This is a genomic window from Gilvimarinus chinensis DSM 19667, assembly GCF_000377745.1.
Classification (GTDB): Bacteria; Pseudomonadota; Gammaproteobacteria; order Pseudomonadales; family Cellvibrionaceae; genus Gilvimarinus; species Gilvimarinus chinensis.
Map to the genome: position 1 here is coordinate 1 of NZ_KB898713.1, position 115,343 is coordinate 115,343.

The 115,343-nt window shown below is 52.3% G+C and carries 93 protein-coding genes and 1 tRNA gene (1 of these 94 running past the window's edge); 52 read left to right on the forward strand and 42 right to left on the reverse strand.

The window, feature by feature from the left end:
- The 4 genes from D568_RS20535 to D568_RS0116590 form a co-directional block, all read left to right on the forward strand.
- Positions 1 to 2,749, forward strand: a 2,749-nt coding sequence (locus D568_RS20535) for a response regulator (RefSeq protein ID WP_020210729.1), incomplete at its 5' end; no start/stop codon positions are given.
- A gap of 1 nt (position 2,750) precedes the next feature.
- Positions 2,751 to 3,743 carry a chemotaxis protein CheB gene (locus tag D568_RS0116580; RefSeq protein ID WP_020210730.1) on the forward strand — a complete coding sequence of 331 codons (993 nt, stop codon included), beginning with the start codon at positions 2,751 to 2,753 and terminating at the stop codon, positions 3,741 to 3,743.
- The gene (locus D568_RS0116585; protein WP_020210731.1) at positions 3,721 to 4,209 is read left to right on the forward strand and encodes a chemotaxis protein CheW; all 489 of its coding nucleotides are present in this window, start codon (positions 3,721 to 3,723) and stop codon (positions 4,207 to 4,209) included. The genes D568_RS0116580 and D568_RS0116585 overlap by 23 nt, the downstream gene beginning before the upstream one ends.
- Positions 4,206 to 4,733 (forward strand): hypothetical protein, encoded by a 528-nt coding sequence (locus tag D568_RS0116590; protein WP_020210732.1) that lies wholly within the window; start codon positions 4,206 to 4,208, stop codon positions 4,731 to 4,733. Before D568_RS0116585 ends, D568_RS0116590 begins: the two co-directional genes overlap by 4 nt.
- 8 nt (positions 4,734 to 4,741) lie before the next feature.
- Here the strand turns inward: D568_RS0116590 and D568_RS0116595 are convergent, their stop codons facing one another.
- Complete coding sequence (locus D568_RS0116595) at positions 4,742 to 5,467, reverse strand: 16S rRNA (uracil(1498)-N(3))-methyltransferase (RefSeq protein WP_020210733.1); 726 nt, start codon at positions 5,465 to 5,467, stop codon at positions 4,742 to 4,744.
- A 93-nt stretch (positions 5,468 to 5,560) separates the two neighbouring features.
- Here D568_RS0116595 and D568_RS0116600 point away from each other — a divergent pair, with 93 nt between their 5' ends.
- Positions 5,561 to 6,094: a glutathione peroxidase gene (locus tag D568_RS0116600; protein ID WP_020210734.1), complete on the forward strand. Its 534-nt coding sequence runs from the start codon at positions 5,561 to 5,563 to the stop codon at positions 6,092 to 6,094.
- 13 nt (positions 6,095 to 6,107) lie between these two features.
- Here D568_RS0116600 and D568_RS21555 read toward each other — a convergent pair whose 3' ends face one another.
- The 5 genes from D568_RS21555 to D568_RS0116620 are packed head-to-tail and all read right to left on the reverse strand — an operon-like array spanning position 6,108 to position 7,917.
- Positions 6,108 to 6,293, reverse strand: a complete 186-nt coding sequence (locus tag D568_RS21555) for a zinc ribbon domain-containing protein (RefSeq protein ID WP_083915392.1) — start codon at positions 6,291 to 6,293, stop codon at positions 6,108 to 6,110.
- Positions 6,293 to 6,865 carry a porin family protein gene (locus tag D568_RS0116605; protein ID WP_020210735.1) on the reverse strand — a complete coding sequence of 191 codons (573 nt, stop codon included), beginning with the start codon at positions 6,863 to 6,865 and terminating at the stop codon, positions 6,293 to 6,295. Before D568_RS0116605 ends, D568_RS21555 begins: the two co-directional genes overlap by 1 nt.
- A gap of 37 nt (positions 6,866 to 6,902) precedes the next feature.
- The gene (locus D568_RS0116610) at positions 6,903 to 7,211 is read right to left on the reverse strand and encodes a hypothetical protein (protein WP_020210736.1); all 309 of its coding nucleotides are present in this window, start codon (positions 7,209 to 7,211) and stop codon (positions 6,903 to 6,905) included.
- A 14-nt stretch (positions 7,212 to 7,225) separates the two neighbouring features.
- Entirely contained in the window at positions 7,226 to 7,594 is a 369-nt protein-coding gene (locus D568_RS0116615; protein ID WP_020210737.1) for a PH domain-containing protein, read from the reverse strand.
- An 8-nt stretch (positions 7,595 to 7,602) separates the two neighbouring features.
- Complete coding sequence (locus tag D568_RS0116620; protein ID WP_020210738.1) at positions 7,603 to 7,917, reverse strand: DMT family transporter; 315 nt, start codon at positions 7,915 to 7,917, stop codon at positions 7,603 to 7,605.
- Between the two features lie 164 nt (positions 7,918 to 8,081).
- Between D568_RS0116620 and D568_RS0116625 the strand changes: the two genes are divergently transcribed.
- Positions 8,082 to 9,635 (forward strand): cation:proton antiporter family protein, encoded by a 1,554-nt coding sequence (locus D568_RS0116625; RefSeq protein WP_020210739.1) that lies wholly within the window; start codon positions 8,082 to 8,084, stop codon positions 9,633 to 9,635.
- Between the two features lie 8 nt (positions 9,636 to 9,643).
- Here the strand turns inward: D568_RS0116625 and D568_RS0116630 are convergent, their stop codons facing one another.
- The 3 genes from D568_RS0116630 to D568_RS0116640 form a co-directional block, all read right to left on the reverse strand.
- A complete protein-coding gene (locus D568_RS0116630) occupies positions 9,644 to 11,248 on the reverse strand; it encodes a hypothetical protein (protein ID WP_157497961.1) in 1,605 nt (534 codons plus the stop codon).
- A 236-nt stretch (positions 11,249 to 11,484) separates the two neighbouring features.
- Positions 11,485 to 13,017 carry an MFS transporter gene (locus D568_RS20540; protein ID WP_051084091.1) on the reverse strand — a complete coding sequence of 511 codons (1,533 nt, stop codon included), beginning with the start codon at positions 13,015 to 13,017 and terminating at the stop codon, positions 11,485 to 11,487.
- A 26-nt stretch (positions 13,018 to 13,043) separates the two neighbouring features.
- Positions 13,044 to 15,425 (reverse strand): glycoside hydrolase family 15 protein, encoded by a 2,382-nt coding sequence (locus D568_RS0116640; RefSeq protein WP_020210742.1) that lies wholly within the window; start codon positions 15,423 to 15,425, stop codon positions 13,044 to 13,046.
- 248 nt (positions 15,426 to 15,673) lie between these two features.
- Between D568_RS0116640 and D568_RS0116645 the strand changes: the two genes are divergently transcribed.
- The 5 genes from D568_RS0116645 to D568_RS0116665 all read left to right on the forward strand — a co-directional run bounded on the left by D568_RS0116645 (position 15,674) and on the right by D568_RS0116665 (position 30,461).
- On the forward strand, positions 15,674 to 17,299 hold the full coding sequence (locus tag D568_RS0116645) for an alpha-glucosidase family protein (protein ID WP_020210743.1): 1,626 nt from the start codon (positions 15,674 to 15,676) through the stop codon (positions 17,297 to 17,299).
- A 194-nt stretch (positions 17,300 to 17,493) separates the two neighbouring features.
- Positions 17,494 to 20,322, forward strand: a complete 2,829-nt coding sequence (locus D568_RS0116650; RefSeq protein WP_020210744.1) for a TonB-dependent receptor — start codon at positions 17,494 to 17,496, stop codon at positions 20,320 to 20,322.
- Positions 20,323 to 20,398: 76 nt separating this feature from the next.
- Complete coding sequence (locus D568_RS0116655) at positions 20,399 to 21,889, forward strand: tryptophan halogenase family protein (RefSeq protein ID WP_020210745.1); 1,491 nt, start codon at positions 20,399 to 20,401, stop codon at positions 21,887 to 21,889.
- 701 nt (positions 21,890 to 22,590) lie between these two features.
- A complete protein-coding gene (locus D568_RS0116660) occupies positions 22,591 to 29,052 on the forward strand; it encodes a starch-binding protein (RefSeq protein WP_020210746.1) in 6,462 nt (2,153 codons plus the stop codon).
- Positions 29,053 to 29,069: 17 nt separating this feature from the next.
- On the forward strand, positions 29,070 to 30,461 hold the full coding sequence (locus tag D568_RS0116665; RefSeq protein ID WP_020210747.1) for a DUF1552 domain-containing protein: 1,392 nt from the start codon (positions 29,070 to 29,072) through the stop codon (positions 30,459 to 30,461).
- Between the two features lie 122 nt (positions 30,462 to 30,583).
- Here D568_RS0116665 and xerC read toward each other — a convergent pair whose 3' ends face one another.
- The 5 genes from xerC to lptM are packed head-to-tail and all read right to left on the reverse strand — an operon-like array spanning position 30,584 to position 34,478.
- Positions 30,584 to 31,513, reverse strand: a complete 930-nt coding sequence (gene xerC / locus D568_RS0116670; protein ID WP_020210748.1) for a tyrosine recombinase XerC — start codon at positions 31,511 to 31,513, stop codon at positions 30,584 to 30,586.
- Between the two features lie 4 nt (positions 31,514 to 31,517).
- Positions 31,518 to 32,207 carry a DUF484 family protein gene (locus D568_RS0116675; RefSeq protein ID WP_020210749.1) on the reverse strand — a complete coding sequence of 230 codons (690 nt, stop codon included), beginning with the start codon at positions 32,205 to 32,207 and terminating at the stop codon, positions 31,518 to 31,520.
- Position 32,208: 1 nt separating this feature from the next.
- Positions 32,209 to 33,039, reverse strand: a complete 831-nt coding sequence (gene dapF, locus D568_RS0116680) for a diaminopimelate epimerase (protein ID WP_020210750.1) — start codon at positions 33,037 to 33,039, stop codon at positions 32,209 to 32,211.
- A gap of 58 nt (positions 33,040 to 33,097) precedes the next feature.
- Positions 33,098 to 34,345 (reverse strand): diaminopimelate decarboxylase, encoded by a 1,248-nt coding sequence (gene lysA / locus D568_RS0116685; protein WP_020210751.1) that lies wholly within the window; start codon positions 34,343 to 34,345, stop codon positions 33,098 to 33,100.
- A 7-nt stretch (positions 34,346 to 34,352) separates the two neighbouring features.
- A complete protein-coding gene (gene lptM, locus D568_RS22180) occupies positions 34,353 to 34,478 on the reverse strand; it encodes an LPS translocon maturation chaperone LptM (RefSeq protein ID WP_169334810.1) in 126 nt (41 codons plus the stop codon).
- A 402-nt stretch (positions 34,479 to 34,880) separates the two neighbouring features.
- Between lptM and D568_RS0116690 the strand changes: the two genes are divergently transcribed.
- The 5 genes from D568_RS0116690 to D568_RS0116710 are packed head-to-tail and all read left to right on the forward strand — an operon-like array spanning position 34,881 to position 40,125.
- Positions 34,881 to 35,585: an ABC transporter ATP-binding protein gene (locus tag D568_RS0116690; RefSeq protein ID WP_020210752.1), complete on the forward strand. Its 705-nt coding sequence runs from the start codon at positions 34,881 to 34,883 to the stop codon at positions 35,583 to 35,585.
- Positions 35,566 to 36,522 (forward strand): HlyD family secretion protein, encoded by a 957-nt coding sequence (locus D568_RS0116695; RefSeq protein WP_020210753.1) that lies wholly within the window; start codon positions 35,566 to 35,568, stop codon positions 36,520 to 36,522. Before D568_RS0116690 ends, D568_RS0116695 begins: the two co-directional genes overlap by 20 nt.
- Positions 36,519 to 37,685 carry an efflux RND transporter periplasmic adaptor subunit gene (locus D568_RS0116700; protein WP_020210754.1) on the forward strand — a complete coding sequence of 389 codons (1,167 nt, stop codon included), beginning with the start codon at positions 36,519 to 36,521 and terminating at the stop codon, positions 37,683 to 37,685. Before D568_RS0116695 ends, D568_RS0116700 begins: the two co-directional genes overlap by 4 nt.
- Positions 37,682 to 38,890, forward strand: a complete 1,209-nt coding sequence (locus D568_RS0116705; protein ID WP_020210755.1) for an efflux RND transporter periplasmic adaptor subunit — start codon at positions 37,682 to 37,684, stop codon at positions 38,888 to 38,890. The genes D568_RS0116700 and D568_RS0116705 overlap by 4 nt, the downstream gene beginning before the upstream one ends.
- Entirely contained in the window at positions 38,887 to 40,125 is a 1,239-nt protein-coding gene (locus tag D568_RS0116710) for an ABC transporter permease (protein ID WP_020210756.1), read from the forward strand. The genes D568_RS0116705 and D568_RS0116710 overlap by 4 nt, the downstream gene beginning before the upstream one ends.
- Positions 40,126 to 40,194: 69 nt before the next feature.
- Here the strand turns inward: D568_RS0116710 and glnG are convergent, their stop codons facing one another.
- The 4 genes from glnG to glnA all read right to left on the reverse strand — a co-directional run bounded on the left by glnG (position 40,195) and on the right by glnA (position 44,984).
- A complete protein-coding gene (glnG, locus tag D568_RS0116715) occupies positions 40,195 to 41,613 on the reverse strand; it encodes a nitrogen regulation protein NR(I) (protein ID WP_020210757.1) in 1,419 nt (472 codons plus the stop codon).
- A 16-nt stretch (positions 41,614 to 41,629) separates the two neighbouring features.
- Positions 41,630 to 42,703: a nitrogen regulation protein NR(II) gene (glnL, locus tag D568_RS0116720; RefSeq protein ID WP_020210758.1), complete on the reverse strand. Its 1,074-nt coding sequence runs from the start codon at positions 42,701 to 42,703 to the stop codon at positions 41,630 to 41,632.
- Between the two features lie 211 nt (positions 42,704 to 42,914).
- On the reverse strand, positions 42,915 to 43,460 hold the full coding sequence (locus D568_RS0116725; protein WP_020210759.1) for a DUF4124 domain-containing protein: 546 nt from the start codon (positions 43,458 to 43,460) through the stop codon (positions 42,915 to 42,917).
- Positions 43,461 to 43,577: 117 nt separating this feature from the next.
- Positions 43,578 to 44,984 (reverse strand): glutamate--ammonia ligase, encoded by a 1,407-nt coding sequence (gene glnA / locus D568_RS0116730; protein WP_020210760.1) that lies wholly within the window; start codon positions 44,982 to 44,984, stop codon positions 43,578 to 43,580.
- 352 nt (positions 44,985 to 45,336) lie between these two features.
- Between glnA and thiI the strand changes: the two genes are divergently transcribed.
- From thiI to D568_RS0116765, 7 genes are all read left to right on the forward strand, one after another.
- Positions 45,337 to 46,806 carry a tRNA uracil 4-sulfurtransferase ThiI gene (thiI, locus tag D568_RS0116735; protein ID WP_026287110.1) on the forward strand — a complete coding sequence of 490 codons (1,470 nt, stop codon included), beginning with the start codon at positions 45,337 to 45,339 and terminating at the stop codon, positions 46,804 to 46,806.
- Positions 46,807 to 46,867: 61 nt separating this feature from the next.
- Positions 46,868 to 47,335: a hypothetical protein gene (locus D568_RS0116740; RefSeq protein ID WP_040517071.1), complete on the forward strand. Its 468-nt coding sequence runs from the start codon at positions 46,868 to 46,870 to the stop codon at positions 47,333 to 47,335.
- A gap of 139 nt (positions 47,336 to 47,474) precedes the next feature.
- Positions 47,475 to 49,298, forward strand: a complete 1,824-nt coding sequence (gene typA, locus D568_RS0116750; RefSeq protein ID WP_020210765.1) for a translational GTPase TypA — start codon at positions 47,475 to 47,477, stop codon at positions 49,296 to 49,298.
- 204 nt (positions 49,299 to 49,502) lie between these two features.
- Positions 49,503 to 50,840, forward strand: coding sequence for a glycoside hydrolase family 2 TIM barrel-domain containing protein (locus tag D568_RS0116755; protein WP_020210766.1), 1,338 nt, complete (start codon positions 49,503 to 49,505; stop codon positions 50,838 to 50,840).
- A 113-nt stretch (positions 50,841 to 50,953) separates the two neighbouring features.
- Positions 50,954 to 51,079 carry a hypothetical protein gene (locus D568_RS22185; RefSeq protein ID WP_281168649.1) on the forward strand — a complete coding sequence of 42 codons (126 nt, stop codon included), beginning with the start codon at positions 50,954 to 50,956 and terminating at the stop codon, positions 51,077 to 51,079.
- Positions 51,080 to 51,660: 581 nt separating this feature from the next.
- Positions 51,661 to 53,544 (forward strand): cellulase family glycosylhydrolase, encoded by a 1,884-nt coding sequence (locus D568_RS0116760; RefSeq protein WP_020210767.1) that lies wholly within the window; start codon positions 51,661 to 51,663, stop codon positions 53,542 to 53,544.
- 147 nt (positions 53,545 to 53,691) lie between these two features.
- Positions 53,692 to 54,156, forward strand: a complete 465-nt coding sequence (locus tag D568_RS0116765) for a VapA/VapB family virulence-associated protein (RefSeq protein ID WP_020210768.1) — start codon at positions 53,692 to 53,694, stop codon at positions 54,154 to 54,156.
- 61 nt (positions 54,157 to 54,217) lie between these two features.
- Here D568_RS0116765 and D568_RS0116770 read toward each other — a convergent pair whose 3' ends face one another.
- Positions 54,218 to 55,207, reverse strand: coding sequence for a response regulator (locus tag D568_RS0116770; RefSeq protein ID WP_020210769.1), 990 nt, complete (start codon positions 55,205 to 55,207; stop codon positions 54,218 to 54,220).
- Between the two features lie 19 nt (positions 55,208 to 55,226).
- Positions 55,227 to 58,328: an MHYT domain-containing protein gene (locus tag D568_RS0116775; RefSeq protein ID WP_211211717.1), complete on the reverse strand. Its 3,102-nt coding sequence runs from the start codon at positions 58,326 to 58,328 to the stop codon at positions 55,227 to 55,229.
- A 549-nt stretch (positions 58,329 to 58,877) separates the two neighbouring features.
- Between D568_RS0116775 and D568_RS0116780 the strand changes: the two genes are divergently transcribed.
- Positions 58,878 to 59,240, forward strand: a complete 363-nt coding sequence (locus tag D568_RS0116780) for a cytochrome b562 (protein ID WP_020210771.1) — start codon at positions 58,878 to 58,880, stop codon at positions 59,238 to 59,240.
- Positions 59,241 to 59,267: 27 nt separating this feature from the next.
- On the opposite strand, the gene D568_RS0116785 is transcribed toward D568_RS0116780, so the two are convergent.
- The 6 genes from D568_RS0116785 to D568_RS0116810 all read right to left on the reverse strand — a co-directional run bounded on the left by D568_RS0116785 (position 59,268) and on the right by D568_RS0116810 (position 65,039).
- Complete coding sequence (locus D568_RS0116785) at positions 59,268 to 60,236, reverse strand: ATP-binding cassette domain-containing protein (protein WP_020210772.1); 969 nt, start codon at positions 60,234 to 60,236, stop codon at positions 59,268 to 59,270.
- The gene (gene modB / locus D568_RS0116790) at positions 60,223 to 60,885 is read right to left on the reverse strand and encodes a molybdate ABC transporter permease subunit (RefSeq protein ID WP_020210773.1); all 663 of its coding nucleotides are present in this window, start codon (positions 60,883 to 60,885) and stop codon (positions 60,223 to 60,225) included. Before modB ends, D568_RS0116785 begins: the two co-directional genes overlap by 14 nt.
- A gap of 4 nt (positions 60,886 to 60,889) precedes the next feature.
- Positions 60,890 to 61,675 carry a molybdate ABC transporter substrate-binding protein gene (gene modA / locus D568_RS20555; protein WP_020210774.1) on the reverse strand — a complete coding sequence of 262 codons (786 nt, stop codon included), beginning with the start codon at positions 61,673 to 61,675 and terminating at the stop codon, positions 60,890 to 60,892.
- A 47-nt stretch (positions 61,676 to 61,722) separates the two neighbouring features.
- On the reverse strand, positions 61,723 to 62,574 hold the full coding sequence (locus D568_RS0116800) for an ABC transporter ATP-binding protein (protein ID WP_020210775.1): 852 nt from the start codon (positions 62,572 to 62,574) through the stop codon (positions 61,723 to 61,725).
- Positions 62,575 to 62,593: 19 nt separating this feature from the next.
- Complete coding sequence (locus D568_RS0116805; RefSeq protein ID WP_020210776.1) at positions 62,594 to 63,580, reverse strand: ABC transporter permease; 987 nt, start codon at positions 63,578 to 63,580, stop codon at positions 62,594 to 62,596.
- A 67-nt stretch (positions 63,581 to 63,647) separates the two neighbouring features.
- The gene (locus D568_RS0116810) at positions 63,648 to 65,039 is read right to left on the reverse strand and encodes a CmpA/NrtA family ABC transporter substrate-binding protein (RefSeq protein ID WP_020210777.1); all 1,392 of its coding nucleotides are present in this window, start codon (positions 65,037 to 65,039) and stop codon (positions 63,648 to 63,650) included.
- A gap of 348 nt (positions 65,040 to 65,387) precedes the next feature.
- On the opposite strand from D568_RS0116810, the gene D568_RS0116815 reads away from it, so the two are divergent.
- The 4 genes from D568_RS0116815 (at position 65,388) to D568_RS0116830 (ending at position 68,867) form a co-directional block, all read left to right on the forward strand.
- On the forward strand, positions 65,388 to 66,488 hold the full coding sequence (locus D568_RS0116815; RefSeq protein WP_157497965.1) for a transglutaminase domain-containing protein: 1,101 nt from the start codon (positions 65,388 to 65,390) through the stop codon (positions 66,486 to 66,488).
- Between the two features lie 167 nt (positions 66,489 to 66,655).
- Positions 66,656 to 67,540, forward strand: coding sequence for an endonuclease/exonuclease/phosphatase family protein (locus D568_RS0116820; protein ID WP_020210779.1), 885 nt, complete (start codon positions 66,656 to 66,658; stop codon positions 67,538 to 67,540).
- Positions 67,524 to 67,910: a DUF5329 family protein gene (locus D568_RS20560; RefSeq protein WP_020210780.1), complete on the forward strand. Its 387-nt coding sequence runs from the start codon at positions 67,524 to 67,526 to the stop codon at positions 67,908 to 67,910. Before D568_RS0116820 ends, D568_RS20560 begins: the two co-directional genes overlap by 17 nt.
- Positions 67,911 to 67,937: 27 nt before the next feature.
- Positions 67,938 to 68,867 (forward strand): DUF6635 family protein, encoded by a 930-nt coding sequence (locus tag D568_RS0116830; RefSeq protein ID WP_020210781.1) that lies wholly within the window; start codon positions 67,938 to 67,940, stop codon positions 68,865 to 68,867.
- 16 nt (positions 68,868 to 68,883) lie between these two features.
- On the opposite strand, the gene D568_RS0116835 is transcribed toward D568_RS0116830, so the two are convergent.
- The 3 genes from D568_RS0116835 to D568_RS20565 form a co-directional block, all read right to left on the reverse strand.
- Positions 68,884 to 70,005, reverse strand: coding sequence for an AI-2E family transporter (locus D568_RS0116835; protein ID WP_020210782.1), 1,122 nt, complete (start codon positions 70,003 to 70,005; stop codon positions 68,884 to 68,886).
- A 74-nt stretch (positions 70,006 to 70,079) separates the two neighbouring features.
- The gene (locus D568_RS0116840) at positions 70,080 to 70,391 is read right to left on the reverse strand and encodes a DUF805 domain-containing protein (RefSeq protein WP_020210783.1); all 312 of its coding nucleotides are present in this window, start codon (positions 70,389 to 70,391) and stop codon (positions 70,080 to 70,082) included.
- A gap of 201 nt (positions 70,392 to 70,592) precedes the next feature.
- Positions 70,593 to 72,098 (reverse strand): beta-N-acetylhexosaminidase, encoded by a 1,506-nt coding sequence (locus tag D568_RS20565; protein ID WP_020210784.1) that lies wholly within the window; start codon positions 72,096 to 72,098, stop codon positions 70,593 to 70,595.
- A gap of 233 nt (positions 72,099 to 72,331) precedes the next feature.
- Here D568_RS20565 and D568_RS0116850 point away from each other — a divergent pair, with 233 nt between their 5' ends.
- The gene (locus tag D568_RS0116850; RefSeq protein WP_026287112.1) at positions 72,332 to 73,846 is read left to right on the forward strand and encodes a tryptophan halogenase family protein; all 1,515 of its coding nucleotides are present in this window, start codon (positions 72,332 to 72,334) and stop codon (positions 73,844 to 73,846) included.
- Between the two features lie 19 nt (positions 73,847 to 73,865).
- Here the strand turns inward: D568_RS0116850 and dxs are convergent, their stop codons facing one another.
- From dxs to D568_RS0116865, 3 genes are read right to left on the reverse strand one after another with little or no spacing between them, the layout of a single operon-like run.
- The gene (gene dxs / locus D568_RS0116855; protein WP_020210786.1) at positions 73,866 to 75,755 is read right to left on the reverse strand and encodes a 1-deoxy-D-xylulose-5-phosphate synthase; all 1,890 of its coding nucleotides are present in this window, start codon (positions 75,753 to 75,755) and stop codon (positions 73,866 to 73,868) included.
- A gap of 41 nt (positions 75,756 to 75,796) precedes the next feature.
- Complete coding sequence (locus D568_RS0116860; protein ID WP_020210787.1) at positions 75,797 to 76,681, reverse strand: polyprenyl synthetase family protein; 885 nt, start codon at positions 76,679 to 76,681, stop codon at positions 75,797 to 75,799.
- Complete coding sequence (locus tag D568_RS0116865; protein ID WP_020210788.1) at positions 76,678 to 76,923, reverse strand: exodeoxyribonuclease VII small subunit; 246 nt, start codon at positions 76,921 to 76,923, stop codon at positions 76,678 to 76,680. The genes D568_RS0116860 and D568_RS0116865 overlap by 4 nt, the downstream gene beginning before the upstream one ends.
- A 181-nt stretch (positions 76,924 to 77,104) precedes the next feature.
- Between D568_RS0116865 and pomA the strand changes: the two genes are divergently transcribed.
- The 3 genes from pomA (at position 77,105) to D568_RS0116885 (ending at position 80,631) form a co-directional block, all read left to right on the forward strand.
- Entirely contained in the window at positions 77,105 to 77,869 is a 765-nt protein-coding gene (gene pomA / locus D568_RS0116870) for a flagellar motor protein PomA (protein WP_020210789.1), read from the forward strand.
- A 15-nt stretch (positions 77,870 to 77,884) separates the two neighbouring features.
- On the forward strand, positions 77,885 to 78,871 hold the full coding sequence (locus tag D568_RS0116875) for a flagellar motor protein MotB (RefSeq protein WP_020210790.1): 987 nt from the start codon (positions 77,885 to 77,887) through the stop codon (positions 78,869 to 78,871).
- A gap of 326 nt (positions 78,872 to 79,197) precedes the next feature.
- Complete coding sequence (locus tag D568_RS0116885; protein ID WP_211211719.1) at positions 79,198 to 80,631, forward strand: MFS transporter; 1,434 nt, start codon at positions 79,198 to 79,200, stop codon at positions 80,629 to 80,631.
- Here the strand turns inward: D568_RS0116885 and D568_RS0116890 are convergent.
- Positions 80,616 to 81,986 (reverse strand): aspartate kinase, encoded by a 1,371-nt coding sequence (locus tag D568_RS0116890; RefSeq protein ID WP_020210793.1) that lies wholly within the window; start codon positions 81,984 to 81,986, stop codon positions 80,616 to 80,618. The two genes, D568_RS0116885 and D568_RS0116890, sit on opposite strands and share 16 nt — an antisense overlap.
- Before the next feature lie 78 nt (positions 81,987 to 82,064).
- On the reverse strand, positions 82,065 to 83,333 hold the full coding sequence (ectB, locus tag D568_RS0116895; RefSeq protein WP_020210794.1) for a diaminobutyrate--2-oxoglutarate transaminase: 1,269 nt from the start codon (positions 83,331 to 83,333) through the stop codon (positions 82,065 to 82,067).
- Between the two features lie 278 nt (positions 83,334 to 83,611).
- On the opposite strand from ectB, the gene D568_RS0116900 reads away from it, so the two are divergent.
- From D568_RS0116900 to D568_RS0116910, 3 genes are all read left to right on the forward strand, one after another.
- Positions 83,612 to 84,232: an IMPACT family protein gene (locus D568_RS0116900; RefSeq protein ID WP_020210795.1), complete on the forward strand. Its 621-nt coding sequence runs from the start codon at positions 83,612 to 83,614 to the stop codon at positions 84,230 to 84,232.
- A gap of 167 nt (positions 84,233 to 84,399) precedes the next feature.
- Positions 84,400 to 84,960, forward strand: a complete 561-nt coding sequence (locus tag D568_RS0116905; RefSeq protein ID WP_020210796.1) for an HNH endonuclease — start codon at positions 84,400 to 84,402, stop codon at positions 84,958 to 84,960.
- Between the two features lie 72 nt (positions 84,961 to 85,032).
- The gene (locus tag D568_RS0116910; RefSeq protein ID WP_020210797.1) at positions 85,033 to 85,986 is read left to right on the forward strand and encodes a sugar phosphate isomerase/epimerase family protein; all 954 of its coding nucleotides are present in this window, start codon (positions 85,033 to 85,035) and stop codon (positions 85,984 to 85,986) included.
- Positions 85,987 to 85,992: 6 nt separating this feature from the next.
- Here the strand turns inward: D568_RS0116910 and D568_RS0116915 are convergent, their stop codons facing one another.
- Complete coding sequence (locus D568_RS0116915; RefSeq protein ID WP_020210798.1) at positions 85,993 to 86,352, reverse strand: hypothetical protein; 360 nt, start codon at positions 86,350 to 86,352, stop codon at positions 85,993 to 85,995.
- A gap of 419 nt (positions 86,353 to 86,771) precedes the next feature.
- Here D568_RS0116915 and D568_RS0116920 point away from each other — a divergent pair, with 419 nt between their 5' ends.
- On the forward strand, positions 86,772 to 90,287 hold the full coding sequence (locus D568_RS0116920; RefSeq protein ID WP_169334811.1) for a HEAT repeat domain-containing protein: 3,516 nt from the start codon (positions 86,772 to 86,774) through the stop codon (positions 90,285 to 90,287).
- Between the two features lie 97 nt (positions 90,288 to 90,384).
- On the opposite strand, the gene D568_RS0116925 is transcribed toward D568_RS0116920, so the two are convergent.
- The 4 genes from D568_RS0116925 to D568_RS0116940 all read right to left on the reverse strand — a co-directional run bounded on the left by D568_RS0116925 (position 90,385) and on the right by D568_RS0116940 (position 93,823).
- Positions 90,385 to 91,248: a 3-keto-disaccharide hydrolase gene (locus tag D568_RS0116925; protein WP_020210800.1), complete on the reverse strand. Its 864-nt coding sequence runs from the start codon at positions 91,246 to 91,248 to the stop codon at positions 90,385 to 90,387.
- A 75-nt stretch (positions 91,249 to 91,323) separates the two neighbouring features.
- A complete protein-coding gene (gene cysE / locus D568_RS0116930; RefSeq protein ID WP_020210801.1) occupies positions 91,324 to 92,124 on the reverse strand; it encodes a serine O-acetyltransferase in 801 nt (266 codons plus the stop codon).
- A 57-nt stretch (positions 92,125 to 92,181) separates the two neighbouring features.
- The gene (locus D568_RS0116935; RefSeq protein WP_020210802.1) at positions 92,182 to 93,180 is read right to left on the reverse strand and encodes a serine/threonine protein kinase; all 999 of its coding nucleotides are present in this window, start codon (positions 93,178 to 93,180) and stop codon (positions 92,182 to 92,184) included.
- Positions 93,181 to 93,223: 43 nt separating this feature from the next.
- On the reverse strand, positions 93,224 to 93,823 hold the full coding sequence (locus D568_RS0116940) for a ComF family protein (protein WP_020210803.1): 600 nt from the start codon (positions 93,821 to 93,823) through the stop codon (positions 93,224 to 93,226).
- 213 nt (positions 93,824 to 94,036) lie between these two features.
- Between D568_RS0116940 and bioB the strand changes: the two genes are divergently transcribed.
- The 15 genes from bioB to pnp all read left to right on the forward strand — a co-directional run bounded on the left by bioB (position 94,037) and on the right by pnp (position 109,486).
- Positions 94,037 to 95,098: a biotin synthase BioB gene (bioB, locus tag D568_RS0116945; RefSeq protein ID WP_020210804.1), complete on the forward strand. Its 1,062-nt coding sequence runs from the start codon at positions 94,037 to 94,039 to the stop codon at positions 95,096 to 95,098.
- 8 nt (positions 95,099 to 95,106) lie between these two features.
- Positions 95,107 to 96,297, forward strand: a complete 1,191-nt coding sequence (gene bioF / locus D568_RS0116950; RefSeq protein WP_020210805.1) for an 8-amino-7-oxononanoate synthase — start codon at positions 95,107 to 95,109, stop codon at positions 96,295 to 96,297.
- The gene (gene bioC, locus D568_RS21560; protein ID WP_020210806.1) at positions 96,297 to 97,850 is read left to right on the forward strand and encodes a malonyl-ACP O-methyltransferase BioC; all 1,554 of its coding nucleotides are present in this window, start codon (positions 96,297 to 96,299) and stop codon (positions 97,848 to 97,850) included. The genes bioF and bioC overlap by 1 nt, the downstream gene beginning before the upstream one ends.
- Positions 97,851 to 98,537, forward strand: a complete 687-nt coding sequence (gene bioD / locus D568_RS0116965) for a dethiobiotin synthase (protein ID WP_020210807.1) — start codon at positions 97,851 to 97,853, stop codon at positions 98,535 to 98,537. It abuts the gene before it with no gap.
- Between the two features lie 129 nt (positions 98,538 to 98,666).
- Positions 98,667 to 98,897, forward strand: coding sequence for a flagellar basal body rod C-terminal domain-containing protein (locus D568_RS0116970; protein WP_020210808.1), 231 nt, complete (start codon positions 98,667 to 98,669; stop codon positions 98,895 to 98,897).
- A 3-nt stretch (positions 98,898 to 98,900) separates the two neighbouring features.
- Positions 98,901 to 99,806, forward strand: coding sequence for a putative metalloprotease CJM1_0395 family protein (locus tag D568_RS0116975; protein ID WP_020210809.1), 906 nt, complete (start codon positions 98,901 to 98,903; stop codon positions 99,804 to 99,806).
- Positions 99,807 to 99,934: 128 nt separating this feature from the next.
- Positions 99,935 to 100,114 carry a DUF3094 family protein gene (locus D568_RS0116980; protein ID WP_020210810.1) on the forward strand — a complete coding sequence of 60 codons (180 nt, stop codon included), beginning with the start codon at positions 99,935 to 99,937 and terminating at the stop codon, positions 100,112 to 100,114.
- 190 nt (positions 100,115 to 100,304) lie between these two features.
- Positions 100,305 to 100,381: transfer RNA gene (locus tag D568_RS0116985), tRNA-Met, on the forward strand.
- Positions 100,382 to 100,663: 282 nt separating this feature from the next.
- The gene (gene rimP / locus D568_RS0116990; RefSeq protein ID WP_026287115.1) at positions 100,664 to 101,119 is read left to right on the forward strand and encodes a ribosome maturation factor RimP; all 456 of its coding nucleotides are present in this window, start codon (positions 100,664 to 100,666) and stop codon (positions 101,117 to 101,119) included.
- 41 nt (positions 101,120 to 101,160) lie between these two features.
- A complete protein-coding gene (gene nusA / locus D568_RS0116995) occupies positions 101,161 to 102,642 on the forward strand; it encodes a transcription termination factor NusA (protein WP_020210812.1) in 1,482 nt (493 codons plus the stop codon).
- A gap of 55 nt (positions 102,643 to 102,697) precedes the next feature.
- A complete protein-coding gene (infB, locus tag D568_RS0117000) occupies positions 102,698 to 105,418 on the forward strand; it encodes a translation initiation factor IF-2 (RefSeq protein WP_020210813.1) in 2,721 nt (906 codons plus the stop codon).
- A 91-nt stretch (positions 105,419 to 105,509) separates the two neighbouring features.
- Complete coding sequence (gene rbfA, locus D568_RS0117005; RefSeq protein WP_020210814.1) at positions 105,510 to 105,893, forward strand: 30S ribosome-binding factor RbfA; 384 nt, start codon at positions 105,510 to 105,512, stop codon at positions 105,891 to 105,893.
- Complete coding sequence (gene truB, locus D568_RS0117010; RefSeq protein WP_020210815.1) at positions 105,893 to 106,843, forward strand: tRNA pseudouridine(55) synthase TruB; 951 nt, start codon at positions 105,893 to 105,895, stop codon at positions 106,841 to 106,843. The genes rbfA and truB overlap by 1 nt, the downstream gene beginning before the upstream one ends.
- 113 nt (positions 106,844 to 106,956) lie before the next feature.
- On the forward strand, positions 106,957 to 107,226 hold the full coding sequence (rpsO, locus tag D568_RS0117015; RefSeq protein WP_020210816.1) for a 30S ribosomal protein S15: 270 nt from the start codon (positions 106,957 to 106,959) through the stop codon (positions 107,224 to 107,226).
- A 106-nt stretch (positions 107,227 to 107,332) separates the two neighbouring features.
- Positions 107,333 to 109,486: a polyribonucleotide nucleotidyltransferase gene (gene pnp / locus D568_RS20570; RefSeq protein ID WP_020210817.1), complete on the forward strand. Its 2,154-nt coding sequence runs from the start codon at positions 107,333 to 107,335 to the stop codon at positions 109,484 to 109,486.
- A gap of 83 nt (positions 109,487 to 109,569) precedes the next feature.
- On the opposite strand, the gene D568_RS0117025 is transcribed toward pnp, so the two are convergent.
- Entirely contained in the window at positions 109,570 to 110,211 is a 642-nt protein-coding gene (locus D568_RS0117025; RefSeq protein WP_020210818.1) for a ChrR family anti-sigma-E factor, read from the reverse strand.
- Positions 110,208 to 110,792, reverse strand: coding sequence for a sigma-70 family RNA polymerase sigma factor (locus D568_RS0117030; RefSeq protein ID WP_020210819.1), 585 nt, complete (start codon positions 110,790 to 110,792; stop codon positions 110,208 to 110,210). Before D568_RS0117030 ends, D568_RS0117025 begins: the two co-directional genes overlap by 4 nt.
- 334 nt (positions 110,793 to 111,126) lie before the next feature.
- On the opposite strand from D568_RS0117030, the gene D568_RS0117035 reads away from it, so the two are divergent.
- Positions 111,127 to 112,962, forward strand: coding sequence for a fasciclin domain-containing protein (locus D568_RS0117035; RefSeq protein WP_020210820.1), 1,836 nt, complete (start codon positions 111,127 to 111,129; stop codon positions 112,960 to 112,962).
- Positions 112,963 to 113,068: 106 nt separating this feature from the next.
- Here the strand turns inward: D568_RS0117035 and uca are convergent, their stop codons facing one another.
- Positions 113,069 to 115,343 carry the 3' portion of an urea carboxylase gene (uca, locus tag D568_RS0117040; protein WP_020210821.1) on the reverse strand. It continues 1,340 nt past the right edge of the window, so 2,275 of the gene's 3,615 nt are visible here — the last part of the coding sequence; its start codon lies beyond the right edge, outside the window — the gene reads right to left on this strand; it ends in the stop codon at positions 113,069 to 113,071.

Consider the following 115,343-nt stretch of genomic DNA (forward strand, 5'->3'; position numbering starts at 1 on the left):
AGCCGAAGCCGAAGCCGAAGCCGAAGCCGAAGCCGAAGCCGAAGCCGAAGCCGAAGCCGAAGCCGAAGCCGAAGCCGAAGCCGAAGCCGAAGCCGAAGCTCTGAAAGAGGAAAATCCTTCAGAGCTTGAGGAAAGTGAAAGCACTTTAGCGTCTGTAGAGGTAACGGCGAACTCTGAGGTGCCAGATTCAGGCCTCGAAGACGAGCCTGCGGCCAGCGATGAACTGCAGAACCCCATTACCCCTGAAACGACCGATAACGCTCTAGAACAGCCTACCCAGGTTGGGGATTTTGCCGCTGATATTGAAGTTGAAGATGAACTCGACGAAGAAATTCTCGAAATCTTTCTGGAGGAAGCTGAGGAGCTTTGTGAAGAAATTGAGCGTGCGCTGCACGACTGGGAAGAAGATTGGTCCAACCGAGAGTGTGCCGAAGAGCTCAAGCGTTGTTTACATACCCTAAAAGGTGGCGCGCGACTGGCAGGTTTAACGGAACTTGGTGACTTAACCCACGAGTTTGAAACCCGGCTGATCGAAATGAATATTGACGATATGGATCAGCCAACTTTTGCCACACTGGTTCGATATCAGGATCAAATTCACCATGGGGTCACAGTGGTACGTGCCAAATTAAGCGGCGAAGCATTACCCCCACCCCCTGAAACGCCTCGCGAAGTGATAGAGCCCGTCACGTCTATGGATGCTGAACAAGAGCCAGCATCGGACGCGCCCGCTCCACAAACAAAAGAACCCGTTGCTGGGGATGCCGGTAAAGTCTTGCCCTTTGCCCCCAAAGTTAAACCGCAACCTGCTTTTGGTGGCGGGCAGCCTTCATCGACCGGTGGTGGTGCCCAGGTGGCCACTACCGCTGCGCAGGCTCAGCACTTGGCCGCAAAACGCAGTGGCCCTCAGGAAGTGGTTAAAGTCTCCGCTGAATTGCTGGAAGAGCTGGTAAACCTTGCGGGTGAAACCTCTATTGCTCGGGCTCGTATCGAGGAGCAGGTAGGCGATGTGGGTATTGCTCTGGAAGAAATGGATGCAACGATTGAACGTTTGCAAGAACAGCTTCGCCGGTTGGATATTGAAACGGAAGCGCAGATTTTATTCCGTCAGGAGCAAATGGCGCAGCATGAAGATTTCGATCCGCTGGAAATGGACCGATACTCCGCGCTGCAGCAATTGTCCCGCTCGCTGGTAGAGTCTGCATCTGACTTGCTTGACCTGCGGATGACCTTGGTTGATAAAACCCGTGACACTGAAACCTTATTGTTACAGCAATCGCGCATTAACACCGATTTGCAAGAAGGCTTAATGCGCTCACGAATGGTGCCATTTACAAGGCTGGTACCTCGGTTGCGCAGAATCGTACGTCAGGCGGCATCTGAGCTGAATAAAGATGTGAGTTTTGAGCTGGACAATGTTGAAGGTGAGCTGGATCGCTCTGTGCTCGAACGGATGATTGCTCCCTTAGAGCACATGCTTCGTAATGCGGTTGATCACGGCATCGAACCTGCCAAAGTTCGCCAGGCAAACGGCAAGAGTGAAGCGGGTACTATCTCGCTCAGCTTGTCCCGTGAAGGCGGTGACGTTGTTTTGCGTCTTCGGGATGATGGGCGGGGCATTAACCTTGAGCGGGTGCGTGAGAAAGCAATTGAGCGGGGCTTGATGGCCAGCGATGCTCATTTGTCTGATCAGGACATTATGCAGTTTATTTTGCATGCGGGGTTTAGTACGGCAGATAAAGTGACGCAAATCTCAGGCCGTGGTGTCGGCATGGATGTGGTTCACTCAGAAATAAAACAATTAGGGGGCGCTATGTTTATCGCCTCTGAGCTGGGTAAAGGGACTGAGTTTACCGTTCGCTTGCCTTTCACCGTGTCGGTGAACCGTGCATTGATGGTAGAGATTGGCGATGATCATTACGCGATCCCACTGAATACAATCGAAGGGATTGTTCGTGTAAGTCCGTTTGAATTGGAACATTATTACCAGGATGAAAGCGCTCGCTTTGAATACGCCGGTGAAAATTATCTGGTGCGATATTTGGGCTCGCTACTCGATAGCGATGCTATCCCCAAGTTGGATGGCCAGGCCCTACCCTTGCCCGTAGTGCTAGTGCGCAGTGCTGAGAATACTGTTGCATTGCAAGTGGACAAGCTGATGGGTAGCCGCGAAATTGTGGTAAAAACCCTCGGCGCTCAGTTTAGTTCTGTTCGTGGAGTCTCGGGTGCAACTGTGATGGGTGACGGCTCCGTGGTTGTTATTCTAGACCTGCATGCCTTGATTCGTGAGCAGCTGGCGCTGGGACTTGCTGAAACCACCTTGCTTGAGCCCTTCAAGCAAGGGGCGCAGAACGAAATCGACGAAGATGATGAAAAAACCGTTATGGTTGTCGATGACTCGGTAACCGTACGTAAAGTGACGGGTCGTTTTCTAGAGCGCGAAGGCTACAATGTGATTACCGCAAAAGACGGTGCGGAAGCTATTTTGCTGCTACAAGACCATATCCCGGACGTGATGTTGCTGGATATTGAAATGCCGCGAATGGACGGCTTTGAAGTAGCGAAAAATATTCGTACCAGCTCTCGTCTAAAGCATTTGCCAATTATCATGATCACTTCACGTACCGGTGAGAAGCATCGAGAGCGAGCCTTAGGGCTTGGCGTTAATCGATATATGGGTAAGCCCTATCAGGAAGATGCTTTGCTGCAGAATATTGAGCAGCTGATCACAGAGGCTGGGGAGAAATGAGATGCCACGGTCGCTGCGACTGGGCGTAATAGTTGACAGTGAAGCAAAGTTAGCACTCATTAAAACCGTAGCCGTTCAGGTGGGACAAAAAATAGAGTGCAGCGTTTTAGTCAGCGCAAACAGCGGCGGGGTGAGCCCTTCTGAATTAGCGCAACTCGAGACGATCCAAGAGCTAGACGCTTGGTTGGTGGCCTTAAATTATGCGGATGCACAGGCGGCTAAAACCGAGCAGGTTTTGCTAAGTCCCTCTTTAGCGTCTGATATTCCCGTTATCGTGTGTGACAGCAGCGAGCTCAGCTATGGGCCAGTGCAGCAATGCCAATGGCTAAAAAGGCTTAAGTTACGCCTACAGCGAGTTCAGGGAGACGTCAATCTGCTTAGCCGCAGAGCAGCTTCAAGCGTATGGTTATTGGCCGCGTCTACCGGGGGGCCCAGTGCTGTTTGCGAGTTTCTGCAGGCACTTCCCAGTGAACTGGATGTGGCTTTTGTTTATTTGCAGCATATTAACCAAGGCTATTCTTCGGCGCTAATAAGTATGTTGTCGAAAGCTGGCCATTACCGCCCCAGGTTAGCTCATCAGGGAGGTGTGTTAGAAGCCGGAACTGTGACTCTGGTGGATCCAGCGTATCGAATAGAAGTGCAAAATAATGGGACTTTGGTTTGCTTTGACGATCCCTGGAAGGGGCCTTATCAACCGTCAATTGATCAGCTGGCGGCGAATGTCGCTCGAACTCACTCATTTCGTGGCGGTATGATCGTTTTTACGGGAATGGGGGAAGATGGTGTGGCTAGTAGTAGACTGGTTGCACAACAAAAGGGCTTGGTTTGGGTACAAAAGCCCGAGACCTGCGTCGTTGATTCCATGCCCCAGGCGGTTTTGCAGACCGGGTGTGCGCAGTTTTCTGGTTCGCCGATCGAGTTGGCGCAGGCATTGAGTAAGCATTTACATCATTTACAGGAGCAGCAGCTTAATGAAAGCTCAGCAACATATTGAAACTGATCAGGTTCAGGAAGTCGCAAGTTTACTGGTACCTTTGAGCGATAAACTCCTGTTGATGCCCAATGTGACTGTCGCTGAAATTGTTCCTTTGGGCGAGTTGGAGCAAGATGATGCCGCCCCTGACTGGCTTTTAGGACGGATGACTTGGCGTGAACTCTCTGTGCCGTTGATGTCGCTGGAGGTTTTAAACGGTCATGAGGCACCTGAGGTGAGTCGAAGTGCACGGGTGGCGGTGTTAAATACCACCGGACTGAGCGATGAATTAGGGTTTATCGCTATTCTGACTCAAGGATTGCCGCGCCTGGCTCGCGTTATTCCCAGTGAAATCTCCGAGCGCGAAGATCTCACCCCTGACACTTACGATGAAATGGTGGTGAGCTGGTCGGGAGAAACTGCGGTAATCCCTGCTGTGGCTCAACTGGAGCAAACCTACCTTAACTATTTACTTGGGGATGTATGAAAGCGACAGCGTGGTACCTAACGGGGCTACTGATTGCTCTGGTAGGCTGTGGAGCAGAAAGAGATGAGCCTTTTGATCCGGACCTTCCAGTTGATGACGAGGGTGATTCGACTGCAGTGCGTATCGATGCCACTAAGGTGATCGATGGTCAACAAACGTTATTTGACATCGAAGGTGAAAAGCAGACACATGTCTTTCGTGATCAAGAGGCCTACTGGCTATTTCTGGATCGCTATACTGATCTTCTACCCGTAAATGAGCCGGACTTTGATGAGGGTCAAGTGGTGCTGGTTGATTTGGGGGAGCAAGAGGATTCGCAGTGCCAGGATTATCTGAGCCTGGAGTCCGTGGCCGCCTATGAGTCTGGTGATAGTGGTGCTCGCCTGAGTCTTACATACAACCTGAACGAGGCTGTGGAAAGTAATGGCTGCCCCGATGAGGAAGCCGAGCTGATACGTCCGTATTATTTTTATTATATTGCTACCCGTCGCCCGATGGTCGTGTCTGAATCCATTAATGAATAAGACCGACTTTATAAGTCTCCCCACAGGTATTGCAAAAGGCTAATCGCAACTATGGGTGCGGTTTCAGTACGCAACACACGGGGGCCCAAAGTGAGAGGTTGAAAGCCCATTGCTTGTGCGGCCTCTATTTCTCTTTCGCTTAAACCTCCTTCGGGACCGATCAGTAAAGAGACATTTTCTGGTGAGGGTTGCGCGGATAACCCCTGCTTACCACGATGGTGCAGAACGAATTTAACGGCGCCTGCTGCTTTATCAAGATGGCTTTCCAGGCTGGTAAGCGAGGCAAGTTCGGGCAGCCGGTTTCGTTGGCTCTGTTCACAGGCACTGATTCCTATTTGCTGCCAATGCTGCTGTTTTTTTTCTAAACGATCACCTTTTAATTTTACTTCCGTGCGTTCTGTCATCAGAGGGATAATACGGTTTACGCCAAGCTCGGTGGCTTTTTGCAACACAAAGTCCCAGCGCTCACCGCGAGACAAGCCGATGGCCAGCTCAATGTTTAAGGGTGACTCTCGATCTTCGTCGACAAAGGCCTCCAGTTGCACGCGTACGGTCTTTTTATCGGTATCGACAATGCAGCCATGATGCTCGCCGCCCTGACCATTAAACAGCGTCAATGGGCGACCTTCACCCATGCGCAATACGCGAGTAATGTAATGTGCAGCATTGTCCGTTAGCGTGGTGATTTGACCGTGATTGAGAGGCTGGTCGACATAGACTCGTGGAATTCGCATAACGCCTGTTTTTAACTGTGGTTTGAGCGTAAGATCATATCAAATACTCGGTTGCCTAGGTGGCTCGAGCTAACAATACGTCAGGAGGTGGGTATGAAAACTTGGGGTTTACTATTGGCGATGGTGTTAATGCCGCTTAGCGGCATCGCACAAACCTGTCCTCCACAGTTTCAGGGGGAGTATCGGAAACTGCATTCATCCGATTCGGTCAGTCTTTGCGATCTTCTACAGGGGGCGCCTGCGCTAGTCGTCAATACAGCCAGTCACTGCGGTTTTACGCCACAATTCAAAGCATTGGAAGCCGTGCATCAACAGTATAAAGATGAGGGGCTGGTGGTTGTGGGTTTTGCCAGTGACGACTTTAAGCAGGCGGCCAAGTCAGAAGAAGAAGCGGCAACCATTTGTTACACCAATTACGGGGTGAGCTTCACGATGCTTGCCCCAACTGAAGTAACTGGTGAGCAGGCAAGTGCCTTATTTAAATGGTTGGGGGGGCAGAGCGAAGAGCCGAGCTGGAACTTCAATAAATATGTCATCAACCCAAAGGATGGGTCAGTAACCCACTTTTCCAGTAAAGCAAAGCCCGATAGCTCCGCGCTGAGAAGTGCTATTGAGGCGGCATTATGATACTCATGGGAGGCTACTCTTGCCGGAGATCCACGTGCAAATAGCCTTCTGCCTCCTGGGTTATTTGAACCTCCATAGGCTGGCAACACACGTGGCAGTCTTCAGTATAAGTCTGTGAGCCCGCTGACTCATCGATAAGCAATGTCAGCCGGGCATCACAAAATGGGCAGTTAACATTCTTTTCTGTCAGAAAATCCATTAAAAGCGATAATCGAGCGATGCAGTGATTGTGGTAAATCGGTACTCGTTAGCATCCAGCAGGTTGCGGTATTCAAAGTTCACATTTAAATGCGGGTCGAGAATAAAGCCTACCCCCAGCCCCCAGGAAAAGTCATCTTCTGACAAAGTTATTTCATGATTATCGCTTTTCATTGTGAACTCGATGTCGGCATAACCTAACAGAGCATAAAATCGACCGGTTTGGTTAACCGCTTCAGCACGGTAATAAACGGCACTATAGTGATCCATCTCCATTGTTAAAGAGTCGCCGGTTACCACATTTAATTCCGGTAGAGGTTGCGCTACTTCAGTGCTCTCTTCACCTAAACCCAAGCCATACCTAACCTCTGCACCCAGCCAAGGGTTAAGTTTGTAGCCGCCAAACACCTCGCCCCCCCACATGTTTGCTTTAGCAAAAGAAGGACTGTCGTCGACGTTAATGGCTGATACCCCGGCCCCGGCAAAAAAGCCGCGGTTATTATCGGCGTAACTAAGAGGTGCCAATAGGGTCAATGGAATTGCCAAGGCTGCGATGGAGTTACGGTAGTTCATAAAAATAACCAGTGTATGTTGGGTATATGACGAGGGTCTAAAAAATCCAGGCAATCATCAGCCATAGAATTAAAAAAAAGCTGAAGAAGCCACCGAGTACGAATTGAAGCTCACCAATAAGGCCGTCACCAGAGCTAATTGCAAACACCACCAGAAGTGTAACGGTAACAAAGAAGGCTATTATGGCGGCATTTTTTAGGCCTAATCCATCATCGAATAAACCGCTGGTGCTTTCGGCGATCAGTGGCACCATAAAGAAGCTGGCTAATACCACCAATGCAAGAATAACGATCAGTGCGATAAGCGTACTTCTGGCTTGACGTTTGTCTTTATCGTCGCTGCTCATGGGGTTGGTTTAACTCAGTCGTTTGCTTTAATAATGTCGCGCACGGTATTGGGATCAGGAAGGCCTTTGGCCACGATTTCTGGGTTATCGCCAGCGGTGTAGAGTTCGACAGTGCCGGTGCCAAAAATACGGTTCAGAAAAGACTGTTTTACTCTGACTGTACGAATGCTTTTGATGCTGAGCTCTGAGCGCTCTTTGCTCAGTAGCCCTTGCTCGTACAGGACATCTGCCTCAGTGATGACTAATTTAGTAGATTTATTATTGATATGCCAAATCAGCAGAATGATTAACCCGAGGCCGAAAGCGGCGATTAAGATAACCGCTAATAAAAACCCAAAAGGGTGATCCTTCATAACCGGATGGGCGGAGTAAAGCTCTTTCATAGGGCTGCCTAATTGGTTAATTTTAATCCGACAATGCCGACGAGTATAAGGGCAATACAGCCAAGGCGCAAAGCGCTCAAATGCTCACCAAAAATCCAGGCGCCGACCATTACAGTGCCTATGGCACCGATACCCGACCAGATGGCGTAAGCGGTGCTTAACGGGAGTTGGCGCAGAGACAGCCCCAGCATAGCAAGGCTTACGATTATAGCAATAACGGTGATTAGGGAAGGGCCAAAACGAGTGAACCCGTCGGTATATTTGAGGCCAGTAGCCCAGATAATTTCAAACAAGCCCGCGAGAATCAGAAACAGCCATGACATGGTTATCTTCCTAGAGGCCGTCCTCTAAGTCGTCGGCTTTCGCCGTATACCGGCGGGTCGTCCCGGCGGATGCCATTGGTAAATACACTCAAAAATGTCGTCATGAGTGATAGTTGAGTTGGTATAGTACTAAAACTAGTCGCATTAAGGAACAAAGTACTTTTATGTTGGAAGCTATCTGGATTGCCTGCGCATTTGCATTAGGCTTAGCTGTGCGTGCCATCGGCCTGCCACCATTGGTTGGGTATCTGGCTGCGGGGTTTGCGGTTACGGGTTTGGGGCAGTGGATACAATTTCCCGCCTATGACGGCAAGGTGATTAATCACCTTGCGCATCTCGGAGTGCTGCTGCTGCTTTTTACGGTGGGGCTTAAGCTTCGGGTGAGAAATCTAGTACAGCCCGAGGTTATTGGTGGCGGATTGCTGCATTTTTTAATCGCTGTAATCTTGTTTAGTCCGGCAATGTACGTACTGCTGGAGGTTAGTTACTACGAGGCGCTTTTATTAGGTGTGGCTTTGTCGTTTTCCAGTACGGTTTTGGCGGCAAAGGTGCTTGACTCTAAACGCGAACTGCGGGCGTTTCATGGGCGAGTTGCCATTGGTATATTGGTTGTTCAGGACTTGTTGGCGTTACTGGTGATCAGCTTGGCCGGTGATACCAGCCCCTCCCCCTGGGCGCTACTGGTACTTGGGTTACCTTTGTTGCGACCGCTCTTATTTAAACTCCTGGATGTTTGCGGTCACGATGAGCTTATGGTGTTGTTCGGTCTGCTGCTGGCCTTGGTCATTGGTGGGCTAGGGTTTGAGCATCTGGGGCTTAGCTCTGAATTGGGAGCTTTGGCTTTTGGAGTGCTGTTGGCAAAACATAAGCGAGCGACTGAATTGTCTAACTCACTTTGGAGTATTAAAGAAATTTTTTTGGTGGGGTTCTTCCTGCAAATCGGCATGAGCGGTTTGCCAGGTATGGACGCACTCATTTTAGCTCTGCTGGCAACCGTACTGCTGCCTCTCAAGGGAGCTGTGTTTTTTCTACTGCTGGTACTCTTTAAACTGCGTGCGCGCAGTGCCTTTTTGTCTTCGCTGGCGCTAACAAACTACAGCGAATTTGGTTTGATTGTCGCGGCTATTGTCTTACCGGAGTGGTTGGTGCCACTTGCTCTTACGGTTGCTGTTTCTTTTGTGATTTCGGCACCGCTGAATCGTATCGCACATCCGTTTTACGAGCGTTTATCGAAAAAGCTATTGCGGTTTGAACGTGATATTCACCACCCGGACCAACAGCCTCTGTCGTTAGGCGATGCTGAAGTACTGATATTTGGGATGGGAAGAACGGGAACCGCGGCATACGATCAGTTAAAAGAGCGAACCCCCCGTCTAATTGCGCTGGACTCCGACCCCGGCAAAGTTGATCGGCATCGTAAAGAGGGGCGTAATGTGCTGTTCGCGGATGCGGAGGATCAGGTATTCTGGCAGGGCCTTGAGATGAATCGAGTGCGAGCGGTGATTCTCAGTATGAGCGATATAGAAGCCAAAATTATTTCGGTGCGCCAGCTGCGTCAACGTGGCTATCAAGGTTTTATTGCCTCACATACGCTCTACCCCGATGAAGCGGATAAAATTAACACCGCGGGCGCGGATGAGACCTACCTGACAATGTCAGAAGCGGGAGTCGGTTTGGCCGAACATGTTCAGGAGCAATTACAAGAGCGCAGCGCCTGATCTTGGTGTCAGGCCTGCGGCAGGTTGTCTAACCGCTTGAGAATGTGAGGGAGCTGCTCCAGCGCATCCAGATAGCGTTGCTGGCCCACGTTCTGCAGCAGGCAGGCAACGTAACTGGCAAGTTCCGCTGAAGTTTGCTCACTTTCCAGGCTGATGTCTTTTAGCGCATCTTTAAGGCCATTTTGTCCGTAGGGTGTTGTAGGGTATTGGCTGCCGAGAATGTCCATACCCCATTGTCCCCATTGGTAGGCTAAGCCGTCCGAGTCACTTATCAACACAGTGTAAGGTGTTATCTGTGGGTTGTATAAACAAACAGGCAGTGTGGCTAAAGCGCTTTTCAACATAGGCAGCGCTTGCTGTATTTTCTGTATTTGCTGTTGCTCTTCGGCATCGGCCGCTATGAGCAGCTGCTCGAATGTTGCCGCATCCAGTTGTTGCCATAAAAGTGGGTGCGCCTTTTGGTAGGCGCTGCGAAGTTCTTCGGGGATGGGCCAGCTGGCAAGGGCTTGTTTTATTTTCGGTGCTAGGTGTGCAAACTGTTCCGTTTGCACCGGTGGGGAGAAGCCATCGGTGGATAAAAGGTGGACGGCGAACCCGTTCAGCGAACCGGCGTAAATAAGATCTGGTGCAGGCAGCGCATCGGCGCCTGGGCTGGTTAACAAGCTAGCCTCATGTTGAGCCAGCGTTTTCTTGTTTTTATCAAACAGTTTCACAACGCAGCTTTCTCGGGTAGCTTTGTTTTCTACCCAGAGAGCAAATACGTTAGCCACATTGGTTTGCAGCCACCGGCTGTTAATCTCTTTTGAATTGTTAATTTCCCACTGCGCTTTACTTAATAATTCCGGTAACCAATGGTTGCGCGCGTCGGCGGCTAGCATACCGGTAAGGTCACTGTGGTCTGGAATGTTTTTGCTTAATAGAAGGTGCTCTTCAAAAAATATGGCCGATACCTTTTCGCGCTTGTTGGCTATGTCTGCAAGGTCAATAGCCGCTGCGCAAAATTTGCTGGAACCCTGGCGAGACAAAATAAGCGCAATAATAGTGAGCAAAATGGATGGCGCTGCAAAATAAAGATGATCAATAACGATAAAGCCAAAACTGATTAAAAAGCTGGTGTTTCCCAAGTTCTGTATGGCGCGATTGTAAACGACAGGCTTTTTCTGCTGGCGACTTTTCGCCAAAAACCAGTTTGCGATAGGTGCGCTGACAATAATAAAAGTAATAAGTGTGAGGCAGAGCCCAGGGTAAATAACACCAACCACCACAAATACCAAACTGTTAAACAGTATCGCTGCGATAGAGGTGACTATTTTCTGGTAGGCGTTTTTTGCCAGCTCCTCTTGGTTTTCAAACAGAACCACTTTTCCGGTTTGAGCGACGATTTTGTCACAGGATGCATGGATGAGACGAGCGCAAAATTTATCGGTGGCTAAGTACACGATAAACATAAGAACCGCTACAAGAGACAGCAGAAGAATAAGAGAGTTTATGGATAACTGATCAAATGGCGAGGGTATGTAAGAAGGTATTTCAGGCATACCCAGCAGCATAACGACCTTAATGGGCAATAAGGTGCCAATCATCAGAGCGGCTTGGCTTACCAGAGACAGCATAATCGCTGAGTAAGAGTGCGCGGGGGTGGATTTTAGCAATCTGGTCGATAGCTTACACATCCAATGGAAAAAAGAAGATTGATCTTGCAAGGCCGGCTCGCGTTGTTGATTAGACTGGGGAGTTCTGCGCTTTGCTGCGCCCGGCCAACCAGCAAATAATTGCATGGTTGGCGAAGGCCTAATCTTAACGGATTGTCTGATTGAAAAGAAGCCGCTGCCTTATGGCGCAACGGGTGTCAGGTAGGCGATGTACGCAACGGTGCTTCAGTAGCGGGCAGAGTGACCCTTAAAGTTGCCAGGGCCGCGATAGTGAAGCAGGCTCCACCCAAGAGCAAGGCGTAGATGCTGTTGCCTTTGAAAATTGTGCTTACCATCAACCCTAAAACGCTGGCTGCCAATATCTGCGGAATAACAATAAAAAAGTTAAATATCCCCATGTATACGCCCATTTTATGGCCGGGCAAAGCGCAGGAAAGCATGGCGTAGGGCAGCGAGATGATCGACGCCCAGGCAAAACCAACGCCCACCATCGAGGCCAAGAGCCAGGCTGGGTCTTTGACCCACAGAAATGACACAAACCCTAAAGCGCCCAACAGCAGGTTGATGCAGTGTGTGAGTTTCTGGCCCAGCTTACGCGCCATAACGGGGATGATAAATGCGGCCAGCATCGCGTAGCCGTTGTATGAGCCCAGCAAGACACCGGTCCAGTCAGCCCCCTGATTGTAGAGCTCGCCGTTTGTATCCAGCGCTCCGTAGTGGTGGCTGGTGACAGCGGGGGTGATATAAATCCACATCGAGAACAGCGCAAACCAGCTGAAAAACTGTACCAGCGCCAGTTGAATCATGGTGCGCGGCATGTGGAAAAAATCGTGGGTAATTTGGTACAGGCCATGGCCCGTGGCGCCACGATGTTGCAGGCTGGCGGCAATGAGCTGTAAAACGCCAAAGCCGGTACTGCAGGCGGCGAGTATGTAGAGCTCTGCGTGCAGTGAAAAAACAGCGACTACTGCTGCGCCCAAAGCCCCGATAGCAAACCACGCCAGGCCGCTTTTTTTGTAGTAGCTGGCGGGCTTAATGGCTGCCGAGTGCTCCGGGCTCAGCTGGCCTTCGGCCTCGTTGTATTCTGCCAGTTGCTCGGGTGAGTATTCACGCGTGCGGATAATCGTCCAGCCCACCGCCAGCAATACGGCCAAACCGCCCAGCGTAAACGACCAGATCACCGAATCGGGTACAACGCCGGGGGCTGCGGTATTGCTAATGCCGATAACATTGGCCATCAGCCATGGCAGGCACGAGGCGACCACAGAGCCTACGCCGATAAAAAACGCCTGCATCACAAAGCCGAGGGTGCGCTGCTTTTGTGGCAGCATGTCGCCGACAAACGCGCGGAAGGGCTCCATGGAAATATTAATTGAGGCATCCATAATCCACAGCATTCCGGCGGCGATCCACAGTGTGGGCGAGTGCGGCATAAAAAATAACGATGCACTGGTCGCTATGGCGCCCACCAGAAAGTAGGGGCGGCGGCGGCCGAGCCGGTTCCAGGTTTTATCGCTGAAATAGCCGACAATAGGCTGCACCAGCAGTCCCGTCAGCGGTGCGGCGACCCAGAGTATAGGTAAGTCGTCTATTTGGGCCCCAAGGGTTTGGAAAATACGGCTGACATTGGCGTTTTGCAGGGCAAAGCCAAATTGTATGCCGATAAAACCAAAGCACATATTCCAGATTTGCCAGAAGCTAAGCTCAGGCCGTTGCGATGGTGTGCTCATAACTCAGTCTCGTTTGTTGTTATTTTTTAATCGGCTTGCTGGTAGCGCTCGCCTACCGGAGGGTAATAATCCCACACGGCGCCATCGGCAAGCGAGCGCAACAGTTTAATGTATTCGGCGTGGGTCCAGGCCAGCGGTGTTGCCGAATTTGTGCCTTCGCCCAGCTCGTAGCCGTACGCCTCGTTGCTGCCGACACCGTCCCAGACTTGCTCGGGCAGCATCAGCCCTTCGTTGGCAAAGTACTCCATACTGGCCACATAGCGACTTTTTAGCTGATCGACATCTAATTCACCGCGCACCTTTTGTCGAGCCAGCTCATAGTGAGCGCGCTCTCCGGTCAGGAAGGGCCAGACACGGCCGCGCTGCGCGGGATGGTTTTCGCCCTCGGCCTGGTACCCTCGGCCATCCGTCACGCGCTCACCGTATCCGTCTCCGCCGTAGCGGCGCCAGCCGACATAGATATTGGACTTTTCTGGAAACTCGTAGCGCACGCGCAGGTAATCCGGGAGGGCATGGCTGTCCACTTCCTCCAGCGAAGCGACCACCTCAGGATGGTTGGCTGTGTGAACGCCGTAGCGCACCAGCTCCAAAAAGCCCGGGTCCACAATTTCGATCTCGTTCAGCGCGCCCTGACCATTGCGAGGAACAAGGCTACCCTGATCATTGGGGTCCTCATTTTGAGTAATACGCAAATAGTAGCGGCCGTCTCCGACCAAGGTTCCTTTATTGGTGACGGTGTGCTGATCCAGCTGCTGACGATACTGATCTGCGCGGGCCAGGTAATGCGCAGCGCGCTCACTATCGCCTACCTGGGTAGCAAATTCCGCCGCGGTGACCAGCCCTGCAATAATCGCTGCGGTAGTGGAAGGCGAGTAACCCTCTTGTTCTTCCCAGCGCTCCTGCTGGGTATAGGGGGGCGTGATGTGGGTGTCGTTCCAGCCCAGGTTTACCTGGCCTCCGTCGGCTAAAAAGTCGGCCGCCGGGCGCAGCATTTTGTGGTACCAGGTCTGCGCGTCGGCATCGCTGAGAATGCCTTTCTGCCAAAGCTGCCAGCCCAGCATAATCGGCATGGCCGTTTGGTCCAGTTGCACGGCGTACCACTCCAGTGTGCCGTCTACATGGGTTTTTTGCAGAAACCAGCCGGGCGCGCCTTTATAGCCGGGCGTGCTCGAAGATGCCTGTACCTTTTCCAGATAACGGAACGCCACCAGTGGTGTTTCGGTATCGCCCATCGCCAGGAAAGCCATTGCGACCTGATAAAAATCACGTGGCCACACGGCTTTATAACCGGTTGAGGACTCTGTTGCCGGGACAACGTCGCCCCAGGGGTTAGACAAGGACGCAATAAGAGCACCGGCGTGGGTTTTGTCTTCCTGCGCTTTGAGCACCATGGCGCTGGCGTAGGCGAGCTTTCCGCCATCGGTGGCGGTGGCAGAAAGCTCTGGCAAGGGGGCAAGGCCCGCCAGGTAATCTTCCCAGCCGATGGCATCGCCAGTGCCGTTGTAATGGGCCAAGGTGTCGTTGTAGCCCTGCGTTAAGCTATCGTTGGCAACGGCTTGCGCTTGCTCAGCGGTCTTGCCGTAGGCGAGGACAAAATCCCAGGTTTGTGGGCTTTTGCTGTCTACCGCTAACGCATGGCTAATACTTACATTGCCCAAGGCATCCCCAGTGGATTTGTATTGCCAATCTTGGCTGCCATCGGCGAGGTCTGTGGCTAGGTCAGAGGTGCCGACAAAGCCAACGCTTGGTTTGCTGCCTTCTGGTCCGACAATGGCGATGACATTGTCGCCGTCGCGCGCGAACGCTGTGTCACCTTGGGTCCAGGCGGAATCATTGGTGCCAGTATTGGCGACGTGCGGGTTGGTCACCATATAGGCACTCAGGCCATCTTCAAAGGCGGTAAAAATAACCCGCTGCCACACGCTATTGCGGTTAGGGTCCGTGAATACGTGCTTTTCGATGCGGTATCGCCCTTGTGGGTCCGTATTGATGATTTTATAGGCCAAGGATAAAGGCCGACCGGCGGCGTCTTTGTGCAGATAATCAATATCCGTGATGGTGTCCTGGCTCTCGTAGTGGACGAAGTCTGCGCCCTGAATCACCAGCTCCATGTCTTTGATCTGCGCCTCATGTATCAGGCCAAACATGGTTTCCGTGACAATGCCTTGGGCAATAGAAAACCACGCCTTGCTGACATCACCGGTAGCGGCGGCATTGCTGTACTGCCCATTGAGGTATTGTTCATAGCTGGTGCCAATACCGGTTTTACCGGAATAAGCCCATGTGGGGGTGACCCCTGGTGCGCCGGGCGCGACAGCGCCTTGGGGTTTGCTGGCTAAGTCGTTACAGCCGGTGGTGGTTAGGGCGCAGATACTGAGGGCACTAAAAGCCAAGTAATTTCGCAACATGATTATTTTTCTCTTTAGGAGCAAATTCAACTGACACAATAATAGCCTGACTAGGCGGCCTCAATGGATTACATACGTATTCAATCGCTGCATTAAATGCATACGTATGCAGTCTATTGCGCACTATTTCCCTGCTGCACTAACCTTTCACGCATGAATGAGCGGTGGCGTTTCTGGTCTCTGCCGCTGCAGGCCGGGCCTGCAAAACAATAACAATGCCGGGCGAGAATTCGGCGAGGATGTATGTCATGCAGCAACAACCTTGGTGGCGTGGAGCCATTATCTATCAAGTTTATCCCCGCTCTTTGATGGACAGCAACGGCGATGGCGTCGGCGATATTCCGGGCATTATCAGTAAGCTTGATTACATTAAATCACTGGGCGTAGACGCTATCTGGGTTTCGCCGTTTTTCAAATCGCCGATGAAGGATTTTGGTTACGATATCAGCGATTACCGTGATGTGGATCCGCTGTTTGGAAACCTTGATGACATTGATCGTTTAATTTCTGAGGCTCATAACCGCGATATCAAAATTATTATCGATCAGGTGCTCAGCCATACCTCGGATCAGCATCAGTGGTTTGCCGAAAGTCGTGTGGACAAAACCAACGCTAAGGCCGATTGGTATGTCTGGGCAGATCCGAGCGAAGACGGCACGCCCCCGAACAACTGGCTGTCGATTTTCGGTGGCTGCGCCTGGGAGTGGGAGCCGCGTCGCGGCCAGTATTACCTGCATAACTTTCTCAAAAGTCAGCCGGATTTAAATTTTCACAATCCGCAGGTGCAGGCACAGATATTAGAAGAAGTGGAGTTTTGGTTACAGCGAGGCGTAGACGGCTTGCGCTTGGATGCCATTAACTTTTGCTTTCACGATAAACAGCTGCGAGACAACCCGCCAAAACCACCGGCCGAACGACAGGGTCGAGGCTTCAGTGAAGACAATCCCTACGCCTTTCAGCGGCATTGGTACAACAATACCCAGCCGGAAAATTTAGCCTTTCTGCAGCGTTTGCGAGCTTTACTGGATAACTATCCGGGCACAGTTAGTTTGGGTGAAATCTCGTCGGAAGATTCATTGGCCACCATGGCCGAGTACACCCGCGGCGGCGACAAGCTGCATATGACGTATAGCTTTGAATTGTTAACAGATGACTTCTCTCCAGAGTATATACGCTCCACGGTGGAATCTTTGGAGGAAGGCATAGGCGAGGGCTGGCCATGCTGGGCGATCGGTAATCACGACGTGGCGCGGGTGCTAAGCCGCTGGGGCGGAGAACACCCCAGTCCGGAAATGGCGAAAATGTTAAATGCTATGGTGTGCTCGTTGCGCGGTAGTGTCTGTTCATACCAGGGCGAAGAGTTAGGTTTGACTGAGGTCGATCTACCCTTGGAAAAACTGCAGGACCCTTACGGAATTACTTTCTGGCCTATGTTTAAAGGCCGTGATGGTTGTCGAACGCCCATGCCGTGGACGGAGGCTGCAGGTGGCGGTTTTTCTACAGCGCGTTCGCAGTGGTTACCGGTAGCGGATGAGCATCGACAAATCAGTGTTGCCAGTCAAGAAAAGAATGCGAACTCAGTATTGAATGCCTATCGGACCTTCACCGCCTGGCGTAAAGGGCTCTCTGCCCTGAAACACGGAGATATAAAGTTTCTATCTTGTGCAGACAATGTCCTTTCTTTTGTTCGCCGGGATGAAAACGACAGCATTCTCTGTTGTTTTAATTTCTCTTCCAAAGATACCTTGCTTGAAATTCCCCAGGATTTTGACACCCCGTTGACTGGCCACGGCTTTTCATTTGAGGTGAAAGAAAGAAAGGTATCTTTGCCACCTTATGGGGTTTGCTTTGTCGCTCGAGGAAAGGGCGATTAAATCAGGCTCTGTGTTATGAATACGTATGTAAAGACACACTGCATAAAGACTGAATACGTATGCATTATGTTGTTTGGCGAAAAGGTGCGGCCTAGTATTAACCAAAGATAATGTTGGCCTCATTCAATAATAACCGGCATAAATCTTAGACGATCAAAAACAATAATTTAATATCCTGGCGAGAGGATCTAATCATGATAAAACGTAAGTTCAATCCCGCTTTTGCACTGGTATCCACGGTGGCTATGGCCGCAGGTTCTATTAATGTGTACGCCCAAGAAGAGTCTACGCTCGAAGAAGTGGTGGTAACCGGATTTCGTTCGGTTATTGAACGCTCTCAAGAGATAAAACGTGAAAGCACATCTGTAACTGAAGCTTTGACGGCAGAAGACATTGGTAAATTGCCTGACACCAGTATTGCCGAATCTCTGGCGCGCTTACCGGGTTTGGCCGGTGAGCGTCGTGATGGTCGCACCAGCGGTTTGTCCGTGCGCGGCTTTAATGAAAACTATGTGGGCACTACTCTGAATGGTCGTGAACTTCTCGGCATGGGTGATAACCGCGGCGTGGAATACGACCTCTACCCTGCCGAAATTATCAATCAAGTTGTGGTGTATAAAACACCCGATGCCAGCCTGATGACACAGGGCGTGGGCGGTACAGTAGACATGCGCACTATTCGCCCGCTAGACAACGATCGCATTCTGGCCTTTAACGCAACTTATGAGCAAAACGGTATGGAATCCGCCAACCCGGATTTCGACGATAACGGTCACCGTTTAGCGTTTACCTATTCCGATACTTTCGCCGATGACACCTTAGGCGTATCGGTGTCTTTGGCCTCAATGGAGTCACCTAGCCAAGAGCAGTATTTTCGCAGCTGGGGTTTTGCCAATGTAACCGGAAATGCCACCGTTGCAGATGGCGTAAGCCTGGCCGGTGATGAGGTGATTATCGGTGGGCACGACTCATTTGTTCGTTCCGGATTGATGGAGCGCGACTCGGTAGCCGGGGTACTACAATACGAACCAACGGAGCGTTTGAGCATTACCGTTGATGCACTCTATATTGATTTTCGTGAGGACAAAGTTTTTCGTGGCCTAGAAGAGGGCGGTGCGGAATGGGGCACTCCTAACTACACCGTTACCGGGGTTGAAGACGGCCTGGTAACCAGCGGTTACTTTGAAGGTTTCCATTCAGTGATACGCAACGATGCCGAGCGTAAAGACGCAGAGCTGACCACTTTTGGCGTCAATGTAGAGTACAACATTAGCGATGATTGGTCGCTGGCTTTTGATGCCTCTACCGGCGATGTGGAAAAAACCATTACCAACATTGAAAGTTATTCGGGTGTGGGCCGCGCTCAGTCGTCCACGCAGGGCGCGGCGACCGCGCGCGCCTGGACCATGACGGATACGGGTGTAATGTACAGCGCGCATCCGAGCATTTCAGCACCAGATTTATCAAACACCGACTTAGTTCGTCTGGCCGGACCTCAAGCTTGGGGTGGTTCTCTGGCACCGGTAGAGCAGTTTCAGGCCAGCGAAGGCCAGCCTATGGGCTACGCTACGGCGCAAGATGGTTTTGTTAACTCGCCCGACTTCGATGAGACACTCGACAGCTTCCGTTTGACCGTCAACGGTGAGGTTGATTGGGGGTTAATCAGCGGGCTGGAAATGGGTCTGAATTACTCCGATCGCTCTAAGACTAAAATCAATACCGGGGCGTTCTTAACGGCACCGACTTGGCCCAGCGATGGACCTATCCCAGAAGAGTATTACGAAGGTAGCGCGAACCTGGATTTCATTGGGCTTGGCAACATTGTGGCTTATGATTCTATCGCTCTTTACGAAAGCGGTTTCTACACCGCCACCGCCGCCGAAGATTTAGAAACCGGCCGTAAAGGCGACACTTACACCGTTAACGAAGAGATCACCACCGTTTATGCCATGGCTGATCTGGCTGCCGATTTCGGCGGCGTAGAAATGACCGGTAATATAGGTGTGCAGTATGTGGATACCGACCAGCAGTCTACAGGCTTTGGCTCGTACACCGGCCCCGACTTATATGTGCTGGCGACTCCTGTCAGTGGCGGTGCCAGCTTTGATAAATGGCTGCCCAGCATGAACCTGAACTTTATGCTGGCTGAAGATCACACTGTGCGTTTTGCCGCGTCTAAAACCATTAGCCGCCCTCGTATGGATGATATGCGTCCCAACACTACCGTGTCTTTCTCGTTCAACGATGCGCAAATTCTCGAGCCATCGGACGTAAATAACAGCCCCTGGAGCGGTAGCTCGGGCAACCCCGAACTGCGCCCGCTGGAAGCAAACCAGTATGACCTGTCTTACGAGTGGTACTTTGCCGCCGACGGTATGCTGGGCGCTGCCGTGTTCTACAAAGATTTGGTGAACTGGCATCGTGAAGGGGAAACGGTAGAAGATTTTACCCCTTACTACATCCCCGGTTACCACCAAAGCGCCAATACTGGACAGGGCCCAGTGCTGTTTGATGGCCTGGTGACTAATCGTGAGGACGGCTTAACCGGTGAAGTTAACGGGATTGAGTTGCAGGCCAGCCTGCCTTTCCATCTCTTTAGCGATGCTTTGGATGGCTTTGGTTTATTGGCCAGCGCCACCTTTAACGATGGTGAGTTGGATGATGATTCAGAAGTGCCGGGTCTGTCGGACGAAATTTATCAGCTGACCGCATACTACGAGCGCGGTGGTTTTGAATTCCGTATCAGCGGCCGCAAGCGCTCTGAGTACCTGACCGAAACCCGTGGTACCAGTTTGTCGCTGGTGGATACTACCAGTCAGGGTTCAGAGCTGTGGGATGCGCAAATCGGTTACGATTTCAGTGAATCGGGTATCGAGTCCTTGCACGGTCTGAGTGTCACTTTGCAGGCACAAAACCTGACCGACGAAGACACGGTACAGTTTAACGAAGGCGACCCGCGCCAGATTACTCAGTACCAGAGCTTCGGCGCCAACTACTTGTTAGGTGTTAACTACAAGTTTTGATAGAGTTTAGCTAGCCTCAATAAAGCCCTGCTACACTCTACGTGCAGCAGGGCTTTTTATTTTGTGGAGAATCTAGGTGCAAACAACAATAAAAAAAGTGGTGGTTCTAGGCGGTGGTACCGCCGGTTGGATGAGCGCCGCGTTATTAAAGAAAGTGCTGGCCGATAGGGTAGAAATCACCTTAATTGAATCAGACGATATTGCCACAATCGGTGTGGGCGAGGCGACCATACCGCCTATTCAGCATGTCAATCGAGTACTGGGAATTGATGAGGCAGAGTTTCTGCGGGAAACCTGTGCAACCATAAAACTGGCCATTGAGTTTAAAGACTGGTTGCAAGAAGGTCAGAGTTATTTCCACACATTTTCAGCTGCCGGACAAAGCTCGGCTTTTTGCCAGTTTCATCATTATTGGTTGCGTGCCAAGCGTGCGGGCTTCGCAAAAACTCTGTGGGATTATGATCTGAACTACCTGGCTTTAAAGGCGGGTAAATTTGCCAAGCTGGAAATTAGAGATACACGCCTGGAGATGCCATACGCTTATCATTTTGATGCGGGGTTGTACGGCGCCTACTTGCGGAAAATCAGCCAGGCGCTGGGAGTCTCGCGGGTGGAGGGTCGTGTAGAAGATGTGGCAATGAATCAACAGACTGGGGCGGTGGAAAAATTGATGTTGGCCAGTGGCGAATCCATCGCTGGGGATTTATTCATCGATTGCTCTGGTATGCGAGGGTTACTGCTGCAACAAAAGCTTGGCGTGGGCTTTGAGGACTGGAGCCATTGGCTACCCTGCGACAGAGCCCTGGCTATGCCCACAGAGCGATTGGCACAGACCCCGCCTTATACTCGTGCTATTGCTCATGCGGCAGGCTGGCAATGGCAAATTCCGCTACAGCACCGCCACGGCAACGGGTTGGTCTACAGCAGTCGTTTTATGACGGATGAACAGGCTGAAAAAAAGCTGCGCGATAACCTTTGCTCACAACCTTTGGGTGACCCCAGAGTGATTCGTTTTCGCACCGGCCGGGCGCGCCAACAGTGGCATAAAAATGTAATTGGTGTGGGATTGGCAAGCGGTTTTTTAGAGCCTCTTGAGTCCACCAGTATTTATTTAGTGCAATCGGCGATCGTGCGACTGCTTAAATACTTTCCTCATCAAGGTGTGCAACCGGCGGTAGTAGCGCAATATAATCGCGAGTCATGCATTGAATATGAACAGGTGCGAGATTTTTTGATTTTGCACTACAAACTTAATCGCCGCGAGAACAGTGATTTTTGGCGGCAGATGGCAGACATGGCAATTCCCGACAGCTTGCGACATAAAATCGATGTATTTGCACAGCAGGGGCTACTCCTGCGAGAGCGAAATGACTTGTTTACGGAGTCTTCGTGGTTGCAAGTTATGCTCGGGCAGGGTGTCGAACCGTGCGACTATCATCCTTTAGCACAAGCTATGGATAAGTCTCAGTTGCAAGGGTTTATGCAGCAAACAGAGCTGCTAAAGCAACAGCCTGTTGCGGCCATGTCTACACACGATGATTTTTTACGAAACTATTGCAAGGCTTGATTCCTGCTGAATACGTATACAGTCCGAGTTTCGTTATGAATACGTATGTAGTCACTTGAGAGATGCGCATCCTGAGTTTACTCTGACATTGTGAGCTGCGGAGTTATGTGTTTGGGCACACTATAGGAATTGTGAATTCTGAGCTCCGCTCATGCGAGTTAGGCATGACCTCCTTGTTCTTAATTTTTTACGCGGCTTGTGCCGCGTTTTTTTATTCCTCGATCTGCCAGTTCTTGGTTGTTTAATTGCGTCTGCCTCGCGCCGCTGGTTAATGGATTGTCTGTCAGGGGCAAAGCAACCCCGCCGCACTAACCAGCTGAAATGTTAGTCTGGATCACAAAGTGTTACCAATAGGTTTCACTGCATACGTATTCATGTTGAACAATATCTGTCCTGTTACTAATGTTGAATCAACCTGATGATTAGATCTAAATCGTAGCCACTAATAATAACGAGGGCTCACATGAATTGTTTCCTGACAATATTGATGTTGTTCTATTTTCGGCTTCATTCAAGCTGACTATTTCTCCAAAAATCCAGCTGTTATCGGTTATCTCCGTTAATCGATATTTCTGTCGATACGAGTTTTCGCTCTTAATATAACTGCTGGGTTTATCCAAGTACCTCTGCTCTGCTGATATTGAGCGTATTCTTAAAAAGTAACGTGAGATCACGTTGATAATAATGGCTGGATGAGCGCTATGATTAATAACAAATATGTCGTTGGTGAGCCTGTTAAAACAGCATTGTTTTGTTTTTTGTGTGCCTGTCTTTTAGGTGTGCCAGAAAGCTCATTTTCACAGCAGTGGGATAATGCGTACTTTCGTGGTACGCCCAATAACTGGGGTGTTGACGAGCTTACTTTTAATGGCGATACCCAGCTGTGGGAAACTGTTCAGGATTTTTCGGGTGACAACCCACGATTTAAAATTACAAAATCGACAGGCTGGGATGAGTCATATCCGGCGGACGACTTTTATGTCGAGAAAGGCCGCTACCGAATCTTTTTTAACGATACAAATTACGAAGTGTCGGTTGCTGAAATAGCACCAGATAATACGACCGACAATAAGCTCGTGTGCTACGACAATGACCTGCAGCTTGATACTGGGTTTGTCTATTTTTGGAATCCAACTCCATCCGGCTCTATGGCGAGCTTGAACGCTTGGCCAGGCTACCAGATGGATAACATCAATAACCATCTATGTTATGACCTGTCGGAAATCATATCCGCAGGCGACTTCCCTGAATCCGTTAATGTGATATTCAATAATAATGCGGGTAGCCAAACACAAGATTTACTGCTCAGTGGCGATTTCTGTTATCGCGATAACCAGTGGGTAAGTTTGGCCGATTGTGGCGTTGGTGTTGACGAGTTTTCTATTAAAGCTGGTGAGGATAAAGTCGTTGACTGGGGTGAGGTGATAACGCTTGAGGCGAGTCCAATCAACGGTGTTATTGCCACCCTTGAGTGGACTACTGATGCATGGGACGGGGTGCTTGACGGCAACTCAATAAGCTCGCCGGCGCTGCTGACTTCAGGTAGTTTTACCGTAACGGCAACAGCACTTTCAAATACCGATGCCCTGGCCTTTGACGATTTTTTATTAACGGTTAATCCCAAGCCTGATTCCGTTAATGCCAATAGCGTTTGTTTCTCCAATCCGGATGATTATGCCTCACCGCACGTGTATTTTTGGGGTGCAGTGCCCGAGGAAAGTATGACTGAGGTGACCCCTTGGCCGGGCGAGCCCATGATTGTGGTGGGTGATAACTACTGTTTTGATTTTTCAGATTATTTGGTCGGTACGTTTCCCGAGTCCATCAATATTATATTCAACGATGGAGCCTCACAACAGACGGAAGATTTAACCTATCTCGGTAATAGCTGTTATACCGATCAGGGTTGGAGCGAGTTGGCGGCGTGCGATTTAATGCTTGGTGGATCTCTGCCGCAAGCGAATGCGGGTTCCGATCAAGTTATTTCGCTCGGAGACAGTATCGAGCTCTCGGCTAACGCCTCAACGGGGGAATATCAACAGGCGATCTGGAGCAGTGCGCTATGGAGTGACGATTTAATTGGTGAGTTGATTACGACCCCGGTTTTTAGCGCCGAAGGGAGCTTTAGCATAACCCTGACGCTTGTTACGGCCAACGGCGATACGGTGAGCGATACGCTTCAGGTCACTGTGTTAGAGGCAACGGGTAACCATGGTTTACCCAGTCGGCCGATTATGGAGCAGCCGCACGCGTTCCCTATTGATGGCAACGTTTCTCAAGGTAATTACCGCTTCGAGGTGGCCTACCCCAATCTTGTTAATCAGTTTATGGCGCCGGTTATGATCACCGCAGACCCGGTGAGCGGTTTGTTGTTCGTGGTGGATAAGCCCGGTGTGATTTACGCTTTCCCCGATACCGAAAACGTAACCCCCAGTGAGGTTAAAACGGTGTTGGATATTTCGTCAGAGGTAAAAAACTACCACGAGCAAGGGTTGCTGAGTATCGCCTTTGACCCTGATTACGCCAGTAATGGCTACCTGTATGGCTATTACATTTATGGTGAAACTGATGATGAGCGTGAAGCTAATGGTCAGTTTGGCGATGCCATTTTAAAACGCTGGCGTGTAGCTGACCCCTATAACCCCAGCGGTATTGTGCCGGGCTCTGGGGTCGAGCTACTGCGTATTGCCCAACCTGGCCCCGACCATAAAGGCGGAATGCTGCAGTTTCATCCCGAATCGAATTACCTGTACCTAAGTGTGGGCGACGGTGCCTACGGTCACAGTGCTATTACCTCGTATCCAGAAGACCCCCGCACTAATAATAATGCGCAGATCACCAGCAATTTGTTGGGCTCCATGATCCGTATTAACCCACTCGATCAACCTGTCAATGGCAAGTACTACGATGTGCCGGATGACAATCCCTTTGTGGGCGTCGCGGGTTTTCGACCCGAAATCTGGTCCTATGGTCATCGCAACCCCTGGCGTTGGGCGTTTGACTCCGAAGCGCCGCACACCCTGTGGGAGACAGAGGTAGGACAGGCGGGGTTTGAAGAAGTTAACTTGATTAAGAGGGGAAAAAATTATGGCTGGCCCGTGTGTGAAGGCACGAACAACCGCGGCGATTTAGGAGGTGATAGCAGTAAAGATTGCAGTGTCGATTTCGCACCGCCCAGAGAAGGTTATAACCATCCGGTAGGGCGCTCAATTATCGGCGGCGTTGTCTATCGCGGTAGCCGTTTACCCGGGCTAAATGGTCGATTTGTGTTTGGTGATTATGTCACTAAAAAAATCTGGGCCGTTGCGGATGGTGAAGCCAAGCAATTGGTGACGGACGCCTTCCCGGAAAATATCGCCTCGTTTGGTACCGGCGTGGGAGGAGAGTCGTTACTGGTTTCTACTTACGGCGTTGAGTACGGTGGCAACTCAACCATTTATCGCCTGTTAGACGATGACGCCGAGCGAGCGACGATTCCCGCAAGATTATCGGAGACAGGATTATTTGAGTCTTTACAGCCACTCGTCCCTAAAAGGGGAGTAATGGAATACACAGTCAATACCGACGGTTGGTTTGATGGCGCCAGCGTGCGGCACTTTATGGTGATCGCCGAAGGCGAAACCATTGATTTTTCCGCAACCGATGACTGGGAGCTTCCGGCGGGTTCGGTTCTAGTTAAACACAAAACACTGGAGCTTAGTGACGGCAATCAGGCGCCTTTTACCACGTCGGTACTGTTTCGGCAAAACAATGGTAAGTGGCAAGCGGCTAATTATTATTGGAACGAAAATTACACCGACGCAACCTTGGTTACTGAGACAACCAGTGTCAGTAACACCGATGCAGAAGGCCGCGATCGTGCCGTACAAGCCGCGGCCGATTGCGGGTCTTGTCATACCGGTAACGGGAGTCGCGAGCCATTGGCAATTCATACCCGCCAGTTAAATCGTAACTTTGACTACTCAGGCGTTGTTGATAATCAATTGGACGCTTTCAACCATGTTGATTTGTTTAGCGAAACCATTGAGCCCTCGGACAATTATGATCGCTTTGCTGCCTTAGATGACTCCGCTGCCAGCCAGTTACGGCGTGCAAAATCTTATCTCGCCACTAACTGCGCGCACTGTCACTCCAGCACGTTTATGGATTTACGTTTTGACACGCCGTTGGCGGATATGAAGTTGTTAAATGTTCAAACCAATGGTGGGCAATATCGGCTGAAACCTTTTAGCCCCGCCGATAGCTTGTTGCACATTTATCAGGTAACCGACAGTAACCGCATGCCCAAAGGGACGCTTTACACCAACCCTGAAGCGGATGCGTTTTTTCGCGATTGGATAACCGCCGCCGGTGCACAAACAACCGGATTACAGGTGTCGGTAACCGATACTCTCAACCCGGGTGACAGCGCAAACGCTATTGTTTCGGCGTTATTTGATAATGGGTTTAGTGCGCCTGTGGGTGAGGTTGATGTGGCTGTCACCAGCAATCCGGGGATTCTGTCAGTCGAGGCAGTATCCGGCCACGAACTTAACCTACGCGCACACAGTGTCGGCACGGCGACGCTAACGGTTCAGGCGGAGGGATTTGATCAAACTATTACCATCAAGGTGGTGGAACTGGATACAGCCATCACAAGTATTGCCATTGCCCCAGGTGAAATTAGTCTAAGTGATACGCAACAACTTGTGGTGTATGGCGTTGCTGCAGACGGCACCAAAGCCAATGTTTACGAGCGTGCGAGTTGGCAGGTTAGCAGCGGCAATAATGCGGTTACCGTTGATCAACAAGGGTTCATAACGCGTATTAATTCTGGCCCTGCAACGGTGACAGCACAAGTGGGCGATTTGACTGCGAGCGTCGAGGTTAGCGAACCGTCCGATGATTTATGGTTGCGTTTCGACAACAGCAATAATTGGGCATCCGTTTATGTATATCTATGGGTCACTATAGATGGGGTAGACCAGCCGTTCACAGAGTGGCCCGGTGTGCCTATGAACAATACCGATGGTGATTGGTGGCGCTACGGCATCACGTCCGATCAGTTACCGGATGGAACGGTAAACGCTGTATTCAACGCGGGTGAGGGCGGCGCACAAACGGCCGATTTAAACAATATTACCGAGTCGGTCAGTTACACCAATGGGCAATTACAACCCTGGGATGCCGACGGAATCAACCAAGAGATTTATCGGGTAGCCGTGATTGGCGGCACGACTGAAAACAATGAACGAGATTTTCCTGTTGGATCTCTGGTCACGGTAACGGCCGATGAGGCTCCACTGGGAACTGAATTTACCGGCTGGCAGGGCGACGGTGCGGCGTTTATTGTTGGGTCGGTTACCAACCAAGTCGTGCAGCTGCTTATTCCCGATCACAATGTGTCGCTGCAAGCGCTCTTTACCGGGGGCGATGACTTGTATCAGTTGGGGCGGGATTTTTATGAGGCCCAGTGCGCTAGCTGTCATGGCGATGACGGAAGCGGTGGCGTGGCAAAAGCCATTAATGCCTTAGACGATACCTGGAGTCAGCCATTACTGGCCAATTACATTGCCGATTTTATGCCTATGGATAACTCCGCCAGTTGCGACGGTACTAACGAGGGTGACTGCGCATTGGAGATTGCCCGGATGGTTATCGATGGGGCCTGGCAGCCGCAACTGTGTGACGGCGCCGAGTGCGAAGGCGATGCGATTGATGCGCGCAACCTTCGGTTGCTGACCAAAACCGAGTATCTCAATAGTGTTCGGGATGTCTTCAATATAAATTTCTCCGCCGAGATTATGAATACCGTGCCCGCCGACGGACGCTATCGTAACTTTACGACGGCGTCTTATTTGTCATCAGGGTATGACCGTACGCTGGGTTATCAAATGGTCGCCAAAGAGCTGGCCGAGCAAGCCATCGCTCGCTATACCTTTAATGGCTTAGAAGACAATTGCCAAGATGCGCGCTGCGCGGTGAGCGGCTTTGGCAAACGTTTGTTTCGCCGGCCGCTGTCCGCCTCTGAGGTGGATGCCTATGCAGCGCTTTATGCCGATGAAGACGGCGGCCGACGGGCGTTGCAAGCTATGTTGATGTCGCCACACTTTATGTACCGCTCGGAGCTTGGCTTACTTAATGCGGAGTCGGGCCTGTACGAGCTCTCACCGTTTGAAGTGGTCACTTCACTGGCTTATATTTTCTGGACGAGTACACCCGATGCGAATTTGCTAGCGGCCGCCAGCGAAGGCGATTTGGACCTTAACAGTGTTTTGAGTTATGTGCTGAATGATGCGCGTGCCGAACAAGGCCTGCGCCGTTTTATCAGCGGTTGGCTGATCAACAATCAGTATCCCTTTCCCGCCATTAGCAACCCGGATTTAGTGGTAGCACTAAAAGAGGAGACGGTGCGCTTTGTTCTCGACAATATTGAATCCAATATGCCGTTCTCGGAGTTGCTGCTGGCCAATTACACCCAAGCCAATGACTTGGTGGCAAGTCATTACAACCTCGAGGGCGATGGGGCCGGGTGGGGTGTGCGCAGCTACAATGCTGACGATCCGCGCGCTGGTGCAGGGCTATTGGGGCATGCTAGCTTCTTGGCCTCGCGCACCAATACCGTTAATCCATCTCCGATAAAGCGTGGCGTCTTTGTACGTGAAATGCTTATGTGTCAGGAATTTCCGCCGCCAGCGGCAGCCAATTTTGACGTAACTTTTGAAGCCGGCGACAGCAACCGCGAAGCCACCGCACGTCACACCGGTGAGCCGGCTTGTCGCGCTTGCCATCAATTTATCGACGGGGTTGGCTTTGGCTTCGAGCGTTACGACAGCGAGGGTTTATACCGGGTTATAGAAACCTTGGGCAACGGGCAAACTCAAGAGATTGACGCCAGCGGCTCAATTAAAAGTTTGTACTCGCCAGAGACCGTAATGGACCCTGATAGTGAGGCTGTGCCATATCACTCCATCGCCGAGTTGGCTGAATTAATTGCCGGTAGTGGTCAGGGTGAGGCGTGTTTTGCCCGTCAATTTTATCGCTATGTAGTAGGCCGTGAAGAGAGCGAGCTAAGCGATGAAATTATTATTCGTTCTTACAGCCAGGACCTTCGTAACGGTGGCGGCATGCGCGACATGCTAAGAGATCTGGTGTTATCCGATAGCTTTACCAAGCGCCGCTAAGCGATAGGAGAATTAACATGACAACAACAATCAATCGGTCTCGGCGTAAACTGTTAATTAATATGGCGCGTACCGGCGCATTGTTGCCCATTATTGGGCACATGTTAGGTCAGAGCGTTTACGCCCAGTCAGGTCAGGCAAAGCGGGTATTGTTTTTGTATTACCCCAACGGGGTGGTTCCTTATAATTGGCGTCCAGCCCAGTTTGATGGTGGTATCAGCAGTGGTTCCGGCGAGCTGAGTTTTGGCCTGGGGCCGCTGGCCAATTGGTACGATCGCTTAGTGGTGTTAAAAAACCTGACCCTGGATATCGGGCCCGGCGCCGGAGCCCACTACAACGATATGCGCGGCATTCTTACGGGCAATAATCAAATCAGTACCGCCAGTGCCAGTATTGATCATTTAATTGCCGAGCAACTGGGCAATGAAGGGGTGCTCAGCCTTGGGGTTCGCACAGGGCCCAAATCCGACATCATGATCTCTAAACCGCGTAATGTGGCAACCACCGAGCGGCCTATTCCGAATAACGATCCCCGCGATGTGGCTGCAAAACTCGCCTTGGGTATTGGGAATGACGACACCCCGCAAAACGCTGATATGCAGCGCGTGTATGAAACCATACTGTCTGACTTTGATTCGCTTGCCAATGCCACGCTCGACAGTGTCCGTCGCGACAAGCTGGCGATTCATGAAAACGCCCTGAAACGCTTAAAAGATCAGGCAGGAGTGCAGCTGGGGGAGTGCGCCTTTAATACCGATGTGATGGCTGATCCTTTTGCGAACTCCACTCAGGCACTGAGCCAAACCGAGTGGCAAATGTTTCCGCATTTATGCCGCGCACAGATCGATAATATTGTGGGTGCGTTTTCATGCGGTTTGCACCGGGTTGCCACTTTACAGTTATCAAAAGGTGACGAAAACGGCAATCTGGTGAATTACTCTTACGATGAATGCTGGCAAATGGCGCAGTTGGCCATCGATCAGGGAATCAAGCCTTCACAAAATGCCGGCACCGTGGCACCCATGACGCGCTGGTATAACGAGTTTGCCAGTCACAGTGCATCACACCGGCCGGGAGACGTTCCCCACACGGCGCAGGTGCGTTGGTATCATTCATTGCTGGCTTACACCTTGGAGCAGTTAAACAATAAAGGGTTGCTGGACGACACCTTGGTGGTGATGTTCTCTGAGGTCGGCGATGGCTCTCAGCACGGAGGGGCGGCGGGTTCGGTCACCTTAGCCGGTGGCGCTGGCGGCGCGCTAAGTACCGGGCGAATTATTCATTGCGGCAATGGCAGTAATGAAAACCCACAGCGCATTTGGGGTACGCATCAATTGTTTGGCGATGTGGCGCGCTTGATGGGTGTAAATTCATTGTCTGAAGCGCACTGGAGTGGTGGTGTGGTGTAAGCGCATCGCGTAGCGAAAAAATAGGCGCGGGCGGTCACGAGGTGTGTCTGTGCATGTACGGCGTTGAATGCAAAACTGACCCGGCTGATGAAGTATGGTTTTTTGTCCGTTGAATTACTTGGTTAGTCCGTGTCGTCATCGCGGCGGCGCTGCGCGCGCGGGTGGGCACCGTCGTACACTTTGGCCAGGTGCTGAAAATCCAAATGGGTATAAATTTGCGTCGTGGAAATATTGGCGTGCCCCAGTAACTCTTGCACCAAGCGTAAATCCGAACTGGACTCCAACATGTGGCTGGCGAAAGAGTGGCGCAGCATGTGGGGGTGAACCGGTTGGCCCATGCCCTGACGTAAACTTAATTGCTGCAACCGCGCCTGCACGTTGCGCTGGCTGATACGCTTGCCGCGATTGCTTAAAAATAATGCGGGTTCAGCGGCCGGGGCGTGCAGCTTACGTTCGTTAAGCCAAGCCTGTAACGCGGTTACAGCGCAGCGCCCAACGGGAAGCCGACGCTGGCGGTTGCCTTTACCCGTCACTAAAACCGAACCGTCGCGCAAGTCTAAATCTGTAACGTTAATACCGACTAATTCGGAAAGGCGTAAGCCCGATGAGTAAAACAGCTCTACGATGGCGCGGTCGCGCACGCTTACAAAATCATCGCCCTGTACTTCCACAAATTGATTGCTTTGGTCTACATCCAGCGTTTTCGGCAATTTGCGAGCGGCTTTCGGTGCTTGCAAACCATCGCCCGGGTTGGCATCGAGCCAGCCACGTCTTACCGCGTAGCGAAAAAAACTGCGCAGGCTGGAGAGCCAGCGCTGTAGAGTTTTGCTGCTGGCGCCTTTGCGGTGTTGCTCGGCCAGCAGCATGCGAATGTCTTGGCTGTGAATATTGTTGAGGGAGGTAATGTGTCGCTCTTGGCAGCCGCTTTGCAATTTACTCAGGTCTCGCCGGTAGGCCTCCAGAGTGCGCTCTGATAATTGCTTTTCGCTTTGCAGGTAGCGACAAAAACCATTGATTTCGTCGTTAAAAGGTAACCCCTGCGCGATAACCATGGTTTTAGCTGGGTAAATAACGGGGCATGATTCGGTTGAGTACTTCGGCGATGTAGCCTAAAAATAAGGTACCCATACTGGAGCGGTAATACTTAGGGTCGCGATTGCCAATAGCGATCAGGCCAAAGGTTTGACCGTGTACCAAAGGCACCACCGCCGCTGAACCAATCTGTTCGGCAGCATCGGTAAAGATGTAGCGGCATTCGGCATCATTTAAATGACCGCAAAACGCGCGGTTATCGCGAATCAGGGCGCCGATATGTTCCCGTGCCTGACTCATGCTGACTACCCGCGCCTGGCTGCCACCGAGTTTTACCGCATCGCCAAACAGCAGGGTGCGGGTGTAGTGAATATTAAATTCTTTATCAAAGCTGTGGTGCAGGGCGTCGATAATATCGCCGAGGTCTTCGCCTTCCAGCAGCTCAAGCACCAGACGTTTTGTTTTATCAAACAGGCGGTCGTTGTCGCGGGCATTGTCCAGTAGCTGGCTTAGACGATGGCGCATATCCATATTGCGATCGCGCAATACCGAGACTTGCCGCTCCACCAAAGACACGGCACTGCCGCTGTCGTGGGGCAGCTCAAGCTCGGCCAATAATGACGGGTGCTCGACAAAAAAGTCTGGCTTGGCCGCAAGATACCGCGCTACATCGGTGGCACTCAGGGTTTCTTCAATATCGGTGGCGTCGGTCATATTACAGTCTGACTTGTCCATGGAATACATTGGTGGCCGGCCCTTTCATTAGCACTGGTTGGCCTTCTCCTGCCCATTGAATATGCAAGCTGCCGCCGGGTAAATGGACCGTCACGGCGTCGTCCAGCAGCCCCTGCAGTCGCCCTGCAACCACGGCGGCGCAGGCGCCTGTGCCGCAGGCCAGGGTTTCGCCGGCGCCGCGCTCATAAACCCGCAAGCGTATTTCACTGGGGCTGATAACCTGCATAAAGCCCGCGTTAACCCGAGAGGGAAAGCGCGGGTGGGATTCGATCATCGGGCCGAGAATATTCACGGGTGCCTGGGCGACGTCATCTACAATGGTGACCGCATGGGGGTTGCCCATGGAAACTGCGCCAATGTTTACGCTGCGTGCTTCCAGCTCCAGCGGGTAGGTGACGGCTCGAGAGGGGGCGCTAAACGGGATGTCGGCGGGATCCAACACCGGTACCCCCATATCCACGGTGACTTCGTCGTCTTCGTGGACATTGAGCGTCATGATGCCGCTGGCGGTTTCGACCTTGATAGAGCTTTTGCCCGTCAGGCGACGGTCGCGTACAAAGCGGGCGAAGCAGCGCGCGCCATTGCCACAGTTTTCTACCTCGCCGCCGTCGGCGTTGTATATGCGGTAGCGGAAATCTACGTCGGGGCTATTGGGCACTTCAACCAGCAATACCTGATCACAGCCAATGCCGAAGTGACGGTCGGACAGCTTGCGCACTTTCTCGGGGGTTAGCCTGAGCTTCTGGCTGATGCCGTCGATGACAACAAAGTCGTTGCCAAGGCCGTGCATTTTAGTAAAGCGCAATCGCATAATTTCGTCCGGTTGGTGTACTGTTAGCCGGTTAGTATCCCATTTGTTGGCGGCTGTGTCAGTGCTCGATGACGTGCTCGCCGCGAATCAGGTCAACGAAGTTTTCGCGCTCGCGAATCACGTGTACCTGGTCGCCATCTACCAGCAGCTCGCAGGCGCGCGGGCGGGTGTTGTAATTTGAACTCATGGTAAAACCATAGGCACCTGCGGACATCACCGCCAGGGTGTCGCCGGGCTCCAGCGCCAGCTCGCGATCTTTGCCTAAAAAGTCACCGGTTTCGCACACCGGCCCCACCAAATCCCAGCGTTTTTTCTCGCCACGGCGCGCTTTCAGCGGGCGGATATCCTGCCAGGCCTGGTAGAGCGCTGGGCGGATGTTGTCGTTCATCGCCGCGTCGATAATGGCGAAGTTATGCGCTTCGGTGGGCTTTAAATACAGTACTTTCGTCAGCAGTGCGCCGGCGTTGGCGGCAATGGAGCGGCCGGGCTCGAACATCAGCGCCAGCTTGCGATCACCGAGCTTGGCCTTGATGGCGGCCATATAATCGGCCACCGCAGGCGGCACTTCGTCGCGATAAGTCACGCCCAAGCCGCCGCCCAGATCTAAATGACTAATTTCAATGCCTTCAGCGGCCAGGCCGTCGACCAATACCAGCAGACGATCCAGTGCGTCTAAAAACGGATCCAGTTCGGTGAGCTGAGACCCGATATGGCAGTCCACACCTTGAACGTCGATATTGGGCAACGCGGCGGCGCGGCGATAGACCTCGGGGGCGCGAGCGATATCAATACCAAATTTATTCTCTTTTAAACCGGTGGAAATATAAGGGTGGGTTTTAGCGTCCACATCCGGGTTGACGCGCAGCGACACGCGCGCGGTTAATCCTTGCTCCACGGCTACTTGGCTTAACAGTTCCAGCTCGGGCTCAGACTCGACGTTAAAGCAGTGAATACCGACCTGCAGGGCCTTGGCCATTTCGGCGGCGGTTTTCCCCACGCCGGAAAACACAATGCGCTTCGGGTCGCCGCCGGCGGTGAGCACACGCTCCATTTCGCCGCCCGAGACAATGTCAAATCCCGCACCCAAGCGGGCCAATAGGTTTAAGAGCGCGATATTGGAGTTGGCTTTTACCGCATAGCAGATCATGCCCGGGTGTTGCCCCAACGCTTGAGCATAGGCCAGATAATGTTGGGTAAAGGCGGCGCGGCTGTATACGTAGGCGGGGGTACCGTATTGTTCGGCAATATCGCTCAGGCGAACGTCTTCAATGGTCAGCTCGCCGCTGCGCTCGGTAAAAAAGGACATACAAATCTCACTTTTCGGCAGAATCCGACTTTGGGGCGGGTTCGTCAGCGGGCAAATACAGCGGGCCTGTCTGACCGCAGCCCGCGCACAGGCAGGTCATTAGCAGGCAGAAGATAACGGGGGTCTGGCGCATCGTTCAGGCTTCATCAGTATTTGGGCAAAGGGCGCAGTATAGCGTTGTGTGAAAGGCGCGACAATTGCGGGGCTTGACGACATGTCATTTTCAGGTCAATATTGTAACCGGTTTCATGCTGTGGTTGAGTGAGTCTGCAGCATGAGCCTCTCCTGCGGCAGGGATTTGGTTGTTCGCTGCCGGGGTCGGAATTCGGCCACAGGGAGAGCCGCGTTTTACGCATAGATATTACGGGTGCCTGCGGGCACCCTTTTTTATGTCTGCCTGATCGCTGGGCGGGATACTGGCGTCTCAGCCGATTCTTTGCACTTCCTTTCTTGAAAAGCGCACCCGCCTCGAGATACAACGGTGCGCTGGATCGACCATTACAATAACAGTCGAGTCTTGCCATAGGATTTACCCGTGAATAAAAAAGCCATCATTGAGCTGGATCAGCTGCGCAAAGAATATCGCAGTGGCGATATTACCGTTGCCGCGTTGCAGGGGGTCAGTCTCAGCATCAACGAAAACGAATTTATCGCCATCATGGGGCCATCGGGCTCCGGCAAGTCCACTATGATGAACATTCTTGGCTGTTTGGATCAGCCCACCGGAGGTCGCTACTTACTCGGCGGACGCGAGGTCAGTGCCATGAGTGACGACGAGCTGGCCGCGGTGCGCAATCGTGATATCGGGTTTGTGTTTCAGTCGTTCCACCTGTTGCCGCGTTTAAATATTGTGCGCAACGTGATGCTGCCGCTGCGTTACAGCGACATTGACCCCGCCGAGGCCCGCCAGCGCGCCGAGCAAATGCTGGCGCGGGTCAACCTTGAACACCGGCTTGAGCATGTTCCCAATGAATTATCCGGCGGTCAGCGCCAGCGGGTGGCCATTGCCCGGGCGCTGGTCAACAGGCCGAAAATTATTTTTGCGGATGAACCTACCGGTAATTTGGACAGCAAAACATCGGTGGAAATTATGGAGCTGTTCAGTGAATTACACCGCGCGGGCCAGACGATTATTCTGGTCACCCACGAACCGGAAATTGCCGAATACGCACAAAAAGTTATTCGCATGCGCGATGGCGTTATTGAGAGGGTGGAGCACAATGCCGCGATTGATCATTAGCCTGCTGTGCCTATGTCTTAGTGTCAAAGTCGCTGCTGAAAATTTACTGCTAAGCGGTGAAGTGGCTGCGCGCAATTCACAGGTTTTTGTTACTCCTGAGTCCGACAGTTGGATGATGCAGATCTCGTGGATGATTGAAGAGGGGGAGAAAGTCTCCCCGGGCGATCCGGTGGTGCAGTTTGATACGGCCAGCTTGGTGGCAAGTTTAGAACAGCTGGAAGCCAACCTGCGTAAGGTAAAAGCGGAGAGTAAGCGCAACGAGCTGGTACAAAGTCTGGCACTGAGCGAGGCGGAGCACGCCCATGAAGTGGCGCAACTGACACTGCAAAAAGCAAAGTTGGATGCGGGTATTCCCCGCGAGTTACTAAGCCAGTTGCAGTTTGAACAGTATCAGCTCGCACTGACCCGGGCTGAGGGTGATGCCGAGGAAACCGCTAAGGCGCTGGCGAACAAAAGCAAAGATGTGGTCGCCGAAAAAACGCGCAGTCAGGTGAAAATCGCCGGCGCTGAAAACGAACTGCGACGTGTGCAGGTGATGCTCGACAGCATGACGTTAAAAGCGGACCGTGCCGGTACTGCTATGTATGTGGATCACCCCTGGACGCGGCAGAAAATTCGCGAGGGCGACTCTGTTCAACGTGGTTTTAGTGTATTGGAAATTCCCTCGACGGATGATCTTCAGGTACGTGCCTGGTTGAATGAAGTGGATATTGCTCGAATTACGCAGGGTGAAGAGGTGCTGATTCATTTTGACGCTATGCCAGAGGCAAATTTAACAGGAACAGTTGAGCGCATCGGTAATCAGGCCGAACCGAAACAGTATTGGGGTAACTCGGGTTATATCAACGTGGATATCAGTTTTGCATCGCAAACCGAGCTGGCACTTTTACCCGGCATGAGCGTGATGGTCGAGGTAATTGCGGAGGATGCGCCATGAAAAAACTCTTGCTGTTATTGGTACTGAGTGGCGTATTAGGCGGTTGCGATGGTGAAGACCGTGACCTTCTGCTGGTTAAAAAGTCTGACATCCCGCTGGCCATTCGCACTACGGGTGAATTGACCTCGGCGCAAACGGTGGAGCTTGGGCCGCCAGCCGTAAAATATACCTGGCAACATAAATTGTCATTTCTTATTCCCGAGGGCACGTGGGTAGAAAAGGGTCAAAAAGTGATGGCCTTTGATGCGCAGCAACAGCATTCACGCCTGCGTGATTTACAAAATCAGCTGGCCACTGAGCGTCAGCGTCTGGAAAGTCAGGCGCTCAATACAGAGCAGGAAACTGAGCAGTTGGAGTTGGATTTGGCTCAGGCGAAGATGGAGCTGGAAAAAGCCGAGTTAAAGTCCAGCAACGTCGATAATCTCATGGCCCGACTGGAAGTGGAAAAGTTAAAAATAGATCGGCAGATTGCGCAGAAAAATTATCAGATGTCAGAAGTGCGTCAGAAAAATCGCATAGCGCAGATGGCTGTGGATAAAGAAATCACCGAAACAGAAGTGCAGCGTCTCACCTCCGAAGTGAACGAGCAGCGCGACGCCATTGCGGCCATGGAAGTAAACGCGCCGCGCTCGGGCATTGTGGTGTATGTGCCGAATCGTGAAGGCAACAAGCCCGCTGAGGGTGATGAATTTTCGCTGATTCAAAAGGTTGTCGAGCTGCCCGATTTAAACAGCTTGATCATTGAGACCACGGTAGACGAGCAAATAGCCTACAAAGTAAAACCGGGTGATCGGGTGGAGATTCGCTTTGATGCCATATCCGGCCGTACTTTCAGTGGCAGGGTGGAGTCCCTAGGGAAAATCGTGCGTTTAAAGTCGCGCCGCGAGCCAAGCAAAGTGTTTGATGCGGTGGTAAGCATTGATAACGCCGATACGGAAGTTATGCGCCCGGGCATGGCTGCGCGCCTTTCTATTGTGCAACGTGTAGAGCCCGAGGCGGTGGCAATTCCTCAGCACGCGATAGTCTACAGAGATAACAAAGCCTATGTTCGTGTTAAGGCCATTGCGGGCGAACGCGAACGAGAGGTGACTATCGCGGCTCGCCAGGGCGGTGAAGCCATTGTGACCGAGGGGCTGGACGATGGTGATGAGGTTATCTTGTGAGCATAAAACTATTTCGCGTTTGTTTATGCGCGGCCTTATTGTGTGTTATTGCTGGGTGTGAAAAAGCTTCGCAGTCCACCACCCTGACAATGACCGTTAAAGAAGCTCCGTTCGAGTTTTCTGTGCCTGCGAAAGGAGAGCTAATCTCCGCCGCTGAGTCGCCTGTCAATGCGCCCTCTGGCAATCGGGGCCGATTAACGTTGGCCTGGATGGCGGAAGAAAACAGCGCGGTAAAAAAAGGGGAGGTAATTGCTCGGTTCGACGGTACAGAGCACGAGCTGGAAAAACAGCGCGCCGAACTCGAACTGACCCAAAATGAGTTGTCGCAAACCATTACGTCCCGCGAGCTAACACAAAACCAGTTTTCTATTCATCAGCAGGCCGGTGAAGTCAAACAAGAAAAGGAAATGGTGGAAAAGTTCAGTGTGGACGATTTAACCGTTTACTCTAAAAACGAAATCATCGATCAGTTACTGAGTAAAGACTATCTGGCGGCGCAGCAAATGTATCTGGCCTGGCGTGAAATAAGCCAGCAAACCCAGGGTGAAGCGCAATTGCAGTTGCTCACCCTTGAGGGGAAAACCTATCGCGATGCAATTTCTCTGAACGCTGAAGCACTGAATAACTTAGAGGTGGTGGCGCCTGCCGACGGCATTTTTGTCCACGCCAAAAACTGGCGGGGAGAAAAAGTGCGCGAGGGGCAAACCCTTTGGCCCGGTTCTAAGCTGGGTTATATCCCAAGTCTGACTCAGCTGCAGGCCAAGCTTTATGTTTTGGAAACGGAAGCGGCAGGCATTGAAATGGGCCAGCGGGCCAGCATTCGCCTGGACGCCTATGTAGATCGCAAGCTCGGTGGCGAAATCGTAGCGCTTGCCAATATTGCAGCACCTCGCGATACGCGCAGCCCTACAAAATATTTTGAAGTAACCGTTCAGCTCGACAACTCGGACCCGAGTTACATGCGCCCGGGCCAAAAGCTGGAAGGAAAAATTCTTGTGGCCAATAAGGGTGCTGCGCTCGCGGTGCCCAACCAGGCGGTGTTCAAAGATAACAATACCAGTTGGGTTTATGTAGCGACCGGTGACGGTTTTCGCAAGCGCGATGTGCAAACGGGGCTGCGCAGCCTAACTCAGACTGAAATTGTCAGCGGTTTGAGTGCCGGTGAAAAGGTGGCATTGCTAGAGCCCACAGGAGAGATAGAGTGAAGAAGTTTAAAACGAGTCTTCTGGAGGCGTTAGAGCAGCTTTGGTATCACCGCTTACGCACATTTTTAACCTTACTGGGAATGATTTTTGGCGTTGGCGCCGTGATCGCTATGGTGAGTGTCGGTGAGGGCGCAGAGCAAGAAGCGCTAGAGCTGATTGAGTCCATGGGCCTGCGCAACGTGCTGGTGGAGGAAAAACAGGTTTGGGGAGAAAGGCTCGAAGAGGTGCGCAAACATTCGGTAGGTTTGTCTTTGGATGACGTACAAGCCAGTATGGAAACACTGCCCTTTGCCACGGCCTACAGTGCCGAAAAAGCCATTGATACCTACGCACTTTACAGCCGTAACAGCAGCAGCGATAGCGAAGTGCTTGGTGTAACGCCCAGCCTGCTGGATTTGGCAAGCCTGCAGGTGGCACAGGGGCGCTGGTTGAGTGCAGAGGACGACCTTTACTATCGCCAGGTAGCGGTGATTGGTACAGCGGTGGCGAGTCAGCTGTTTCCCCGTGGCGACGCCGTGGGGCAGCGCATTAAAGTCAATCATTTGTGGTTGGAAGTCATTGGTGTGCTGGAAAGTAAAAACCTGAGCAAGGATAACTTTCAAGGGGTGCAGCTGTCCGGCGAAAACAATCGTATATACATGCCTCTGCAAACCGCGCTTAAACGTTTTGAGTTTCGTGATATGGCGTCGGAAATTGACAGTTTTCGCTTGCAGTTGGCCGATGGTGTGGCACCACAGGCGGCCGCAGATAACCTTTCCCACTTGCTGGATCGGCGCCATGGTCAAGAGGACGATTACAACATTGTTGTTCCCGCTCAGTTGCTGAATCAACACGAGAAAACTCAGCGTATTTTCAACATCATTATGTCGTGCGTAGCGGGTATTTCGCTGTTGGTGGGCGGTATCGGTATTATGAATATTATGCTGGCCACCGTGCTCGAAAGAACCAATGAGATTGGTTTGCTGCGCGCTATCGGTGCCACACAAAATAATGTGCGCGATCAATTTATTGTTGAGAGTGTAACCATTGCCGGTATCGGCGGGCTGCTGGGGATTGTGCTCGGCTTTACTCTGGCCGCGGTGATATCAACCTTTGCCGGCTGGCCGGTGGCCTGGTCGTTAAACGCGGTGGTGGTGGCGGTGGTGTTCTGTACTGCTACGGGTTTGATATTCGGAATTTACCCTGCGATTAAGGCGTCCAAGCTGGATCCGATTACGGCGCTGCAACACGATTGATTTACTACTGAGTCACATGAAAAGAATACCCGCGTCAGATCTCTGGTGGCAGAGATCTGACGCTTAAGGTTAAACCTCTTCCTGTCCGGCCATATCCAGTTCTTTTAGCTTGCGAGTCAGCGTGTTGCGGCCCCAGCCCAGCAGGTTGGCGGCATCGCGTTTGCGCCCGGCGGTGTATTTGAGTGCGGTTTCAATCAGGGCGCGCTCAAAGGTGGGTACCGCTTCGCTCAGCAGTTGGTGGTGACCGCGGGCCAGTGCCTGGTCAGCCCAATGGCGCAGCGCTTTTTCCCAGTCGTCGGCCGGCGCGTTGCCCTCTTTGTTGTCCATCAGCTCGGGGGGTAAATCTTCCGTGTGCACCTCGCGGCCCGAGGCCATAACGGTAATCCAGCGACAGGTGTTCTCTAGCTGTCGAACGTTACCGGGCCAGGGCAGGCTGCACATAAAGTCTTCGGTTTCTGGCAGCAGGATTTTGGTGTCGACATTCAGCTCGCCAGCGGCTTTTTGCAAAAAGAATTGCGACAGCTTGGGGATGTCTTCGCGGCGGTTGGCAAGCTTGGGAATATGAATGCGGATTACGTTCAGGCGGTGGAACAAGTCTTCACGGAAGCGGTTATCAGTCACCAGGTTTTCCAGGTCCTGATGGGTTGCCGCAATAATGCGTACATCCACTTTGACCGGGGTGTGGCCGCCCACACGGTAAAATTCTCCGTCCGCTAACACGCGTAGCAAGCGCGTTTGCGTTTCGGCGGGCATATCGCCAATTTCATCCAGAAACAGGGTGCCGCCGTTGGCTTGTTCAAAGCGCCCCTGGCGCTGAGTGGCGGCGCCGGTAAACGCGCCTTTTTCATGGCCGAATAATTCCGACTCCATCAGGTCTTTGGGAATGGCGGCCATGTTCAGTGCGATAAATGGCTCGCTGCGGCGTGGGCTGTGACGGTGCAGGGCGCGGGCCACCAGTTCTTTACCGGTACCGGATTCGCCGTTGATCAGCACGGTAATATTCGATTGCGACAAGCGTCCAATTGCGCGAAACACTTCCTGCATGGCCGGTGCTTCACCGATGATTTCGGTATCAATTTCTACTGTATCTGTGTGAGTGCGCTCGGATTTTTGCTCTTCGGCGTGCGCCAGGGCACGCTGCACTACGGCTACGGCTTCGTCCACATCGAAGGGTTTAGGTAAATATTCAAACGCGCCGCCCTGATATGCCGCCACCGCGCTGTCTAAGTCGGAGTGTGCTGTCATAATAATCACCGGTACTTCCGGGTGATCGTTGTGTAAGTTCGACAGCAGGCCTAACCCATCCATACCGGGCATGCGAATATCGCTGACAATGGCGTCTGGTACTTCGCGAGTGAGTTGGTGCAGCGCGCTGTCGGCGGTATCAAAGGTGCGGGTTTCAATACCAGCGCTCTGTAGCGCTTTTTCCAAAACCCAGCGGATTGAGCGGTCGTCATCAATTATCCATACGCGATTAGACTTCTGCATGGCGGTGTCTCATAGATTAAGTATTGGTGGGTGTGGTTTCCATGGGCAGATACAAGCTAAAGCGTGTCTCCCCAGGCTCGCTGTGGCACTCAATCAAACCATTATGCTGGTGGATCAAATGCTGTGAAATTGTCAGCCCCAGCCCGGTACCTTCGGCACGGCCCGAAATCATGGGGTAAAAAATTTGTTTGACCATACTCTCAGGGATGCCCGGACCATTGTCGATAACCTCTACGTGAGTCACCAATGGATGGTGTTGGCGACCAATGGTGTATTGGCGTCGTACTCGGGTACGCAGGGTCAGTGATGGGTTGGGGGTTTCGTTTTCGCTCATGGCTTGCATGGCGTTGCGAGCAATATTGAGGAGCGCCTGAATAAGCTGCTCTTTATCGCCGCGGATGTCCGGGATGCTGGGGTCGTAATCACGCACAATACGAATGGAGCCATTGCTCTCTGCGCGAATCATGGTGGCAACCCGTTCCAGTACTTCATGGATATTAAGGTTGGCCACCTCGGGTAGCTGGTTGGGCCCCAGCATGCGGTCTACCAAGTTACGCAGGCGGTCTGCTTCATCGATAATAATGTTGGTGTACTCGGCCAAATCATTACCGGGTAATTCGCGGGCCAATAGCTGAGCTGCGCCGCGAATGCCCCCCAAAGGGTTTTTAATTTCGTGAGCCATACCCCGGATCAGTACGCGAGTCGTCTCCTGGGATGAGGTGAGCATTTCTTCCCGCGATATACGCAATAGTCGATCGATGGGTAGAATTTCAATCACCAAGCCGTCGTTGTCTGCAAACGGCGTGACCGTGTAATCCACGGTGATTTGTTCGCCGTTTAACAGTTGCCATTCGGCGTGACGTTTAGTGTAGTGATTGGCGTGACTGGCGGCGTGCAGTAATTCTCCTGGTGTCTCGCCGGACTCATGAAAAAAGTGGGTAATGGCTTCACCGCGACAGCGCTCACAACTGATGGACAGCAGTGCCTCGGCCGCAGGGTTCATGTGGCACAGCTGCAGATGGCTGTCCAACAGAATAATGGCGGTGCTCAGGCTGTCGAGCAGTGGTTTGTGAATATCTCGGGGTGTCACGGTTTTACCTTTACTCCGTTACCGCAATGCAGTGCGGTGATTTATGAAGGTGCACATGCAATAACCAAACCAATACAAAAAGGTGCGAAAAACGGGCGTTATTGTTCAGTGCGCGAAGAATCTATCGGTATTCTTGCACATTAATGGGGCGTTTGCCTTTGTTTGGGGCGCGAGTGAGGTGCGTTGGTTTTGAGGTGCGCTGCCGAGGCGCTTAACGATTCAGAACCGAAGCGCGATGCACGTATACGGTCACGGTGTCGCTGCTGCCCAGTACCTGGTCGGTGGGGCTCATGACATCTACGCGAATCTGGTGTTCACCGCGCAGGATCTCACGAATAGAAAAGTTGTTCACGGCGGCGCGTCCCAGTAGCTGGCCATCCATGTAATACGCGAATTCGGCGCCATCCGTTAAAGGTCGGTCTGTGGCGACAGCAATAATCAAGTCGCGTTGACCGGGAGTCACCGTGTATTCGTTGGTAGGGCTGATGATGCGCACATTATAGCTGGGTGCGTCAGCCTCATTGTCGTCATCGTTTTGCCCGCCGCTTTCCAAGTCGATGGGTTGGGTGCCCGGGACAACATTGGTGGGGCGCACATTGATCTTTTCGGCTTTGTCGCCGTAGCGCTCGACGGTGCTGGGGTCGTCGGTGTAGGTAACATTGCCGTACTTGTCGACGGACTTATAGACCGCTGCGCTTGAGTTAAAAGACAGCGAGATACAGCAAAGCAGTAAGGCGGTAATAAACGGTGAGCGCATAACATCATTCCATTTAAGCAATGGCTTTACGATAGCGCTTTGTGGCGCAAAGAAAAAGGCCCGACTGGTAACAGGCGGGCCTTTTTGCGACTTGGTACGCGAGGTACCCAGTGTGACTTACACGCTGTAGTAGAGTTCGAATTCTACTGGGTGTGGAGTCATTTGCAGACGCTGGATGTCGGCTTTTTTCAGCTCGATGTACGAGTCGATAAAGTCTTTAGTGAACACGCCACCGGCTTGCAGGTACTCGTTGTCGTCTTCCAGTGCTTGCAGAGCTTGCTCCAGGCTAGAGCACACAGTTGGGATTTGTGCTTCTTCTTCTGGAGGCAGGTCGTACAGGTCTTTAGACGCCGCTTCACCTGGGTGGATCTTGTTCTGTACACCGTCAATACCGGCCATCAGCAGTGCCGCGAAGCACAGGTATGGGTTGGCGGTTGGGTCAGGGAAGCGAGTTTCAACACGCTTGGCTTTCGGGCTGGTCACAAACGGAATGCGGATAGACGCAGAGCGGTTGCGTGCAGAGTAAGCCAGCATAACAGGCGCTTCAAAGCCTGGTACCAGACGCTTGTACGAGTTGGTAGAAGCGTTACAGAAAGCGTTCAGAGAGCGAGCGTGCTTGATGATACCGCCGATGTAGTACAGGGCAGTTTCAGACAGGCCAGCGTATTCGTCACCGGCAAACTGGTTGGTGCCGTCTTTAGAGAAAGACTGGTGTACGTGCATGCCTGAGCCGTTGTCACCGATCAGGGGCTTAGGCATAAAGGTAGCGGTTTTGCCGTAGGCGTGAGCTACGTTGTGTACGCAGTACTTCAAAATCTGTACTTCGTCGGCTTTTTTCACCAGAGTGTTGGCGCCAACGCCGATTTCACACTGACCAGCAGTGGCCACTTCGTGGTGGTGAACTTCAATTTCCAGGCCCATGGCTTCCATGGCGTTACACATGGCACCGCGCAGGTCGTTCAGAGAGTCAACGGGAGGAACGGGGAAGTAGCCGCCTTTAACGGTTGGGCGGTGGCCCGCGTTACCGTCTTCGAACTCGTCGCCAGAAGACCAAGCGCCTTCTTCGGATTTGATTTTGTAGAACGCGCCGCCCATTTCTGAGGCCCAGTGGACACTGTCAAACACGAAGAATTCTGGCTCGGGACCGAACAGCGCGGTGTCGCCCAGGCCGGTAGACTTCAGGTACTCTTCCGCGCGCAGGCCGATGGAACGTGGGTCGCGATCGTAGCCTTGCATGGTGGTAGGCTCAACGATGTTACAGCGAATGATGATAGTGCTGTCTTCGGCGAAGGGGTCCAGAATGGAGGTTTCGTCGTCTGGCATCAGGATCATGTCTGATTCGTTAATGCCTTTCCAGCCGTTGATGGATGAGCCATCGAACATTTTGCCTTCTTCGAAGAAGTCGTCATCAATAGTAGCGGCTGGAATGGTAACGTGCTGTTCTTTACCGCGAGTATCGGTAAAGCGCATGTCTACCCAGCGTGCTTCGTGTTCTTTGATCAATTCCAGTGTCTTCTTGGACATCGAGTGCCTCCAATTAGTAAAGCCTACGGGCTACGGACGTTAAACATGTTGCTCCTGGCTTGCCTAAAGCAGGCCAGGTTTTGCACCCTACTGCGCTCAGTGAGCCGGGCGACTAAAGTGTCCCGGGGTAAGGGCAAGAACTGTGCCAGTAAATCAATTTTGCTTGGCAGGCGAAATCACAAGGCCTGCCATCCATTGTTTAATATCTCACCAGGTCGGTGTGATTCAAAATGGTGCGAATGCACAAAAGAGTGTCCCATTATGGTGCATTTGTCGGTTTGGGAGCTTTTGTTTCGCCGCCAGCCATGCATTATAATGTCGCGCTTTTACCGCGCGCTTACAGTAGGCTCTCATGCATTTCATCGTCAAGGTTTTCCCGGAAATAATTATCAAATCACCACCAGTGCGCAAGCGCTTTATTAAGCAATTGCGCGATAACCTGCGTGCGTTGATTGCACCGGTGGGGCCCGGTATTCGGGTTGACCGCGATTGGGAAAAAATCGAGGTGACGGCGGACGACGCTGCGCTCTCCGCTGAAGAGGCGTCGCTGCGCGAAGCGCGCGTAGCGGAAATTTTGGCCCATACCCCGGGAATTGGCAGCTTTCTAAGGGTGCTGGAATTCCCGATGGGGGATTTGCACAGTGTTTTTGAGTCCACCCTAAGCTGCTGGCAGGGGCGCTTGGCGGGCAAAACGTTTTGTGTGCGCGCTAAGCGCAGCGGCTCTCACGGTTTTACCTCTCACGAGGTCGAGCGCTATGTGGGGGGCGGTTTGGCCCAGCATACCGATAATGCCGGCGTAGAGCTGCGCAAGCCCGACATTACCGTGCGCCTGGAAATTAAAGATGACCGGCTGTTTGTGGTGTCTAGCCAGCAGCAGGGCCTGGGTGGTTACCCGCTGGGGTCTCAGGAGTCGGTGCTTTCTCTGATTTCCGGTGGCTTTGACTCCACTGTCTCTACTTACCTGACGATGAAGCGCGGCATTCGCACCCATTTTTGCTTTTTTAATCTGGGTGGGCGTCAGCACGAGTTAGGGGTGAAAGAAGTTTCTTATTATTTGTGGCACAAATATGGTGCGTCTCACCCGGTGAAATTTGTGACTGTGCCGTTTGAAGGGGTGGTCAGCGAGATTTTGCAGCACGTCGATAACTCCTACATGGGGGTGGTGCTCAAGCGCATGATGATGCGTGCCGCCAGTCGCGTGGCTGAAGAGTTTAAGTGGTCCGCTCTGGTTACGGGTGAAAGTGTGGCCCAGGTGTCGAGCCAGACATTGCCAAACCTGAGCGTGATTGATCGGGTTACCGATACCTTAGTGCTGCGCCCCCTGATCACCATGGATAAGGGTGAGATTATCGATATTTCACGTCATATTGGCACCGAAACGTTTGCCGCCAGTATGCCCGAGTATTGTGGGGTTATTTCCGTCAAGCCAACGACCCGTGCGCGTATGGACAAAGTTCAGGCGGTGGAGGAGAAGTTTGATTTCGACGTGCTGGAGCAGGCAATAGCGTCGCGCGTGGTCGCGGACGTGCGCGACCTTGCCGAATCGGTTGAGGGTGGCGCCGAGGTTGAGGTGCTGAGCGAGCTGCCAGAAGGTGCGCTGGTTATCGATATTCGTCATCCGGATGAAGAAGCGTTAAAGCCTTTGCAGGTTGATGCCGAAGTATTAAAAATCCCGTTCTATACCTTGAACAACGCTCTGGCGCAGTTGCAGGGTGACAAGCAGTATTACTTGTACTGTGAAAAGGGCATTATGAGTCAGTTGCACGCCTCTCATTTGGCAGACGACGGGCATAAGAATGTCGGCGTGTATCGCCCCAGCTAGATTCAGGCGGCTCGCGGTTGTTTCGATGCGAATGAAATCTTGAATGTGAGCCAATGACGCTATGCCCAGAAAGACACCCTTGAGCCAAGTGCTTGCTTTTGTGGCGATTGCTGCAGGCATTGTGGCGCTGACCGTACTGGCTACCCTACAGGTGATGGATGTATCTGTGGGTGAGTTTGCCCTGCGTGCGACCAGCGGCGAGCAGGACGACCGTTACCGTCATGCCACCATGACCGATGCGCAGTTAGAGTGTGAGCACAAAGCTGAAACATCGTTTGATGGCCGCATTCGCGTGTTGCATGTAGACTCTTTTAGCAGTCGCCAGGATCACGCCGAAGACCTCTACAAAATTTTTCTTGAGGCTCTGATTTACGCCGATTCTGACCGGGAAGGGGAGGCGCGCGAAATTTTTATCAGTTGCTACGTCTTCGCTCAAACCGGCAAAATTGAGCGTTTCCAATTCGCCGGCGACAGCGAAGGTGAAGTGGGTGCGGATGGTGAAGAGCCGACCAACTATTTCGGTTTATAGGGGCTTTTACGGTTAATTTGGCAAAAAGTGCCTAAAAACTGTTCTTTTTGATTCCTGTTGTCGCTTTCGGTCGCTATAATGCGCGCCTTTTCAGCAGGCCTGTAGGCCGCTGCCATTCATTACCTCTGAGAGCAACATTGTGACCACCCAACCCGACATCGCCAAGCTGCGCAATATCGCTATTATCGCCCACGTTGACCACGGCAAAACGACCCTGGTGGACAAGCTGCTGTCCCAATCCGGCACGCTGGATCGTCGCGACGAAGGCGCCGAGCGCATCATGGATTCGAACGATCAGGAAAAAGAGCGCGGCATTACCATTTTGGCGAAAAATACCGCCATCCGTTGGAACGATTACCGCATTAACATCGTGGACACCCCTGGGCACGCCGACTTTGGCGGTGAGGTAGAGCGCGTACTGTCGATGGTGGATTCGGTATTGTTGCTGGTGGATGCGGTTGACGGCCCTATGCCGCAAACCCGCTTTGTGACCAGTAAAGCCTTTGAGAAAGGTTTGAACCCCATCGTGGTCATCAACAAAGTTGACCGTCCCGGTGCGCGCCCAGACTGGGTGGTGGATCAGGTGTTTGATTTGTTTGATCGCCTGGGCGCGACCGATGAACAGCTGGACTTCCCGATCATTTACGCCTCGGCGTTGAACGGCGTGGCCGGCCCCGAGCCAGATGCCCTGGCCGATGACATGACCCCCTTGTTCGAAATGATTACCGAGCACGTGCAGCCGCCGAATGTTGATATCGACGGTGCTTTCCAAATGCAGGTTTCGGCGCTGGACTACAACAGCTACGTGGGTGTTATCGGTATTGGCCGCATTAAGCGCGGCAGCCTGGCGCCCAACCAGCAAGTGGTAGTGGCCAAGCGTGAAGGCGGCACCAAAAAAGCGAAAGTTCTGCAGGTGATGGGCTATCACGGTCTGGAGCGTGTGGATACCGATCGCGCCACGGCGGGCGATATTGTGTGCATTACCGGTATTGATGGTTTGGGTATTTCCGACACCTTGTGTGCCCCGGATACCATCGAGCAGTTACCCGCTCTGACGGTCGATGAGCCGACCGTGAGCATGACCTTCCAGGTAAACGATTCGCCGTTTGCCGGTAAAGAAGGCAAGTTCGTCACCAGCCGCAATATTAAAGATCGCCTGGACCAAGAGCTGATTCACAATGTGGCACTGCGGGTTCAGCAGGGCGACAGCCCGGACAAATTCATTGTCTCTGGCCGCGGTGAGCTGCACCTGTCGGTGTTGATTGAAAATATGCGTCGCGAAGGATTCGAGCTGGGTGTGTCTCGCCCCGAGGTAATTCAGCGCGAAGTGGATGGTGAAATCCACGAGCCTTACGAGCAGGTAGTGATTGACGTTGAAGAGCAGCACCAGGGCTCCATTATGGAAGAGCTGGGCCTGCGTCGCGGTGAAATGACCAATATGGAGCCAGATGGTAAAGGTCGTATTAAATTGGAATTTTTAATTCCATCGCGTGGCTTGATCGGCTTCCGTGGCCAGTTTATGACCATGACCTCGGGTTCGGGCATCATGACCAGTATTTTTGACCATTATGGCCCGGTTAAAACCGGTGAAGTTATCAGCCGTCACAACGGCGTGTTGGTGTCCATGGTGAAAGGAAAAACACTGGCCTACGCTCTGTACAACCTGCAAGATCGCGGTCGTTTGTTTTTGGGCCACGGTGTGGATATTTATGAGGGGCAGATTATCGGTATTCACTCCCGTGATAACGATCTGGCCGTTAACCCCACCAAAGCCAAGCAGTTAACCAACGTGCGCGCCGCCGGTACCGACGAAGCTCTGACCCTGACGCCACCCATCCAGCACACCCTGGAGCAGGCGCTTGAGTTTATCGAGGACGATGAGCTGGTAGAGGTGACCCCTGAGTCCATTCGTTTGCGCAAAAAGCTGCTGACGGAAAACGAACGCAAGCGCGCCAAGAAGTAAGTCGACTACGATTTACCTATTGCGGCACACAAAAGCCCTGCAAGCGACGCTTGTGGGGCTTTTTTCTGTCCTGCCATAAATCACTTATGACGGTTAACGTGTCACTTTTCTTTGGGCGTCCCACTTTTATTTTTTGCCGGATGTGGGCTGATTCAGCCTTATAAACCATGATTTCATAACCTCAAAATAAAAGAGGTTACCCCTATGAAGTTTAAGCCTGTAACAGCGGCGCTAATATATGCGCTATCTGCGTCCTCCCTCACAGCCATCAGCACTACGGTACAAGCAGAGCCTGCCCATGTGGGCATCGTAAAAAAAGACGGTGCTTATCAACTGCTACTTGATGGCGAACCCTTTAACGTCAAAGGGGTAGGTTTTGGTGGCAGTAATCTTGACACTCTACCGCTGCTTAAAGAGATAGGTGGCAACAGTGTACGAACCTGGAGTGCCGACAACGCGGATGCGCTTTTGGAGCGCGCTGCCGAACTGGGCATTATGGTGGCGCTGGGTTTTGATACGAAAAAAGAGCTGCACGGCTTTGATTACGACAATGAACTGGCTGTAGCAGAGCAGTTGGCACGCCTGAAAACTACGGTACAAAAATACAAAGATCATCCCAACTTGCTCGCCTGGGTCGTGGCAAACGAGCCCAACCTGCTTTTTAACGACGATGGCTCGCTAAAAGAGGTAAATCCCAAGGTGTATGTTGCCATCAACGAAATGATTGAATACATCCATAAGGAAGATCCCAGTCACCCGGTTACCTATTCATTCGCCGGGGCGTCTAAAGAGCAGATTCACACGGCGCTTAAATATACGCCGTCGGTCGATTTTATTTCTGTGCAACTGTACGCCGATGTTGCCAATCTGCCAGCCATTATCGAACACGTGGGCGTCGATAAGCCTTTTATGGTAACCGAGTATGGCGCCATTGGTCATTGGGAGCAGCCCGCCACCCTGTGGGGGCGGGAAATTGAAGAGCCTAGCGGGGTAAAGGCAAAAACCTTTTCTGAACGTATGCACAGCGCGTTTGACGGCAACCCCACCGGGCAGGTTATCGGCTCATACGCCTTTTTGTGGGGGCAGAAGCAAGAGCGTACGCCCACTTGGTACGGTATGTTTAATCCAGATGGTAAGCCCAATGCACGGGTCGATGAGCTCGCTCGCTACTGGAGTGGTGAGTATCCGCAAAACCGCGCTCCTTTGGCCAGCCGCATTTTGCTCAATGGTCAGCAAGCGCAAAGTAGCGTTTATACACAGCCTGGCCAGACGCTCACAGTCGAAGTCGATGTTACGGATCCGGATGGTGATTCGCTCCGTTATGAGTGGCAACTGTTGCACGAAGTCGCCGAACGGAGTCAGGGAGGCGCTTTTGAGGCCAAACCCGAAGTTGTGACTTTGAACGTAATAAACCAATCACCGGGAAAGCTAGTGTTCAGCGCACCTGAGACAACGGGTGAATATAGGGTTTTTGCTTACATTTTCGATGGACAGGGAAAAGTGGGGAATGCCAACTTCCCGTTTTACGTGGGGGATAAATGAATCGAATGATGTTTTGTATGGGTAAACATTGTTTCCTGATTTTTTGCGTTTTGTGGCTCAGCGGTTGTTCAGGATTTTTCTATAACCCTGAGTCTATCCAAAAGGGAGAGGACGTGGGCTACGATGAGGATGTTCTTGAATGCTCACGGCTGCACAATCATCCCAACTCGGCAGCGGTGGATCAGTGCATGCAGCAAAGAGGTTGGCAGCGCGCCAACACCATATCCATTAGCCGATAAACTGAATTAACGTTCTTAGCTATGAATACTGTGAAGGTTTATACCGGTTCATGGCTTTGTAAATTTTCTCCTCCTTAGCCAAGGTTTTTTCCAAAATTCCTTGGCTTTTTTCGTTATAAGTCCTGCTTATTTGTTGCTTGTTAAAATTTTAATATTCCATTATGAAATGTGTTATCGATACCGAAAACGTAACAGGAGGTTTATATCGTTTTATGAAAAATACTCGGTTATTTCACTTTGTTATCTTAGTCATTTTTTAATTTAAAGTTTTTTATTTTTTGTTATCGATAACCTTTGTCGCAAAAATTTTTAATGATGATTTATGAGAAATATTTAAATTTTTTCTGTGATTTTCATCTCATAGGTGGGCGCTTTAATTTGTTTTTGGTTGGAATCTCTTAGCTATACTGCCTTCTCGCTTCGGGATGAAGTCATGTTCATCTTTGGCGGTTTATATAAATTTAATAAATTTTCTTTCATGTCGTCACATTGCGATAAGGCCGTTGCAAAATGTATCGAATAATTTTTTGGTCTTATGACGTTTTAAATTTCTGTGACGCAACGCTATGGAGAGTTGTGAAATGTACAAAACGAAGAGACGTATAAGCTCAGGTGCCTTGCTTGGGTTTGCTATCGCTGCAATATCTCAAGGTGTTTCTGCCCAAAGTGCCAGCTGTAGTTATACCGTTGATAATGACTGGGGTTCTGGTTTTGTTGGCAAAATCAATATTACGAACACCGGTAATGAGCCCATTAATGGTTGGAATGTTAACTGGCAGTATGCCAATAACACGGTAACCAACGCTTGGAATGCAAATTTTAGCGGTTCCAACCCCTACAGCGCTTCTAACCTGAGCTGGAATCAAACTATTCAGCCGGGACAAACCGTAAGCTTTGGTTTTCAAGGTAATACAAACGGTTCTTCGGCAGAGGTTCCTGTGGTAAATGGTGATGTGTGTGGAGACGGTGGCTCATCATCAAGCAGCTCTTCAAGTTCTTCAAGCTCGTCATCAAGTTCATCCTCAAGCAGCTCTTCCAGCTCTTCCAGCTCTTCCAGCAGCTCGTCTTCCAGTTCATCGAGCGAGCCGACTGGTGATGGCACTTTCCGTGTTGATGAGACGGGCAACATCACTAAAAATGGCAATGTGTTTCCTGTTAAGTGTGCCTCGTGGTTTGGGTTAGAAGGTCAGCACGAACCATCAGATGCAGAAAACAACGCTGGCGGCGCGCCAATGGAGCTGTACCTCGGCAATATGTGGTGGGTTGATAGTGGGCGCGATATTCAGCAGACAATGGATGAAATTAAAGCTCAGGGTATAAACACTATTCGCTTGCCGATTGCCCCGCAAACCTTAGATCCAAACGATCCGCAAGGCCGCGGAGATGTTCGCCAGGGCGGGGTGCTTAAAAATGCTCCATCCGTTCAGCAGGACAATGCTCGACAAGCGCTTGAAGATTTCATCGTTCAGGCTGACCAAAATGATATACAGGTTATTATTGATATCCACTCCTGCTCAAACTACGTAGGCTGGCGCGCTGGTCGTCTGGATGCCACACCACCTTATGCCGATCGTGATCGTGAATTTTATGATTATACCCGTGAGGATTACTCGTGCGGTGTCGTGGATGACCCGAATGTTACGGTTCACGAGTATAACGAGCAGAAATGGTTAGACGATCTACAGACCATTGCCGGCTTCTCGGCTGAGCTGGGTGTGGACAACATTATGGCCATCGATATTTTCAACGAACCCTGGGATTACACTTGGGACGAGTGGAGTACATTGGCTGAAAATGCTTACACCGCCATTAATGAAGTGAACCAGGATATTCTGGTGATGGTGGAAGGTATTTCTGCCGGTACAAGCGATGGTACCGAGGTTGCCCACGGCAGTGAGGATACCAACCCGAACTGGGGCGAGAACTTCTATCCGTTGCAGTTTGATCCACTTGATATACCCAAAGAACGTTTAATTCTTTCGCCACACACCTATGGTCCTTCCGTTTACGTGCAGCCGCAGTTTATGGACCCGGCGGAACCCGAGTGTGCTGGCTTAGAAGGTGATGAAGCGGGTGATGCAGGTTGTAATATCGTAATTGATCCTGCCCGCATCACACCCGGATGGGACGAGCACTTTGGCTATCTGCGTGAGCAAGGTTACGCCATGGTCATCGGTGAGTTTGGCGGGTTTTTCGACTGGCCCAACGGCGCGCCGATACGCGATCAGAATCGCTGGAGTCATATCCAGACCAATGTGGACGAGCAGTGGCAAAATACATTTGTTGATTACATGATTGACAAGGATATTCAGGCTTGCTACTGGTCTACCAACCCAGAATCAGGGGACACCGGAGGTTTGTATATCCACGCGTATGATCCGGTATCCAATGAATCTGGCTGGGGTACTTGGGACGGTTTTGATCAAGAGAAGTGGAGTTTGTTACAGCGTTTGTGGCAGGATTAAAGTCGTGTATTAAAGCAGAACAAAAAACCGGGGCGTGTCCCCGGTTTTTTGTGGCTGTAATCCTCTGTAATCGTAATCCCCAAGATGATGGCGTTATGCTGTGGCTCTGTTATGGATTCATCCCACAGTGGGATATTAGGGGGCGACATGGCTCTGCTGCAGAAAAACGCAAAACAATTAGCAATAGACTTCCAAAAATACTTTGCAGGGATGTTGGACGAGTCTTCAATGAGAAGAACCGTACAGACACTGGAGAATACAACGGAAAGCCGATTGCGTACTGCTACACCCTACGATGCTGAGGGCTCTCTAAGCAGCTTAATTTATTACGTTAAAGCCAAGTGCTGTGTGGACGGCGGCAGGACATTTTCGGGACGGGTGTGGGAGCAAGGCTTACCTCAGGGCGGTAGCCTGGTGGGTGATGTCTTTCTGGCCGATGGCTGCTCTATAGATGACCTCTATTGTCGTACCTGTGAATTCACTTTCACCGCTACCCCAAGCTATACCGCGATGTATTTTTTTGATTTTAATGAAATGCTGCTTGGTCACTTTCAAGCGGGAGCCATATCCAACGTGTTTTCAGTGGGTAAGGGGGAAGGCACGTGGCAATAACGATTACGGCTGTTAGGCAATCGATGCAGTGGTGATGTTCTGGTATCCGTTTGCTGCAGAACTATTTGCTGTATTGTTTCTTAATGGCCAGAATTTCGTTCTTCAGCTGTAAGAAAAGTTTAACCAGTTCAGGGTCAAAATGCAGCCCTGCCTGGTCTTCAATCAACTTGAAAGCATCGTCTATTGGCCAAGCCTGCTTGTAAGGGCGCTTGGATGTTAGGGCATCAAACACGTCTGCAATTGAGACAATTCTAGCTTCTAGAGAAATTTCCTCGCCCTTTAGCCCTTGAGGGTAACCTGAACCGTCCCACTTCTCATGATGTTCTAAAGCCAGGGTGTGGGCGAGCTGTATAAGAGGGGATGAAGAGCCTTGTAATATATGTGCCCCGATTTGTGCATGAGTTTTCATTAGTTGAAACTCGTCTTCCGAAAGTCGTTCGGGCTTGAGTAAAATTGCATCGGGAATGCCTATTTTACCAATATCATGCATGGGGGCTGCCTGACGAATTAACTCCGCATGCTCTTCGCTTATGCCAGCCTCAAGAGCTAATAACTTACTGTAATGGCTCATGCGGAGAATGTGTTCACCAGTGTCTTCGTCTTTATACTCAGCCGCATTGCCAAGTCGTTGCACTAGATCAATGTGGGCTTGCTTGAGTTGTTCTGCTTGCACAAGAGATAGATGGTTCCGGACTCTGGCGCGAACCAGTGACGGAATAATTGGTTTGGTGATGTAATCAACGGCGCCCACCTCAAAACCATTGTATTCATCATTGTGGTCACTCATCGCGGTCACAAAAATAACGGGGATGGAGCGCGTGGCAGGATTTTTTTTCAGCTCCTGACAAACTTCAATGCCGCTCATTCCTGGCATCATTACGTCTAATAAAATGAGTTTAGGTGGTTCCTTGGCAACTAATTCCAGAGCCACTTGACCGGATTTTGCAAAGATAAGCCGGTAATGATCAGCAAGTACGCCCTGCATAACTTTCAGGTTTACCGGCTCGTCGTCAACAATAAGAACTCGAGGTTTATCGGTTGAGTTTTTCATAGTCTGAATTCGGTTGAATTTAATGTAAGCGAGAGAGGAGCTTGTCTATTGCAGTAATCGCTTGTTCGAAGTCAAATTCATCGAGTGAATCTCTAATAGTAGTTACCAGCTCTTGCAGCTCAGTAGTAGCAAACTGTATTTGGCTCAAACTGCTGAGAGACGATTCATCAATTTCTGCATTATCTGCACTGGCTTTTAATTTTTTCAGTACTGCAGCTTTTTCTTCGGTAGGTATAGAGTTTTCTGCAGAGAATTCTTGCAAAACTTCTGGATCATGGCTTAGTTGTTCTTGAATGATTTCCAGTTCGTCCATAATGGGTGTGGCAAAATCGTCTATGTTTAGATCGGGTGCAGATTCCATTTCAGCCAGTATTTGGGCAAGCCTCATTAAGCCAAGATTGCCTGCCAGGCCTTTCAGAGTGTGAATGTGGTGATGGTAGTTTTCTTTGGAGGCCGAGTTGTTGGTAAGCATACCCAGAGCAGTGGTCTTGGTTTGTAAAAAGTTCTTGATTTCTTTTGTCTGTCTTTCTCTGCTGCCCCACAGCAGCTCTCCATGAGCAAAATCAATATGTTCAAAGTGGGTGCTTAGATGAGGGGCCGGATGAGGGTGGCTGGATAATTCTAAAACACGGGCTAATTCACTGTATAACTGCGTAGGGTTAAGTGGCTTATTGGCAAAACCGTTCATTCCGGCATCTTCGGCAGCTTTTCTGTCTTGGTGTAATACGCTCGCAGTTAGAGCAATAATTGGGGTGGCTGCGCGTTTATTTTCCGATTCGAAAGCCCGTATTTTCTGACTGGCGGCAATGCCGTCACATACAGGCATGTGAATATCCATTAAGATGGCGTCCACGGAATGTTGCTTGTAGCGGTCGATGGCTTCTATGCCGTTAGTCGCTTTGATCACTTTATGCCCGTTTCTGGAAAGCAGTAGCGATAAAAGCTCAAGGTTTTGTTCGATGTCGTCTACTATTAATAATGTCAGCTTTGGTAGCTGGGTTGAGGTGAGCTGTGGCTCGGAATTTATGAGTGCGTCAGTTTCTTCTAGGGGTAAAGAGAAGCTGAACAAGCTACCTTGCCCAAGATGACTGCTGACACTGATTTCACCGCCCATTAACTCTACTAATTGCTTACTGATAGTGGTGCCTAAACCAGTTCCACCAAAACGGCGGGTTGTCGTATCATCTGCTTGTTCAAAGGGCTGAAATATTTGACTTAGATGCTCAGGGGCAATACCAATCCCCGTGTCTTTAACCTCAAACAATACCGATTTATGAGATGAGCGTGTAATGGTGACGCTAACTTCCCCTGTGTCAGTAAACTTTACCGCGTTACCTATTAAATTATTCAGGACTTGACGAATACGGCTGGCATCTCCCAGGTATTGTGAGTGCAAGTCATCGTTGAGAACTAAATTTAGTTCTATGCCTTTTTGTTTGGCGATAAGCCAAAACGTTGAAATTATTTCATCCAGTAAGGCGTGCAATGAAAAAGGTTCGTGATTTATTCTCAGTTTCCCTTTTTCCAGTTTGGCGGAGTCGAGAATATCGTTAAGAAGATGCATCAGTGAGCGGGCTGAGCTGTTGATGGTGGCTAAATGTTTTCGCTGTTCAGCTGCTAGAGGCTCGTCCAGTAATATGTCGCTAAAGCCTAAAATAGCATTCATTGGGGTGCGAATTTCATGGCTCATGTTGGCCAAAAAAGCTTGTTTTGATTGGGCCGCCTGCTCTGCTGCTAGCTTGGCTTGCTTAAGCTTTTCTTCATAATGGTGTCGTTCGGTAATGTCGGTAAGAATTCCATCTATCCACGTTGCGTTACCTGTTTCATCAAAACGAAAACTGCCTTGGTCGAGTACCCACACTGTTTGACCGTTGCGATGCTGTAGGCGGTATTCGGTCGAATAAGACGTTCCTTCTGACAGGGCTTTGGCTAATTGGGCTTCAATGATACTCAGATCGGTTGGGGCAATAAGCTCGCCTATATTTACTTTGCGCTGTAAAAAATCGTCCAGTGGGTATCCCGTCAGATCCTGAATGCTGGGGCTGGCAAAAATCATTGGCCAATGATCGTTAATTTCACAACGGAACGCCACACCCGGTAAGTTGTTGACCAAGGAGCGGTACTGTTGCTCTTTTTCAAGCAGGCTTTCTTGTAAGGCTTTTTGAGTGCTCAGGTCAGTGATTGAGGCAACGTAAAGGGTGGTTTGGTCTTTTTGTTTGATTTCCCCTATTCCTAATCGTATTGGAAAGGTGTGCCCTTTTTTGTGGCGTGCCAGTGATTCGATACTGCGACTGGTTAGCGTGGAGAAATCTATGCATTGGTCATGTTTAATCGTTATCTCGGAGGGGGTTGTTGTCTCCACCAAGAGTGTCAGGTTATTGCCCAGCAGTTTTTCTGCGGTAAACCCGAAAATATTTACAGCGGCTTCATTGGCGCTCAATATCTGGCCTTTATCATCTAAGGTGATAATTCCATCAACGACTGTGGATAGAATCGCCCTAAGTCTGGATTCGCTAGCGGACTTTTCATTCAGCATCAGGCGAAAACGAACAAATCCATTAATAATGGCAGCGAATAACGTTAAAGATACCGTCGTAAAAGCAACACTCAGGGCGATGAAGGAAAGGTCAGAGCTTACTACCGGTTTAAGGGCCTGTTCTGGACTGCTGCCTATAAATCGGGTGGCCACCATACCCATATAATGCATGCCAGAAACCGCAAAGCCGAGAATTACAGCACAAATTATTCGGCATTGTTGCAAGCTAAGAGAGGGAATGTAGTTGGCTAAATAAAACCGGGCGAAAAGGCCAATAAATGACAGCGCTACGGCTACCAGAACGGAGAGAGCAAACAGCAGTGGGTCGTACCTCAATAATGGCGCTAGCTCCATTGCTGCCATGCCGCTGTAATGCATGGTGCCTATGCCGGCGCCAAGCAATACGGATGCAGTGCACACGTTCATAAACGAGGGGCTGCGGGAGAGGAGAAATATGGCGTAAAAGCAGGCTAAAAATGCGGGAATAAATGATAAGAAAGTAATGATAGGGTCGTAGCTGATTTCAGCGCACAGTGAAAAGGCGACCATCCCAATAAAATGCATACTCCAAATACCGCCCGACATAATAAGAGCCGAGGTTATTTTGGCTAACTGTCGATAAGAGCGCAGAGGGGTCTGCTTGGCTAAATCCAGGAGATAAACCGTGAAGTAGCCCGCGAATATGGCTATGCAAATGGATAGAGCCACGAGCTTAAAGTCATAGACTCCGCTCAATACCAGACTTGGGTCTTGGTCTGTAAAGAAAAACTGTGAGAGCACAGAGAACCCCTTGGTAGCGTCGAGGCTGTAGATGTGGTGAGAGTTTTGGTCAGTTTAGACTAAAACCAATTTGTAGAATAGTGCGCCACAGCCGTATGACCAATTTTTCATCAATTAATACCATTTGGCTGTAATATTTTTGACGGTCAATGATTTTGTGCTGTTTACTGTGTGCGGGTGTTGATTTATTGACGTTGAAATTGGTCGCGGCCGTGATGTCAGATCAATATTGATTGAAGTAGATCTGTCTTTTACCTTGGGGCGGTAACTTTTAATGTTTTCTAGGTTTAGAATGCGCGTCAGATTTGAACCTGTGTGAAATTTCTTGTGGTTGATACATAAAAGAGGCAACAAATGAAGTATTGGTTAATGGCATCGGCGCTCGTAGTAGGGTTGGCAGGTTGTTCAAAACACGACCCGCTGCACGATTCAATGGAAGAGATGGGCGGCTCGTTCAAAGCCATGCGCGAAAGTCAGAATGATGAGGCAATGCTTAATGAATGGCAGAATTTTAAAACTGCCCTGGCGACGGCTAAAGCGCAAAAGGTGACGGCCGAAGATCAGCCTAAGTTTGACGAAGGCATGCAGAAGCTAGAAGAGTTAAGCGCGCAGGTGGACGTAGCCCTGGCGGCAGGCGATATGGCTGGCGCTAAAGCACTACTGAAAAAAATGGGGCCAGCGCGTAAAGAGTATCATGATGCATTAGGCGTCGATTAACATCGTTACGCTGTGTTACATCAAGGCTCAGGCCGGCTGTACGGCGTGGGCCTTGAATTGAGCGTAAACAGTTATTCCTGTGGTTAGCGTAAGGCTTTGCACGGCGTTGGGCGTCACCAACGAGTATAACGTTTGAGTGTCGCAGTAAATACTGAGCAGCAAGCTATGGTCGGATACCGTCGTTATCTCACCAAGGGTACCTTGAAGGGTATTGGCAATGCTGGATGGGCCGGGGGGCTGCCGGGCCACTGAGACGTCGTGCGCATCAATGCGAATACGTCGTGTGTGATGGGGCAGTGGGCCTGTTTCCAGCGTGAGCCTGCCGCTGCGCACTTTGCCGTCACTGGGCGCGGCGTCTAACTCCCAGAGGGCGGCAGCCAGATGCGGGTGTTCAGTCACATAGGTTGAATGCGCCATCGCCAGTGGCATAGTACGACGTGACTGCCAGTGATAAACCTTGTCACAACAGGCCTCAAAGTCCCGCTGGCGGTGGCTGACCAATAATGCCGACAGTTGCCGCTCGCGGGCCCACTGACGAGCGATGTGGAGTACGGCTAGCGCCGAGTGTTCGTCCAGGGCAGACACCGGCTCGTCCAGTATCAGTAAGTCTTTGGCGCAGATCATTGCGCTCAGCAGCGCCACCCGTTGGCGCTCGCCTCCAGATAGCACATGGCTCTCGCGCGTTAACAGCTCCCTCACGCCTAAGGCGTCCGCCAGAGGTCGCCACTCAACCCGATGCAGCTCCGCCAGCGACTGTAACTGGCGCTCGATCTGCTGAGCAGGCCACAGCAGCCCACCTTGGGCCGCCCAGCCAATGCCTCGGCGTTTCGGTGGGCGTGTGATTAGATTATCTTCAGACCTGAGCAAGTGAGCTTGATGCCCCGTGGCCAGCTGGGTAAGTAACTGGGTTTTGCCACAGCCCGAGGGGCCGCTGATGCCGAGCCATTGCCCCTCGTCCCAGCTTAATTGGTGTGGTGCGAGGTTAAGCTGCCACATGGCGACTCCGTCGCTGGCGTTGCCAGCCGTACAGCAGCACTAACAGTAGGAAGGACGATACCAGCAGCGTAGCGGCGATACGGTGCGCCGCCTGAAAGTTAAGGGTTTCCACCTCATCAAATAACAAAATGGACAGTACTTGGGTTTCCCCCGGAATATTGCCGCCAATCATCAACACCACGCCAAATTCACCTAAGGTGTGTGCAAAACCCAGCACCCCGGCGGTGACAAACGCGTGAGCGCTAATGGGCAGAACAATTCGGTGCAACAGTTGCCAATTGCCCAGCCCCTGACTGCGACCAAGTTGTAACAAGCGCGGGTCTATTTGCGCAAAGCTGGCACTGAGCGGTTGCACCACAAAGGGTAACGAGTACAGCACCGAACCAATCACAAGGCCCGTGAAGGTAAAGGCGAGTCCGCTCTGGCTAAACTGACCGATAAAACCGCTAGGCGAGAGAATAATCAGTAAATAAAACCCCAACACCGTCGGTGGCAAGATAAGTGGCAAAGCGACAGCGGCTTCGGTAAGGGTGCGTAAATGCCGTGATTTACCCTGTGCCAGCCACCACGCCAGCGGTGTGCACAACAGCAGTAAAATAACGCTGCTAAGCAAGGCGAGTTTGCAGGTGACCCACAGGGCGGTTAACACTGTTTTATTCTGCCTTCATATAACCGTGTTGAAGGATAAGCTGCTGCGCCTTGGGTGAGCGAATAAAAGACACAAACGCTGTCGTTGCCGGTGTTTGCTGTACGCAAACCATGGCCTGGTTAAGGGTAATGGTATTTTCAAGCTCGTACCAGTGTAGCTCGGGCGCTAAAGGCGCGAAGCTGGCGGCTACCAGCGCGCAGTCGGTATTGCCGGTCACCACATACTGCAGCGCGCCCGCCACCGAACCCGCTTGCAAGCGCTGAGCGGTCAAGTTCGAGCCGTAATTCCGCAACCACTGTTTGGCCGCTATGCCATAGGGCGCGGTGCGGATGTTAGCCAATGCTAAGCGCTGTGATTGCATAAGTGCCTGGGATACGTTGGGCGCGTCGTGGTTGCAAACCAGCATAAGTTGGCCGCGAGCGTAAATCATCGGGTTGGATCCAAGCCCCTCGGCATGGACTTTTGCTGCAAAGGATTCATCGGCCGAGAGAAAAATATCGAACGGGGCGCCGTGGAGTATTTGCTGGGTAAGCGCGCCGGATGGTCCGCTGGAAATAACCCATTGGCTGTCATGATTCTGCCGCCAGAGTTGGTGCAGTGCTTCCAGGGTGGGCTTAAAGTTGCTGGCTACTGCAAGCTTCAGGGGGTCGGCGGCCAGCGGTCCACACAGCGAAAGACCGAACAGTAAACCAATAAGGGTGCGCATAAATAAACGTTGAGTGAGCGGGTCAAAACAAAAGCGCCCGGGACCATTAAGCCCCAAGCGCTTCTCGTGTTTTGATTGTGCCACAACTCCCTGTGGCCCGCACTGTGGAATAAATCGCTATGCGACGGCGGCTAGGCAGCGTGATGCGCGTCGGCTTTGCGAGTGCTGGGTGCATCGCGCTTACTGCCAATAGGCTCAACTTTCTTTTGCTTTTCATACAAAAAGCGCAACACCGCACTGCGGTAATGGTTGTAATCAACATTATCGGCCAGTGCCAGTCGATCGCGCGGACGCGGCAGGTCAACGTCGAGAATTTCCCCAATGGTGGCGGCGGGGCCGTTGCTCATCATCACAATCCGGTCCGACAGTAAAACGGCTTCGTCGACATCGTGAGTAATCATAATCACTGTGTTGCCAAGGTCGGCCTGAATGTCCATGAGTGAATCCTGCAAATGGGCGCGGGTCAGTGCATCCAGTGCACCGAAGGGCTCATCCATTAACAGCACCTGTGGCTCCATGGCGAGCGCGCGGGCAATCCCCACTCGCTGCTTCATGCCCCCTGAAATTTCATCCGGCTTTTTATGCATGGCGTGGCCCATCTGCACCAGTTGCAGGTTGTGCTCAATCCAGTCGCGCATTTCCGCGCGGCTTTTTTGTCGACCGAAAACTCGCTTTACGGCCAGCTCAATGTTCTGGTACGCGCTGAGCCAAGGCAACAGAGAATGGTTTTGAAACACCACGGCGCGTTCAGGCCCAGGCTCGGTGACTTCGCGGCCTTTTAAAATCACTCCGCCAGTGGTGGCTTGGTAAAGCCCTGCGACGATATTCAATACAGTGGATTTACCACAACCTGAGTGGCCAATCAGCGAGACGAATTCACCCTGCTTTATTTTTAGGTTGACATCCTGCAGGGCGCAAAATGGCCCCTTGGGGGTGGGAAAGCTGATGCCGACCTGAGACAGTTCTAAATGAATGTTGTGCATAAAATTCTCCTGATAGCGGTTAGCGAACCACAGCGGTTTTGTCCCAGTTAACCCAGCTTTGCAGCAGGAGCAGGGCGCGATCCAGTAAAAAGCCAATAAAACCAATCATGAGTACCGCCACACAAATGCGGCCCAACGAGTTGGAGGAGCCGTTTTGAAATTCATCCCATACAAATTTTCCCAGCCCCGGATTTTGCGCCAGCATTTCCGCCGCAATTAACACCATCCAGGCGATACCCAGTGAAAGGCGTAAACCGGTAAACATCATGGGAATCGCCGACGGCAAAACAATGGTTTTTACGTGAGTAAACCAACCCAGGCGCAGCACACGACTGACGTTTTGCAAATCCTGATTTAAGCTGGCCACGCCAACGGCGGTGTTAATCATCGTCGGCCACAGGCAGCAGAGGGTGACGGTAACCACAGAGGTAATAAAGCTTTTTGCTAGCATGGGATCGTCGCTGACGTACACCGCGCTAACCACCATGGTGACCAAGGGTAACCACGCCAGGGGCGAGACGGGTTTGAAAATTTGAATGATTGGATTCAGCGCACGGTAAACCGTATTGCTGAGGCCAATGCAAATCCCTACGGGAATGGCAATGGCCGTTGCGAGTAAAAAGCCTGTCATTACCGTGACCAAGCTAGTAGTAATCTGGTCAAAGAAAGTGGGGCGGCGGTTAAATTCACGCCAGCGAACTTCCGCGTCAGGGTTGGCGGCTAATTTCTTTTCGTTGCGCGCCTGCTGACGCTCGTAAAATGCCGCTTCTCGATCATTTTCTGCGGTATGCTCGGCGAGTAAATTGTTCCACTGCTCGTGTACCTCGGCAGGCCCCGGAAACTGACCCAGCGACGTATCCACCTGTTGCGCACCGAGATGCCAAATGCCGAGAAATATCAACAGCCCCGCAATAGGAATGAGGACAGCTTTACTCAGAGCTTGCAGTTCGGTTTTGCCAAAACGCAGGCTCTGCCATTTTTGTTTTACGGCGATTGCGGAATTCATAACCTGCTCCTTGTGAAATAAAAAACTGCGCTTAAGCTCTAAAGCGAAAGCGCAAAGGGGTTAATGCTTACAAGTTGTCGCTGGCTTTCAGGCCAATGGTCAGTTGCTCCAGGTAGGCGTTGGGCTTGCTGCCATCGTAAGTAATGCCGTCAATAAACTCAGCTTGAGGGCCTTTAAAGCCTGTCTCGCTGGAAAAGTCCGGAAACTCAGCAGCGTCAGCTTCGCCATCATCGATCAGCGCTTTAGCCGCCTCGGCGTAGATGTCGGGGCGATACACTTTCTTGGCGGTTTCAAAATACCAAGCATCTTCTTTGTGCTCAGCAATTTGTCCCCAGCGGCGCATTTGGGTCAGGTACCAAATGGCGTCCGAGTAAAAAGGGTAAGTAGCGTGATAGCGGAAGAACACGTTAAAGTCTGGTACCTCACGCTTGTCACCTTTCTCGTATTCGAAGGTTCCGGTCATAGAGTTGGCAATCACTTCATAATCGGCGCCTACGTAGTAAGGTTTGGATAAGATTTTTACCGCCTCGGGTCGATTTGCATTGTCGTTGGCATCCAACCATTTGGCAGCGCGAATCAGCGCTTTGGTCAGGCGTATGGTGGTGTTGGGGTATTGCTCGGCAAACTCTTTCGTAATACCAAACACTTTTTCTGGGTTGTTTTTCCAAATTTCGTAATCGGTAATCACTGGCACGCCAATGCCTTTAAAGACCGCCTGCTGGTTCCAGGGCTCGCCGACGCAATACCCGTAAATGGTTCCTGCTTCAAGGGTAGAGGGCATTTGCGGGGGAGGGGTTACACTCAGCAGGGCGTCGGCTTGTAGCTGGCCTGATGTATCGCCTTTGTGAGGTGCGTAATAACCCGGATGAATACCGCCGGCGGCCAGCCAGTAGCGCAGCTCGTAATTGTGAGTGGATACCGGGAATACCATGCCCATGTTAAAAGGCTTGCCTTGTTTTTTGTACTCTTCTACTACAGGTTTTAACGCGTCGGCTTTAATAGGATGCACAGGCTTGCCATTAGCATCTTGAGCTATGTGCTTTTTCATTTGTTGCCAAATGTCGTTGGAAACCGTAATGCCATTACCGTTTAAATCCATAGAGAACGGCGTAATGATATGCGCTTTGGTGCCGTAGCCTATGGTGGCGGCCAACGGCTGCCCTGCCAGCATGTGCGCTCCGTCCAGCTCACCGGTGATAACGCGATCAAGTAGCACTTTCCAGTTGGCTTGTGCCTCAAGTTCTACGAACAGACCTTCGTCTTCAAAATAACCTTTCTCAAGCGCGATGGCTAAAGGGGCCATGTCGGTTAACTTGATGAAGCCGAATTTTAAATCTTCTTTTTCCGGCTCCCCGACGGCTAAGGTGTGCGCACTGATGCACACGGCGATGGCAGTTAAGGCTAATGTTTTCACTGGCTTAAGCCAGCTTTTTATTCCCGTTTGTTTGTTGCTTTTCATTTTTTCTCCCGGTCTCCAAAGTTGTAAAGCCCAAGGCTGATTTAAGTGTTGGGCGAATGACAGTTCGCAACGGGGATATTTCAAAGCCTATGCCAAAAACGCAGGTTGCCAAAATTGTGCGTTTTTATGGAGGTTTTTCTACGAGGTATCAGGTGCTTGAAAATTTATCGCACCGAGAGTGCGCGCAAAATAATTTTCGATGCATGGCTGGGCGCTAAAGTTGTGCGTTTTCCCGGTATAAAAAATGTTAATAAAGTGGGCGATAAAGGTGATGGGCGCTTCATGGCAGTGCAGGCTGAACGATTGAGGCTATACTTTAGCTTCAGTCCAAAGGGCGAGGGATTTGTAATGAATCTACTTGTAGGGTTAAGTTTTTTATGGCTGGTGTTAGTCGTCTCGGCGAGCGGTTGTACGCAGAATTCTTCGAGTGATTTACTCAAAAAACCAAATCCGACACTGCTTGAGGTGGCAAAGTTGCAGCAAGAGGATGAAACCCTTTTGCGAGATATTGCGCCAGATCAGATAATGAAACTCACCAAGGGCATGGAGCGTTACGCCGAGCAAGCGGTAATGGGGGCGCGGGGCGATGATCACAAAGTCGCAGCTTTGCATGCAGCGTTGGTATCATCGCCACAGGCCGGAGGGTTGGGTATTCAGTACCGGGCTGCAGCGACTCTTTCTGTCGCAGACGTCTTCTCAAAACGCGAGGCTAACTGCCTGAGCTTTTCTCTCCTTTTTGTGGCTATGGCTCGTCATGTTGGTTTAAATGCTCATTTAAATAATGTCCAGGTTCCTCCAACCTGGGTGATGAATGGGGAGAAATTACAGTTTATGCGACATGTTAATGTAAAGGTGAACTTGCGTTTCAGTCGTGATGACATAGTGGTGGATTTAGATTTAACAAACTACCGCGCCTATTACCCTCAATCATTAATTGATGATGATATCGCTATCGCCCAGTACTACAACAACCTTGCTATGAGCACTCATGAATCTGATGCAGCAACACCCATGCAGCTGGCATTGATGCGCAAAGCGATATCCATAGCACCTAAACAAAGCTATTTATGGAATAATCTGGCCGCGCTCTATTGGCGATGGTCGCTACCAAAAGTAGCGGAGGCGTTGTACCTGCAAGCCGCGCGGCTTGAGCCGAAAGACATGACTGCCATTTGGAACTTAAGTGAACTCTATCGTATCGGTGGGCAAGACGAGCTTGCCGGTGCTTTGGCGCTTGCTGCACAAGGTTATCGGGACAGTAATCCTTACTACCAATATCGGCTTGCTGTCTTAGAGTATTCGGACCAGAACTTTGAACAGGCCGCACATCGAATAGAGCGCGCCATTGAAAAACAGCCGGAAGAAAAGCGTTTTTACCGGATGGCTGCGGACATTTACCAGCGTTTAGGGCTCACCAAAAAATGGCAGCAGGCGCAAAGCCAGCTCTGAATGGCTGCCCGGTTAGAATTTGCGTGGAACCACTGGAGACGCAAAGGCTCTAAGTCTGCCCTCAAATAGGGTTTAAGCCCTTGTGGTGGCGTGTGTGCGTCAATAGATAAACCTGTCTGAGGGTAATGGCGTGATGAATGGGTTGTACGCTAACTTCTGGAATCTATATGGAAAAATTGTCCCTGGCGCTTAAAATGTTTACCTACTCGGTACTTTGCGCTGGCTGTGTGGGGGTAGCTCTGTGGTCACATGCCGAGAAACTGTCCGACGAACAAGCGGGTTATACCGATTACGCGGCTACGCCAGAGTCTTGTACTGAAGCGCTTAGCAGTAGCCGCAGCAAAGAATACAGCGGTGATTACACCGTCCCTTCCTCCATCAATTTACTGAGCTGGAATATTTATAAAGCGCAAGGCGAAAACTTACTGCAAGATTTAACCAATCTAAGCCGCGACGTCGATATTGTGCTTTTACAAGAGGCTCTGCTTAACGAGGAGTTGTTCCACCTCAAGCCTTACTGGCGTTTCGCCCCGGGTTACAGCTCTGGCAACATACAAACCGGTGTGATGACCCTGAGCGCCTGGCCCGCCAGTGTGCATTGCCGTTTTGAGCACACCGAGCCCTGGCTGCGAACGCCCAAAGCGACCAATATTGTCGAATATGTGTTAAACAATGATCGGCGCTTGCTGGCCGTTAACATGCATTCAATTAATTTCGAGTTGGGCACCAGCGCGTATCGACAGCAGCTACACGACGCTCTGGAAATTATCACGGCTCATGCAGGCCCTGTGATACTGGCGGGCGACCTGAACAGCTGGAGCGATGATCGCCGCGCGTTGCTGGATCGCTTATTCGGCCCTTTGGGTTTAAGTCCGGCGATGTTTCCTGAGGATAATCGCACTCAGGCTTTTGGTATGGCTCTGGACCATGTTTGGACGCGGGGTATTTCTATCAGCGCCGCCGAGGTGCCAATTTACGAAAGTTCAGATCACAACCCATTGTTGGTGAGTATGAAATTTAAGGAGATGAGTGAACATGTGGCGCAAGATTAACGTGCTTTTTATCGGACTGCTTGTCAGCGTCTTGGTGTATGGGGCGAATGATGAGCAGGAAATTCAATATTTAATCGACTTTGTGGCCGAAAGTGGGGTGACTTTTATCCGCAATGGCACCGAACACTCGGCCCCTGAGGCCGCAGACCATCTGCAAATGAAATACAGCCGTGCCAGCCGCTATGCGAGAACAGCCGAAGGGTTTATCGATAACCTGGCCAGTAAAAGCTCCATTACCCGGCGGCCGTACCAAGTGGTGTTGGCTGATGGCACTGTGCTTAACGCCAGCGACTGGCTGTATGGTGCTTTACATGATTATCGAGCCCTCAATCAGGCAGCGGCGCAAAGCTCTTCGGCGGTGTCGCCTTGATTACCTGGTCTTAATCATCTTTCGCCTATGACGCAGCGTGCGCAGCAACCTTTGCTCGATGCCATCAACCGAGGAGTAGAGCAGTATTTTGCCGAGTGTCGCAGCAGAGTTCCGGGCTTTGTGCGCCAGCATTTCTGTTACCCCGGCGCCTGGAAAACCAATCGTCGTGCCATGGGCTGGGACTTATTGCGTGCGCCGCTTAACCTGTTGTGGGCACCGTTCTATTTAATCAGTCAATTACTCGCCTGGGGTCTTCATAAGGGGGGCGCTCGCACGTTGGCGCGTCTGTTGCGAAAAATCCCCAGTGGTCTGCAAACTCAAGTGCAAGCTTATTTGATGACGCAAACTCAGCAGCAGTTGCTGGCTTTGGGGGAAGGGGGTAGCCCACTGCGCGATGCCATTGCTGCAAGTATTGTGGCCGAGCAACAACATCAGCAACCTCTACGTGCTGAACAGGAACAGCACTTACACAGCGCACTCGTCGATGCACTGTCTCAATACGCGCTTACCCGCACCGCCACGGCCGATATCAGCAACACATTGTTCGCTACCATTGCCGGTGCCTTTACCCTGCAAAAATTTACACCCGGCGGTTTGGCCATAGGCGCCGTGCTGGCCGGTATTATCGCCAACCGTCTGGCGGTGGCCGATTTTATTCTTGGCCCCTGGTTGGGTAGCTGGTATTACTCTTTATTTCCGGTACAGCCAGAGGCGGGTTTGTTGGCTGTATCAACGGTAGGTGTCATGGCTCTATTTGCCGTGTTTACTTGTTTTTCTGGGCTGGTGTCTGATCCTGTTCAGGCTTTACTGGGTATCCATCAACGCCGTTTGAATAAAATGCTAACAAGCCTTGAGCGGGACATGAAAAGCCAAACTACGGGAAGCTTTCGGCCTAAAGATGGCTACTTAGCGCGGATTATGGATTTAATCGACGCGGCGCGAATGAGCTTACGCTAAAACCTCGTCGCAACCATTATTCGTTGGCAGCTGCCTGTTCGTTATTGTCACGGTCCTCAAGCGCTTCGCTTTGTGCTTGTGGCTCGTCTTGCACATTAATTTCGCGCATAAAAATTCCCCAGAACGCGATAAAGAGTGCGGCAATCAAAGGGCCGATAACAAAACCGTTAATGCCGAACAGCGCCATGCCGCCCAGGGTGGAAAGCAGTACTAAGTAGTCCGGTAGTTTAGTGTCGCGGCCTACCAATATTGGGCGCAGCAAGTTATCCACCAGGCCAATCACGCCGCCGCCGAAGGCCACCAGCACAAGGCCTTGAACATAACTGCCGGTGGCGAGCAGGTAAATGGCCACCGGCCCCCAAATAATGGCCGCACCTACAGCGGGCAGTAGGGACGCAAAAGCCATAACCACCGCCCATAAAAGTGCGGCAGGAATTCCCAAAATCCAAAAGATAATACCGCCCAGGGCGCCCTGAACCATGGCCACCACCAGGTTGCCTTTGACCGTGGCGCGGGTTACTTCGGCGAATTTGGCAAACAGCAGCCGCTCACGAGTATCGCCCATGGGTAAGGCGCGAATCATCAGCTCCTTAAGCCAGCTGCCATCGCGCAGAAAAAAGAACGTGAGGTAGAGCATTAAGCAGAAGTCGAGCACAAATTTAAAGGCGTTAGAGCCAATGTTAAACGTGTACTGGGCGATAAACTTGCCACTGTTCATGGCAAAGTTCATGGTCTGCTTTTTTAAGTCATCAAAATTAACACCGAACCGCTCGAGGGTTTGTTGCAGTACCGGAAAGCTGGTTTGAAACTGTTCGATGTATTTACCCACGTTCAACTCGCCAGATTCTATGCGTTGGTAAAGGTCGGCGGCCTGGGCCACCACTGAGCTGACCAAAAAAATCACTGGGATAATCACGATGATTAAACACATCATCAAGGTGATCAACGCTTGGGTGTTGGGGCGATGCTGCAGGGATTTAAGCAGCTTGGTTTGCGCCGGGTAAAAAATAATCGCGAGCGCACAGGCCCAGAACACTGGGCCAAAAAACGGTTTCAGAATCCACAAGAACGCCACCGATACTAGCAACAAAAGCGCCAGAAAAGATCGGGTTTCGAGGTTTTTTTGAAAGTCTGGCATGGCTGTAATCGGCTGTTAGTGGAAAGGTGGGTAAAACCGGGTAATGTCGCCGCTGACCGGCAGCGGCTTAATGATCAGGCTGATTTGGTCGGTTGGGCTAAAAGCACAATAAGAATAATCCAGCCGATCACCGGGATGAGCCCCACCAGCACCCACCAGGGTGAGCGGCCGCTGTCACGCATCCGTCTTACGGCCGCAGAGAGCGAAGGGATGAACAGCACCAATGCATAAAGCGTAGCCAAAATCGTTATGCCGAGAATACCTGCCACGATGTTAACGGCCACGGCGATCAAAAAGTTGATCAGAAAAAACATCCAATACTGGGTGCGGTTCCAGCGCCCATTGAAATCTGCAAACTGTTTAAACGCTTGTACGTAATATTCCATGATTAACTCCCTTTTTGTGGTTATGAGCACCTTGTTATTGCGGTGAGCGCTCATTCTTACCTAAGTGTTCGGTCTTGTCGATACTGTGATCTGGTATTAGGGCGATGAGTGTGTGATGGGAGCGTGACAGTTTGATGAAGTGAGCGGCTGGAGTGGCGGGCAGTCGCTCTGCCCGCCAAGTTGAGGGTTATTAGTAGGGGGTTACCAGCCTAGCTCTGGTGCCAAGTAGTATTGAATGCCCAGAGCATCCAGTTGCGGACGAAGCTGCGTCAGGCGGTCGGTAAACTGTTGGTAATCACGTTGCGAGGCCTGGCTCCAGCCCAGCTCTGCGGTGACCGCAAGGCGCGGCCAAAGGCGGTTGTCTGCGGCTGCGTCGGTGTGTACCAGCTCGGTCCACAAGGCCGACTCAACCCCCACGGCGGCACCGAAAGCGCTGGTGTCTAAGCTGTAGGCACGCTCTAAGGGTACCCCTTCTTTGCGGCACCAATCATAGGTTTGTGGCTGGCCGGCGTAATTGCCATGATCAAAGTAGGTGTAGGAGCAAGGCGACAAAATCAGCTGATGACCGCGCTCCAGCGCTGGTTGAATATCGTATTCATCATTCCACAGCTGCAGCAGTACGTCCGGGTCATTGTCGGCCACGGAGCCCTCTTCCCAAACAATGGCGGTGCGGCCCAGGTCGTCGACGATTTGTGTGGCGCGGGCAATAAATTCAGCGTAAAGCGGATCTTTAATTTCGTCACCACCGATGTGGATATATTCTGATGGAAAGAGTTCGATGATTTCGCTCAGCACATCCTCAACCCATGGGTAGATGACCTCGGGGTTGGTTAGGCACAGTTTGCTAAAGCCCACCTCTAGCCCGGAGTAGGTTGAAAGGTTAGTGACATCGTCGCAAGCCAGTTCATTGTACGAGGCCAGCGCTGCCTGAGTGTGGCCGGGCAGGTCTATTTCGGGTACCAAAGTTACGTGGCGCGCTTGTGCGTAGGCAACCAGCTCGCGCACTTCCTCTTGGGTGTAAAAACCAGATCGCCCCCCTTCTACGGCGCTGGGGCCGCCAATTTCCGTGAGCTTGGGGTATTTATTGATTTCGACGCGCCAGCCCTGGTCGTCACTCAAGTGCAAGTGTAAGCGGTTGAGCTTAAAACGCGCCATACGGTCAATGTGAGACTTAATGTACTCGGGGGGAAAGAAGCTGCGTGCGACATCCAGCATATTGCCGCGCCAGGCGAAAGCTGGTGCATCGGTAATGGCAACCAAAGGCAGTGCGTATTCCGCCTGGGCGCTGGCAGGCAAGAGCTGTCGCAGCGTTTGCACACCATAAAAAAGTCCCGCGTCAGTGTTAGCACTGATACTGATTTGTGTGTCGATCAGCAGGCGGTAGCCCTCTTCACCCAGCTCTGGTTCTTCAACCATGATGAGCTCTATTTGGCTGGGAGCCGTGTCGCTTAAGGTGATATCCAGTTGAGTTAGTAGCGCTTGCAGCGCAGGTTTCGCCGTTTCGCTACCGTTTGCTGCTTCTAGGTGTACACGATTTGCCAACGTGAATTTGCCCTTGGCAATTTCAACCGTGCTTGGGTAGGGCACTAAGGCCAGCTGCTCGGTTTGATGGGCTTCAGGGTTGGCGCTGTTGGTGGATGTATCCGGTGAGGTGCTACCGCAGCCTATCAGTGTGCAGGCGATAGCGAAAGCCAGAAGAAATCTCATGGTTTGCTCCAAAGTCTTAAATGATGGGCATTAAGGTTTTGCAGCGAAAACGTGGGGTGCGCGGCTGCGGGTCGGCAACAGTTTTGGCTCTATGGCGATTATGTTTGATCTGTTGCTCTGGCTCGAGAAGCAAGGTAGACGATGATTATCCCGGTGTGCAACCAACTTTGTACCTTGATGCGGTATGCTTACATTTCTTAAGAAAGAATAACCGAAAGCAAATGAGCGGTCTTATGAGTGGACAGGCGAAACAGATTGAACGGATGGTTATTGTCGGCGGTGGTACAGCCGGCTGGATCGCCGCTACGACACTGGGACGGATTTTCCAAAACAGTAATGTCAGTATCGAATTGGTAGAGTCAGAGCAGGTAGGTGTCATTGGTGTCGGCGAGGCGACCGTGCCCTTGTTTGTGGATTTTTTACGTCGCTCGGGTATTGATGAGGCCGACTTTATTCGTCGCACTCAGGCGACCTTTAAATGGGGCATCGAGTTTGTCGATTGGCGCCAGAAAGGCGAAAGCTACCTGCACACATTTGGTGAGATTGGTCGCACAATTGATGGCCATGATTTTTACCAGATTTGGCTCAAAGCGCGCGCCCAAGGCGACACCACTCCGCTGCTGCATCACGCGCCTGAGGCCGTGTTAGCGGCGCAGAATAAATTTTACTTACCTTTTAACGTGGCGGGCACGCCTCTGGCGAATGCACGTTACGCCCTTCACTTAGACGCCACTCTGGTTAGCCAGTACCTGAGCGATTACGCGCAGGGTTTGGGGGTGAAACGAACCGTAGGGCACGTAGCCGACGTACATAAAACGGCAGGGGGTTTTATTAACAGCCTGCAGCTTGCCGATGGCCGTGTCATTGAGGGGGATTTTTTTATTGATTGCTCGGGCTTTCAAGGGTTGTTAATTGAACAGCATTTACACGCCGGGTATGAAAACTGGTCAGAATATTTACCTTGTGACCGAGCCGTCACTGTAGCCTCGGCGCGGGCCGAGGTGACTAAGGTTCAGACCGTTGCCACTGCGCGCTCCGCTGGCTGGGGTTGGCGTATTCCCCTTCAGCATCGCAATGGCAACGGCTATGTGTATGCCAGTCAGTTTATTGATGACGACATAGCTCAGAGAGAACTGCTTGAAGCTCTTGATACCGAGCCTTTGGCTGAGCCTCGTATCATTCCTTTTACCACCGGCATCAGACGCAAGGTTTGGGATAAAAACTGCTTAGCGCTGGGACTGGCGCAAGGTTTTTTAGAGCCGCTCGAATCGACGGCCATTCATTTGGTTTCGAAGTCCCTTGCACATTTTGTACGTTTGTTTCCCGCTGCTGACTGCGCCGAGCGTTTGCAACGTGAATTTAATCGCCGCCTTTATGACGATTACTGCGAAATTCGTGACTTTTTGATTCTGCATTACTGCACCACTGCTCGCAGTGATACCCCTTTCTGGCAATATTGCCAGAATATGCCGTTACCCGATTCCCTGGCAGAAAAGTTAAGTCTGTTTCGTGAGCAGGGAAATTTACAGCCAGGAGTTGAAGACTTTTTTCAGCCCAGTAGCTGGCAAATGGTATTAACGGGTATGGGGGTGACGCCTAGGGGCTATAACCCCACGGTGGATGCGTTGGATTATCAGGCGTTAGCGCGTTCGCTGGCGGCGGGAAAAGAGGCGATTGCCCGGGCTGCCGCAAAGCAGCCCAGCCACGATGAGTTTATTAATACCTATTGCAGGGCACCGGTCGGGTAATTTAGGTATTGGTTTACGTTTACGGCGCAAGTCGGGTTTTATTGGGGGCGGATAGTTGGCGTAAGCGTTGATCAATCGCGTGCTCAATACCTTCGGCGTCCAGCCCCTGGCTGGCCATCTGATCGCTCTGGCTGGCGTGGCTAACAAACTCATCGGCCAACCCCAATTGCAGCAGCGGTGTGACTAAACCAGTATTGCTTAGGTATTCGGCAACCGCCGAGCCTGCACCACCAGCAATAGCGTTTTCTTCCAGAGTGACCAGTAACTGGTGGCGCTCTTGCATGGCGTTAATCAACTCGGTATCCAGCGGTTTCACAAAACGCATATCGCACAGGGTTAAGCCCAGCTTGTCGGCTACCTGGCGCGCTACTGCACTCAAGGTGCCAAAGCACAAAATGGCAGCACCTGTGCCCTCGCGTTTTACGATGCCCTTGCCGATGGGCAGGGCCGTCATTGCCGTGTCCACTCGAGCGCCCGGGCCACGTCCGCGGGGGTAACGCACGGCGCTCGGGCCTGTGTGACGGAAACAGGTAAAGAGCAGTTGACGACACTCGTTTTCATCGCTGGGGGCGGCAATGACCATATTGGGGATGCAGCGCAGAAACGTAATATCAAAACTGCCTGCGTGGGTGGCGCCGTCTTCACCAACAAGACCCGCGCGGTCGATGGCAAAAGTGACGTCCAGGTTTTGCAGTGCTACATCGTGAATTAACTGGTCGTAGGCGCGCTGTAAAAAGGTCGAATAAATGGCCACCACCGGTTTTTGCCCTTCACAGGCAAGGCCTGCAGCCAGGGTAACGGCGTGTTGTTCGGCAATGGCAACGTCGTAGAAGCGCTCGGCATACTCGCGGGCAAATTCCACCATCCCCGAACCTTCGCACATGGCGGGGGTAATGCCGATCAGGCGCGGTTCAACGGCGGCCATATCGCACAACCAGCGGCCGAAAATGTCTTGATATTTGGGGCGGTTAGGTACCGGTTTTTTGGGACTGGGCTCTAGCTTATTCAATGCGTGATAGCCCACAGGGTCTTGTTCGGCTGGTTCAAAGCCTTTTCCCTTTTGGGTAATAATGTGCAGTAGTTTCGGCCCTTTTACACCGCGCAGATTCCGTAAGTAGCGTACCAGCGATGACATGTCGTGGCCGTCAATGGGGCCGACATAGTTAAAGCCCATTTCTTCAAATAAGGTGCCGGGGGAGACAAACCCCTTGAAATGCTCCTCGGTGCGTTTCGCAAACTCCCAGGCGGAAGGGATTTTAGTAAGCACTTGCTTACTGCCCTCGCGCAGCGAGTTGTAGAATTTACTGCCCCAGATTTTCGACAAATAAGTCGCCAGCCCACCCACATTGGGCGAGATAGACATGTTGTTGTCGTTGAGGATGACCAGCATATCGGCGTTGGTGTGAGCGGCGTGATTCAGTGCTTCAAAGGCCATGCCAGCGGTCATGGCTCCATCGCCAATAATGGCCGCGCATTTACGCTCACCATCGGCCAGGGCCATACCCAGTGCGGCGCTGATAGATGTACTGGAATGGCCCACGCCAAAGGTATCGTATTCACTTTCGTCGCGTTTGGGAAAGCCCGATAGACCACCTGCCTGGCGCATCGTCAGCAGTTGTTCACGGCGTCCGGTGAGAATTTTATGGGGGTAGGTTTGGTGGCCTACATCCCATACCAGTCGGTCGTCGGGGGTGTTGTAGATGTAGTGCAGAGCGATGGTTAGCTCTACAACGCCCAGTCCTGCGCCAAAATGGCCGCCGGTTTGTCCCACGCTGTACAGTAGAAACGCCCGCAGTTCATCCGCCAGCCGCGGTAGCTCTTTTTCGCCGAGCTCGCGCAGATCCGCCGGTGAGTCAATGGTGTCCAGCAGTGGCGTGGACGGGCGTTGGGTCGGTATTTCGTTCAGCATGGGTACAGTCTATTTTTAGCGAGGGGCCATTGTAGGCACCACTAGCGCTCTCGCTCAACCACATATTGGGCGATGTGGTGTAGAGGGGCGGTATTGCCGGGTAAGTGAGCAATGGCCGCTTTGGCTTCCTCCAGCAGACGTGCAGCGTGCTGGCGGGCGGCATCCAGGCCCAGTAAGGAAACGTAGGTGGGCTTGTTTTTGGCGGCATCGGCCCCTTGGGTTTTACCCAGGGTCTGGGTGTCGGCGGTGACATCGAGAATGTCATCTTGTACCTGAAACGCTAAACCGACCGCCGTGCTAAACGCCCACAGCGCGCTGAGCGCACTGTCGTCGGCCTCGGCAACCAGTGCGCCCATGGTAACGCTGGCGTTAATCAAAGCGCCGGTTTTGCAACAATGCATATTCTCTAGTTGTTTGAGGGTGAGGGTATTGTCTACCGCGGCGAGGTCAATGGCCTGGCCCAATACCATACCCTGGTGGCCCGCCCCGGCACACAAGGCTTTGATGAGCCGCACCTTTACATCAGCGTTTACTGAATCGATGTTGGCAAGCTGTTCAAAGGCCAGTGTTTGTAATGCATCGCCGGCTAAAATGGCCAAAGCCTCGTCAAACGCAATATGGCAAGTGGCTCGGCCGCGGCGCAGATCGTCGTCGTCCATAGCGGGCAGGTCATCGTGCACCAAGCTGTACGCGTGAATGGCTTCAACTGCACAGGCGACCGCATCGAGAGCCGAATGGTCGGTATGACCTTGAATCGCTTCATAGCTCGCAAAAGCCAACAGTGGGCGGATGCGTTTGCCGCCACCGGTCAATGCGTAGTTTATAGCTTCCCCCAGCTGGCTGTTGGCTGTGGCAGGAATGGCTTCAATCAGGGCATGCTCGATGCGAGGACGCAGTCGATCCGTGTAGTTAAAAAAATTGCTCATCCGGCATCGTCTGTCGCATTAAAATCGGTTAATACCGGTTGACCGTTTTGCTCGATCAGAGCTTGTACCTGCTGCTCTGCTTGAGTCAGGCGCTGTTGGCATTCACGGGTGAGCTTAATGCCCTCTTCAAATGCCTTCAGAGACTCTTCCAGAGTGAGCTCGCCGCTTTCCATGCGTGTCACCAGAGCTTCAAGCTCGGTCAGAGAAGATTCTAAATCCGGGTTTTTTTTCTTTGCGGGCATTCGTGGCCTGTGTGCGGTTTGAAGGTTCAGCTTTGTGAGTATCGGCCGATAACGTGGCAGATACTCATGAAATTGTGGGGCCATTATACGGTTTGCCACTGACAGATTTACAGCCCTTGAGGTAATCGGACTAGAATAGGGCATAAATTAAGGGCGTTAAGCTCAGACGAAGGAGTAACGGGTGGATTTAGCAACGCTTATCGGGCTGTTGGGGGCCTTGGGGCTGATTGTCGCCTCCATGTTTATGTCCGGCGAAATCGGTATGTTCGTCAACGCACCTTCACTGGTAATTGTAGTGGGGGGCAGTATTTTTGCGGTAATGGCCAAATTTGGGCTGGGCCAGTTTCTCAGTGCGTTTAAGGTGGCCGGGAAGAGTTTTGTGAATAAGCTCGATGACCCGCTGGATATGATTGACGAGATTGTGGACTTGGCTGACGCGGCACGTAAAGGCGGTTTATTGTCTTTAGAGGGGAAGGAGGTCAGTAACGGTTTTTTGCAAAAAGGCATTCAACTGTTAGTAGATGGCCACGACCCGGATGTAGTGCGCACCATGCTCTCTAAGGATCGTTCGCTGGCCGAGCGACGGCACAATGGTGGGGCCTCCATTTTTGCCTCTCTCGGGGATGTGGCGCCTGCTATGGGGATGATTGGCACCCTGATTGGTCTGGTGGCCATGCTGGCCAATATGGATGACCCCAAAGCCATTGGCCCCGCCATGGCGGTCGCTCTGTTAACCACTTTGTATGGTGCCATGCTTGCGAATGCGGTGTTTCTGCCAATTGCCGATAAGCTCAAATTGCGTGCCGGTGAAGAGTACATGATCAAGAGCATGATTATCGATGGGCTGCTCGCCATTCAAAACGGCCAGAACCCGCGGGTCATTGATACCGTGTTGCGCACCTATTTACCCGAAGGTAAACGAGACGCTGCCGATGTGGCCGGTTGATAAGAGAGCGGCTCGATGAATACTGATGACGAAGAAAAAGACTGCGAATGTCCGCCCGGGTTGCCTGCCTGGATGGCCACTTTTGCCGATTTGATGGCACTGTTAATGTGCTTTTTTGTGTTGTTGCTGTCGTTCTCCGAGATGGATGCAATGAAGTTTCGGCGTCTGGCCGGTTCACTGGCGCAGGCCTTTGGTGTGCAAGCCAAGGTCAATGTAAACGAAATTCCTAAAGGCACCAGCATTATTGCTCAAGAGTTCAGTCCGGGCAGGCCGGACCCCACTCCGGTTAACGTGATTTTCCAGCGCACTGAAGACATCACGCAAATGAGCCTGGAGGTACGCGACTCACAGGAATACGACATCGAGCGCGGCGAGCCGGATATGGACGAGAGCGCACAAGAGAGGCTGCAGCAAATTGTTGACGAGCTGATCGAGCAAACTCGCCAGGATGCGACTGAATTGGCCGATAAGCTTAAAGATCGTATTGCCAGTGGCGATATTGAAATTGAAACCCAAGGTCGGCAAATTATTATCCGAATTCGTGAGAAAGGCTCTTTTGAGTCGGGTTCTGCAACCCTGGCCCCGGATTACTATGACGTAATCGATGAAATACGAGCTGTTTTGATGCTTAAACCCGGTCACATTGCCGTTCAGGGACATACCGACAATATTCCCATTCGCTCGGATCGCTTTCGTTCTAATTGGGACTTATCCGCTATGCGCGCATCCTCGGTGGCGCTGCAGTTAATGCGAGGAGGGTATCTTGCGCCTAAAAGGTTCGAAGTCGCCGGCTATGCAGATACCAAGCCCCTGGCTCCTAACGACTCGGCTTTTAATCGTGCGCGCAATCGGCGCGTTGAGATAGTGATTCGCCAGGGGTTGGGCAATGACTTGCAGGCGGAAGATATCGAACTTTTGAAAAACGAAGGTGACGATATTATTCGTCAACTGGATGTGGCTCCCGAATATCTGTTTGATTTAGACCCTGAAGAAGTATTCTGACGCCAAAATGAGGGGTTTGTAGGAAATGTCTCACAAAAAACTGTGACATCGCCCGCTACATTTGTATTTCACTTCGGAGCATAATGGTTTCGACGGACACAGGTATAGGGATATAGGCACGGAATAGAAGGATTTGGCCATCAAGAGTCACGGTAAGACTCCATCCTGTAAACCCCGCAACAGGCCCCCTTGTTGTGGGGTTTCTCTTATTTAAGGGGCAATTTTAAGGAGTTCGTGGTTTCACCATCTCGAGAAACTCACGTCAAGTGTGTTCTAATAAGCGAAACCAACAAAAAAACCGAGCCCAACCATCGCTCGGTTTTTTTATGTCTGTTTCACGCACCATTAACTCACCGCCTTTCATGACTGCTCCTTCCGCACAAGAAACCCCCGGCGCCTGGCTGTTATTGACTGTCATTTGCCTTGGTTCTTTTATCGCACCTTTGGGGATGGCCTCGGTTAATGTCGCTATTCCTGCACTTGCTGCGGAATTAAACGCGAATGCTGTACTGGTCAGCTGGATCCCAACCACGGTCCTGCTGGCCAATATTGTGTTTATGTTGCCCGCCGGTAAGTTGGCCGATTTGTTTGGGCGTAAGCAGGTCTTTCGTTGGGGGATTTGCCTGAATGCGCTAGCTGGTATCAGCGCAAGCTTTGCGGAGTCCGTGTCCTGGGTATTGGCTATGCGGTTTATACAAGGCATTGGGTCGGCAATGATGTTTGCTACCAGCATGGCACTGCTTATTTCCGTATTTGCACCGCATAAACGCGGCCTGCCTTTAGGGTTGAACGCCGCCTGTGTGTATCTGGGGCTAACGCTGGCCCCGGCTCTAGGTGGCTGGATCACCGAAGCTTTGGGGTGGCGCTATGTTTTTTTATTGCCGCTGCCCCTTGTCGCGGTGGTTCTGGTGCTGCTGCAGTGGCGAATTAAAGGTGAGTGGCGCTCCGGGGTAACCGACCGGTTTGATTGGCGAGGGGCGCTCCTGTTTGCTCTGTGGGCCTTGGCGCTGGTACTAGGCCTGACGGGTTTACCTGCCCCTTTCAGTGTTGTCTCGCTGCTGGTCTCTTTTGGTTTGCTGTTTGGTTTTGTACGTATGCAGGCCAGGGCAAAAAACCCGTTAATACGGGTGCAAATGTTTCGCGAATCACGAGTGTTTTCCATGTCGTTGCTGACGGCATCCTTTATGTATGCTTCAAGTTATCCGCTGGGTTTTTTGTTAAGCCTGTATTTGCAGTATGTGCGTGACTTTAGCGCGTCGCAGGCCGGGCATGTGCTTTTGTCTCAGGCATTGGCAATGGCGTGTGTGGCGCCGGTGGCAGGTAAGCTCTCTGATTTCCTGCCTGCCAGGTTTCTGGCCAGTGCCGGTTGTGCCTGTACGTTAGCGGGTTTTGCATGGTTGAGTCAGTTGAGCGCCGAGACCAGTGGAGGGGCGATCAGTTTGGCGTTAGTATTGGTGGGTATTGGGTTTGGGTTTTTCTCCAGCCCGAATAATCACGTGGTGATGCATGCGGCGCGGGCAGATGAGGTGGGGGTGGCCGCGGCAACGCTTAATCTGGCGCGAGTAACGGGCAATCTGGTGGGTATGAGTTTGGTTAACTTACTGGTGTACTGGCACTTAGGAAACCAGGCGCTGGATGCGGGTGTTGCCGATTCGCTGCTGGCGACTTTCCACAATGCGATTAATCTAGCATTGATTTTTTTAACGGCCGCGACAGTACTTTCACTGTTGCGCGGCCGGGTGCATCAGCCGGATGCTTGACCTATCAGCACATTGTACAAAATGCGGGTGGCCTCGTCGGCTACGGTTTGTGGAACTCCCACATGGAAACAAATTTGCGACGGGCTTTGGTCGATCAAGTCGATGGGTATATGCGCATCACCCAATGCGCTCAGCGCCTCGATAATGGGGTAGGTGTTGCGGTTTAACCCCAGTCCCACCGGGGTGATGATGGACAGGTTGTACACCACCCTCATGTTGTCGGGCTTTAAGCGTTTTTCGATCACACGCCGCAGATCGTTAATGCTGCCCATCAAATCATCTTTGCTCACCAGTACCGCAATGTCGTCTTTGTCGGTGGGGTAGTGATAGGTGTTGATGCCAAAGTCATGAAAAATTTGCAGCAATGACGCTGTAAACCCTACCTCTTCCCCCAGCATGTCTTTTTCAATGTGGATATAGGACATGTTGTCCAGACGAGCGATACCCACTACGCCTTCTTCCGGAACTCGTTCATTTAATATTAGCGTGCCCGGCTCTTTGGGCGAGTTGGTATTGCGAATATTGATGGGGATTTTGCGATCGCGACACTTGAGCATGGCGTCCAGATGAAACACGTTAAACCCTTTGCTCGAAAGCAAACGAATTTCTTTGAATGTCAGCCGTGGGATGGCTCGCGCTTCTTTGATGATGCGTGGGTCGGCTTCATAAACGCCGTTAACATCGGTCCAGTTTTCGTAGGTGTCGGCATCCAGTGCATAGGCAATTTCACCGCCGGTTAAATCGGAGCCGCCGCGGGAAAATACCGCGATATTGCCATCTTCGGTCACACCATAAAAACCGGGCATGACTGAAATTCCGTCAAACTCCTGAAGGCACTGAACGTTGTCATAGGCTTGATCTAAGGTGCGAGCTGCAAGGTAATTGTCGCTGACCAGAAAACCAATTTCTTCAGGCAGTTGTGCTTTAGCTTTAAGTCCGCATTTTTCCAGATAAGCCGCAATGATGCGTGCGTTGTAATGCTCGCCGCGTGAGGCGAGAAAGGCGACCCGTTTGTCGCCGCCCAGCTCGGTATTTAAATCTTGTTTCAACGCTTTGATAATGTCGGGGGCATCGATTTTCAAGTCGCGCATGATGGCGGTAAATTTATCGATGACGGCCTGGCGACTGTCGTCGGCAGAAATTCCCTGGCGCTGGTTGTAAAAATGGATGCCTTTGGTCGCAATATTAATGAGATGGTCGGTCACCTTCTCTTCGTTCTTGTGGCTGCGGCCAGGGCCTGAAACCACAATTACTCGACGTTTTTTGTCGCTTTTAACAATGTCGGTAACTTTAGCAATCTGTTTGGCGTCCGCCACAGAGCTTCCGCCGAACTTACTGATAATAATGTCTGACATGGCTGCTGATTGTCCGTTGTGAGTTTATGAAACTAAGGAAAGGCGCAAACCGCAGCTATGCGGTTTGCGGTACTTTGGTTAGCCGCCGGTCATCATTTTTTCGCGTTTATCGGCCAGCGCCTGCAGCGAGGCACGGATAATATCTAGCCCTTCGCTGACCAGCTCTTCTTCGATTAAAAGAGAGGGTAAAAACTTCAGCACCTGATCGTCGGCGCCAGAGGTTTCGATAATGAGGCCGCGTTCGAATGCTTCGGCAGAGGTTTCAGAGGCAACGCCCGGCGTCATCTCCAGCCCCCAGATCATTCCTAGCCCGCGCACTTTCGGGTTGAACTGCGGAAATTCATCGGCGATTTTTTGCAGGCCTTTTTGAATAAATTCGCCTTTGTGTTTTACCGCGGTGGCAAGATCGTCGTTATCCCAAAAACTTAACGCCTGAGTGGCGGCGACAAAGGCGAGGTTGTTGCCGCGGAAGGTGCCTGTATGTTCGCCGGGCTGCCACTGGTCAAGCTCGGGGCGCATTAACAGCAGTGCCATGGGTAAACCGCCGCCAATTGATTTTGACAGCGTCACCATGTCAGGGTGAATTCCGGCACGCTCAAAGCTGAAAAAAGTGCCGGTGCGGCCGTTACCTACCTGAATATCATCGATAATTAACAAAATATCGAATTCGCGACACAGGCGCTCGAGTTTTTTCAGCCAATCGATGCGCGCCACGTTGATGCCGCCTTCGCCCTGCACAGTCTCGACAATAATCGCTGCCGGTAGGTCGATGCCGCTGCTGCCGTCGGAAAGGAATTTGCGCAGGTAGTCAATGGTGTCGACGTCTTCGCCAAGAAAGCCATCAAACGGCATAAAGGCTGTATTGCTGCGGCTGCCGTAGGATTCGTCTTTGTAGAAATAGTTGCCCGTGGCCGCCAGCGCGCCCATGGTTAAGCCGTGGTAGCCATTGGTGAAAGCAATAACGTTTGAGCGCTGCTTCACCATGCGTGCCAATTTAAGGGCGGTCTCTACAGCGTTGGTACCAGTGGGGCCGGTAAACTGTACTTTATACTGCAGGTTTCGCGGTGCCAGAATGGTGTCGCGAAATTTTTGTAAGAACGCACGCTTGGCAATAGTGGCTTTGTCCAAGCCGTGAACAATACCGTCGCGCTGCAGGTGTTCGATTAGAGCTTCGGTAATCATCGGGTGGTTGTGGCCGTAATTGAGAACCCCGGCACCGGCAAAAAAATCGATATAGCGAGTGCCATTTTCGTCAAACAGCTCCGATCCTTTTGCGACATCAAATACCGTTGGAAATGAGCGTACATAGCCGCGAACTTCCGATTCCATTTCTTCAAAAATTCTCATGCTTGTCTTTCTCCCGATGATAGAAAACTGTAGCTAAACGCTACAGCGTTGGTGTTTGATTTAATACTCAGTTGCGCATTAGTGCGCCGATTGATTAGTGGATTACGCATGGAGCGTTGATTTGGCTCAACGCCTGCAAATAGAGGGGCGATTTCGACGGTACTGCGCCGCAAGCGCCACCTGATAATGTGTTACATCTTTTATCATAGCAAGTGAAGAACCTAAACACGAATTCGTAACGGGTTTGGTAAGATCCACTCTGTCTGTAAGGAGCGTCTATGAATCAAACCTATTCAGTATTGGCAGAGCCTGCTGTCTTCGAACATATTGAAAAGCGAAGTGTCTTTAAAGCCATTTTATTGCCGGTCACATCGCGTGAAGAGGCTATGAGCTCGCTTGAAGCCATCAAGCTGGAGCAGCCCGGTGCCAGCCACTATTGTTGGGCTTACATTATTGGCGCTGCGGCGCAGCCTTTGAATGTGGCGTTTTGTGATGACGGTGAGCCCTCTGGGACAGCAGGTAAACCGATGTTGAATGTGTTGCAGCACCGCGAAGCGGGCAATTGTTTGGCGGTGGTTGTGCGTATTTTTGGCGGGGTCAAGCTGGGGGCGGGTGGTTTGGTACGTGCCTATGGTGCCGCCGTATCGGGCGCACTGGATTTGGCAAGCTGGCGCACGCTGGTACCGCAATGTTCGGTAGCGATTGAGGTTTCCTTTGCGCTGGAGCAAAAGGTGCGTCACTTTTTAGGCGAGCGAAATATCAGCGAGATTGATGCTGAATATACGGATAGAGTTTGTTTGCACTGTCGTGTACCACAAAACTTGTGCGCTGAAATTGAAGTTGGCTTGGCTGATTTGAGTTCGGGGGAGGCAAAGCTTCGCAGCGTTGAGAAAAAATAGTAGGAGATTGCCGCAAAAGACGGTACATTTGACATATTATCGTCACAGTTTAAGGACACTCTGCTAACAGAGAAAACGCCGACAGTTTTCCATACTTGTCAGGACCAAACGGTGCGGTACCACGCTTTACCAGTAGCAAACGAGTGTTTGCCACCACGGGAGGTGTTATGGATGAGAGGATTTTACGGCTTAATATCGCCGGGCAACCCATCGAGTGGTTGCACTGGCAAGATGCCGTCTGTCTTTACGCGAGGGATTTGGTTGCCTGGAGTTTAGGTGGCCCGGTAAGAAAGGTGATGGGCGGTTACGCTCGCTGTAGCAGCGTACGCTCGCAGATAACCCTCCCCGCCATCATTGCCTGCGGCGGCCGACGCGTCGCTCGCTACCGCCACATCCCCCCTCTTACTAATCGCGCTCTGTTCGCCCGAGATAATTACCTTTGCCTTTACTGTGGCAAATCTTTCGTCACCGGTTTGCTGTCGCGCGATCATGTGCATCCGGTCAGCCGTGGTGGCCGCGATGTATGGCAAAATGTGGTCAGTGCGTGCAAACGTTGCAATCAACGTAAAAGCAATCATCTGCTACAAGATATCGATATGGAGCTTCTCGCTCTGCCTTTTTGTCCTAATAATGCTGAATATCTGGCGCTGATTAACTCTGATCGCATTCGCGGTGACCAAATGGAGTTTCTGCGTCCCCAATTTTCGCAGCACCGCGTCTGGCATTAGCCCGTCTTTTACCGCTAGAATTCCAGCCTAACTAATAACTCACCGGCTATAACCGGTACCCCGAGGTGTTCTATGGCTGATTTTTCCCGCCGTCAATTTTTACGCGCTGCGGTCGCTGCATCTGGCGGCGCGCTGTGCAGTGTGCTGCCTGGTATGGGGCTGGCGCAAAGTAAACCGACATTCGACTTTGATATTTCGCTGGCACAGTGGTCGCTGAATAAAGCGTTTTTTGATCGCTCGCTAAGTCCATTAGACTTTCCGGCGGTGGCGCGTACCAGTTTTGATATTGGTGCGGTCGAGTATGTTAATCAGTTTTTTATGGATAAGGCGCGGGATAAAGCATTTTTGCAGGATCTGAAAGGTCGCGCCGCCGATCATAATGTAAAAAGCTTATTGATTATGGTGGATGGCGAAGGGGATTTATCCACCTCGGATGAAGCCCGCCGTAAGCAATCGGTAGAAAACCATTATAAGTGGGTAGAGGCCGCGCACGATCTTGGCTGTCATAGTATCCGAGTGAACCTGCACGGTGCTGGTAGCGCCGAAGCGTGGCACAAAGCATCGGTGAGCAGCATGCGCGAGCTGGCTGAATTTTCGAAGCCGCTGAACGTTAAAATACTGGTGGAAAATCACGGCGGTTATTCGTCTCATGGCGCAAAGTTGGCGGCGGTTCTTAAAGAGGCCGATTCTCCTTTTTGTGGTTCTATGCCCGACTTTGGAAACTTTTGCTATCAGCGCGCCAGCGGCGATTTGTGGGACTCGCCTTGCGTAAAGCAATACGATATTTATCAGGGTGTCGCAGATTTACTACCCTATGCCGGTGCCATCAGTGCAAAAACGTTCCGCTTTGATGAGCAGGGCAATGAGCCGGATATTGATTACTATAAAATCTTTGAGTTGGTAAAAGCCGCTCAGTACTCGGGCTACGTGGGGATCGAATACGAGGGGCACGACTTGCCCGCCGATGAAGGTATTCGTGCCACCAAACGGTTGTTAGAAAAAGTAAGAAGTGGGCTTTCCGCCTAACAGGGGTTAACGGTAGACCACTTGGCCGCGGTACATCCGCAGTGGCTTGTCTTTTTTGCTCTCTTCGTCAGCGCCCTCCCGGGGGCGTTCGGTTAACGTCACCTGGCCGCGGTAAACTTTTACCTGATGCGACTTATCTTGTTTGGGTTTGGCGGCTGGCTCCAGCTCGCTAAGCCAATCGTCGCCGGCCATTTGAAATAGTTCTTTAATGAGTGTGCGGGTTACTGTCTCTTTGCACTTGGGGTAAAAGGCCGCGAGCTCGCTGAGCACTTCGGGGTTGGCGAGCTTGATACCTGGTTTGAGTTCTGAGGGCACCCGGCGACGTAGCTCGAGAATCAGGTCAATCATGGGTTTGCTGTACTGCATGGGCAAAGTCCTAATTGGGTGACGGCATTCGAGTCACAGACGCTCAAATCCACCGTCAAAACCTGACTGCAAAATATTCGCCAAGCCTAAAATACCGCCTTATGGCCCCAGTCTTCGGTTTCGGTGCTGGTTTTGTGCAACCTTTTGGGGCCTGTACTTGGGCATGCCGTCCAAAACAGGGCGAGCTACAAGAGCTACAAACATTACTTAACTTGCGCCCTTAACCCTCTGTTTTATACTGCCGAAGCTTGGTGCCCTGGCTACGGGGCGTTAGCTTGTTGTCATTGACTCTGTGAGGTTCGCTGCCCGTAGGCTACACGGCGAGCTTTATCACTTGCGGCAACAAGCTGTAACACTGAGAGCTGCGCTGCCGCCTTGGGCGCGCTGGAGACCACACTTATAACGATAACGTGATGCCTATGTCGAAAAGTATTACAGGAACCTTAATGGTGCCTTGCACCTTACGTCTGTCCACATTGTCCTTTGCTATCGCCCTTGCCGCCTGCTCGCCGGCAGATGAGCCAGGTAGCGATGTTTCCACCAACTCAGCGCCCAGCAAAGTCGCAGAGCAGCCGGTACAGACTAAACCTCTGGCTCCCGAAAAAGTGACTGCAATTGACGATGCGGCGGCGGCTAAGCGGGCCAAGAGTCTTGAGGCGAAAATCAGCCTTGAGCTGGCCGATGGTCTGGAGATGAAGCTCTGGGCTACAGAGCAGCTGCTGGCCGATCCGGTTGCGCTCAGCATGGACTATTCGGGCAACGCCTGGGTGGCCATTACCCATCGCAGTAATAATTCAGAATTTGATATTCGCCCTTACCCCCATTGGCTAACACCTGCTCAGTCGATGCAGACGGTAGAAGATCGGCGTGCGTTCTTAAAGGATTACTTCAATGCGGATAAAGGTTTAACCGCCGACGATGTGCCCGACAGAAATAAAGACGGCGTTCACGACTGGCAAGATCTGGCAGTCGTGAAGGAAGAGGTGTTACAGGTTTCCGATACCAGTGGTGACGGCCGCGCGGATCGTGCGCAGGTTTTCCTTGAAGACTTCAACAATGAAGTGACCGACGTGCTCGGTGGTATTTACTACCACAATGAGCTGAAAGAATTATTTCTGGCGGTGGCGCCCCACGCCTGGCGTGTAAAAGACAGCGATGGGGATGGCATTGCTGATGAAAAGCATCAGATGTCAGACGGTTTTGGTGTTCATATTGGTTTCAGTGGTCACGGTATGTCCGGTGTCACCATGGGGCCGGACGGCCGAATTTATTACGGTATTGGCGATGTGGGCGCCAATATTACCGATAACGACGGTAACAATTATCCGCACCCCAACCGTGGGGTGGTGGTTCGCAGCGAGCCCGATGGCAGCAACTTTGAGGTGTTTGCTTACGGCGTGCGCAATACGCACGAGTTTGTTTTTGATAAATACGGCAATTTGATCAGCGTAGATAACGATGGCGATCACCCCGGTGAATACGAGCGCCTGGTGTATCTGGTGGATGGTTCGGACTCGGGCTGGCGCATCAACTGGCAGTTTGGGAAATACACCGACCCCAAAAACAACACCTACAAGGTATGGATGGATGAGGAGTTTTATAAGCCTCGTTTTGATTCTCAGGCCGCCCATATTTTACCTCCAGTCGCCCCTTACCACGCGGGCCCGACCGGCATGGTTTATCACCCGGGCACGGGCTTGAGCGAGCGCTGGGAAGATCACTTTTTTATTGTTGAGTACACCGGCAACGCGCCCCGCTCGGGCATCAATGCGTTCACCTTGAAACCCGATGGCGCGGGCTTTGCGCTGGACACTGATGAGAAGTTTGTTCGCGGTGCGCAAATTACCGGTTTGGATATTGGCCCTGATGGGGCGTTATACGGCAGCGACTGGATTGAGGGTTGGGGTCGCAATGGCAAAGGGCGAATCTGGAAAATTGATACCCCAGAGGGCGCCGATCAGGCAGAGCGTGAGCAAACCAAATCCCTGCTGCAAGAAGATTTAAGCCAGCGTGACGCTGAGTCTTTGGCTGCGCTTTTGGGGCATGACGATATGCGGGTTCGCTCGCGCGCTCAGTTCGAGTTTGTGGCCCGTGGCGATCAGACCACTTTACTGCAAACCCTTAAAGCCAGCGATAACCAATTGGCCCGTATTCACGCCATTTGGGGTATAGGGCAGTTCGCCCGTAAGGACGCTTCGGCCGCCGAAGCATTGACCCGCTATTTATTGGAAGATAAAGACCCAGAAATTCGCGCCCAGGTGGCCAAGGTTATGGGCGATGCCGAGTACGCAGCGGGCGCCGATGCCTTGGTATCCAACCTCACTCACAGTGAGCCACGCGTGCGATTCTTTGCCACTCAGGCTCTGGGCCGTTTGGGGCAGGCAAGTGCGGTTCAGCCTATCGTAAACATGCTTGAAGCCAATAACGACGAGGATGTTTATCTGCGCCACGGCGGTGCAACCGCCTTGGCGCGTATCGGCGATGTAGCCGCGCTGGCCGCCTTGGCAGATCATCCATCAGAAGCCGTGCGAATAGCTGCGGTAGTGGCATTGGGTCGCCTACAAAGCGCTAAGCTCAGTGAGTTTCTGGACGATGACAGTCAGTATGTTGTCACTGCCGCGGCGCGCCTCATTAATGACGACCTTTTTGTCGAGGGTGCCCTTGAGCCTTTGGCTCAGTTGCTGGGCACAACGTCGTATAAAAACCCAGAGTTGCTGCGCCGGGCGATCAACGCCAATGCGTTTGTGGCAGACAAAGCCTCTGCAGAGCGCTTGGCAAACTTCGCAGCGGATACCTCAACAGAGGCCGCGCTGCGCTCCGAAGCATTGGCGGCGTTAACCTTCTGGGAGTCACCTTCGGTGTTTGACCGCGTCAGTGGTCGGTACCGTGGTGAGCGCGAAGGCGATGCGGCCATAGCCCGTGAAGTTCTGGCGGATATTTATCCGGCGTTGCTGCAAGACAGTGAGGTCAGTGTGCGTGTGGCGGCGGCCAATGCCTTAGGGGTGCTGGCCTTTGCCGATGCCGCCGAGCGTCTGGTTAACTCCATTCAAAGCGATGCCGATGCCGAGGTGCGTCTGACCGCGCTGAAGAATCTGCAGCGAATTGGTTACGGTGATATGCAAAAAGTCGTCTATGACGCCTTGAACGATAAAGAAGAAAGTGTGCGTATGACCGCTTTGACACTGGTACCGCAATTGGATCTTCCGGTGGAAACCAAAGTCGACATGCACACCATTTTGCTGGCGCAAGGCACTGTGGGTGAAAAGCAAGCGGCGTATAAGTCGCTGGCCAATATCCAGGACGCCGAGGCGTATAAGGTACTGGCCACCGAGCTTAAAAAGCTGATGGCCGGTGAGATTGAGCCAGAAGTAAAGCTAGAGCTGGTGAACGCAGCTGCCGCTGCAGGGCAGCCAAACCTTACGCAGCTGCTGGCCGATTACGAAGCCAGTAAAGATCAAACCAATCAGGTCGAACGCTACGCTGAGGCACTGAAAGGCGGTGACCCCCGCAGCGGATTTGCCTTGTTTAGCTACAACAGTACCGCTCAGTGTGTGCGCTGCCATGTGATCGGTCCGCGCGGCAGCCATGTGGGGCCAGAGCTGACCGATATCGGCAACCTGCTGACCCGTGAGCAGTTGTTGGAAGCCATGGTTGATCCGGGTGCCCGTATTGCGCCTGGCTTTGGTAACACCACCGTCACTCTGAATAATGGCGAGGTGATTGAAGGGTTGTTCGCTGCCGAGGCCGATGACAGCATTACGGTTAAGTCCACCGATGGCACTGAACACACGATCAAGCGTTCAGACATTGCTGAACAAGCCTATTCACCTTCGGGCATGCCGCCCATGGGACTGATGCTGGAGAAGGGCCAGGTTCGTGATTTGGTCGAATACTTATACTGGCAGCGTGGGCAGTCAGAGGCTGTGTCTCACTGACCGAATTGAGTGTAAGCAATAAAAAAGAGCCACATAATGTGGCTCTTTTTTTTGGTTAACACTTTTCTTTTAGCGCATCCTGCAACGAATCAATGGGCTAATATTGGCAGGCACCAGCATCGTGTTTGATCAGGTAGTCTTTGTAGTTGCTGGCGTCTTTGTCCATACAGCCTTCCAAATTCAGTAACTTAACGCTGCGAAAATCGATGGGCGAGGACTCGGCCTGCAGTGCAATGTAGCCGCTGCTCAGAGCTGTGCCATCGTCTTTTTGCAAATCGGTATAGCGCATGACCTCAATCCCGTTGACTTTGTGTACCGCTAATTCGCGGCCGTGCACCTCTAGCTCGACGGTAACCCACTGATCCCCCGCAAAGGTTGTGCTCGTGGAGTTAATGCAGTGATCTTTGCGCAGCACAGGCGCCATGACCACGTGGGTGCCGGGGGTGCACAGGTTGGCGGTGCTGCGCTCGCCCGACTCTTTACCGCCCAGTAACTGGTATTCAATACTCAACGGAAAGTCTTGCCCCAGGGCCATGGTTTCGGGCGCCTGAGCATGATACATAATGCCGTTGTTGCGCCAGGCCCACTCGGGGCCGCCATCCACTTGCGCCCCGGTGAAGCGATACTCCACCTGCAGGCGGTAGTAAGAGAATGGGCGTTCCTTGTAAAAAATATGGCCAAAATCGTCGTTAAAATCCGGGTATTGGTCGTAGCGAACTTTTAATAGCCCGTCTTCGGCGCGAAATGTATCGTGGGTGTTTTCACCGAGTTTAGAGTGGCGAACTTTAATCGCCCAGTTGTTTAAGTCTTTACCGTTAAACAGTTCCTGCCAATCGCTAGCAGTGGGAGCGGCTAGAGTGGCGGCGGGGCTTAGGGCAAAAACAAGGGCGAGGGGTTTGAGTGCAGGCACCTTGGCTGAAGGCATAATCTTGGGTAAAGGCATAACCCTGAGTGAATACATAGTGGCTCCGTTATTTTATTAGTAAAACCTCTATCAAATATACACTAACGGAGCTGGGCTGGGGGAGTTTAACGCTTACTCCCCAATGGTGTGGTTCATCGCCCGCGAGGGGTGGTCGCAGTCGGCGTTGCCCACGACTTTGGCGGGTACGCCGGCCACGGTGGTGCGCGCAGGCACCGATTTCAGTACCACACTGCCAGCGCCCACTTTAGCGCAGTGCCCAATTTCAATATTGCCGAGAATTTTGGCGCCGGCGCTGATGAGTACGCCACTGCGCACTTTGGGGTGGCGGTCGCCGCTCTCTTTGCCAGTGCCGCCCAAGGTGACCGCCTGCATAATGGATACATCGTCTTCCACCACGGCGGTTTCGCCAATCACAATGCCCGTACCATGGTCGAGCATAATGCCCCGGCCAATACGAGCGGCTGGATGGATGTCGACGGCAAACACCACCGAGATGCGATTTTGCAGAAACAACGCCATGGCGCGGCGTTCACGCGTCCACAGCCAGTGTGCGATACGGTAGGCCTGCAGGGCGTGAAAGCCTTTAAAAAATAAAAACGGTGTTGTCAGCGAGCAGCAGGCCGAGTCGCGTTCGTTAATCGCCTGAATGTCGGCGCGCATGGCCGCGCCTATGCTGGCATCGTCCGCCAAAGCCTCATCGATTACCTCGCGCACCGAGATAGCGGGCAGCGCCGGGCTCTCCAGCTTATTGGCCAAATGGAAACTAAGGGCGTCTTCCAACGTGGTGTGATTGAGAATCGTGGCGTACAGAAAACTCGCCAGCATAGGCTCTTTGGCAGCCTGCTCGGTGGCGCTGTGGCGAATTTGTTCCCATACCGGGTCGGCGCTGGTGGCGGCCTGCTGAATGGTCATAGTGGCTCCTTTGCATGCTCACACCATTATTGTGGCACGGCGGGCAGATTTCTAGTGTTAGAACACCTCTAGCGCGGGTTCGTTCAGCGCCGCTAATTGCTCGCGCAGCTCCAATATATGTTCGGCCCAGTAGCGTTCGGTGTTAAACCAGGGAAAGCTGTGGGGAAACGCCGGGTCGGACCATCGCTTTGCCAGCCAGCCCGCGTAATGCATGATGCGCAGGGTGCGAAGCGCCTCAATAAGCAGCAGCTCGGCCGGATTAAAGTCGCAAAACTCGCGGTAGCCTTCGAGTATTTCTGCCAGTTGCGCGGTCTGCTGAGCTCGCTCGCCGGACAGCAACATCCACAAGTCCTGCACCGCGGGCCCCGAGCGGGCATCGTCAAAATCCACAAAGTGCGGTACATCGTCGCGCCACAAAATATTGCCCGGATGGCAATCGCCGTGCAGGCGAATGCTGGCGTACTGATTGTTGGCAAAAATCGCGTTGCAGCGAGCGATTAAGTCTTGTCCCAGGCTTTCATAGGCCGCTTGCAGCGATTCGGGAATAAAATGATTGGCCAGCAAAAACTCATAACTTTGCACCGCAAAGGTGTCGGTGTTGAGTTCGGGGCGGTGAACGAAGGGTTTGGCCTTGCCCAGTGCGTGAATGCGCCCCAGAGCGCGCCCCAAACTGAGCAGGTGATCAAAGTTGTCTAAGGTGGGGGCATGGCCACCCTGGCGCGGGTATAGGCTAAAGCGAAACCCTTCATAGCTGAACAGGGTCTTGTCGCCTTGCTGCAGCGGCGGCACGACGGAAACGCCTAAATCAAACAGTTGCTGCGAAAATTGATGCTCTTCGAGAATCTGCTCGTCACTCCAGCGCTCCGGCCGGTAAAACTTGGCAATGAGCGGGCTCTTACCTTCTATGCCCACCTGATAAACCCGATTTTCGTAGCTGTTGAGGGCAAAAACCCTCGCGTCACACCAGTGGCCCAGGCTTTCCACGGCGTCCATCACCAGGTCTGGTGTCAGGGCTTGGTAGGCGTGGGGTTGGGTGTTGTTCTCGCTGTCGCTCATAGAAGCACTGTTATCCGCTGAGTGAGGGCGACATTGTACGGCTTTAGTGCTCCGGCGTGCGCGCTAATGCCCAAATTTGTATCGAAGCGGCGCCGGCTTTTATCAGTAGCTTGCTTAACGCCCGGGCGGTGGTTGTGGTGGTCACAATGTCATCGACCAGGGCGACATGCAGCTCGGCGACGGACTCTGCCTTATACACACCGCGAATGGCGAGCATTCGATCTTTACGGTTTAACCCATGCAGTGCGGGGGAGTGAGCGATTTTGTGCAAAAGGTCGGTGCGCACCGGTGCCTGCGAGGCACGGCTGGCAGCTTGAGCCAGCCACAGCGTCTGGTCGAAGCCACGTTTTAGCAGTCCGCGCCAGTGCATGGGCACAGGTACTATCACATCGGCGCTGGCGTTTTGCCGATGCAGCTGTTGCTGAAACTGCTGCCCCAGAAAGTGAGCGCTGGCTAGGCAGCGTTCAAACTTGAAACGGCCGATTAAGTAGTCCAGGGGGAACTCGTACCGATAGGGGATAACACTGCGGCAAAAGGCGGGCGGCTCCGTCAGGCAGCGGCCGCAGGTGGTTGAGGGTTGGTTACAGGGCAGAGCGCATTGGTCGCAGGCATAAAACGTGTCGGTTTCGAGTTCTTGCAGCATTCGCTGGCACGCAACGCAAACCCGTTGTGTGGTTTGGCGGCGACACAGGAGGCAGAGCTGCGATAAGTACTGTGATAAAGGCACTTGTTAACCAAAATTCCGTTTTTAGGTTGACAGCGAAACCGCCGTCTTTATGATGTCCGTTTACCGAGATTAGCAGTTGCGCGGCCTGTTGCCAGAGCGAGCGCATCAAACCGAACCGATGGAAAGACTATGAACGCTTCTGTATCTGCCCCCGCTGTGCGTCACGACTGGTCGCGCAAAGAGATTTTAGAGCTGTTGGCGCTGCCGTTTAACGACTTGCTGTTTCAGGCGCAAACCGTACACCGGGCTCACTTTAATGCTAATGAAGTTCAGGTAAGTACCTTGTGCTCCATTAAAACAGGTGCCTGCCCGGAAGATTGCGCGTATTGTCCGCAAAGCGCGCGCTATGACACCGGCCTGGAAAAAGAAAAGCTGATGGCGGTGGAAAAAGTGATTGAGGAGGCGCGCGCCGCCAAGGCCAATGGGGCTACCCGTTTCTGTATGGGGGCCGCCTGGCGCTCCCCGCGAGGCAAAGATATGCCCTACGTCACCAAGATGGTGAGCCAGGTTAAATCTTTGGGGCTGGAAACCTGCATGACTCTGGGCATGCTGGATGAACATCAGGCGCGCGAGCTAGCGGATGCCGGGCTTGATTATTACAACCATAATCTGGATACCTCGCCCGAATACTACGGTGAAATCATCACCACGCGAACCTACGAAGACCGCCTGCAAACCCTCGCCAATGTGCGCTCTGCTGGCATGAAAGTATGCTGTGGCGGGATTGTCGGTATGGGTGAAGAGGCCGCCGACCGCGCGGGCTTGCTGCAGCAACTGGCGAACATGCCCGAGCATCCCGAGTCCGTGCCTATCAATATGCTGGTGCGGGTCGAGGGCACCCCCTTGGAGCAAGAGGCCGATCTCGACCCTATCGACTTTATTCGCACCATCGCTGTGGCTCGCATTATTATGCCGCAGTCTCATGTGCGTCTTTCGGCCGGCCGTGAAGAAATGAGCGACGAAATGCAGGCCATGGCCTTTTTTGCCGGTGCCAACTCTATTTTTTATGGGGAAAAACTCCTCACCACCGCCAACCCAGAAGCCAACAAAGACATGCAGTTGTTTGCGCGTTTGGGGATCAAGCCCGAAGAGCGCCATGTTCACGACGACGATGAAGCCGTAGAGGCGGATATCGCCGCGTCGCTCGAAGCCGCGCACAACGATCAGTTTTTCTATAACGCGGCTCAGTAAGCCTCTGCATGAACCCTTTTGAACGCCACCTGCAGGCGGTGCTGCACGAGCGCCGCCTGCAGCACCGCTATCGCTCGCGACCCACAATATCCTCAGTCCAAGGCCCTGAAATGGTTGTGGAGGGTGAGCGTTATTTAAACTTCTGCAGCAATGATTATCTCGGTTTGGCCAGTCACCCCGAGTTGCGGACCGCTATGGTCGATGCCGCGCAGCAATGGGGGGTAGGCAGTGGTGCCTCCCATCTGGTCTGCGGCCACAGTGATGAACATCACCAGCTTGAACGCGAGCTGGCGGAGTTTTGTGGTCGCGAGCGAGCGCTGGTGTTCTCTACCGGTTATATGGCAAATCTGGGTGCTATTAACGCGCTGGTAGGCAAGGGCGACGCGGTGCTGGAGGATCGGCTTAATCACGCGTCGCTGTTGGATGCGGGTTTACTCAGCGGCGCCAGGTTCAGTCGTTTTCAGCACAATAGCCTGGATTCTTTGCGCCAGCAGCTGGAGCATGCGAGCCAGAAGGCGGCTAAGAGCCTGGTGGTGGTCGATGGCGTGTTCAGTATGGATGGCGATTTAGCCCCCTTGCCCGAACAGGCGGCCTTGGTTGCCGAGCACAACGCCTGGCTCATGGTGGATGACGCTCATGGCTTTGGCTGCCTGGGCGCCAACGGGGCTGGGGTGCTAGAGCATTATGGTTTGACGCAAAGGGATGTCCCTGTGCTGATGGGCACCTTGGGTAAAGCGGTGGGCAGCTTTGGCGCGTTTGTGGCCGGTTCTGACGCGTTGATCGAAACCTTAATTCAGATGGCGCGCAGTTATATTTACACCACGGCACTGCCACCAGCGGTGGCAGCGGCGACACGCCAGAGCTTACGTACTATAAAAGCCGAGCCCTGGCGGCGGGAGCATTTGCACCGGCTAATACAGCGGTTTCGCGGTGGCGCACAGGCGCTGGGGCTGCAGTTGATGGATTCACCGACGGCGATCCAGCCAATCCTTATCGGCAGGGACGAACTCGCTTTGCACTATTCTCAAACCTTGCGCCAACGGGGTTTTTGGGTCAGTGCTATTCGCCCGCCCACCGTCCCCGAGGGGAGCGCCCGCTTGCGAGTGACTCTGTCCGCGGCGCACTCTGACGCTCAGGTCGATGGTTTATTGCAAGCCCTTGCGCAGGTGCATGCCGAGCTAGGCGGGAGCGAACGTTGATGCTGGGCATAAGAAAACACACTGCGTTAACGCCCACTGGTGTTGCCCCAATTGTTCTGCTGCACGGCTGGGGGTTCGACCATCGCAGTATGGAACCCTTGGTTGAGCCTTTGCGCCAGTTAGCGGATGTCTGGTGTCTGGACTTGCCAGGCTTTGGTGATAAGTCGGGTTGGGCGTTTAATCCGCAAGAGGTCATCGCGAGTCTTGCGGATCTGTCCCCCGCGCCGGTAAATGTCATCGGTTGGTCTTTGGGGGGCGCGCTTGCCCTTGATTTTGCTGATAAGTACCCAGAGAAAGTGGCCTCTTTAGTTACCTTGGCTACCAACTCCTGCTTTGTGGCGAGCGATCAGTGGCCCACGGCGATGCCCAAAACCACCAACGAAGCCTTTAATGAAGGTTTTGCGCAGCAACCGGCGGCCACCTTAAAGCGCTTTTGCGCGCTGGCGGCGCAGGGTAGTGTGGATGAACGGGGCACCAACAAGAGTTTACGGCAGTTGCTCAGCCCTTTTGAGACTGAGCGACTGGCCTCATGGACAGAGGCGTTACGGTATCTGGCGGCGACGGACTTTCGCGCCACCTTGCAACGATTGCCTATGCGTGGTCTACATCTTTTTGCTGAGGGTGACGCTTTGGTGCCTGCGGCGGCCTGCCAGAACGCGCAGCAGTTATCGTCCCAGCAAGCTGTTCGACTGCTGCCCCAGGCGGGCCACGCCCTGCACTGGAACCAACCGCATCAAGTGGTCGCGTTGATAACGGATTTTATTGGCGGGCCGCGGCCTCAGTTAGACAAACACCGCGTTGCACGCTCTTTCAGCAAGGCGGCGCATAGCTACGAGTCAGCGGCTCGCCTCCAGCAGCAGGTTGGTGAACACTTGCTAGCAAAAATATCCTCACAGGCCAACAGGGTTTTAGATGCGGGTACGGGAACCGGTTATTTTTTAAATGGCGTGCGTGAGGCCGCTGGGGCCTCGCATGTGACCGCATTGGATTTAGCTCAGGGCATGCTCGATTACGCCCGAGCGCATCATCCGCATGCCGATACTTGGGTGTGCGGTGATCTTGAGGCTATGCCCTTGGCTAACACCAGTGTGGACTTAATTTACTCCAGTCTTGCCGTGCAGTGGTGCGAAGATCTACCACGTTTGGCCAGCGAGCTGTTTCGGGTGCTGGCTCCGGGCGGCACTTTGTATTTGGCCACACTTGATAGCGGAACATTGCACGAGCTGCAGGAAGCCTGGCGCCACGTAGACGGCTATGTGCATGTCAATCGCTTTCCCCCGGTGCAGCAGTTAACGCAGGCCTTGCAGTCGGCTGGGTTTGGTCACATCGAGCAGGAGCTGCGCTCAGAAACCCTTTACACCGACAGCTTCCGCCAGCTGGCACGCGAGCTAAAAGATTTGGGCGCGCATAATGTGAACTCCGATGCGCCGCGCGGCTTAACCGGGCGAGAAAGGCTAAGGGCACTGGAGAGGGCTTATGAAATCTACCGCAGCGACCAAGGGCTGCCGGCGACTTATCGGGTGTGCTATCTCAGTGCGATAAAAGGCGATTAAATGAACTCTTTCTTTGTAACGGGCACCGATACCGATGTAGGGAAAACCCGTATTGCTGCGTCTTTATTGTATTTGGCGCGTCAGCGCGAAATGTCCACTGCAGCCGTGAAGCCGGTTGCCGCCGGCTGCGAACAAACCGCAGGCGGCCTGCGTAACGATGATGCTCTGCGTCTGCAGGGGCAGTGCTACCCCAGCTTGAGCTACGACGCTGTTAACCCTGTTGCCTTGGAGCCTGCCATCGCACCCCACATAGCGGCGCAACAGTTGGAGCAGTCGCTCGAGTTGGGTCAGTTGTTGCGGGCCACACGGAAAACTCTGGCTACCAATGCGGATTTCGCGCTGGTTGAGGGGGCTGGAGGTTGGCGAGTGCCTTTAAATGATGATTCCACCCTGGCGGATTTGGCCGTTCACCTGAACCTGCCTGTGATTCTGGTGGTGGGGGTGCGGCTGGGGTGTATCAGTCATGCACTGCTGACCGCTGAGGCGATTGTGCATGACGGCTTACCAATAGCGGGCTGGGTGGCGAACGTTATTGATCCGAGCGTCAGTTGTTGCGCTGAAAATATTGACAGTCTGAAAGCGCGTCTGCCTGCGCCTTGTCTTGGGGTGGTCCCCTTTTGCGACAAAACGGACCCCGCTGATTTAGCGCCTTTTTTGCAATTGCCTTCCCTGCTTGACGCGCTCTAAGACCTGCGGACAATAACCCCGTTTTTTTTGCGCCGAGTTTGTCTTAGGTGTTCTTTTCTTTTGGTTGTTTCTTGAACGATTTTGGCGCTAAAATACGGTTAACTGTATTTATTATTCGTTGAGGCGCTTATGGACGTTGGATCTGTCGTCAATCAAAGCCTGATTGGACTGCATAGTTCGCGAGCTGAAATTGTGAAATCTGCCGAGCAAATTAGCCAGGTTGCCGCCGGGGATACCTCGCAAGGCATTGTCGAGCCTTTGGTGAACATGCAGCAGAGTCAGCAGGTGTTTGACAGCTCGGCCAAGGTGCTCGAAACCGCCAATGAAACCCTCGGTACCTTGCTGGATATTAAGGCCTAGCGAATGGCTATTAACCCACTGCCTTCCAACTACGCCAATGCAGTAGCGCCTTATGCGCCGCTTGGGCGTCAGGCTGTGGGTGAAGAAAGCACAGAGCTTAAAAACACCGTATTTAAATCGCTGGAAGAGGGTGCCGCCACGGCGCGGGGTGAAAACCGCCGTTCGCCGGAAGACCGACCTGCCGAGGTAGAAGAGCGCGAGCGTACCCGACGCGGTGGCAGTCGCGTAGAGTCTGATGATGCGCAAAATAGTGAGGCGCAGCAAAAGGCGATGAATGGCCAAGGCGGGCAGCAGGACAAACAAGCCGCTGCCGCCCAAGAGCAGAGCGAGCGGGAGCTGGTGAGCGAATTGGCCGCCCGCGACCGTGAAGTGCGCGCTCACGAGCGCGCCCACGCTGCGGTGGGTGGGCAGTTTGCCGGAGCGCCAAGGTACGAATACACCCGTGGCCCAGATGGAATTAACTACGCCATATCGGGTGAGGTCAGCATCGATACCAGTCCTGTTCCGAACAACCCCGAGGCGACGTTAGAAAAAGCTCAGCAAATTCAGCGTGCGGCGACTGCTCCAGCCGAACCGTCTGCGCAGGACCGCCGTGTGGCTGCCCAGGCAACGCAACTGGCGATTCAGGCTCAGGCTGACATTGCCGCTGAGGCTCGCGCCGAGCGCATCGCAGAGGAAGAAGCTGCACGGGCGCGCCGTGCCGAGCGTGAGGAAAAAGAGAGCTCTTTAGTCGACGGCAAAGATGCCACTGGTGCAGAAAACAAAGAGCAGGCTGAGCGCGACCGCGACGCGCGAGCAAAACTGTTTGCCGATGCGAGCGCTCGGAATATTGATATCAATCGCCGGCTTATAGACATCGGTGTGATTGACCCGCCGGCCTCAGGCCTTTCGCTTAATTTGCGCGCATAATTCTCTTTTGTCAGTTCAGCCGTAGCTTGATAATAATTGTGCGGGCTTTGCATTCTTCGAAAGACAATTTGCTGTTAATCTCGCTTCCAGTGAGTACGCGATAATCATAATTAAGCAGAGAAATCTTTATGCCGAGTAAGTTAACCCCTGAGGATCAAGCGCGCGTCGATAAAGTATTGCAGCAGGCAGGTAGCCGCAGTGAGCGAAAGCCATTTAGGGTGTGGACTTTATTTGCCGCGTTACTTTTGCTGCTGACACTGATGAGTGGCGTCAGTTATTGGATTGCGCTGCAGTACGAGGTTGTGTAGCTGGGGTGATAAAACTTGAGTTGTTAAGGTTAGGTAATCTGTCCGGGTGGTCCAAGCTTCAAGGTTCAGGTTTTCGGCCTAAGCTACGAAGATATTAAAAAGAAATGGAAATCGCCCTTGACCGCACCAGTTTGTCTCCCTATAATGCGCGACCTCGGTTGGGGGAACACACTCACAACTGAGTTGAGGATGCGGGGTGGAGCAGCCTGGTAGCTCGTCGGGCTCATAACCCGAAGGTCGTTGGTTCGAATCCAGCCCCCGCTACCAATTTCTGAAGTTGGTGCAGTGCACTAACTTACAGCCACAGCAGGTGGCTCGCTGGCGGTAACGCTGGCACTACAGTCAGCCAATCGGCTGATCAGCGCCGGTAATGTTGGCGTGTACGAGGCCCCTGCATGGGGCTTTTTTGTATCTGAAAGTCAGTGGGTTGCCGCTGCCGCAGATCACTGTGGTGATTTTTTAAAAGTGGGCCTAGGGCCCATTTTTTGTTTCTGGTGCGTTGGTCGTTACAGCAATGCACGGCAGGCCCTAATCCTTGGAGTTTCAATTATGGCGTCTATAGAAGAGCGTTTGACAACAATGTTTGCGCCGGCTGTGGATGCGCTTGGCTGCGAACTTTGGGGGCTGGAGTACTTCACTGGCGGTAAGCCAAAGGTGCTGCGAGTTTATATTGACAAGGCTGACGGCGTGCAGGTTGAAGACTGCGCAAAAGTCAGCCGACAGTTAAGTAGTTTAATGGATGTGGAAGACCCCATCTCTGGCGAATACACCCTTGAGGTTTCATCGCCCGGGATGGACAGGCCGCTCTATACACTAGAGCAGTTTGCTGATTATAAAGGGCAGGTTGCAGCGGTGAAATTGCGCGTTCCGTTTGACGGGCGACGTAAGTTTAAAGGCGTGCTTCAGGGCGTCGAAGATCAAGATGTTGTGATACTGGTGGATAACGAAGAGTATCTGCTGCCCATTGAATCGATTGAAAAAGCGAACATAGTCCCCCAGTTCTAATCGTTAAGACGATTGGATACAGGAGTTAACGAGGCAAACTCATGAACAAAGAAATTTTGCTGGTCGCCGATGCCGTTTCTAATGAAAAAGGCGTTGAAAAGGATGTGATCTTTGAGGCGATTGAAAGTGCGTTGGCTATGGCCACCAAAAAACGCTTTGACGAAGATTCCACCATCGAAGTGAACATTGATCGTGTTACCGGCGATTACGAAACGTTCCGCAGCTGGGAAGTGGTGGCGGATGATGTACTGGCAGAATTAGGTACCCAGTTAACCACCGAAGAAGCGGCCGAAGTAGATTCTGCACTGCAGGTAGGTGACATCCACCGCGAAAAAATCGAAAACGTTGACTTTGGTCGCATTGCTGCGCAAACCGCTAAGCAAGTTATCGTACAAAAAGTTCGCGAGGCTGAGCGTGCACAGATGGTTGACGAGTACCGCGATCGAGTGGGCGAGTTGATTAACGGCACCGTAAAAAAAGTGACTCGCGACAGTATTATTGTTGATTTAGGCAACAACGCCGAAGCGCTGTTGCCCCGCGATCAATTAGTGGGCCGCGAAATTTTCCGCATGGGTGATCGTGTACGGGCCTACTTGCAAGAAGTGCGTTCCGAAGCGCGCGGCCCGCAATTGTTTTTAAGCCGTTCGTGCCCAGAGATGTTAATCGAGCTGTTTAAAATTGAAGTGCCAGAAATTGCCGAAGGCATTATTGAAATTAAAGGTGCGGCTCGCGATCCAGGTTTACGCGCGAAAATCGCGGTTAATACTAACGATGGCCGTATCGACCCCGTGGGTGCCTGTGTGGGCATGCGCGGCTCGCGCGTGCAAGCGGTATCCAACGAATTGGGGAACGAGCGTGTTGATATTGTGCTGTGGGACGATAACCCAGCGCAGTTTGTGATCAACGCCATGTCGCCCGCTGAGATTGAGTCTATCGTTGTGGACGAAGATGCGGGCTCTATGGATTTGGCTGTGGGCGAAGAAAATCTCGCCATGGCGATTGGCCGCGGCGGACAAAATGTACGTCTGGCCTGCGAGCTGACCCAGTGGGCCATCAATGTTATGAGCTCCGCTGATTGGGAAGAAAAGCAGGAAGCAGAAACGGGCGGTTACATCCAGGTGTTTATGAACGCCCTGGATGTTGATGAAGATGTAGCCCAGGTGCTGGTGGAAGAGGGCTTTACCAGCATTGAAGAAGTGGCTTATGTGCCTCTGGATGAAATTGCCTCCATTGAAGGTTTTGACGAAGATGTCGCTGAAGAATTACGTGCCCGCGCCAAAGACGCCTTACTGACCCAGGCGTTGGCGTCTGAAGAGCAGCTAGAAGGGGCGGCCCCGGCGGACGATTTGTTGAATATGGAAGGCATGGATAAAGAGCTGGCAGTGATTTTAGCCAGCCGCGGCATCGTAACAATGGAAGACTTGGCCGAGCAGGCGATTGATGAGTTGCTGGATATCGATGGCGTGGATGAAGAGCGTGCTGCTGCCCTGATTATGAAAGCCCGCGAGCCCTGGTTTGCCTGATCCCATCGCTGAATAACGATGGGTTAAAGGCAACATTCAAAACTGAGGAAATAGAATGGCAGAAGTAAAAGTAAGCGAACTCGCCAAGTCAGTGGGTACTCCCGTTGAGCGACTGCTTAAACAAATGCAGGAAGCCGGGCTAAAGCATACCGCTGAGGATGCGTTGGTCTCAGACGACGAGAAACAACAGTTGTTGGCTTATCTGAAAAGCAGCCACGGCGAGCCGGCTTCGGATTCCGAGCCGCGCAAAATTACTCTGAAGCGCAAAACGACCACAACGCTAAAAGCGGGCGGACGTAAAACCGTTAATGTGGAAGTGCGTAAAAAGCGCACTTATGTTAAGCGCAAGCCTCTTGAAGACGAAGCGCCTGAGCCGGAAGAAACGCAGGTGGCGTTAGAGACAGTACCCGAGCCTGAAGTGGCTGTCGAGCCGGTGACAGCGCCTGAACCGGAGCCGACCCCGGAGCCTGTTCCTGAGCCAGAGCCCGAGCCCGAAGTAACGGAGGCCGTTGCGGAAGAGAAGCCTGTAGAGCCTGAACCAGAAGAGCCCGCACCAGCCGAGCCCGAAGCACCTGTGCGCAAGTCATTTGTTGATGACATTGAAGAGAAACGTCAGGCTGCTATGGAACGTCGCAAAGCTGAAGAAGCGGCGCGTGCAGCGGAGCTGAAAGCGCTGGAAGAAAAGAAGGCGGCAGAAAAAGCGGCAGCTGAGAAGAAAGCTCAGCAGCCTGCGCCTAAACCCGCTGCCGGTCCGGTTGAAGCCCCGAGCCCTGCTAAGCCAGACACCAAGCACGGACGTAAAAAAGAACGCCGTGAAGAGTTTGATGATGACGATGGCAGCCCTCGCGCTAAACGTGCTGGTAAAGCTGGCAAAAAAGGCATGGGGCCGAAAAAATCGTCTAAGGCTGATTTGTACGAGTTGGCGGATGACGATGATGATTCAGCGTTTATGCAGCGTCGCCGCGCCGGTCGCGCCGCGCACAAAGCGTCGAATAAACACGGCTTTAAAAAGCCCACCCAGAAAATTGTGCACGAAGTAGAAATTCCTGAAACCATTACCGTTTCCGAGCTGGCCCAACGCATGACGATTAAGTCGGGTGAGCTGATTAAGCAGCTGATGAAGCTTGGTGTTATGGCCAACATTAACCAGCCGCTGGATCAAGAGACCGCGCAGTTAGTGGTGGAAGAAATGGGCCACAACTTTAAGCTGGTCAGCGAAGATGATATTGAAACGGATCTGGAAGCCCAGGTAAAACTCGACGGTGAAGAGAAGCCTCGTGCGCCTGTGGTGACCGTGATGGGCCACGTGGACCATGGTAAAACCTCGCTGCTTGATTACATCCGTAAAGCCAAAGTGGCTGCGGGCGAAGCCGGTGGTATTACCCAGCACATTGGTGCTTACCGAGTGCAAACCAGCCAGGGCGAAATTGCCTTCCTGGACACCCCAGGACACGCCGCCTTTACCGCGATGCGTGCCCGCGGTGCTCAGTGTACTGACGTGGTAATTTTGGTGGTGGCGGCCGATGACGGTGTTATGCCGCAAACCGAAGAAGCTGTTAACCACGCCAAAGCTGCCGGTGTGCCGATTGTTGTCGCGATTAACAAATGTGACAAAGAGGCCGCTGATCCGGATCGCGTTAAAAACGAATTAGCCGCTAAAGAAGTTATTCCCGAAGATTGGGGCGGCGATACTCAGTTTATTGAAGTGTCGGCCCATACTGGTGACGGCATCGACGAGCTATTGGAAGCTGTATCTCTGCAGGCCGAGCTGCTTGAGCTTAAGGCGGTAGAAGAGGCACCTGCTCAGGGTGTGGTGGTTGAATCTCGCCTGGATAAGGGGCGCGGTGTGGTTGCCACCTTGCTGGTGCAGCAGGGTACACTGAAGCACGGTGATTTGGTGTTGGCAGGTCAAAGCTACGGCCGTGTGCGCGCCGCAATGAACGAGCTGGGCCAGCAGGTTAAAACCGTAGGTCCATCTTCGCCGGTAGAAATTCTGGGCTTGGATTCAGCGCCCAGTGCCGGTGATGAGTTTGTCGTGTTGGATGACGAGCGTAAAGCCCGTGAAGTGGCCGAGTTCCGCGCCGAGAAAGAGCGCAAAGAACGCATGCAGCGTCAACAGGCGGCTAAGCTTGAAAACATGTTTGCCGGTATGGATGGCGGCGAGAAGAAAGTACTGTCGGTGGTTGTTAAAGCTGATGTACGCGGCTCTTTGGAAGCTATTTTGGCGTCGCTGGCTGACATCGGTAACGACGAAGTAGAAGTGCAGGTGGTTTCTTCCGGCGTGGGCGGAATTACCGATAACGATGTTAACTTGGCTTTGACTGCTAATGCCATCGTGATTGGCTTTAACGTGCGCGCCCCTGGTAGCACTCGTCGTCTGGCCGAGCAAGAGAGCATCGAAATTCGTTACTACAGCATTATTTATCAGCTGTTAGACGATGTGAGAAGTGCTCTGTCCGGCATGCTTGACCCTGAGCGCGTGGAAGAGATTGTCGGTATTGCCGATGTGCGTGAAGTGTTCAGCTCGCCTAAATTTGGCCAAGTAGCTGGCTGTATGGTGACCGAAGGTACTGTGTACCGTAACAAACCCATTCGTGTACTGCGTGACAACGTGGTGATCTTTGAGGGCGAGCTGGAATCTCTGCGCCGCTTTAAAGATGACGTTAACGAAGTCCGCAACGGTATGGAATGTGGTATCGGTGTGAAGAACTACGACGTTAAAGTCGGCGATCAAATCGAAGTCTTTGAAGTTAAGGAGGTTGCGCGCGAGCTGTAAGCCCGTAGCGTGTTCCTCGCCCCGGCTCTTTTGCGGAGTCGGGGCTTTGTTATTTTAGGCGGCTGTGCCGCCGGGACGAGTAGGTGACAAAATGCCCAGAGAATTTGCCCGCGCTGATCGGGTGGCCGATGCCATCCAACGCTATTTGGCGAATATGATTCAGCAGGAAATTCGCGACCCTCGGGTTGGCATGGTGAATATCAACAGCGTCACCGTAAGCCGGGATATGGCCTTCGCCAAGGTTTATATGACGGTGGTGGGCGGCAATGAAGACGAAGGTCGCACCAGTGCCGATGTGCTTAACAAGGCCTCGGGTTTCTTGCGTTCGTTGCTGGCCAAAGAGCTCGATATGCGCACGGTGCCCAAGCTTAACTTTCACTACGACCATACCTCGGTTCGAGGCCAAGAGCTGTCCTCGCTGATTGATCGGGCGGTAGCGGCTGACAAAGCCAAGTCGAGTGACGAGGACGAATAATGGGGCGCAAGCGTAAAGGGCGCGCTATTGATGGTGTGTTGCTGCTGGATAAACCGCTGGGCATGAGTTCAAACCACGCGTTGCAGCGTGCTAAGCGTTTGTTTTTTGCTGCCAAGGCTGGTCATACCGGCAGTTTAGACCCGCTGGCAACAGGAGTTCTGCCAGTTTGCTTTGGTGAGGCCACGAAATTTTCGCAGTTTTTATTGGATGCCGACAAAACCTACGAAGCAACCTTTGTGCTGGGCGAGAAAACCGCTACCGGTGATGCCGAAGGCGAAGTGCTGGAGAGCATTGACGCTAGTGCACTCAGCGAAGCCCAGGTGGCCCGTGCCATGGAAGACTTTGTTGGCGAAATCGAACAAATCCCGCCCATGTATTCAGCGTTAAAGCAAAACGGTCAGCCGCTGTATAAACTGGCCCGTCAAGGGATAGAAGTTGAGCGCGAAGCGCGTCGGGTAGAGATACTTGAATATCATCTGTTGGCGTTTCGCGGTGGTGCCCGTGCCGAAGTGGACGTAGAAGTGCACTGCTCTAAAGGTACGTACATTCGCTCGCTGGCCGAAGACTTAGGTGAAGCGCTGCAGGTGGGTGGGCACGTTAGTGCCCTGCGTCGTACCTTCACCGGAGGCTTTGAAATAGACCAGTGTGTCAGCTTGGACGAACTGGGCGATGAGCGTGGTGAGGGGCGGGCCGAAACACTGGACCATCACCTGCTGCCCGTCGACACCCCAGTGGATCACCTGCCTAAAATCGCTTTACCTGCCGACAGCGCTCACTATTTCCGTTTGGGTAATCCGGTTATGGATGCGCAGGTCTATCGCACGGGCGAAGAAGGTGATATGGTGCGTGTCTTTTCTGAAAGTGGACAATTTTTAGGCGTTGCTACTCTCGATGAGGGCCGCGTAGCACCCAAGCGCCTTTTGGCGAGTTCACAAAGCGACGCCAACTAAGATTTGCCGGTAATCACTGGCAAAACATCGGGTTAACCGGTGTAAACCCTGGCCTGCCTGTAAATATGCACGGGTATGGCTGTAATCAACGCATATTATTAGAGGAAATTGACATGGCACTGAGTGCACAAGAAAAAGCTGAAATCGTAAAAGAGTATCAACAAGGTGAAGGTGATACCGGTTCTGCCGAAGTTCAGGTTGCGCTGTTGACCCACAACATCAACAAGCTGCAAAACCACTTCGCTGGCCACAAGCAAGATCACCACTCACGTCGCGGTCTGATCCGCATGGTAAACCAGCGTCGCAAGCTGTTGGATTACCTGAAAGGTAAAGATACCAGCCGTTACGCCGCTCTGATTCAAAAACTGGGTCTGCGTCGTTAATTGCAAAGTGCCCGCATTTGCGGGCACTTTTTTGTTGGATATCGGTATTTGGCTGAAGAAGCTTGCGTACAAAGAAACGCATTATTGGTAAGTAAAGGATAGAAGAGTGAATCCGATTATTAAGAAATTTCAGTATGGTGACCAAACTGTAACCCTAGAAACTGGCCGCATTGCCCGCCAGGCGTCCGGTGCAGTCATGGTGACCATGGGCGAGACCACCGTATTGTGTACGGTAGTGGGCGCCAAAGAAGCAAAAGCAGACCAGTCGTTCTTCCCGCTGTCTGTTCACTATCAGGAAAAAGCCTACGCTGCCGGCAAAATTCCCGGTGGTTTCTTCAAGCGTGAAGGTCGTCCGTCCGAGAAAGAAACCTTAACCTCACGTTTGATCGACCGCCCTATTCGTCCGCTGTTTCCCAACGGCTTTATGAACGAAGTACAAGTGGTTTGTACCGTAATGTCTACCTGCAAGACAACCGATCCGGACATCGCTGCGATGATCGGCACCTCGGCTGCACTGGCGGTATCCGGTATTCCTTTTAGCGGCCCGATTGGTGCGGCGCGTGTGGGTTACACCACCGATGGCGGCTACCTGCTGAATCCGAGCTATGAAGCGCTGCAAACCTCTGAGCTGGACATGGTTGTGGCCGGTACCTCTGAGGCGGTACTGATGGTGGAATCTGAAGCCAACGAGCTGCCAGAAGACATTATGCTGGGCGCGGTACTCTACGCTCACCAGGAAATGCAAGCCGTTGTCCAGGCCTGTGCCGAACTTGCCCGCGACGCCGGTAAGCCACAGTGGGAATGGCAGCCAGAGCCCGAAAACACGGCGCTGTTGGATGCGATCCAGCACGGTTTCTCCGAGTCTATTGGTGTTGCCTACCGCATTACCGATAAAGCCAAGCGCTATGATCGTCTGTCTGAGCTGCGCAGCCAAGCGGTTGCCGAGCTGGTTAAAGAAGGCGGCGATGTCAGCGAAGAAGACGTGAAAAAAGTCTTCGGTAAAGTTGAAAAATCCATTGTGCGCTCTCGCATTGTTGACGGTGAGCCGCGTATTGATGGCCGCGACCAGAAAACCGTTCGCGCTATTGATGTAGAAGTGGGTGTACTGAACAAAGCTCATGGTTCTGCGCTGTTTACCCGCGGTGAAACTCAGGCGTTGGTTGTTGCCACCTTGGGTAACGCCCGCGATGCGCAAATCATCGACGCCCTGGAAGGCGAGCGCAAAGATCCTTTCATGCTGCACTACAACTTCCCTCCTTACTCAGTGGGTGAGTGTGGTCGCATGGGCGCCACTGGCCGTCGTGAAATTGGTCACGGTCGCTTGGCCCGCCGCGGTATCGGCGCTGTACTGCCCGATCAAGAAGCCTTCCCTTACACCATGCGTGTGGTGAGCGAAATTACCGAATCTAACGGTTCCAGTTCTATGGCCTCGGTCTGTGGCTCATCGCTGGCATTGATGGATGCCGGTGTACCGCTGAAAGCCCCCGTGGCCGGTATTGCCATGGGCTTGGTGAAAGAAGAAGAAAAGTTCGCGGTTTTAACCGACATTCTGGGTGATGAAGATCACCTGGGCGACATGGACTTTAAAGTGGCCGGTACGTCTTCAGGTATCACTGCCTTGCAGATGGATATCAAAATTGAAGGCATTACCGAGCAAATTATGGAAATCGCTCTTGAGCAGGCGCTGCAAGCGCGTTTGCACATCTTGGGCGAGATGAACAAAGTGATTGCCGAGTCGCGTGAGAATGTTAGCGACAACGCCCCACGCTTTGAAACCATGAAAGTTCATCCAGACAAGATTCGCGACATCATTGGTAAAGGCGGTGCGACTATCCGTTCTATTACCGAAGAGACTGGCGCGTCTGTTGATATCGATGACGATGGCACGGTTAAAGTCTACGCGGACGACACCAGCGCGCTGCAAGCGGCCGTTGATCGTATTCTGGGCATTACCGCTGAAGCCGAAATCGGTGAAATTTACGAAGGTACCGTAGTTCGCATTGTGGACTTTGGTGCGTTTGTGAACTTCCTGCCCGGCAAAGATGGTTTGGTTCACATCTCGCAAATCGCAGAAGAGCGCGTTAATAGCGTGAGCGATTATCTGAAAGAAGGTGAGGTAGTGAAGGTTAAGTGCTTGGACGTTGACCAGCGCGGCCGCATTAAGCTGTCTATCAAAGAAGCGAAAGCGGAAGAAGCGGGCAACGCCGAAGCGGCGCCTGTAGAAGCTCCAGCTGCAGAAGAGGCTGGCGATAAAGAGTAAGCCTCTTTTTCACCAGAGTTAAAAAAACCGCGCTTTTGGGCGCGGTTTTTTATGCCTGTTGTTTAGATGGGCTGTGCCGTCAGTTACCAACGTAAAAACGGATTTAACAAACGATAGAATCGGCCCACAAAATAAATAGGAGCATCCAGCACCGTGAGGCAAATACAGTCTTCGTTTTGCAAAGCCGTAGGCGTGTGGCTATGGCTCGGGTCGCGGCTGATGAAATCCCCTGCGTGGTAAACACCCAGCTCGTCGGAAAACCCACCTTGCAAAATTACCGTTAACTCCTGGCCTTTATGAGAGTGTTCGGGTACGCGTGCACCGGCGCGAATCTTTTGTAGCGCAATGCGAAAACCTTTTGCTTCTAATACTTTGGTTAGATCGTATTCGTGGATATCTCGTGTCTGCTTGTGCCAATCGATACGATCCAGCGGCTGGGGTAAAAAAGCCTGCAACGGATTAACATGGCGTGCATGAGTTTTTGCAGCCTCGCTTACCGGAGCTTTATCCATATCGGCCATAAAATCGTCAAAACCCTGCACTTCAAGCTCGCGCGGTTCCGCCTGGGACAGTAAGGCCCCTCCCAGGTTGTTAAACTGCTTCACCTGACTGCGGCAGTGTTGGCACATAAATAAATGCACGGCCACGGCCAGTGACTGTGGCATTGGTAGCGTCCCAGCGGAATAATCCATAAGGGTGATCTCATCTGGGTGATAACCGCTCATAACTCTTTTGCCTCTAGCATCACACGAAGTTTTTGCATGGATAAGCGCAAACGCCCCTTGAGTGTTCCTAAAGGGATGTCCAGCTCGGCTGCCACTTCCTGATGGGTTTTACCTTCGTAATACACTTTTCGCACCGCAATCATCTGTTCTTCTGGTAGCTCACCAATCGAAGCCTGCAAATGCCGCTGCGCGGATAGTTCCTGAATGGAGCTGATGGTGTTGTCCTCTGTGGGAATTTGCCATAGCTCTTCAGTTTCTACCTTGATTTCCGCCTTCATACGACCGTTACGGCGCAATAGATCAATTCTCTGGTTACGGGCTATGGTAAATATCCACGTGGATACCGATGCCAGTGAGTCGGTGTATTTATCGGCGCTACGCCATACGCTGGTCATGACTTCTTGCACCAATTCATCGGCCTGTTGGCTGATGCCTTGGTTTATAGCATAGGCTTTTACACGTGGCGCAAAATACTCATAAATCTCGCGAAAAGCCGTTCGGTCTTTTTCTCGCGCGACTCGATGAAGTAGGTCTATCCACTTTTGGGTGCGTGGGTCTTTCTGGCCGCCTGGGGCAGTCATAGGTCTGACCTTTGAAGGAGTAGCTGCAGGGCTGGCCATGGGTTCCGTGTCCTCAAATGCTTGTTTTGATGCTGAAGATACGGTGTGACTGGCCTTTTGGATCAGCAGCATAGCATGTTTGCGGATTCAATTAATTGATGATTTTCGCGACATCTGAAGTTGAGGGTAATTTATACCCAAACATCTCTTACGCTCACTGAGTTGCAAGTGATCAGTTTTTTCAATCTAACACGACAAAAATCTCGAATAATTCATTTTTCTTTGATCTTTACGTTTTGCTTTCGCGTAACCGGCCTTGTGAGACAAACATTAATAACTTTGCAGGAGAAGAAAAATGAACCAGCTATCAAAGAAATGCGTGGCTGCGGTTGCCCTGGTGATAGGGTTAGTAGGCTGCGGCAGTGATGATGACGATCATGTAGCTCCGCCACCTACAGAAACGGAAGCGAATACCATCGTAGATGTGGCAATGGACAGTGGTAATTTCACCACCTTGGTTGCAGCCTTAGAGGCGACGGGGTTGGACGAAACGCTGGATGATGAAGAGGGTACCTTCACGGTATTCGCGCCCACTGATGACGCCTTTGCGCTGCTGGGTGAGGAAACAATCAACGGACTTTTATCAGACACCGACACTCTATCGGACATTTTGCTTTATCACGTTATCGTTGACGCTGAGGTAGACGCCTCTGCAGCCATTGCCAGTGCTGGCTCTACCGTTGAAATGGCGAATGGGAAAAGCGTTGGCCTTTCGCTGGAAGGCGAATCTTTGATGGTGAACCTTGCCATGGTAACCACCACGGATATCGAAGCGGATAACGGCGTTATTCACGTTATTGATGCGGTGCTAATGCCACCGGCAGATCGCGGTGAGCCGACAATGAACATTGTGGAAACGGCGGTTGAGGCCGGCAGTTTCACCACCTTGGTTGCCGCTTTGCAGGCCGCGGGCTTGGATACGGTCTTGGCAGATGAGAGCCAAACGTACACGGTATTTGCACCCACCGACGACGCTTTTGCGATGGTAGGTGAAGAAAATATCAACGCTCTGCTAAACGATACGCAAGCGCTGGAAGCGGTGCTGCTGCAACATGTGGTAAGTGGTGCGGAGCTGTCTTCGATTGATGCTTACGCGGCCAACGGCACACAAGTGGAATCGGCAAGCGGTGCCAATGTTTTGGTTGATATTGTCGATCGCATGTTAACCGTTGGCGGTGCAAAAGTTGTGACGTCTGACATCTACACCACCAATGGTGTCATTCATGTGATCGACACCGTCATTGTGGGCGATGTCGAGCTGCCCGCGCCGCCACAATCGATTGTTGACGTAGCGATGGAAGCTGGCAGCTTTTCAACCCTGATTGCGGCGTTACAGGCAACGGGTTTGGACACCACCTTAGCGGATTTGGATGGCGAGTTTACGGTGTTTGCGCCTACCGATGACGCGTTTGCCGCACTTGGGCAGGACACCATCGATGGCCTGCTGGCAGACACGGATGCCCTGACCGACATATTGTTGTATCACGTAATTGTAGATGGTGAAGTGTTGGCCGATGCCGCTATTGGCGTTGCTAACTCCGATATGCCAAAAATTGAAATGGGTAACGGTGATATGGCGGCGCTGTCACTGTCCGATGATAGCTTATACGTGAATACATCGATGGTTGCTCAGCCTAATGTGATGGCGGATAACGGCGTTATTCATGCGATTGACCAGGTGCTGATGCCGCCCGCTGAAATGGGCATGCCGATGGACAACATCGTGCAAACCGCAGTGAATGCCGGTAACTTCACAACATTGGTAACGGCGTTGCAAGCGGCTGGACTGGATGCGACTTTGGCGGACGAAAATGAAACCTTCACCGTGTTTGCACCCACTGACGCTGCGTTTGAAAAAATCGACAGCGCTACTCTGGATGCGCTGCTGATGGATACACCCGCGCTGACTCAAGTGTTGCTGCAGCATGTCATTCAAGGTGCGGCAGTAGACTCTGTGACCGCTTTCACCTTGAACGGCACCAGCGTAAACACCGCAGCCGACGAAGACGTAACCATTGAAATCGTTGACGGCATGCTGCAAGTGCAGGGCTCGAACGTTGTCATGTATGACGTCTACACCAGTAATGGCGTAATTCATGTGATTGATACGGTGATTACTGAAACTCTGTAATCATTTTGACTGGGTGATTTGTTTAAACACGTCGGCGGTGTAAACCGCCGGCGTGTTTGTTAGCCCTCTGTATTCTCGTTGGGACAGTGCTGCGTTACGATATCAATTACTCGGATATTACTACCAATGATTGCCCGGGCTTAACAGCTCCTCCTGTGTTTTTTAAAACTTGCTTAACCGTGCCTGACACCGGGGCTGAAATATTAATTTCCATTTTCATGGATTCGAGAATCAGCAGAGTTTGACCCGCCTCTACGGTGTCCCCCTCTTCCACCAGTACTTGCCATACGCTTCCAGAAACGGAGCTGTCTACAAGGGTATCTCCATCGGCCAAGTCCAGTTCGCTTTCGGTTTCGTTTTGTTCAATGGGGGTAAAGTTGAACTGTCCATCGGCGTGCCAGCGCTCAAGCTCTTCATCAAAAGCTTTCTGTCGATGAGACTGAAACGCTTGAATGTCCGAGTCATGATCGCTAATAAACTGTTCGTAGTCCGATAAGCTGAATTCGGTTTGCTCGATTTTGATGGGGTATTGCCCACGGGGAAAGTCGCGACGCATTTGTTTTAGCTCATCACTGCTGACCTCGTAAAAACGTATTTGATCAAAAAAGCGCAGTAGCCAGCGCTGATCAAACGCGGGCGTTTTACGGTAGCGATTCCACATTTGAATAGTACGCCCCACAAACTGGTACCCTCCCGGGCCTTCCATACCGTAAACGCACATGTAGGCGCCGCCGATACCCACGGAGTTTTCCGCCGTCCAGGTTCGAGCGGGGTTGTATTTGGTGGTCACTAAACGGTGGCGCGGGTCCATGGGGGTTGCTACTGGTGCGCCCAGATACACATCGCCCAGGCCCATTACCAAGTAAGAGGCATCGAAGACGATGTCTTTAACGTGTTCGATGCTGTCCAGACCGTTAATGCGGCGGATAAACTCCAGGTTGGAAGGACACCAGGGCGCGCCCGGGCGCACGCTCTGTTCGTATTTGGCGATGGCCTCGCGGCAGGCTTCGTCGTCCCACGACAGTGGCAGATGCACAATCCGCGAGGGAACGCTTAGCTCGGCAATTTGTGTGGCGAGATACTTTTCGCCTTTTTGCAGGTGGGCGATGAGTTCATTCAAAGACGCCTGTTGGCTATCGTAATGGATTTGCAGCGAGCGAATTCCGGGAGTGAGTTCGCGCATCCCTGGCAGGGGATTTTTCTCCAGCCATTGCATTAAGGCGTGAGCGCGAAAACGCAGTTTGATGTCCAGCTGCAGTGGTCCGTACTCAACCAGCAAAAAGTGATCGCCCGCGACTCGGTAATTGACGTCTTCACCGACTTCGCTAGCCGGTAGGTGGGCGACAATAGGCGAGGGCAGGTTATCGGCCGTCAGGGTTGCGACTGGCGCGGTGCTGGCGGATAACTGGGCGATTGATTCGCGCTGCGTCTTTTCAATCGCCACCGCCGTTTCTACGGTAACAGGAACAAAACGAACGGTGTCGCCCGCGCGCATTTGACCCAGCTTCCATAAATCTGCGGTAATCACAGTGGCAGGACAGACAAAGCCGCCTAAGGATGGTCCATCGGGCCCCAAAATGACCGGCATGTCACCGGTGAAGTCCACGGTGCCAAAGGCATAGGCGTTATCATGAATGTTGGACGGGTGCATACCGGCTTCGCCGCCGGTAGTGCGAGCCCATTCGGGCTTGGGGCCATTTAGTCGTACGCCAGTGCGGCTTGAGTTGTAGTGGACTTCCCAATCGGTGGTGAAAAAGGTGTCGATATCGCCATCGGTAAAAAAGTCCGGCGCGCCGTGGGGCCCGTAGACTACGCGCAACTCCCACTGGTTGCTGATGCCGGGCTTCAGCTGTTGAGGAATTTGCGCTTCTTTTACTGGCGACACTTTACGGCAATGAAGAACATCGCCCGCCAGCAGCGCACGACCATTGTGCCCACCGAACTGACCCAAGGTAAAGGTAGAACGCGAACCCAAGTAGCTGGGGCATTGAATGCCGCCGGCTACCGCAAGGTAAGCGCGAGCGCCCTGTTCGCTAACGCGGCCCAGGGTTAAAGTTTGCCCGGCTTGTACGGTAAAAATCTCCCAGCTGGATACCGGCGTGCCATCCAGCTTTGCATCGATGGCGGCACCGGTTAACGCACACTGGGTGTCAAAGCCAAATTGTAAGCTGGGGCCCGCTACGGTAATTTCCAATGCGGCCGCTTCGCCGTCGTTGCCCAACAGCTGATTGGCCAGACGGAACGAGTAGTTGTCAAAAGGCCCTGAAGGCGGAACACCGATGTGCCAGTAACCGCTGCGACCAGGAAAGTCCTGAATCGTGGTTTGCGTGCCGCCGGATAACACATCAATACGCGCCTCGGCAAAGCCGCGGTCGTTAAGG

Coding starts and splice junctions, on each gene's coding strand:
- D568_RS0116580 (WP_020210730.1), top strand. CDS start 2,751: ATGCCACGGTCGCTGCGACTGGGCGTAATAGTTGACAGTGAAGCAAAG.
- D568_RS0116585 (WP_020210731.1), top strand. CDS start 3,721: ATGAAAGCTCAGCAACATATTGAAACTGATCAGGTTCAGGAAGTCGCA.
- D568_RS0116590 (WP_020210732.1), top strand. CDS start 4,206: ATGAAAGCGACAGCGTGGTACCTAACGGGGCTACTGATTGCTCTGGTA.
- D568_RS0116595 (WP_020210733.1), bottom strand. CDS start 5,467: ATGCGAATTCCACGAGTCTATGTCGACCAGCCTCTCAATCACGGTCAA.
- D568_RS0116600 (WP_020210734.1), top strand. CDS start 5,561: ATGAAAACTTGGGGTTTACTATTGGCGATGGTGTTAATGCCGCTTAGC.
- D568_RS21555 (WP_083915392.1), bottom strand. CDS start 6,293: ATGGATTTTCTGACAGAAAAGAATGTTAACTGCCCATTTTGTGATGCC.
- D568_RS0116605 (WP_020210735.1), bottom strand. CDS start 6,865: ATGAACTACCGTAACTCCATCGCAGCCTTGGCAATTCCATTGACCCTA.
- D568_RS0116610 (WP_020210736.1), bottom strand. CDS start 7,211: ATGAGCAGCGACGATAAAGACAAACGTCAAGCCAGAAGTACGCTTATC.
- D568_RS0116615 (WP_020210737.1), bottom strand. CDS start 7,594: ATGAAAGAGCTTTACTCCGCCCATCCGGTTATGAAGGATCACCCTTTT.
- D568_RS0116620 (WP_020210738.1), bottom strand. CDS start 7,917: ATGTCATGGCTGTTTCTGATTCTCGCGGGCTTGTTTGAAATTATCTGG.
- D568_RS0116625 (WP_020210739.1), top strand. CDS start 8,082: ATGTTGGAAGCTATCTGGATTGCCTGCGCATTTGCATTAGGCTTAGCT.
- D568_RS0116630 (WP_157497961.1), bottom strand. CDS start 11,248: ATGCTGTCTCTGGTAAGCCAAGCCGCTCTGATGATTGGCACCTTATTG.
- D568_RS20540 (WP_051084091.1), bottom strand. CDS start 13,017: ATGAGCACACCATCGCAACGGCCTGAGCTTAGCTTCTGGCAAATCTGG.
- D568_RS0116640 (WP_020210742.1), bottom strand. CDS start 15,425: ATGTTGCGAAATTACTTGGCTTTTAGTGCCCTCAGTATCTGCGCCCTA.
- D568_RS0116645 (WP_020210743.1), top strand. CDS start 15,674: ATGCAGCAACAACCTTGGTGGCGTGGAGCCATTATCTATCAAGTTTAT.
- D568_RS0116650 (WP_020210744.1), top strand. CDS start 17,494: ATGATAAAACGTAAGTTCAATCCCGCTTTTGCACTGGTATCCACGGTG.
- D568_RS0116660 (WP_020210746.1), top strand. CDS start 22,591: ATGATTAATAACAAATATGTCGTTGGTGAGCCTGTTAAAACAGCATTG.
- D568_RS0116665 (WP_020210747.1), top strand. CDS start 29,070: ATGACAACAACAATCAATCGGTCTCGGCGTAAACTGTTAATTAATATG.
- xerC (WP_020210748.1), bottom strand. CDS start 31,513: ATGGTTATCGCGCAGGGGTTACCTTTTAACGACGAAATCAATGGTTTT.
- D568_RS0116675 (WP_020210749.1), bottom strand. CDS start 32,207: ATGACCGACGCCACCGATATTGAAGAAACCCTGAGTGCCACCGATGTA.
- dapF (WP_020210750.1), bottom strand. CDS start 33,039: ATGCGATTGCGCTTTACTAAAATGCACGGCCTTGGCAACGACTTTGTT.
- lysA (WP_020210751.1), bottom strand. CDS start 34,345: ATGTCCTTTTTTACCGAGCGCAGCGGCGAGCTGACCATTGAAGACGTT.
- lptM (WP_169334810.1), bottom strand. CDS start 34,478: ATGCGCCAGACCCCCGTTATCTTCTGCCTGCTAATGACCTGCCTGTGC.
- D568_RS0116695 (WP_020210753.1), top strand. CDS start 35,566: ATGCCGCGATTGATCATTAGCCTGCTGTGCCTATGTCTTAGTGTCAAA.
- D568_RS0116700 (WP_020210754.1), top strand. CDS start 36,519: ATGAAAAAACTCTTGCTGTTATTGGTACTGAGTGGCGTATTAGGCGGT.
- glnG (WP_020210757.1), bottom strand. CDS start 41,613: ATGCAGAAGTCTAATCGCGTATGGATAATTGATGACGACCGCTCAATC.
- D568_RS0116725 (WP_020210759.1), bottom strand. CDS start 43,460: ATGCGCTCACCGTTTATTACCGCCTTACTGCTTTGCTGTATCTCGCTG.
- glnA (WP_020210760.1), bottom strand. CDS start 44,984: ATGTCCAAGAAGACACTGGAATTGATCAAAGAACACGAAGCACGCTGG.
- thiI (WP_026287110.1), top strand. CDS start 45,337: ATGCATTTCATCGTCAAGGTTTTCCCGGAAATAATTATCAAATCACCA.
- D568_RS0116740 (WP_040517071.1), top strand. CDS start 46,868: ATGCCCAGAAAGACACCCTTGAGCCAAGTGCTTGCTTTTGTGGCGATT.
- D568_RS0116755 (WP_020210766.1), top strand. CDS start 49,503: ATGAAGTTTAAGCCTGTAACAGCGGCGCTAATATATGCGCTATCTGCG.
- D568_RS0116760 (WP_020210767.1), top strand. CDS start 51,661: ATGTACAAAACGAAGAGACGTATAAGCTCAGGTGCCTTGCTTGGGTTT.
- D568_RS0116765 (WP_020210768.1), top strand. CDS start 53,692: ATGGCTCTGCTGCAGAAAAACGCAAAACAATTAGCAATAGACTTCCAA.
- D568_RS0116770 (WP_020210769.1), bottom strand. CDS start 55,207: ATGAAAAACTCAACCGATAAACCTCGAGTTCTTATTGTTGACGACGAG.
- D568_RS0116775 (WP_211211717.1), bottom strand. CDS start 58,328: ATGTCGGGCGGTATTTGGAGTATGCATTTTATTGGGATGGTCGCCTTT.
- D568_RS0116780 (WP_020210771.1), top strand. CDS start 58,878: ATGAAGTATTGGTTAATGGCATCGGCGCTCGTAGTAGGGTTGGCAGGT.
- D568_RS0116785 (WP_020210772.1), bottom strand. CDS start 60,236: ATGTGGCAGCTTAACCTCGCACCACACCAATTAAGCTGGGACGAGGGG.
- D568_RS0116800 (WP_020210775.1), bottom strand. CDS start 62,574: ATGCACAACATTCATTTAGAACTGTCTCAGGTCGGCATCAGCTTTCCC.
- D568_RS0116805 (WP_020210776.1), bottom strand. CDS start 63,580: ATGAATTCCGCAATCGCCGTAAAACAAAAATGGCAGAGCCTGCGTTTT.
- D568_RS0116810 (WP_020210777.1), bottom strand. CDS start 65,039: ATGAAAAGCAACAAACAAACGGGAATAAAAAGCTGGCTTAAGCCAGTG.
- D568_RS0116815 (WP_157497965.1), top strand. CDS start 65,388: ATGAATCTACTTGTAGGGTTAAGTTTTTTATGGCTGGTGTTAGTCGTC.
- D568_RS0116820 (WP_020210779.1), top strand. CDS start 66,656: ATGGAAAAATTGTCCCTGGCGCTTAAAATGTTTACCTACTCGGTACTT.
- D568_RS20560 (WP_020210780.1), top strand. CDS start 67,524: ATGTGGCGCAAGATTAACGTGCTTTTTATCGGACTGCTTGTCAGCGTC.
- D568_RS0116830 (WP_020210781.1), top strand. CDS start 67,938: ATGACGCAGCGTGCGCAGCAACCTTTGCTCGATGCCATCAACCGAGGA.
- D568_RS0116835 (WP_020210782.1), bottom strand. CDS start 70,005: ATGCCAGACTTTCAAAAAAACCTCGAAACCCGATCTTTTCTGGCGCTT.
- D568_RS0116840 (WP_020210783.1), bottom strand. CDS start 70,391: ATGGAATATTACGTACAAGCGTTTAAACAGTTTGCAGATTTCAATGGG.
- D568_RS20565 (WP_020210784.1), bottom strand. CDS start 72,098: ATGAGATTTCTTCTGGCTTTCGCTATCGCCTGCACACTGATAGGCTGC.
- D568_RS0116850 (WP_026287112.1), top strand. CDS start 72,332: ATGAGTGGACAGGCGAAACAGATTGAACGGATGGTTATTGTCGGCGGT.
- dxs (WP_020210786.1), bottom strand. CDS start 75,755: ATGCTGAACGAAATACCGACCCAACGCCCGTCCACGCCACTGCTGGAC.
- D568_RS0116860 (WP_020210787.1), bottom strand. CDS start 76,681: ATGAGCAATTTTTTTAACTACACGGATCGACTGCGTCCTCGCATCGAG.
- D568_RS0116865 (WP_020210788.1), bottom strand. CDS start 76,923: ATGCCCGCAAAGAAAAAAAACCCGGATTTAGAATCTTCTCTGACCGAG.
- D568_RS0116875 (WP_020210790.1), top strand. CDS start 77,885: ATGAATACTGATGACGAAGAAAAAGACTGCGAATGTCCGCCCGGGTTG.
- D568_RS0116885 (WP_211211719.1), top strand. CDS start 79,198: ATGTCTGTTTCACGCACCATTAACTCACCGCCTTTCATGACTGCTCCT.
- D568_RS0116890 (WP_020210793.1), bottom strand. CDS start 81,986: ATGTCAGACATTATTATCAGTAAGTTCGGCGGAAGCTCTGTGGCGGAC.
- ectB (WP_020210794.1), bottom strand. CDS start 83,333: ATGAGAATTTTTGAAGAAATGGAATCGGAAGTTCGCGGCTATGTACGC.
- D568_RS0116900 (WP_020210795.1), top strand. CDS start 83,612: ATGAATCAAACCTATTCAGTATTGGCAGAGCCTGCTGTCTTCGAACAT.
- D568_RS0116905 (WP_020210796.1), top strand. CDS start 84,400: ATGGATGAGAGGATTTTACGGCTTAATATCGCCGGGCAACCCATCGAG.
- D568_RS0116910 (WP_020210797.1), top strand. CDS start 85,033: ATGGCTGATTTTTCCCGCCGTCAATTTTTACGCGCTGCGGTCGCTGCA.
- D568_RS0116915 (WP_020210798.1), bottom strand. CDS start 86,352: ATGCAGTACAGCAAACCCATGATTGACCTGATTCTCGAGCTACGTCGC.
- D568_RS0116920 (WP_169334811.1), top strand. CDS start 86,772: ATGTCGAAAAGTATTACAGGAACCTTAATGGTGCCTTGCACCTTACGT.
- D568_RS0116925 (WP_020210800.1), bottom strand. CDS start 91,248: ATGTATTCACTCAGGGTTATGCCTTTACCCAAGATTATGCCTTCAGCC.
- cysE (WP_020210801.1), bottom strand. CDS start 92,124: ATGACCATTCAGCAGGCCGCCACCAGCGCCGACCCGGTATGGGAACAA.
- D568_RS0116935 (WP_020210802.1), bottom strand. CDS start 93,180: ATGAGCGACAGCGAGAACAACACCCAACCCCACGCCTACCAAGCCCTG.
- D568_RS0116940 (WP_020210803.1), bottom strand. CDS start 93,823: ATGCTGCAAGAACTCGAAACCGACACGTTTTATGCCTGCGACCAATGC.
- bioB (WP_020210804.1), top strand. CDS start 94,037: ATGAACGCTTCTGTATCTGCCCCCGCTGTGCGTCACGACTGGTCGCGC.
- bioF (WP_020210805.1), top strand. CDS start 95,107: ATGAACCCTTTTGAACGCCACCTGCAGGCGGTGCTGCACGAGCGCCGC.
- bioC (WP_020210806.1), top strand. CDS start 96,297: ATGCTGGGCATAAGAAAACACACTGCGTTAACGCCCACTGGTGTTGCC.
- bioD (WP_020210807.1), top strand. CDS start 97,851: ATGAACTCTTTCTTTGTAACGGGCACCGATACCGATGTAGGGAAAACC.
- D568_RS0116970 (WP_020210808.1), top strand. CDS start 98,667: ATGGACGTTGGATCTGTCGTCAATCAAAGCCTGATTGGACTGCATAGT.
- D568_RS0116975 (WP_020210809.1), top strand. CDS start 98,901: ATGGCTATTAACCCACTGCCTTCCAACTACGCCAATGCAGTAGCGCCT.
- D568_RS0116980 (WP_020210810.1), top strand. CDS start 99,935: ATGCCGAGTAAGTTAACCCCTGAGGATCAAGCGCGCGTCGATAAAGTA.
- rimP (WP_026287115.1), top strand. CDS start 100,664: ATGGCGTCTATAGAAGAGCGTTTGACAACAATGTTTGCGCCGGCTGTG.
- nusA (WP_020210812.1), top strand. CDS start 101,161: ATGAACAAAGAAATTTTGCTGGTCGCCGATGCCGTTTCTAATGAAAAA.
- infB (WP_020210813.1), top strand. CDS start 102,698: ATGGCAGAAGTAAAAGTAAGCGAACTCGCCAAGTCAGTGGGTACTCCC.
- rbfA (WP_020210814.1), top strand. CDS start 105,510: ATGCCCAGAGAATTTGCCCGCGCTGATCGGGTGGCCGATGCCATCCAA.
- truB (WP_020210815.1), top strand. CDS start 105,893: ATGGGGCGCAAGCGTAAAGGGCGCGCTATTGATGGTGTGTTGCTGCTG.
- rpsO (WP_020210816.1), top strand. CDS start 106,957: ATGGCACTGAGTGCACAAGAAAAAGCTGAAATCGTAAAAGAGTATCAA.
- D568_RS0117025 (WP_020210818.1), bottom strand. CDS start 110,211: ATGAGCGGTTATCACCCAGATGAGATCACCCTTATGGATTATTCCGCT.
- D568_RS0117030 (WP_020210819.1), bottom strand. CDS start 110,792: ATGACTGCCCCAGGCGGCCAGAAAGACCCACGCACCCAAAAGTGGATA.
- D568_RS0117035 (WP_020210820.1), top strand. CDS start 111,127: ATGAACCAGCTATCAAAGAAATGCGTGGCTGCGGTTGCCCTGGTGATA.